Annotated in this window: 104 protein-coding genes and 1 pseudogene (1 of these 105 only partly in view); 53 read left to right on the top strand and 52 right to left on the bottom strand. The window is 63.9% G+C overall.

Going from position 1 to position 112,194, the window contains the following annotated elements:
• Positions 1-263, bottom strand: the 5' end (the start) of a protein-coding gene (locus E5X34_RS10805; RefSeq protein WP_292563976.1) for an ABC transporter ATP-binding protein. 1,543 nt of this gene lie to the left of the window's left edge; only the first 263 of its 1,806 coding nucleotides appear in the window; its start codon is at positions 261-263; its stop codon lies off the left edge, out of view.
• A gap of 188 nt (positions 264-451) precedes the next feature.
• Here E5X34_RS10805 and E5X34_RS10800 point away from each other — a divergent pair, with 188 nt between their 5' ends.
• The 8 genes from E5X34_RS10800 (at position 452) to E5X34_RS10765 (ending at position 8,864) form a co-directional block, all read left to right on the top strand.
• Positions 452-1,810, top strand: coding sequence for an LLM class flavin-dependent oxidoreductase (locus E5X34_RS10800; protein ID WP_292563974.1), 1,359 nt, complete (start codon positions 452-454; stop codon positions 1,808-1,810).
• Between the two features lie 11 nt (positions 1,811-1,821).
• Positions 1,822-2,595 carry a DUF427 domain-containing protein gene (locus tag E5X34_RS10795; RefSeq protein ID WP_292563972.1) on the top strand — a complete coding sequence of 258 codons (774 nt, stop codon included), beginning with the start codon at positions 1,822-1,824 and terminating at the stop codon, positions 2,593-2,595.
• Between the two features lie 57 nt (positions 2,596-2,652).
• On the top strand, positions 2,653-4,296 hold the full coding sequence (locus tag E5X34_RS10790; protein WP_292563969.1) for an ABC transporter substrate-binding protein: 1,644 nt from the start codon (positions 2,653-2,655) through the stop codon (positions 4,294-4,296).
• A 31-nt stretch (positions 4,297-4,327) separates the two neighbouring features.
• Complete coding sequence (locus tag E5X34_RS10785) at positions 4,328-5,287, top strand: ABC transporter permease (RefSeq protein ID WP_292563966.1); 960 nt, start codon at positions 4,328-4,330, stop codon at positions 5,285-5,287.
• A complete protein-coding gene (locus E5X34_RS10780; RefSeq protein ID WP_292563963.1) occupies positions 5,284-6,171 on the top strand; it encodes an ABC transporter permease in 888 nt (295 codons plus the stop codon). The genes E5X34_RS10785 and E5X34_RS10780 overlap by 4 nt, the downstream gene beginning before the upstream one ends.
• A gap of 52 nt (positions 6,172-6,223) precedes the next feature.
• Positions 6,224-6,709 (top strand): hypothetical protein, encoded by a 486-nt coding sequence (locus E5X34_RS10775; RefSeq protein WP_292563960.1) that lies wholly within the window; start codon positions 6,224-6,226, stop codon positions 6,707-6,709.
• A 120-nt stretch (positions 6,710-6,829) separates the two neighbouring features.
• On the top strand, positions 6,830-8,269 hold the full coding sequence (locus E5X34_RS10770) for an aldehyde dehydrogenase family protein (RefSeq protein ID WP_292563957.1): 1,440 nt from the start codon (positions 6,830-6,832) through the stop codon (positions 8,267-8,269).
• Positions 8,270-8,288: 19 nt separating this feature from the next.
• The gene (locus tag E5X34_RS10765) at positions 8,289-8,864 is read left to right on the top strand and encodes a DUF1349 domain-containing protein (protein ID WP_292563956.1); all 576 of its coding nucleotides are present in this window, start codon (positions 8,289-8,291) and stop codon (positions 8,862-8,864) included.
• A 145-nt stretch (positions 8,865-9,009) separates the two neighbouring features.
• On the opposite strand, the gene E5X34_RS10760 is transcribed toward E5X34_RS10765, so the two are convergent.
• The 4 genes from E5X34_RS10760 to E5X34_RS10745 form a co-directional block, all read right to left on the bottom strand.
• Positions 9,010-10,293: an O-antigen ligase gene (locus tag E5X34_RS10760; RefSeq protein ID WP_292563954.1), complete on the bottom strand. Its 1,284-nt coding sequence runs from the start codon at positions 10,291-10,293 to the stop codon at positions 9,010-9,012.
• Between the two features lie 40 nt (positions 10,294-10,333).
• A complete protein-coding gene (locus E5X34_RS10755; RefSeq protein ID WP_292563952.1) occupies positions 10,334-11,425 on the bottom strand; it encodes an acyltransferase in 1,092 nt (363 codons plus the stop codon).
• A gap of 120 nt (positions 11,426-11,545) precedes the next feature.
• A complete protein-coding gene (locus E5X34_RS10750; protein WP_292563949.1) occupies positions 11,546-12,724 on the bottom strand; it encodes a polysaccharide biosynthesis/export family protein in 1,179 nt (392 codons plus the stop codon).
• Between the two features lie 199 nt (positions 12,725-12,923).
• Positions 12,924-13,601, bottom strand: a complete 678-nt coding sequence (locus E5X34_RS10745) for a sugar transferase (RefSeq protein WP_042645112.1) — start codon at positions 13,599-13,601, stop codon at positions 12,924-12,926.
• A 476-nt stretch (positions 13,602-14,077) separates the two neighbouring features.
• On the opposite strand from E5X34_RS10745, the gene E5X34_RS10740 reads away from it, so the two are divergent.
• On the top strand, positions 14,078-14,479 hold the full coding sequence (locus E5X34_RS10740; RefSeq protein WP_292563947.1) for a hypothetical protein: 402 nt from the start codon (positions 14,078-14,080) through the stop codon (positions 14,477-14,479).
• Here the strand turns inward: E5X34_RS10740 and E5X34_RS10735 are convergent.
• The 6 genes from E5X34_RS10735 to E5X34_RS10710 all read right to left on the bottom strand — a co-directional run bounded on the left by E5X34_RS10735 (position 14,453) and on the right by E5X34_RS10710 (position 20,352).
• Positions 14,453-16,345 carry an ABC transporter ATP-binding protein gene (locus tag E5X34_RS10735; RefSeq protein ID WP_292563944.1) on the bottom strand — a complete coding sequence of 631 codons (1,893 nt, stop codon included), beginning with the start codon at positions 16,343-16,345 and terminating at the stop codon, positions 14,453-14,455. The genes E5X34_RS10740 and E5X34_RS10735 overlap by 27 nt on opposite strands.
• 8 nt (positions 16,346-16,353) lie before the next feature.
• Positions 16,354-17,328 carry a serine kinase gene (locus E5X34_RS10730; protein ID WP_292563941.1) on the bottom strand — a complete coding sequence of 325 codons (975 nt, stop codon included), beginning with the start codon at positions 17,326-17,328 and terminating at the stop codon, positions 16,354-16,356.
• The gene (locus tag E5X34_RS10725; protein WP_292563938.1) at positions 17,325-19,235 is read right to left on the bottom strand and encodes a lasso peptide isopeptide bond-forming cyclase; all 1,911 of its coding nucleotides are present in this window, start codon (positions 19,233-19,235) and stop codon (positions 17,325-17,327) included. The genes E5X34_RS10730 and E5X34_RS10725 overlap by 4 nt, the downstream gene beginning before the upstream one ends.
• Positions 19,236-19,238: 3 nt before the next feature.
• Positions 19,239-19,700: a lasso peptide biosynthesis B2 protein gene (locus tag E5X34_RS10720; protein WP_292563936.1), complete on the bottom strand. Its 462-nt coding sequence runs from the start codon at positions 19,698-19,700 to the stop codon at positions 19,239-19,241.
• Positions 19,701-19,741: 41 nt separating this feature from the next.
• Entirely contained in the window at positions 19,742-20,041 is a 300-nt protein-coding gene (locus tag E5X34_RS10715; protein ID WP_292563933.1) for a PqqD family protein, read from the bottom strand.
• A 158-nt stretch (positions 20,042-20,199) separates the two neighbouring features.
• A complete protein-coding gene (locus E5X34_RS10710; protein ID WP_292563930.1) occupies positions 20,200-20,352 on the bottom strand; it encodes a lasso RiPP family leader peptide-containing protein in 153 nt (50 codons plus the stop codon).
• Positions 20,353-20,859: 507 nt separating this feature from the next.
• Here E5X34_RS10710 and E5X34_RS10705 point away from each other — a divergent pair.
• The 8 genes from E5X34_RS10705 (at position 20,860) to E5X34_RS10670 (ending at position 30,274) form a co-directional block, all read left to right on the top strand.
• Positions 20,860-22,059 (top strand): nucleotidyltransferase family protein, encoded by a 1,200-nt coding sequence (locus tag E5X34_RS10705; RefSeq protein WP_292563928.1) that lies wholly within the window; start codon positions 20,860-20,862, stop codon positions 22,057-22,059.
• 4 nt (positions 22,060-22,063) lie between these two features.
• Entirely contained in the window at positions 22,064-23,092 is a 1,029-nt protein-coding gene (locus tag E5X34_RS10700; RefSeq protein ID WP_292563926.1) for a glycosyltransferase family 2 protein, read from the top strand.
• A gap of 124 nt (positions 23,093-23,216) precedes the next feature.
• Positions 23,217-23,594: a hypothetical protein gene (locus tag E5X34_RS10695; RefSeq protein WP_292563924.1), complete on the top strand. Its 378-nt coding sequence runs from the start codon at positions 23,217-23,219 to the stop codon at positions 23,592-23,594.
• Between the two features lie 193 nt (positions 23,595-23,787).
• Positions 23,788-24,660 carry a glycoside hydrolase family 16 protein gene (locus tag E5X34_RS10690; RefSeq protein WP_292563922.1) on the top strand — a complete coding sequence of 291 codons (873 nt, stop codon included), beginning with the start codon at positions 23,788-23,790 and terminating at the stop codon, positions 24,658-24,660.
• A gap of 181 nt (positions 24,661-24,841) precedes the next feature.
• Positions 24,842-26,173, top strand: a complete 1,332-nt coding sequence (locus E5X34_RS10685; RefSeq protein ID WP_126063035.1) for a UDP-glucose/GDP-mannose dehydrogenase family protein — start codon at positions 24,842-24,844, stop codon at positions 26,171-26,173.
• A gap of 35 nt (positions 26,174-26,208) precedes the next feature.
• Entirely contained in the window at positions 26,209-27,291 is a 1,083-nt protein-coding gene (locus E5X34_RS10680) for a glycosyltransferase (protein ID WP_292563920.1), read from the top strand.
• A 305-nt stretch (positions 27,292-27,596) separates the two neighbouring features.
• On the top strand, positions 27,597-28,808 hold the full coding sequence (locus E5X34_RS10675) for a glycosyltransferase (protein ID WP_292563917.1): 1,212 nt from the start codon (positions 27,597-27,599) through the stop codon (positions 28,806-28,808).
• Positions 28,808-30,274, top strand: coding sequence for a lipopolysaccharide biosynthesis protein (locus E5X34_RS10670; protein WP_292563915.1), 1,467 nt, complete (start codon positions 28,808-28,810; stop codon positions 30,272-30,274). Before E5X34_RS10675 ends, E5X34_RS10670 begins: the two co-directional genes overlap by 1 nt.
• Here the strand turns inward: E5X34_RS10670 and E5X34_RS10665 are convergent.
• Positions 30,170-31,555 carry a polysaccharide pyruvyl transferase family protein gene (locus E5X34_RS10665; protein ID WP_292563914.1) on the bottom strand — a complete coding sequence of 462 codons (1,386 nt, stop codon included), beginning with the start codon at positions 31,553-31,555 and terminating at the stop codon, positions 30,170-30,172. The two genes, E5X34_RS10670 and E5X34_RS10665, sit on opposite strands and share 105 nt — an antisense overlap.
• Positions 31,556-31,825: 270 nt before the next feature.
• On the opposite strand from E5X34_RS10665, the gene E5X34_RS10660 reads away from it, so the two are divergent.
• The 6 genes from E5X34_RS10660 (at position 31,826) to E5X34_RS10635 (ending at position 39,388) form a co-directional block, all read left to right on the top strand.
• Entirely contained in the window at positions 31,826-32,992 is a 1,167-nt protein-coding gene (locus tag E5X34_RS10660; RefSeq protein WP_292563912.1) for a glycosyltransferase, read from the top strand.
• 23 nt (positions 32,993-33,015) lie between these two features.
• The gene (locus E5X34_RS10655; protein ID WP_292563909.1) at positions 33,016-34,005 is read left to right on the top strand and encodes a glycosyltransferase family 2 protein; all 990 of its coding nucleotides are present in this window, start codon (positions 33,016-33,018) and stop codon (positions 34,003-34,005) included.
• On the top strand, positions 34,005-34,943 hold the full coding sequence (locus tag E5X34_RS10650; protein ID WP_292563906.1) for a glycosyltransferase family 2 protein: 939 nt from the start codon (positions 34,005-34,007) through the stop codon (positions 34,941-34,943). The genes E5X34_RS10655 and E5X34_RS10650 overlap by 1 nt, the downstream gene beginning before the upstream one ends.
• Positions 34,933-35,919: a glycosyltransferase family 2 protein gene (locus E5X34_RS10645; protein WP_292563904.1), complete on the top strand. Its 987-nt coding sequence runs from the start codon at positions 34,933-34,935 to the stop codon at positions 35,917-35,919. Before E5X34_RS10650 ends, E5X34_RS10645 begins: the two co-directional genes overlap by 11 nt.
• 29 nt (positions 35,920-35,948) lie before the next feature.
• Entirely contained in the window at positions 35,949-36,845 is an 897-nt protein-coding gene (galU, locus tag E5X34_RS10640) for a UTP--glucose-1-phosphate uridylyltransferase GalU (RefSeq protein ID WP_292563902.1), read from the top strand.
• Positions 36,846-37,012: 167 nt separating this feature from the next.
• Complete coding sequence (locus E5X34_RS10635) at positions 37,013-39,388, top strand: polysaccharide biosynthesis tyrosine autokinase (RefSeq protein WP_292563900.1); 2,376 nt, start codon at positions 37,013-37,015, stop codon at positions 39,386-39,388.
• Between the two features lie 205 nt (positions 39,389-39,593).
• Here E5X34_RS10635 and E5X34_RS10630 read toward each other — a convergent pair whose 3' ends face one another.
• Positions 39,594-40,526, bottom strand: coding sequence for a LysR family transcriptional regulator (locus tag E5X34_RS10630; protein ID WP_292563898.1), 933 nt, complete (start codon positions 40,524-40,526; stop codon positions 39,594-39,596).
• Positions 40,527-40,682: 156 nt separating this feature from the next.
• Between E5X34_RS10630 and E5X34_RS10625 the strand changes: the two genes are divergently transcribed.
• Complete coding sequence (locus E5X34_RS10625; protein ID WP_292563896.1) at positions 40,683-41,672, top strand: NmrA/HSCARG family protein; 990 nt, start codon at positions 40,683-40,685, stop codon at positions 41,670-41,672.
• Positions 41,673-41,692: 20 nt separating this feature from the next.
• Here E5X34_RS10625 and E5X34_RS10620 read toward each other — a convergent pair whose 3' ends face one another.
• Together E5X34_RS10620 and E5X34_RS10615 are read right to left on the bottom strand one after the other, a co-directional pair.
• Positions 41,693-42,406: a metallophosphoesterase gene (locus E5X34_RS10620; protein WP_292563893.1), complete on the bottom strand. Its 714-nt coding sequence runs from the start codon at positions 42,404-42,406 to the stop codon at positions 41,693-41,695.
• A gap of 456 nt (positions 42,407-42,862) precedes the next feature.
• On the bottom strand, positions 42,863-44,770 hold the full coding sequence (locus tag E5X34_RS10615; RefSeq protein WP_292563890.1) for a propionyl-CoA synthetase: 1,908 nt from the start codon (positions 44,768-44,770) through the stop codon (positions 42,863-42,865).
• Positions 44,771-45,225: 455 nt separating this feature from the next.
• On the opposite strand from E5X34_RS10615, the gene E5X34_RS10610 reads away from it, so the two are divergent.
• The 3 genes from E5X34_RS10610 to E5X34_RS10600 are packed head-to-tail and all read left to right on the top strand — an operon-like array spanning position 45,226 to position 46,933.
• The gene (locus E5X34_RS10610) at positions 45,226-45,513 is read left to right on the top strand and encodes a PqqD family protein (protein WP_292563887.1); all 288 of its coding nucleotides are present in this window, start codon (positions 45,226-45,228) and stop codon (positions 45,511-45,513) included.
• Positions 45,513-45,944, top strand: coding sequence for a lasso peptide biosynthesis B2 protein (locus E5X34_RS10605; RefSeq protein WP_126079783.1), 432 nt, complete (start codon positions 45,513-45,515; stop codon positions 45,942-45,944). Before E5X34_RS10610 ends, E5X34_RS10605 begins: the two co-directional genes overlap by 1 nt.
• On the top strand, positions 45,941-46,933 hold the full coding sequence (locus tag E5X34_RS10600) for a serine kinase (RefSeq protein ID WP_292563885.1): 993 nt from the start codon (positions 45,941-45,943) through the stop codon (positions 46,931-46,933). The genes E5X34_RS10605 and E5X34_RS10600 overlap by 4 nt, the downstream gene beginning before the upstream one ends.
• Here E5X34_RS10600 and E5X34_RS10595 read toward each other — a convergent pair.
• The 15 genes from E5X34_RS10595 to E5X34_RS10525 all read right to left on the bottom strand — a co-directional run bounded on the left by E5X34_RS10595 (position 46,921) and on the right by E5X34_RS10525 (position 60,818).
• Complete coding sequence (locus E5X34_RS10595; protein ID WP_292563882.1) at positions 46,921-47,946, bottom strand: nucleotidyltransferase family protein; 1,026 nt, start codon at positions 47,944-47,946, stop codon at positions 46,921-46,923. The two genes, E5X34_RS10600 and E5X34_RS10595, sit on opposite strands and share 13 nt — an antisense overlap.
• 169 nt (positions 47,947-48,115) lie before the next feature.
• Positions 48,116-49,102, bottom strand: a complete 987-nt coding sequence (gene dhaK, locus E5X34_RS10590) for a dihydroxyacetone kinase subunit DhaK (RefSeq protein ID WP_292563879.1) — start codon at positions 49,100-49,102, stop codon at positions 48,116-48,118.
• Positions 49,103-49,133: 31 nt separating this feature from the next.
• Positions 49,134-49,565, bottom strand: a complete 432-nt coding sequence (locus E5X34_RS10585; RefSeq protein ID WP_189475916.1) for a hypothetical protein — start codon at positions 49,563-49,565, stop codon at positions 49,134-49,136.
• Between the two features lie 4 nt (positions 49,566-49,569).
• Positions 49,570-51,144 (bottom strand): phosphoenolpyruvate--protein phosphotransferase, encoded by a 1,575-nt coding sequence (ptsP, locus tag E5X34_RS10580; protein WP_292563876.1) that lies wholly within the window; start codon positions 51,142-51,144, stop codon positions 49,570-49,572.
• Between the two features lie 32 nt (positions 51,145-51,176).
• Positions 51,177-51,479, bottom strand: a complete 303-nt coding sequence (locus tag E5X34_RS10575) for an HPr family phosphocarrier protein (RefSeq protein ID WP_292563873.1) — start codon at positions 51,477-51,479, stop codon at positions 51,177-51,179.
• Between the two features lie 19 nt (positions 51,480-51,498).
• On the bottom strand, positions 51,499-51,888 hold the full coding sequence (dhaM, locus tag E5X34_RS10570; protein WP_042645089.1) for a dihydroxyacetone kinase phosphoryl donor subunit DhaM: 390 nt from the start codon (positions 51,886-51,888) through the stop codon (positions 51,499-51,501).
• Positions 51,888-52,487, bottom strand: coding sequence for a dihydroxyacetone kinase subunit DhaL (gene dhaL, locus E5X34_RS10565; protein ID WP_292563870.1), 600 nt, complete (start codon positions 52,485-52,487; stop codon positions 51,888-51,890). The genes dhaM and dhaL overlap by 1 nt, the downstream gene beginning before the upstream one ends.
• A 10-nt stretch (positions 52,488-52,497) precedes the next feature.
• Positions 52,498-54,138 (bottom strand): dihydroxyacetone kinase subunit DhaK, encoded by a 1,641-nt coding sequence (locus E5X34_RS10560; protein ID WP_292563867.1) that lies wholly within the window; start codon positions 54,136-54,138, stop codon positions 52,498-52,500.
• Between the two features lie 78 nt (positions 54,139-54,216).
• Positions 54,217-55,230 carry an ABC transporter ATP-binding protein gene (locus E5X34_RS10555; RefSeq protein ID WP_292563863.1) on the bottom strand — a complete coding sequence of 338 codons (1,014 nt, stop codon included), beginning with the start codon at positions 55,228-55,230 and terminating at the stop codon, positions 54,217-54,219.
• A complete protein-coding gene (locus E5X34_RS10550; protein WP_292563860.1) occupies positions 55,223-56,329 on the bottom strand; it encodes an ABC transporter ATP-binding protein in 1,107 nt (368 codons plus the stop codon). The genes E5X34_RS10555 and E5X34_RS10550 overlap by 8 nt, the downstream gene beginning before the upstream one ends.
• 2 nt (positions 56,330-56,331) lie before the next feature.
• Positions 56,332-56,538: a hypothetical protein gene (locus tag E5X34_RS10545; RefSeq protein ID WP_292563858.1), complete on the bottom strand. Its 207-nt coding sequence runs from the start codon at positions 56,536-56,538 to the stop codon at positions 56,332-56,334.
• A complete protein-coding gene (locus E5X34_RS10540) occupies positions 56,535-57,485 on the bottom strand; it encodes a carbohydrate ABC transporter permease (protein ID WP_027166085.1) in 951 nt (316 codons plus the stop codon). The genes E5X34_RS10545 and E5X34_RS10540 overlap by 4 nt, the downstream gene beginning before the upstream one ends.
• Positions 57,482-58,429 carry a carbohydrate ABC transporter permease gene (locus E5X34_RS10535; protein WP_126064833.1) on the bottom strand — a complete coding sequence of 316 codons (948 nt, stop codon included), beginning with the start codon at positions 58,427-58,429 and terminating at the stop codon, positions 57,482-57,484. Before E5X34_RS10535 ends, E5X34_RS10540 begins: the two co-directional genes overlap by 4 nt.
• A gap of 107 nt (positions 58,430-58,536) precedes the next feature.
• Positions 58,537-59,868 carry an ABC transporter substrate-binding protein gene (locus E5X34_RS10530; RefSeq protein WP_042645082.1) on the bottom strand — a complete coding sequence of 444 codons (1,332 nt, stop codon included), beginning with the start codon at positions 59,866-59,868 and terminating at the stop codon, positions 58,537-58,539.
• Positions 59,869-60,119: 251 nt separating this feature from the next.
• Positions 60,120-60,818 (bottom strand): PIG-L deacetylase family protein, encoded by a 699-nt coding sequence (locus E5X34_RS10525; protein WP_292563853.1) that lies wholly within the window; start codon positions 60,816-60,818, stop codon positions 60,120-60,122.
• A gap of 21 nt (positions 60,819-60,839) precedes the next feature.
• Here E5X34_RS10525 and E5X34_RS10520 point away from each other — a divergent pair, with 21 nt between their 5' ends.
• The 5 genes from E5X34_RS10520 to nhaA all read left to right on the top strand — a co-directional run bounded on the left by E5X34_RS10520 (position 60,840) and on the right by nhaA (position 67,896).
• On the top strand, positions 60,840-61,730 hold the full coding sequence (locus E5X34_RS10520) for a DMT family transporter (RefSeq protein ID WP_292563850.1): 891 nt from the start codon (positions 60,840-60,842) through the stop codon (positions 61,728-61,730).
• Between the two features lie 45 nt (positions 61,731-61,775).
• Positions 61,776-64,238, top strand: coding sequence for an ATP-dependent helicase HrpB (gene hrpB / locus E5X34_RS10515; protein WP_292563847.1), 2,463 nt, complete (start codon positions 61,776-61,778; stop codon positions 64,236-64,238).
• A gap of 43 nt (positions 64,239-64,281) precedes the next feature.
• Positions 64,282-65,607 (top strand): ActS/PrrB/RegB family redox-sensitive histidine kinase, encoded by a 1,326-nt coding sequence (locus E5X34_RS10510; protein WP_292564179.1) that lies wholly within the window; start codon positions 64,282-64,284, stop codon positions 65,605-65,607.
• A gap of 225 nt (positions 65,608-65,832) precedes the next feature.
• A complete protein-coding gene (locus E5X34_RS10505; protein ID WP_108703014.1) occupies positions 65,833-66,396 on the top strand; it encodes an ActR/PrrA/RegA family redox response regulator transcription factor in 564 nt (187 codons plus the stop codon).
• 324 nt (positions 66,397-66,720) lie between these two features.
• On the top strand, positions 66,721-67,896 hold the full coding sequence (nhaA, locus tag E5X34_RS10500) for a Na+/H+ antiporter NhaA (RefSeq protein ID WP_292563844.1): 1,176 nt from the start codon (positions 66,721-66,723) through the stop codon (positions 67,894-67,896).
• A 317-nt stretch (positions 67,897-68,213) separates the two neighbouring features.
• On the opposite strand, the gene E5X34_RS10495 is transcribed toward nhaA, so the two are convergent.
• Positions 68,214-68,714, bottom strand: coding sequence for an MmcB family DNA repair protein (locus tag E5X34_RS10495; RefSeq protein ID WP_292074772.1), 501 nt, complete (start codon positions 68,712-68,714; stop codon positions 68,214-68,216).
• A 674-nt stretch (positions 68,715-69,388) separates the two neighbouring features.
• On the opposite strand from E5X34_RS10495, the pseudogene E5X34_RS10490 reads away from it, so the two are divergent.
• Positions 69,389-69,738 (top strand): annotated as a pseudogene (locus E5X34_RS10490) (IS1595 family transposase); the annotation flags it as partial.
• A 313-nt stretch (positions 69,739-70,051) separates the two neighbouring features.
• On the opposite strand, the gene E5X34_RS10485 reads toward E5X34_RS10490, so the two are convergent.
• Together E5X34_RS10485 and E5X34_RS10480 are read right to left on the bottom strand one after the other, a co-directional pair.
• Positions 70,052-70,447, bottom strand: coding sequence for a hypothetical protein (locus E5X34_RS10485; RefSeq protein WP_292563841.1), 396 nt, complete (start codon positions 70,445-70,447; stop codon positions 70,052-70,054).
• Between the two features lie 618 nt (positions 70,448-71,065).
• On the bottom strand, positions 71,066-71,236 hold the full coding sequence (locus tag E5X34_RS10480; protein WP_292563838.1) for a hypothetical protein: 171 nt from the start codon (positions 71,234-71,236) through the stop codon (positions 71,066-71,068).
• Positions 71,237-71,843: 607 nt separating this feature from the next.
• Between E5X34_RS10480 and E5X34_RS10475 the strand changes: the two genes are divergently transcribed.
• Both E5X34_RS10475 and E5X34_RS10470 read left to right on the top strand, forming a co-directional pair.
• The gene (locus E5X34_RS10475; protein ID WP_292563836.1) at positions 71,844-72,497 is read left to right on the top strand and encodes a hypothetical protein; all 654 of its coding nucleotides are present in this window, start codon (positions 71,844-71,846) and stop codon (positions 72,495-72,497) included.
• 128 nt (positions 72,498-72,625) lie between these two features.
• A complete protein-coding gene (locus tag E5X34_RS10470) occupies positions 72,626-73,096 on the top strand; it encodes a nucleoside deaminase (RefSeq protein WP_292563833.1) in 471 nt (156 codons plus the stop codon).
• A gap of 13 nt (positions 73,097-73,109) precedes the next feature.
• On the opposite strand, the gene cueR is transcribed toward E5X34_RS10470, so the two are convergent.
• On the bottom strand, positions 73,110-73,499 hold the full coding sequence (cueR, locus tag E5X34_RS10465) for a Cu(I)-responsive transcriptional regulator (RefSeq protein ID WP_042645833.1): 390 nt from the start codon (positions 73,497-73,499) through the stop codon (positions 73,110-73,112).
• Positions 73,500-73,724: 225 nt separating this feature from the next.
• Here cueR and E5X34_RS10460 point away from each other — a divergent pair, with 225 nt between their 5' ends.
• Positions 73,725-74,342 (top strand): L,D-transpeptidase, encoded by a 618-nt coding sequence (locus E5X34_RS10460; protein WP_292563830.1) that lies wholly within the window; start codon positions 73,725-73,727, stop codon positions 74,340-74,342.
• Between the two features lie 193 nt (positions 74,343-74,535).
• Here the strand turns inward: E5X34_RS10460 and E5X34_RS10455 are convergent, their stop codons facing one another.
• The 3 genes from E5X34_RS10455 to trpS form a co-directional block, all read right to left on the bottom strand.
• A complete protein-coding gene (locus tag E5X34_RS10455) occupies positions 74,536-75,105 on the bottom strand; it encodes a NifU family protein (RefSeq protein ID WP_127249396.1) in 570 nt (189 codons plus the stop codon).
• 193 nt (positions 75,106-75,298) lie between these two features.
• Positions 75,299-75,790: a universal stress protein gene (locus E5X34_RS10450; protein ID WP_292563827.1), complete on the bottom strand. Its 492-nt coding sequence runs from the start codon at positions 75,788-75,790 to the stop codon at positions 75,299-75,301.
• Between the two features lie 260 nt (positions 75,791-76,050).
• On the bottom strand, positions 76,051-77,118 hold the full coding sequence (trpS, locus tag E5X34_RS10445; RefSeq protein ID WP_292563824.1) for a tryptophan--tRNA ligase: 1,068 nt from the start codon (positions 77,116-77,118) through the stop codon (positions 76,051-76,053).
• A 235-nt stretch (positions 77,119-77,353) separates the two neighbouring features.
• Between trpS and E5X34_RS10440 the strand changes: the two genes are divergently transcribed.
• Complete coding sequence (locus tag E5X34_RS10440; protein WP_292563822.1) at positions 77,354-77,599, top strand: type II toxin-antitoxin system VapB family antitoxin; 246 nt, start codon at positions 77,354-77,356, stop codon at positions 77,597-77,599.
• The gene (locus tag E5X34_RS10435; RefSeq protein ID WP_292563820.1) at positions 77,599-78,003 is read left to right on the top strand and encodes a type II toxin-antitoxin system VapC family toxin; all 405 of its coding nucleotides are present in this window, start codon (positions 77,599-77,601) and stop codon (positions 78,001-78,003) included. Before E5X34_RS10440 ends, E5X34_RS10435 begins: the two co-directional genes overlap by 1 nt.
• On the opposite strand, the gene murJ is transcribed toward E5X34_RS10435, so the two are convergent.
• Both murJ and E5X34_RS10425 read right to left on the bottom strand, forming a co-directional pair.
• A complete protein-coding gene (murJ, locus tag E5X34_RS10430; RefSeq protein WP_292563817.1) occupies positions 77,978-79,585 on the bottom strand; it encodes a murein biosynthesis integral membrane protein MurJ in 1,608 nt (535 codons plus the stop codon). The genes E5X34_RS10435 and murJ overlap by 26 nt on opposite strands.
• Before the next feature lie 40 nt (positions 79,586-79,625).
• Entirely contained in the window at positions 79,626-82,427 is a 2,802-nt protein-coding gene (locus E5X34_RS10425) for a [protein-PII] uridylyltransferase (RefSeq protein ID WP_292563814.1), read from the bottom strand.
• Between the two features lie 188 nt (positions 82,428-82,615).
• Between E5X34_RS10425 and E5X34_RS10420 the strand changes: the two genes are divergently transcribed.
• The 4 genes from E5X34_RS10420 to E5X34_RS10405 all read left to right on the top strand — a co-directional run bounded on the left by E5X34_RS10420 (position 82,616) and on the right by E5X34_RS10405 (position 87,340).
• Positions 82,616-85,120, top strand: a complete 2,505-nt coding sequence (locus E5X34_RS10420) for a heavy metal translocating P-type ATPase (protein WP_292563811.1) — start codon at positions 82,616-82,618, stop codon at positions 85,118-85,120.
• A gap of 43 nt (positions 85,121-85,163) precedes the next feature.
• Positions 85,164-85,553 (top strand): DUF305 domain-containing protein, encoded by a 390-nt coding sequence (locus E5X34_RS10415; RefSeq protein WP_292563807.1) that lies wholly within the window; start codon positions 85,164-85,166, stop codon positions 85,551-85,553.
• An 88-nt stretch (positions 85,554-85,641) separates the two neighbouring features.
• Positions 85,642-86,487, top strand: coding sequence for an aldo/keto reductase (locus E5X34_RS10410; RefSeq protein WP_292563805.1), 846 nt, complete (start codon positions 85,642-85,644; stop codon positions 86,485-86,487).
• Between the two features lie 43 nt (positions 86,488-86,530).
• Positions 86,531-87,340 carry an MBL fold metallo-hydrolase gene (locus E5X34_RS10405; RefSeq protein WP_292563802.1) on the top strand — a complete coding sequence of 270 codons (810 nt, stop codon included), beginning with the start codon at positions 86,531-86,533 and terminating at the stop codon, positions 87,338-87,340.
• Between the two features lie 8 nt (positions 87,341-87,348).
• Here the strand turns inward: E5X34_RS10405 and E5X34_RS10400 are convergent, their stop codons facing one another.
• The 3 genes from E5X34_RS10400 to mutS form a co-directional block, all read right to left on the bottom strand.
• A complete protein-coding gene (locus E5X34_RS10400; RefSeq protein ID WP_292563799.1) occupies positions 87,349-87,918 on the bottom strand; it encodes a TetR/AcrR family transcriptional regulator in 570 nt (189 codons plus the stop codon).
• A 5-nt stretch (positions 87,919-87,923) separates the two neighbouring features.
• Positions 87,924-88,388, bottom strand: a complete 465-nt coding sequence (locus E5X34_RS10395) for a nuclear transport factor 2 family protein (protein WP_292563797.1) — start codon at positions 88,386-88,388, stop codon at positions 87,924-87,926.
• A gap of 75 nt (positions 88,389-88,463) precedes the next feature.
• Positions 88,464-91,202 (bottom strand): DNA mismatch repair protein MutS, encoded by a 2,739-nt coding sequence (gene mutS / locus E5X34_RS10390; protein ID WP_292563794.1) that lies wholly within the window; start codon positions 91,200-91,202, stop codon positions 88,464-88,466.
• A 165-nt stretch (positions 91,203-91,367) separates the two neighbouring features.
• Between mutS and E5X34_RS10385 the strand changes: the two genes are divergently transcribed.
• Both E5X34_RS10385 and E5X34_RS10380 read left to right on the top strand, forming a co-directional pair.
• A complete protein-coding gene (locus E5X34_RS10385) occupies positions 91,368-92,552 on the top strand; it encodes a glycosyltransferase (RefSeq protein WP_292563791.1) in 1,185 nt (394 codons plus the stop codon).
• A 137-nt stretch (positions 92,553-92,689) separates the two neighbouring features.
• Positions 92,690-94,969: an NADP-dependent malic enzyme gene (locus E5X34_RS10380; protein WP_292563788.1), complete on the top strand. Its 2,280-nt coding sequence runs from the start codon at positions 92,690-92,692 to the stop codon at positions 94,967-94,969.
• 92 nt (positions 94,970-95,061) lie between these two features.
• On the opposite strand, the gene E5X34_RS10375 is transcribed toward E5X34_RS10380, so the two are convergent.
• From E5X34_RS10375 to E5X34_RS10365, 3 genes are all read right to left on the bottom strand, one after another.
• On the bottom strand, positions 95,062-96,192 hold the full coding sequence (locus tag E5X34_RS10375) for a porin (RefSeq protein ID WP_292563786.1): 1,131 nt from the start codon (positions 96,190-96,192) through the stop codon (positions 95,062-95,064).
• A 370-nt stretch (positions 96,193-96,562) separates the two neighbouring features.
• The gene (locus E5X34_RS10370) at positions 96,563-97,261 is read right to left on the bottom strand and encodes an antitoxin Xre/MbcA/ParS toxin-binding domain-containing protein (protein WP_292563783.1); all 699 of its coding nucleotides are present in this window, start codon (positions 97,259-97,261) and stop codon (positions 96,563-96,565) included.
• 282 nt (positions 97,262-97,543) lie between these two features.
• Complete coding sequence (locus E5X34_RS10365) at positions 97,544-98,536, bottom strand: adenosine kinase (RefSeq protein ID WP_292563780.1); 993 nt, start codon at positions 98,534-98,536, stop codon at positions 97,544-97,546.
• 268 nt (positions 98,537-98,804) lie between these two features.
• On the opposite strand from E5X34_RS10365, the gene E5X34_RS10360 reads away from it, so the two are divergent.
• Positions 98,805-99,716, top strand: a complete 912-nt coding sequence (locus tag E5X34_RS10360; protein WP_292563777.1) for an EamA family transporter — start codon at positions 98,805-98,807, stop codon at positions 99,714-99,716.
• Positions 99,717-99,809: 93 nt separating this feature from the next.
• Entirely contained in the window at positions 99,810-100,505 is a 696-nt protein-coding gene (locus tag E5X34_RS10355; protein WP_292563774.1) for a sulfate transporter family protein, read from the top strand.
• Here the strand turns inward: E5X34_RS10355 and E5X34_RS10350 are convergent.
• The 5 genes from E5X34_RS10350 to E5X34_RS10330 all read right to left on the bottom strand — a co-directional run bounded on the left by E5X34_RS10350 (position 100,502) and on the right by E5X34_RS10330 (position 104,292).
• Positions 100,502-101,314, bottom strand: coding sequence for an isocitrate lyase/phosphoenolpyruvate mutase family protein (locus tag E5X34_RS10350; RefSeq protein WP_292563771.1), 813 nt, complete (start codon positions 101,312-101,314; stop codon positions 100,502-100,504). The two genes, E5X34_RS10355 and E5X34_RS10350, sit on opposite strands and share 4 nt — an antisense overlap.
• A gap of 79 nt (positions 101,315-101,393) precedes the next feature.
• The gene (locus E5X34_RS10345) at positions 101,394-102,248 is read right to left on the bottom strand and encodes a hypothetical protein (protein ID WP_292563769.1); all 855 of its coding nucleotides are present in this window, start codon (positions 102,246-102,248) and stop codon (positions 101,394-101,396) included.
• Positions 102,249-102,302: 54 nt separating this feature from the next.
• Positions 102,303-102,962 carry an HAD family phosphatase gene (locus E5X34_RS10340; protein ID WP_292563765.1) on the bottom strand — a complete coding sequence of 220 codons (660 nt, stop codon included), beginning with the start codon at positions 102,960-102,962 and terminating at the stop codon, positions 102,303-102,305.
• On the bottom strand, positions 102,962-103,447 hold the full coding sequence (gene dut / locus E5X34_RS10335) for a dUTP diphosphatase (protein ID WP_292563762.1): 486 nt from the start codon (positions 103,445-103,447) through the stop codon (positions 102,962-102,964). The genes E5X34_RS10340 and dut overlap by 1 nt, the downstream gene beginning before the upstream one ends.
• Before the next feature lie 374 nt (positions 103,448-103,821).
• Complete coding sequence (locus E5X34_RS10330; protein WP_292563759.1) at positions 103,822-104,292, bottom strand: Lrp/AsnC family transcriptional regulator; 471 nt, start codon at positions 104,290-104,292, stop codon at positions 103,822-103,824.
• Between the two features lie 115 nt (positions 104,293-104,407).
• Here E5X34_RS10330 and E5X34_RS10325 point away from each other — a divergent pair, with 115 nt between their 5' ends.
• The 3 genes from E5X34_RS10325 (at position 104,408) to E5X34_RS10315 (ending at position 106,411) form a co-directional block, all read left to right on the top strand.
• The gene (locus E5X34_RS10325) at positions 104,408-104,662 is read left to right on the top strand and encodes a DUF6356 family protein (RefSeq protein ID WP_126062975.1); all 255 of its coding nucleotides are present in this window, start codon (positions 104,408-104,410) and stop codon (positions 104,660-104,662) included.
• Between the two features lie 15 nt (positions 104,663-104,677).
• On the top strand, positions 104,678-105,478 hold the full coding sequence (locus E5X34_RS10320; RefSeq protein ID WP_292563756.1) for a class II glutamine amidotransferase: 801 nt from the start codon (positions 104,678-104,680) through the stop codon (positions 105,476-105,478).
• Between the two features lie 132 nt (positions 105,479-105,610).
• Complete coding sequence (locus E5X34_RS10315; RefSeq protein ID WP_292563753.1) at positions 105,611-106,411, top strand: class II glutamine amidotransferase; 801 nt, start codon at positions 105,611-105,613, stop codon at positions 106,409-106,411.
• A gap of 47 nt (positions 106,412-106,458) precedes the next feature.
• Here E5X34_RS10315 and E5X34_RS10310 read toward each other — a convergent pair whose 3' ends face one another.
• Together E5X34_RS10310 and E5X34_RS10305 are read right to left on the bottom strand one after the other, a co-directional pair.
• Positions 106,459-107,529, bottom strand: coding sequence for an FAD-binding oxidoreductase (locus E5X34_RS10310; protein ID WP_292563750.1), 1,071 nt, complete (start codon positions 107,527-107,529; stop codon positions 106,459-106,461).
• Positions 107,530-107,595: 66 nt separating this feature from the next.
• Positions 107,596-109,410 (bottom strand): winged helix-turn-helix domain-containing protein, encoded by a 1,815-nt coding sequence (locus tag E5X34_RS10305; RefSeq protein ID WP_292563747.1) that lies wholly within the window; start codon positions 109,408-109,410, stop codon positions 107,596-107,598.
• Positions 109,411-109,614: 204 nt separating this feature from the next.
• On the opposite strand from E5X34_RS10305, the gene E5X34_RS10300 reads away from it, so the two are divergent.
• The 4 genes from E5X34_RS10300 to E5X34_RS10285 all read left to right on the top strand — a co-directional run.
• Positions 109,615-109,896, top strand: coding sequence for a DUF4242 domain-containing protein (locus E5X34_RS10300; protein WP_042645797.1), 282 nt, complete (start codon positions 109,615-109,617; stop codon positions 109,894-109,896).
• A 16-nt stretch (positions 109,897-109,912) separates the two neighbouring features.
• Positions 109,913-110,428 (top strand): hypothetical protein, encoded by a 516-nt coding sequence (locus E5X34_RS10295; protein WP_050070857.1) that lies wholly within the window; start codon positions 109,913-109,915, stop codon positions 110,426-110,428.
• Positions 110,429-110,508: 80 nt separating this feature from the next.
• A complete protein-coding gene (locus E5X34_RS10290) occupies positions 110,509-110,745 on the top strand; it encodes a DUF1127 domain-containing protein (RefSeq protein ID WP_292563742.1) in 237 nt (78 codons plus the stop codon).
• 120 nt (positions 110,746-110,865) lie between these two features.
• A partial coding sequence (locus tag E5X34_RS10285) for a peptide chain release factor 3 (RefSeq protein WP_292563739.1) occupies positions 110,866-112,194 on the top strand: 1,329 nt, incomplete at its 3' end.

The raw sequence follows: 112,194 nt of genomic DNA, 5'->3' as shown, positions 1-112,194 counted from the left end.
AGGCCGCGCAGCTCCTCGCCGGAAAGGCCGCGGATTTCCCGACCCTGGAATTCCAGCGCCGAAGCCGCCAGGCGGGCATTCCCCGGCAGGTAGCGCAAGATCGCCATGGCCACCGAACTCTTGCCCGAGCCGGATTCGCCGACCAGTCCCAACGCTTCGCCCTGGCCTATTGCGAGCGACACGCCATTGACGGCGGATTGCCATCCTCTTTTCCCGCCATAGGCGATGGAAAGTTTCTCCACATTCAGGACCGAAGGGGACATCGAGACCTCGAAATCGCTTTCTGCCGGTGCCCTAATCGAGGGCAATCGCTTCCGCTTGCATAGTATATTATCTCGATAAAATTACTCGAATTAAAGCCAAGCGCAATCTAGCCTTTTGCAAATTGGATATCGCGGGCCGCCGGACAACACGGCGCCCGTTTCCCCCAGCGATTTGCAAGGAGGCCGGCATGGCGCGAAATCAGTTGATCCTCAGCGCTTTCTTCTTCAACCCACAAGGCGACCATCGCATGTCGTGGCGCCATCCGCGCGCGCCAGGCCGGGAAGTGCTTGGCTTCGACTACTATCGCGAGCTGGTCCAGGCGGCCGAGCGCGCCAGAATCGACACCATCTTCGTCGCCGACCACGTATCGATCTGGGATTCGGTGAAGAGTGGCGTCGCGCATTACGCCAATGCCCGCCTCGAGCCGCTGACGCTTTTGTCGGCGCTGGCCGGCGTGACGAAACACATCGGCCTCATCACCACCGCGTCGAGTTCCTACAGCGAACCTTACAATGTCGCGCGCCTGTTCGCCTCGCTTGACCATATCAGCGCGGGCAGGGCGTCGTGGAACGTCGTCACCTCGGCCATGGACGAGGAGGCGCGCAATTTCGGCCGCGACGGCAATATCGAGCACGCCTTCCGCTACCAGCGCGCCGCCGAATTCCTCGATATCGTCAAAGGGCTGTGGGACAGCTGGGAGGACGAAGCCCTGCTGTTCGACAAGGAAACCGGCTATTTCGCCGATCCGAACAAGGTCCATGTGCTCGACCATCGCGGCGCGCATTTCAAGGTACGCGGGCCGCTCAACGTCTCGCGGCCGCCGCAGGGCCATCCGCTGATCGTCCAGGCCGGTTCGTCGGAGGACGGCAAGAATTTCGCCACCGCCCATGCCGATGCGCATTTCGCCATCTACAGCACCAGGGAAGACGGCATCCGGTATCGCGAGGACATCAACGAGCGCCTCGCCCGTCATGGCCGGCGGCCGGAGAGCTTCAAGATCCTGCCCGGCATATTGCCGATCGTCGCCGCTTCCGAGGCCGAGGCGCGCGACAGGCAGGATTATCTGCAGACGCTGCTCCCCGATCGCGTCGGCATCGACCTCCTGTCGAGCTGGAGCGGCATCGATCTCTCGGCCTATTCGCCGGACGGCCCGCTGCCGCAGCTTCCCGACGAAAGCACCTTCAATGGTGGCCGCACCTCGCTCAACCGCGTCAAGCAGTGGGCAACGCAGAACCTGACGCTGCGCGAGATCGCGCGAAAACTCGCCAACAGCGGCTCGGTGCCGACCGTCGCCGGCACGCCGAAGCAGATCGCCGACCAGTTGCAGGACTGGTTCGAGGCGGGCGCCGCCGACGGCTTCAACCTGATGTTCCCGCTGCTGCCGGAGGATTGGATCAACTTCGCCGAGCAGGTCGTGCCCGAGCTGCAGCGCCGCGGCGTCTTCCCGACCGAATACGCGCCCGGAACGCTGCGCGACCGCTTCGGTCTCGCCCGTCCCGCCAACCGATTCGCCGAGCAGCGCGCCAACCAGCGCGCCGTGTCCTGAGGAGAGCCGTCATGACCGCCGCGCCGAGATTGCAGCCGCGCGAAGCGACCGCGCCGCAACTGATCAATGTCCTGCACAGCCCCAAGCGCATCCGCGTCAGATTCGGCGGCCGCGTCATCGCCGACAGCCGCAACGTGCTGGTGCTGCGCTCCAACCATTTCCTGCCGATCTATTTCTTCCCCCTGGCGGCCGTCGATCAGTCGGTGCTGAAGCCGTCGAAGCAGGGTCAGCAGCATCCCGTCGGCGGCGAGACCAAATACTGGGATATCGAAGCCGGTGACCGGCGCGCCGCCGATGCCGCCTGGTCGTTCACCGCGCCGCCCGACGAGAATCTCGCGCCGCTCGCCGGCCGCATCGCCTTCACCTGGAACCTCGTCGACCAATGGTTCGAGGAAGACGAAGAGGTCTTCGTCCATGCCCGCGATCCATATGCGCGCATCGACGTGCTGCAGAGCTCCAGCCATGTCGAGATCTGGTTCGACGGTGAGCCGATTGCCGACAGCCGCCGTCCGGTGCTGCTGTTCGAAACGCATCTGCCGACGCGCTTCTACCTGCCGCCGGAGGATGTTCGCCTCGACCGGCTGAGGGCCTCGTTGACGAGGACCCGATGTCCCTACAAGGGCATCGCCTCCTACTGGTCGGGCGTGCTCAAGGACGGCTCGCTCAGCGAGGACATCGCCTGGAGCTACCGCGATCCGATCGCCGAGATGCCGAAGATCAAGGGGCTGATCGCCTTCTATCCGCAAGCAGTCGACCGCATCCATCTCGACGGCCAGCCGGTCTGATCCGGCGCCATCGTCTCCACTTCATTTCAAAAACCACGATTTTCACAGAGGCAAAAAATGACCAAGCGCAACGAAATCGACGCCCTTCGCAATCTCTCCGGCGATATCTGGAACGTCGCCATCGATGAATACGCCAAGGGCTATCTCAAGCGCCGCGACCTGTTGAAATACGCCGCGCTGATCGGCCTGACCGGCTTTGCCGCTTCGCAAGGGCTGGGCTTCTCCGGTCAGGCCCGCGCGGCCACTGCCGGCGGCACCGTCCGCGTCGGGCTTGGCCAGCCGACCAAGGCGATCGATCCGGTCACCGTCACCGATCCGGCCAGCATCGGCGTTCTCAGCCAGGTCGGCGAATATCTCATCCTCGACGATCCCAAGGACGGGCTGCAGCCGAAGCTTGCTCTGTCCTGGGAAGCCGATGAGACGGCCAAGCGCTGGACCTTCAAGCTGCGCCCCGGCGTGAAATTCCATGACGGCCGCACCGTCACCGCCAAGGACGTCGTGGCGAGCTTCGAGCGTCTGGTCGATCCGAACAGCGGCTCGTCGGCTCTGTCGGCCTACAAGGGAATTCTCTCCAAGGGCGGCGCCAAGATCGTCGACGACGAGACGGTCGCCTTCGATCTTGACCAGTCGAACTCGAATTTCCCCTTCTATGTCTCCTCCGACGTCTACAACGCCGTGATCCTGCCGGCCGACTATGCCGGCGACTTCGAGAAGAATTTCAACGGCACCGGCCCGTTCAAGCTTGAATCCTTCCGCCCCAAGCAGGGCGCCAGCTTCGTGCGCAATCCCGATTACTGGGGCGACAAGGCGCTGCCCGACCGCGTCGAGATCAAATTCTTCGACGACGAGCAGGCGCAGGTCGTGGCGCTGCAGGCCGGCCAACTCGACGTCATCCCGAGCACCACGCGTCTGGAACTGGCGATCGAGGGCAATGCCAACTTCAAGCTTTTGAGCGTGCAGGCGAGCTCGCATGACGCCGTGCATCTCAGGACCGATCAGGCGCCGTTCACCGACAAGCGCATCCGCCGCGCCCTGGCGCTCACCCTCGACCGCGAAGCCATCGTCAAGGGCCTGCTCAAGGGGCGCGCCATCGTCGGCAACGACACGCCCTTCGCGCCGATCTTCCCCTCGGCCGATTCGTCGGTGCCGCAGCGCAAGCAGGACATCGCCGAGGCCAAGCGTCTGCTGGCCGAAGCCGGCGTGCCCAACGGCTTCGAGGTGACGCTGACCACCGAGCGCGCCTACGACATTCCCGACTACGCCGTGATCATCCAGAACTTTGCCAAGAAGGCCGGCATCGATATCAAGCTCAATGTGCTGCCGCAGGATGCCTATTACGGATCGGCGACCTTCGGCAGCTCGCCATGGCTCGATTCCAATCTCGGCATCACCGATTTCGGCCATCGTGGCACGCCTGACATCTTCCTCAACGCGACGCTGAAGAGCGACGGCGCGTGGAACGCCGCGCATTTCAAGAATGCGGACTATGACGCCTTGCTGGTCGAATACAGCAAGGCCCGCGACCTGCAGACGCAACGTATCGCGGCCGGCAAGATCCAGACCCTGCTGCTCGACGAGACGCCGGAGATCATCTCCTACTTCTCGCAGTATAGCCGGATCGCCAGCGCGAAGGTCGAGGGCGTGCGCTTTACGGCGATCTCGCATCTCCTGCTCGACCGCGTTTCCTTCGTCCAGGCATGATGCGCAAACGTCACATCGGCTGGGGCACAGGATGCTGAACGGCCGCACCTTGTCGGCGCGCCTTGCCTCGCTGCTCCTCACCTTGTGGCTGCTCAGCGCGCTGGTCTTCCTCGCCGGGCAGGTCCTGCCCGGCGATGTCGCGCGCGTTATGCTCGGTCCCTTCGCCGATGCGCAGGCCGTCGCGGCGCTGAACAGACAGCTCGGCGCCGACCAGCCCGTGCTTGTCCAGTATTGGCGCTGGTTCAGTGCGGCGCTTGGCGGCGATTTCGGCACGTCGCTGTCGATGCGTGCGCCGGTCGCGCCCTTCGTGCTGGCAAGCCTCGGCCGCTCGGCGGCCCTTGCGGGCATCATCCTCTTGTTTCTTGTGCCGCTGGGTGTCGGCGCGGGCATCGTCGCCGGCCTCAACCAGGGTCGGCTCACCGATCGGCTGATCGTGCTCGCCGGCGTCTCCTTCGGCATTGTCCCGGATTTCGTCTCCGGCCTGCTCCTGCTCCTGGTCTTCGGCCTGTGGCTGAACTGGCTGCCGATCACGGGTGCCGCGCCTGACGGCGCGGGTTTCTGGACGAGCGGCTACTATCTCATCCTGCCGGCGCTGCCGCTGGTGCTCAACCTCGCCGGCTATCTGGCGCGCATGACGCGGGCCGGTGTCATCGAGGCTTTGGCTGCCGACTATACGCGCACCGCCATCCTGAAAGGGCTCGATCGCCGGCAGGTCATTATCCGCCACGTGCTTCCCAACGCGCTGACGCCGACCATCGCGGTGCTGGCGACGCAGAGCGGCTACATGCTCGGCGGGCTGGTGGTGATCGAGGCGCTGTTCGGCATCCAGGGTCTCGGCAATCTTGTGCTCAATGCAGCCAAGTCGCGCGATTTCCCGATGCTCGAGGCAGGCGTGCTGGTCATGGCGACGATCTTCGTCCTGTCGGCGGCCATCGGCGATCTCGTCCAGGCGCTGCTCGACCCGCGGCAACGGCGGCGGGCGTCGCTATGATGGATCTCCTGGAGTTCCCGGCACCGTCGCACGCGCCCGCTGTCCTGCGGGTCGCCGGCAGGCTGGGCCGCGCCGTTCGCGGCCTTCCTGTATCCGTCATCATCGGAACGCTCATCCTCGCCTTCTGGATCGCCTGCGCCCTGTTCGGCGACCGGCTGGTGCCCTACGATCCCTATGCCGAGGATTTCCTCGCCACGCTGACGCCGCCGGACGCCGCGCACTGGTTCGGCACCGATCATCTCGGCCGCGACGTGCTGTCCCGCATCATCGTCGGATCGCGCGACATCCTGCTGGTCGCGCCGCTCGCGACGTTGGGCGGCGTCGCCGCCGGCACCCTGATCGGCCTGGTGCTCGGCTATTTCGATGGCCTGATCGACGCTATCGGCGCGCGGCTGCTCGACACGCTGATGGCTTTCCCCTTCATCGTGCTTGTCACCATGACGCTGGTGGCGCTCGGACCTTCGAACCTCACCGTCATCCTGGTGATCGCCATCGCCTATGCGCCGCTGGTGGCCAGGACCGTGCGCGCCGCGGTGCGCGAGCAGAAGGAACGCGAATATGTCAGCGCCGCCCGCCTCGGCGGCGAGAATGCCTTCGCCATCATGGTGCTGGAGATCCTGCCCAACATCAGGGAGACCATCCTGATCGAGCTCATCACCCGGCTGGGCTACGCCTTCTTCTCGATCGCGACGCTGAGCTTTCTCGGCCTCGGCATCCAGCCGCCTTCGGCAGACTGGGGCCTGGCCGTCGCCGAAGGCTATGGTTTCCTGACCGGCGGCAAATGGTGGGTCGTGGTCTTCAACTCGGGCGCGATCGTTTCGCTGGTCATGGCCACCAATCTGATCGCTCAAGGCATCGGCGCCTTCGAGAATATCGAGAGGTGAATTGCGGCTTTGATTGCTAGACTCCTGTTGATTCGTCTCAACAGGGAACGGCATGAGCAAGGCTCTCGGCACATTCGCACTGGTCACGGTTTTGAGCGCCCTGCTGATGGCGCTCTCTTTGGCGGTTGCCAGGCACGGCTATTCCTACGGCGCGTTCGGCGTGAAGCGTCTCGACGGCATCGCCGATGCCGGCTCCTTCCTGGCCATTGCCGCCATCTATTTCTTCGGCGCCATGCTGATGATGATCCTGCCGATCCGCGCCGCCGGTATCATGCTAACCCATGCCGCCGACGCGATCTTCTGGGCGACGATCATGCTGTTCGCGACCATCGTCGGCTCGCTGATCGCCAGATGGGCCTTCGGCCAGCATGAGGTGCTTTGGGCGCTCTTCAACTGGCGCTTCCTGTTCGTGGCAGCGATCGTGGCGGCTCACCTCACCATGAACGAGCTTCGCCGCAACATCCTGCTCAGAAGCCTGTTCTTCGTCGTCTTCGGCGCGGTCACGCTCGCCTGCTTGTTCTGGTCGTTCTCGACCTGACGCGAACTGGCTCTAGGTTTAAGATCGCGGGTAGACCTCCTCTCGGGCAATGACTATATCATTTGTCCGACAATTGACCCGGCCGAAGGCCGCCGCGACCAAAACCCAAGGAAAAACAAGATGACCCTGCACCGCAAGAACCTGATCGACGGCGAGTGGCTTGGCGAGGCCGGCTCGCGCAACATCAACCCCTCGAACACCAACGACGTCGTCGGCGAATACGCTTCAGCCGGGCCGGAGGAGGCAAAGCAGGCCATCGCCGCCGCCAAGGCGGCTTTTCCGGCCTGGTCGCGCTCCGGCCCGCTGGCCCGCCACGCCGTGCTGAAGAAGACCTCCGACGAGATCATGGCGCGCAAGGACGAGATCGGCCGCTCGCTCGCGCGTGAAGAAGGCAAGACGCTGGCCGAGGGCGTCGGCGAGACGATCCGCGCCGCGCAGATATTCGACTTCTTCGCCGGCGAGACGCTGCGCCTGTCGGGCGAGATGGTGCCGAGCGTGCGGCCGGGCGTCGGCGTCGAGATGACCCGCGAGGGTGTCGGCGTCGTCGGCATCATCACGCCATGGAATTTCCCCATTGCCATTCCCGCCTGGAAGATCGCGCCGGCGTTGGCCTACGGCAACACGATCGTCTTCAAGCCGGCTGAGCTCGTTCCCGAAAGCGCCTGGACCATCGTCGACATCCTGCACCGCGCCGGCCTGCCCAAGGGCGTGCTCAACCTCGTCATGGGCAAGGGCTCGGTCGTCGGTCAGGCGATGCTCGACAGCCCCGACGTCAACGCCATCTCCTTCACCGGCTCGGTCGGCACCGGCAAGCGCGTCGCCGCGGCAAGCGTCGAGCATATGCGCAAGTTCCAGCTCGAGATGGGCGGCAAGAACCCGCTGGTCGTGCTCGACGATGCTGACCTCGCGGTGGCCGTCGACTGCGCCGTCAACGGCGCCTATTTCTCGACCGGACAGCGCTGCACGGCGTCCTCGCGTCTCATCGTCACCGACGGCATCCACGACCGTTTCGTCGATGCGGTGAAGGAGCGTCTTGACAAGCTCGTCATCGGCGATGCGCTGGACGCCAAGACCCAGATCGGCCCGGTCGTCGACCAGACCCAGCTCAAGCAGGACGAAGACTATATCGCGATCGGTGTCAGGGAAGGCGCAACGCTCGCCTTCGGCGGCGAGCGGCTGGAGCGCGGCACGCCGGGCTTCTATCTGCAGCCGGCGCTGTTTGTCGGCTCGACCAACGCCATGCGCATCTCGCGCGAGGAGATCTTTGGCCCGGTTGCCAACGTCATCCGCGTCAAGGACTATGACGAGGCGCTGGCGGTCGCCAACGACACGCCGTTCGGCCTCACCTCCGGCATCTGCACGACCAGCCTGAAGCACGCGACGCATTTCAAGCGCAATTCCGAAGCCGGCATGGTGATGGTCAACCTGCCGACGGCGGGCGTCGACTTCCACGTGCCTTTCGGCGGCCGCAAGGGCTCGAGCTATGGCCCGCGCGAGCAGGGCCGCTACGCCATGGAGTTCTACACCACGGTGAAGACGGCCTATACATTCGCGGGCTAATCAAAACTGGAGCGGATCGATGAGCGTGGCCGACATGACATGGCTGAACCCGCCGCCGCACCACGCGGTCGGCGACGGCACGCTCGCCGTCCGCACCGGCAAGGACACCGACTTCTGGCGCGAGACTTTTTACGGCTTCTGGCGCGACAACGGTCATTTCCTCTACCGTCCCGTCGAGGGTGACTTCAGCGCCGAGGTCACCGTCAAGGGCGACTACAAGGTGCTCTACGATCAGGCGGGGCTGATGCTGCGCCTGAGCGAAACGCACTGGATCAAGGCCGGCATCGAATACACGGACGGCCTGGCTTACTTCTCCGTCGTCGTCACCAACGACACTTCCGACTGGTCGCTGGTCGCCATTGCCGCCGGCAAGGACGGCGTCAGGATCCGCCTGACCCGTCACGCCGAGGCGATCCGCATCCAATATCTGGATGCCGCCGACGGTCATTGGAAGCCGGTGCGGCTGGCCTATTTCCCGGTCTCGAAATCGGTCGATGTCGGCATGATGTGCTGCTCGCCGCAGCGCGAAGGATTTGAGGCGAGGTTCTCCGATTTCGGCATCGGGCCGGCGATTTCGCGGGACTTGCACGACTGACGCGCCGCTGGAGCAATTCCTTTGTCGGCACGCGCGACCTTGGCTAGGCGGTCTATGTCGCGCTCGCGCAAGGCCGGCGCCGGCATGGGCCTGATCGCCGGCCTGTCGACCGCCTTCCTGGCGATCCTTGCCGACCTCCCGCTGATCAGACCGGCGCCGGGACGCGGCCGTTGGCAGGCCTCTCGTCCTCGGCCGGAATGGCCACCCTGCGGCGCCGGAAGGCCGGCAACGGGGTCAGCCTGAACAGGCCGTAATAGACGATGAAGGACGCCGTGAAGTAGGGGCCGAGCATCTCGACCTCGAAGAAGGAGCGGATCAGCATCAGTCCGATCGCGCCGGCAAGCACCACCGAATCGGCGCTCCAGTCGCCGAACACCACTTTCGACACATGGCCATAGAAAGCGCGCAGGATGACCAGCGCCAGCAGGGTGACGCCGATGAAGCCGATTTCCACCAGCGTCTCGACATAGGTGTTGTGGAAGTGGAAGCCCGAGCGGGTCGAGATATAGAATTCCGCCCACAGTCGCTCCGGATCGGCAAAACCCTGCACCCAGTAGGCGGCGTAGCCATAGCCGAGCAGCGGATGCTGCTGCGCCGCCTCCCAGCCCTGCTCCCACAGATAGGTGCGGCCGGTGAGCGTTGAATCCTTGCCGAAGATGCCGAGCACGACATCCAGCAGGCCGAGATTGAGCGCTGCCACGACAGCGGTCACCAGCGCGCCGGCGCCGACAACGAACAGCACGCGGCGATAGCGCAGCGACAGCACCTTGCTCATGGTGAGCAGCGACACGACGCCGATCACGGCCGGCAGCGAGGCCACGGAAGTCGCCGAATGGGCGATTGCCAGCATGTAGACCGACAAAAGCAGGATTGGCGCGGTCCAGGCGAAGCCCAGCCAATTGCGCCGATAGAAGACCATGAACGCAAGGCAAAAGAAGATGCCGAGCGAGGCGAAGAAGCCGACCTGGTTCTTGGAGCCGAAGGCACCGACGAAATTGACCGTGCCATCCATGATGTCGAGCGCATAAGCGCCGACTTTCATTGAATAGAGCAGAACGACGAAGATACCGATCAGCGAGCCCACCACCAGCGTGCGCACGCTGATGGTGCGCGCCGCGACATAGGCGCAGGCGATATGCGAGGAATATTGCACCGCCGCGCGCGCGCTGATGCCCGCCGCCTGGGACCAGAACACCGAGAGGCAGACATAGAGCGCAAGCGTGATCGGCAGCCACGCGGTGGAAAGCCTCCAGGTGAAGCGCCGGTAGTCGACGAACAGCAGCGGCAGCCAGACGGCATAGTAGGCGAGGATCAGGATCTGGCCGAAATTGGGCGAATAGGCGAAGGCGATCACGGAAACCGCGACCGCTAAGGCGCCGTAGGTCTCGTTGCGATCGGGATCGATCAGAATGGATTTCGGAATCTTCATGCCGGATCTTGTCCGTTGAGCCTTTCTTGAGTGAGCCGCGCTAAGCCACGGCTCGCGCGCGCTGCATCTGCCGCTGCAGGAAGCGCCGCACCGGCTCGTCATAAACGCGCGTGGCGATGTCCGCGATCACGACGACCGAGACCGCCATGACGATACCGAACCAGGGATGGTGTGCGAAAGGATCGATGGAGAAAGCCTTTCCGGCTCCGGCGATGATCATCAGCATCGGCGTGTGGATGATGTAGATCGGGTAGGAAATCCGTCCGAGCCAGCCATAGAAACCTGACAGAAGCGGTGCGGTCGGCGCTACTGCGCCGGTCGCCACCATGATCGGGAAGACGATGACGATTGCGGCAAGATCGTAGACAACGCGCGCGCCGCCGGCCGGTGCGATGGCGAAGACGGCAAGGGTGAGCAGGATCGCGCCTTCGACCCACAAGCCGCGCCGCAGGAAGCCGACGCTGCCCTGCCAGCGCGCCATGGAGCGGCAAAGCAGCACCCCGAGGAAGAACGAGAAGGTGACGCGCGGCAGCCCGCTGACGATGGTCTTGCCGGTCATGCCGAAATCCAGTGTGCCGGCGAAAACAGAGGCGGCGACGAGCAGGACGAGGCTGACGACGACGATTCCCGTCAGCACGCGCCGCGACAAAAGGATGAACACCGCGACATAGGCGACGTTGACGATCAGCTCGAAGAACAGCGACCACGAAGCGGGGTTGAGTGGGAAGATCGTGTGGTAGGCGTCGCTGACCAGCGGGATGAAAAACATGCCTGTCGTTAGCTGCAGGCCGATCTCGGACAGCGGCACGTACTCGGCCGGCATCAGCCTGTTCTTGACCAGCAGATAGAAGAAGCCGAGCAGCGTGCCGGCGAGATAAAGCGGATAAAGCCGGATCAGGCGGATCGCCACGAACGAGCCGAAGCCCATGCCGTTCTCGATCTTGCGGTCATAGGCATGCGCTATGACGAAGCCGCTCAGCAGGAAGAAAAGGTCGACTGCGAGATAGCTCGACGGCAGCACCTTGCCGTCGGCCAGGAACGGCGAGAAGTGATAGAGCATGACGCTGATCGCCGCCACGCCGCGGATGGCGTCGAGGTTCAGATGCACGTGACGCGGGGCTGCGGGCTGCATGCTATGCCTTCAAGCGGTCCAAACAGATCGCCCGCTCGCGTTGTGCGCGAACGAGCCTGACATGTTCCTCCCGCCTCCGTTCCACGGTTCGCTGCGGGGCAAGCTAGTGCCGGCGGCGCGCTACTGGCTGGCCGTCGGCGCGAGCTTCACCTTGATCACGTCGCCGGGCAGCACAGGCGTGTCTTCCTTGGCCTCGATCTCGCTCGTCTTGCCGTCGGCGACACGCACCAGCGAATAGAGCAGGGGTGGTTCCTGACTGCCGGTGAGGGCGGCAGTCGTTGCCGGATCCGACGCCTGAGCGATCAAGCCCTTCTGCATGCCGACCTTCAAGGCCGCCTCGTTCAGGTCCGCCTCCGTTTGCTGCCGATCGGCAGTGAGGCTCGAACCCAGTGTGTTACGGGCATCGATGGCGTCCTGTTCTGCCTTGCTGATCGACTGCTTGGCGGTGAGGATAGCCGTCTCGTAGTCCAGGATCTTGCCCTGCAGGTCGGTGACCGTCTGCTGCGAGGAAAGCAATCTCGCATTGGCAATCAGGCCTTTCTGCGCCAGCGGACCGATGCTGTTTGCCTGCTGCTCCGCCAGGTCGACCTGCTTCTGCTGGTTGGCGATCTTCTTTTGCAGCGATTCGATTTCCGACTGCAGAACACCCTTTAGTTGGTCGAGCGCATCGAGCTTCAGCTTCAGCGACTTCTGGTCGGAAACCAGGATCGCCGTTTCGTCGGCGACGATGGTCGGCAATCTCGGATCGCCCTTGATTTCCTGAGGCACCTCGAAAGTCGTCTTCCCGGCCAGGTCGGCGTCGATGCGGGCTCGCTTGACCATCAGCCGTAAGCGCTGGTCGTCATAGATGTCATAGGTGCCCTTGGCGGTGATCAGATCCTTTTCGATCTGAGGGCCGTAATCGGCATTGCGCCTTATGCCGCCGGCGATGCTGATTGCCTTGAGCACCGTCAGATCGGGCACGAAGGGAAACTGGCCGGGGTTCTGGACTTCGCCTGAAATATAGAACGGCCGGAACTGCGCCATCTCGACCGAGGCTTCCGGCTTGTCGGGCAGCGCTAGCTTACGCTGCAGCGCGAGTCCGATCGCCGAAGCGATCTCCGCCGTCGTCTTGCCGGCGGCCTGCATATCGCCGACGAACGGCACCGAGAGCGTTCCCGCCGGGCCGACCGAATATTCGCCATTGATGGCCGACCAGTCGCGGAACGTGCCGTCGACGGTCTGCCATTCGGCGACGCGGATGTTGAGCTTGTCCTGGGGGCCGAGCTGATAGTCGCCGGCGGCGGCGAATTGCGGCATGGCCAGTGACGCCGCAAGCAAGAAGCCCGCGACGCGGGCTGGTGTCCGAGATATGAGACTGCAGGCGAAAGACAGTCCGAAGAGGTCTTTTGTCAAATGAACGTTTCCGATCCGCTTTGGCCCCATCCGCCCGAATGAGATCACTGCCGGATGCCTGCCCCAGTTGCCGCGGGGCAGGCCTGTTGGTCGATAGTTCCGGTCAATAGCTGCCGCGCGACATCCACACGGCAGGAACTGTCTTGAAGATGATGCGAATGTCCTCGAACAATGACCAGTTCTCGACATAGTGGCGATCGAAGGCGACCCGCGTGTCATAGGATACGTCGTTGCGGCCGCTCACCTGCCACAGCCCGGTGAGACCCGGACGTGACTTCAGGTAATAGACGGCGGCGCTGCCATAGATTTCCAGCTCGTCGCGCACGACCGGGCGCGGGCCGACAAGGCTCATGTCACCCTGCAGGATGTTGAGGATCTGCGGCAGCTCGTCGAGGCTGAGCTTGCGAAGCACCGCGCCGACGCGGGTGACGCGCGGATCGTTCTTCAGCTTGCGCGTCGCGATCCATTCGGCGTTGGCCTCCGGATTGGCCGCCAGATAGGCGGCAAGCACGCGCTCGCCGTCCGGCACCATGGTGCGGAATTTGAGGCAGGAGAAAATCCTGCCGCCACGGCCGATTCGCTTGTGGCCGTAGAAGATCGGACCGTTGTCCGAAAGCTTGACCAGCAAGGCGACCATCAGGAAAAGCGGGCTGAGCAGAACCAGCCCTGACAGGGAACCGACGATATCGAAGCTGCGTTTGAGCAGACCGCCGATGGGGGGTGGAAAATCAACGCCGACCTGCGCAAAACCCGCATTAGCCGACTTGGCGACATCCCTCATGCAGAAGCTCCATACGTTGAACGGATGGTTTACGGCAAGATATCAAAAAAATGCTGCAGCGCAACACACAATTTCCCATCGCGCTGAAATGTTCACGTCATGAATTGACTAAATAATAAACCTTCCCTGCCCAAATTTTCGCCTTTGTGGCGCGTTTATGACAAGGTGATAGAAAATCAGGAAAATGTAGTCCGCCTTTCGGGCCTTTTTTGGACAGTGCGTTCTTTGCTGCAGACAAAACGCCGTTGCATGGCGCCAAAAGCACTCGCAACGGTAAGTTATCCAGGTAAAATACTATTCAAAGTCGCGGGTTTTACTGAAGCGAATGGGGCGGCATTGAATAGCCGCTCAAGCCGCAGTGTGCGACGCAGCATGGCAGAGTCGATCTCGTAAAATCGTTGGAAACCATACCTGCCGGGCCTTGCTCCGATCAGCCTGCCTTAATAGAGTCGCAAATTGTTCCTGTCATAGTCTGCATGGGTAAGGAAGGCCGGAAGCAACCGGCCGGATTGGGCAGCCAGAAAGTTCTTTGGCGCAACGGGGAGTTACGCGGGTGGGTAAGTCGCAGCTTCTGCATGCTCGTCTCGGTTGAGAGGCCGGCGAACATGTCTCTGCCAAAATTCATCATAGGCTTGATGTTCGCGCTGGCGATCGTCATCGGCTGGTCTTATTTCGACGGCGCGTCGGCGGGCACCATCCTCTTGCGTGCCATCGTTTGCGCCGTGATCATCCAGGCAGGCTATTTCCTTCTGGTCTTCGCCATGATCGGCAGGGCAACGCCGACTTCGGCCGACAAGATCCGCGAAGCTGACCGCGGCGCAATCCTGAACAAGGTCGCCGACGGCGAAAAGCTAAGCGCCAGACGCAGCCTCCACTGACCGTCCGGTCTGAGGGTCCTGCGCGACCTCGACCGGGGGCGCGGTCTCCTGCCCGGGCTGCTCGCCGGACAGCATCCTGGCCAGCCGGCTGCCGGCTTTTGCCTTCAGCCGCCGATATTGTCCGACCTCGACGGTGCGCCCGTTCTCGATGGCCACGACCCAGTCGGCGAAGGCGATCATCGACGGCCGGTGCGCGATGGTCAAAATCGTCATCCGGCCGCGCAAAGCCTCGATCGATTGCGCGATCAGCGACTGGTTCTGCCAGTCGAGCGCGCTCGTCGCCTCGTCGAGGATGAGCAGCGATGGCTTGCGCAGCAGCGCCCGCGCCAAGGCGATGCGCTGCCGCTCGCCGCCGGAAAGCCGGACACCGCGGTCGCCCACCACCGTCTCCAGCCGCGATGCCAACCGTTCCACGAAATCGGCCGCATGGGCGTTGCGCAGGGCCGCCCATAGCTCCTCGTCGCTGGCCTCAGGCGCGGCAAGACGAAGATTGGCGGCGATCGTGTCATGCAGCAGGAACACATCCTGCGGTACATAGGCAACCTGATCACGCCACGCCCTGCGATTTTGCGCGGTGATCTCCACGCCGTCGGCCAGGATCCGGCCGCTGGTGGGTTCGAGCAGGCCGAGCAGCATGTCGGCGATCGTGCTCTTGCCGGAACCGGAAGGGCCGATCAGCGCCGTCACCTTGCCGGCGGGCAGCTCGAAGGTGATATCGCTGACCACCGGTCTTGCGTCACCCTCGCCATAGGCGAACGATACCTCGCTGATGTTGAGGCCGGTCTCGAGCGACAGTCTCGCGCCTCGTTCGGCCATGCTTTGGGTCGGCTCGCGCTCGGCGTCGAAGCGGGCCTGAAGGGCTTGCATCGAAGCGTAGGCCGGCAGGTTGATCAGCACCTGCTGGGTTTGAAGCTGCATGTCCATGAAGCGCGGCGCCACCCGCATGAAGACCAGGAGCAGCACGACGATCTCGGCAAGCGACAGGTGGAAGCGGACCAGCGCGATATAGATGAAGAGGCTGAGCCCGATCACGCTCGCCATCTGGAACAGGGCGGTGCCGAGCGAAGAGTTGCGGACAAAGGCGATGTTGTCGGCCTTCATCCGGTCCAGCGTCTCGCCGAGCTCGGCGAAGTAGCTCGCCTCGATATTGAGGCTCTTGGCGACCTTGATGCCGCCGAGGAACTCGGCGACCGTGCGATACTGGTCCTGGCGGTTGCCGGTCAGCGTGCGGCCATAGGCGCTAGCGCGTGCCCGGAACGGCTGCAGCGCAACCAGCAGAACCAGGCCGATGAGGATGGCGAAGGACGTCATCACCGGCGAGATGAACAGCGAGACCACGAGATAGCCGGTGAGAAGCAATGTCGCCTGGGTGAGCATCAGCAGTGAGAAGGCGGCTACCTGCACGCGGTCGACGTCGCCGTTCAGCGCGTGGTCGAGATCGGAGCTGCGGATGCGGGTGAAAACACCCCAGCGCGCCCGGCCGATGCTTTCGAACAGGTTCATGCGCACGCGGTTGACGAAATCGTAGAGCAGCCGCGCCATGTAGACCGACTTGAAGCGGTTGAAAATCGCCTGCAGCGCCACCAGCGCGACAAGCAGACACAGCACCGCCGCCAGCGACAGCGTTCCGCCGGGCACCAGCCAACGCAAGGCTTCCGGCACTCGAACTGCGTAATCCTGTTCGGCCCTGCCGATCAGGCGCAGCAGCGGGACGAGCAGCAGGATCGAGGTGCCTTCGGTGAGGCTCCCCAGGATGAGGAAGGTCAGCGCCGTCGCCGTGCGCCGCCCGCCGACATGCGCCACTATGGCGCCGAAGTCAGCAACGTCGCGGAAAAACGTCAGGCGAAGCTTCGAGGACCAGCCCATGTCCCGGCTCACCTTGTCCCGGACGCCAGGTCGGTTTCGATCGCGCCGACAGCTTCGTCGATCCGGTTGAGTCCGGCCGGCACTTCCAGCCGGCTGACGCCGACCCGCCCGGCGACCTGTGCGCAGTGGCGCAGGTGCAGGGCGGCGAAATCGCCTGGCAGCGCCTGCCGGCCGAACCGCGTGATATAGGAGAATTTGATGATCGCCGGCAGCGCGGCTGCGCCGGACAGCGGGAAGATAGCCGCCCGCACGCCCCGCTCGAGCGCATAGATGCGCGACACCGGCACCGCTTCGGCCGCAAATCCGTCACGCAGCCGATGCTGCGCCTTGTCGATCTGCGGATGCACCTGCGGGCGCACCTCCGCTTGCTCGAGGCGAATGGCGCCGGCCGCGTCCGCCGCAAGCTTGAGCTGCGGGAAACCGGGCAGGATCATCGGCCGGTCCGGGTCGGACAAATCCAGCGCCACGACATCGTCGGTGAGCAGTCGATGGCCGGCGCGGATCATCGCGCCTGCCGTCGTCGATTTGCCGGCGCCCTTGTCGCCCATGAAGATCACGCTTTTGCCGTCGACTTCAATGGCGCTGGCATGCAGGACGAGCAGCCCGCGCTGATGCAGGGCGAGCGCCATCACCGGCCCGAGCAGCGGAAAGGCGAGCAGCGGATCGTCGACCGCTGGCGCCGGATCGACATCGATGCGGTTGGCGCCGCTGATCATGAAGGTGCCGACCGCCTGCCAGGAAAGATACTGGCGCGTCGGCTCGAAACGGAAGGCGGTGGCACGCTGGGACACCGTGCCGGGAAAATCGACCGGCCCGACCGCGATCTCCAGATCCGGTATCGCCGGGGCCGTCGACTCCAGTTCCGGCAAGGCCACTTCTGAGCCGATCACCAGCCCGTAGGCCTTGTAGAAACGTCGGACACGCCCGCTCGCCGCCGCCATTTGCGGCTCGGGCCGTGCAAGGGAAGCGACCGGAAGGCTCATGCGGGGCTTCCCTGAACTTGCCGCAGCCACAGCGACAGCGAAACGGCGCGCCAGACATGCTGGACGTCCGGCAGGGTCGCCTGCTCGGGCTGGCGCAGCATCCGGTCATAGACCGCGGCCACTGCGGGCAGGTTGACATAGGGCGCGATCCGTTCGCTGTCCGATATCAGCAGCCTGTCCAGAAGCTCCCGATGGTTCCCGAGCATGCCATTGACCAGGTTGGCGGTGAAATCGATCTTGTCGCGACGCCATTGCACCGCCGGCGGCAGAATGCCTTGCATGGCGCGGCGCAGCACATGGCGGCCAAAACCGTCCTTGAGTTTTTCCTCTCCGGGCAGCGCCAGGCAGAATTCGACGAGCGGCTTGTCCCAGAACGGGTAGCGCGGCTCGACCCCGAAATTCGCGCCCGCCTTATCGAGCACCTCGAAGGCGTGCGGCACCAGTCCGCCCGACAGGATCCAGTGATGGGTGAGCGCCTCGCTGGCTCTGACGCTGGAAGGCATGCAGCCACGATGGAAGCGCTCGGCAATGTCGGTGCGCCTTGCAAGCTCCGGATTAACGAGGCCCGTCCAGGCGGCGCGCGCGGGCTGCGCCGGCCTGCGCCGCATGTTGCCGATGACGCGTCTGGCCGTCGACCTCATCCTGGCGATCCGCCAGGCTGGCCCATAGATGGTCAGGAACTTGAAATAGAGGGAGAGCATGCCCTCGCCATAGGTGTGGGCGGCGCTGTGCAATTCGCGCCAAAGCTCCAGCCACCTGCCGGTATTGGCGAGTTCGTGCAGGTGCCCGTGGCCCTGTGAGACGACCTCGTCGCCGCCATGCCCGTCGAGCAGCACCTTGACGCCCTTGGCGCCCGCCGTCCGGTAAAGGCCGCGCGTCAAGGACAGGCCGGGCGCCAGGAACGTGCCCTCCTGCTCCTCCAGGATGCGCTCGAATTCGCCGAAGGGCGCGTAATTGCCCACGGCAATCAGCGTGGCGTCGATGGGATTGTCGGCGAGGACCGCATCGATGAATGGCTTCTCGTCCGTCGGCGAGCCCTTGTCGAAGACCAGCGAGAAGGTCTTGAACTTCGGGTTGCGCTGCGCCGCCGCGCGAAGACTGGCGACGCAGGCGATCGAGGAGGAATCGAGCCCGCCGCTCAGCATGGCGCCGACGGCCGGCGTGCCGCGCATCCGGTTCTCCACCGATTGTACGAAGAGATGCCTGAATTCCTCGGCCGCGTCCGAGCGCGACGGCCGTTGCGAGGGTTCGATCTGCCAGTAGCGACGAAACGTCACCTGGCGATCCGCCACTATCACGCTGTGGCCAGCCGGCAGGCGGAAGATCTCGGCATAGGGGGTGGCCTGCGTATCGTCCGGCAGGCCGGCGAGGAAGCCGGAAATCTGGTGCTCGCTGAGGCGCCTGCCGACGCCGTCCAGCGCCAGGATCGGCCCGATCTCCGAGGCGAAAGCAAAGCGCCTTGCGGTCGAATAGTAGTAGAAGGGTTTGACGCCGAAATGGTCGCGCGCGCAAAACAGCGCTTGGCGCTCGCCATCCCATATCGCGAAGGCGAAGTCGCCTTGCAGGTAGGTCGGACAGGCCTCGCCCCATTTCAGGTAAGCGCGCATGATGAGCATCGCGTCGGCAATCGACTGGTCGCGTAGGCCAAGCCGCGCCAGAAGCTCGTCGCGATTGTCCAGGCGGCAATCGGCGGTGATGGCGAGCTTGCCGCCGGCCATCGCCAGCGGACCGGGCCCGCCCTCGCCGGTCGTGTCGAGCCAGGCGTGGCCGAGCGCCACGCTGCCCTCCGTCCGCCATGAGCTGCCGTCGCGCGCACGATGGCGGATGCGCGAAAGCATCTGCTGGATATCGCTGGCCGCGGCGGGCCTGCCGTTGTCGATATGCAGGATGCCGGCCACGCCGCTCATCGGTCACGACCCATGGTCGACAAGGTGGGTAAATCCGTTGATCGAGCCGCCAAGCACGATGTGGTTGCCGCTCATCAACCAGGCATGCGCCCTGAGCTCGCTGCCCGTCCCCCTTTCGATGCCGATGCTGATCTTCGAGGCGTTGCCCTGGCGTGCGAGCAGATATTGCCCGGCCAGCGCCTGGGTGAGGCAACTGGCGCCCGGCACCAGCCGCGCGGCGGCGGCAACGCCCCAGGCGACGCGCCGCAGGTCGGCGATGCCGGCGTCTCGCCTCCCATCAAGCCGCGTGATCAGGCCGCGGACGCGGTTGTAGGAGGAAAGCGTCAGCGCAAGCCGTACCACGCTCACCACCGCCAGGCAGCGCGCCAGAAACAGCATCTCCCGGCCGCTCAGCGAGCGGAGCCTAAAGCGCGTCGCGCTCCTTCGGTTTCGCTCCACGCGCTTCAGGTCTTTGATTTCGCGCATGTCTTTATCCCAAACCGGTCCCCGCTTTCGGGAGACATGCTTTAGGCCAGTTCCTCACTGTGGAACCTCGCAAGCCCCGCTTCGGTCAGCCCCTTCAGCAAGCCCTCGACGTCGGCCTTGCAGCGCTCGGCATCGACATTGTAGCGCGCAAGCACGGCGGCGCGGATAGCGACGATCGATCGCGGCTCCTGGATCTGCTCCCAGATGAAGGCGCCGACGCCGTTCAGGCTGTAATAGACATTGGATTTGAGGTGGAGAAGCGCCAGTCCGGCGCCGAATTCACATGCTACCGCCTCGCCGGTCGCGACCACGCGGTCATGGTCCGAAGGGTTCCAGTGCATCCTAAAACCTCGTTACTGGCCCGCCGCCGCTGGACCTTGGCCAGGGATCGGTTGCCTGCGACCGCCCGACCTGGAAGCCGGGGGACACGGGCCCCCCGGCTCAGCTGTTTGAGCGACGCCCGGAACCCCAACTGCGACAATTCCAGGCGCCTGCGAACTCACGAGAAGGTGATATCGCCGACCGGCGTGCCCGCGGGAAATGCCGCGTCCGTCACCGCGCCGTGAGCGGCACCCTGGGTGATGGTTTCAATCGAACCATGAACCGTCAGGCTGGGAGCTTCGTACTCCTGCTTCTCAACATTCTGTTCCATTTTACTCTCCAACTGAGGACTGGAAGCGGCCGCAGAATGCCGCCAGCATATGGCTATGCTGCGATGCGATTGCTGCATGGCAACATTCGTGAGTCAAGCGTGCTTTACCAAGCATTAATCAATTCCTGGTTGCGCCTGCCTTCCTCGGTGGTCAAGCAAAGAGCGTTGTCATCGTAATCTTCAACTTGCCTCTGGACTCAACCGTGCATCCTTGCGGATCGGGTAACTAGTTGATTTAAAAACATTAACTCTTCGAGCTGCAAATCCGTTCCGCGGCCTATGAAGAAATTGCTGCAAAAAAGCTCCACTTTTCGACTCGCAGCATCGTCTCAGAAGCTTGTCTTCAAAAGTGATTGAGTGTGTACGATTTTAAATGCTTAGGTTGTGGCTCTGAGCCGGTCTTGGCCGCCTCTTGGACCGTCGCGTCAATTTTCCCGGTGGTTTTCTTCGCAAGTGCGTTATAGATCGCGCGGGCGGCATTATTGTTTGCGGAGAGCGACATCGGGCATGGCGATGCAGGATGGCTCCTATGAAAGGCTGCGTGCCGCCGGCTGTGCCGATGAGGTCGCCTATGTGCAGGCCTGCCTGAGGCTGTTCTTCGCACCTGGCGTCGACCCCGCCGCTCAGGCGGATATGCCCGCGCCGACAGTGTCGGCGGCTCATGTCGCCGACATCGCAAGGCTGAACAAGGTCGGCGTGTTCATGCTCAAGGCGCTCGCGCGTGCTCCTGCCGGCGCGGCGCCTCCCGGTTTGCCCGGCTGGCTCGACGGCTATCGACGACGCACCATGTCGATGAACGCCGCCTGCATCGGCGATTCGGTGGCCATCGACCGCGTGCTTCGCGACAGGCGGGTCGATTTCGTCTTCCTCAAGGGACCGCTCCAGCAGCACAGGCTCTATGGCGAGCACTTCATGAAGCCTTCCGGCGATGTCGACATACTGGTTTCGCCGGCGCGCTTCGCCGAGGCGCGCGCGGCGTTGCGGACCATCGGCTACGAGGTTGCCGGCAAGTCGCGCTCGGTCTGGTGGGTGCGCTTCCTCGGCGAGCAGCACATGGTCCGCGAGGATGGCGCGAGAGCGTCGACGGTCGACCTCCATCACCGGCTGCAGCAGCCGGGTTCGCCGAGCCCGCGCGACATAGACGGCTTCCTGCGCCGCAAGCGCGAGGTCGAGGTGGCCGGCGCGGTCATGCCGATCATCTCGGCGGCCGACACCTTGCTTTTGTCGTCGATCAGCGTCGCCAAGGCCTTTTTCAACCGCGAGCCTTGCGCCGGCTATGTCTGCGATGTCAGGGCCAGCGCCAGCCGGCTGAGTGAGGCCGAGCAGCAGATGGTGCTCGATCACGCCGCCGAGCAGGGCCTTGCCGATACGCTGCTTCTGGGGCTGCGCGCCGCCGACGTGCTGCTGGGCGCCAGCGGCACGCTGCTGTCGGATCGCGCCGCACGCATCCTGGCGCGTATCGGCAATGCCGACCTCTTCCACATGGTGATCGCGCCCTGGCTTGCCTCGCTGCGCTGGCCGCAGCGTCGCCATGTCCTGTGGGAACTGTGCGGCCACGAGCCCGTCCGTTACCTGGCCGAGGCTGGCTGGGCGGCCTCCGCCGACCTCAGCCGGCGCATCTTCGAGCGGCCGGCCGCTGTCGCGCCAGCGCCGGGCGGCACGATCAAGATCGCGGGCGGGACAGCCACTCATGCAAGCGAAAGGTGAACCCATGCCCCTGACGACGCCTGTGACGAGCCCGGCGGTTTGCGTCATCATTGCCGCGCGCAACGCGGCGCGGACGATTCCCGTCGCGATCGCCTCGGCGCTGCGCGAGACCGAAGTCGCCGAAGTCGTCGTGGTCGACGACGCTTCCACCGACAATACCCGCGATGTGGCCTTGGCCGCCGACGACGGCAGCGGCCGGCTTGCCGTCATCCGCCTCGACGTCAATCGCGGTCCTTCCTCCGCGCGCAACATCGCCATCCAGGCCTCCAGATCGCCCTTCATCAGCATCCTCGACGCCGACGATTTCTTCCTCGAAGGCCGCTTTCGCCGGCTTTTCGCCGCCGCCGACTGGGATTTCGCCGCCGACAACATCATGCTGATCCGCGACGACGCCGCGCCCGACCTCGCCAGGGTCGCCGCGCCGCCTTTCGCCGCCGATCCGGAATTCCTCGATTTCGAGCGCTTCATCGACGGCAACATCTCGCAGCGCCGCGTCCTGCGCGGCGAGCTCGGCTTCCTCAAGCCGGTGATCAGCCGGGCTTTCCTCGAACGGCACGGGCTGACTTACGATGAAAACCTGCGTCTTGGCGAAGACTACGAGCTCTATGCGCGCGCTGTCGCCAGCGGGGCGCGGTTCAAGATCATCAAGTCCTGCGGCTATGGCGCGATCGTGCGCGCCGATTCGCTGAGCGGCCGCCACAAGACGCAGGATCTGAAGCGCCTTGCCGATGCCGATCTGGCGTTGCTTCAGATCGACAATCTTCCCGAACGCTCGAAGGCGGCATTGCGCCGCCACGAGCGTCATGTCCGCGACAAATACCGGCTGCGCAACTTCCTCGACGTGAAAGCCGAGCGTGGCCTGGCGTCGGCCGCGGCTTACGCCTTCGCCAGCCAGTCGAATTTGATCCCGATCGTTCGCGGCGTCGCCACCGACAAGCTCGACGCGCTGTTCCGCCGCACCGGCCTTGCTCCAAGGCAGCAAGTGCCGCCGATGCGCTTCCTGATGGCGGCAAGCAGCGCCGCAAATGAGTGACTCCGTATCGTCCCGGAAGCCGCCGACCCTCAAAAAATCCGCATTCGCAAAACTATGATGTTGCCTAGTCGCCGCGGGGGTGGCAGTCTATGCTGCAATGCAGCAATTTCGAAAGGCCGGCAAGATGGCTTCGATTTTTGGCTTCAGATCCCGGGATCCGGCTCGCGACCGGCAGACCGATCTCCAGCGTTTCGACCGGTTGGCGAAGCTGTTCGACCAGATCGCGGCCGAGATAGAGACGGAGAAAATGGGTCTGGAGAATCGTTACAGGTCGACGGCGGCCAACGCCGCCTTTCTGGTCGAGGCGATGGAGAATGGTTCGGCATCGGCCAGCAAGGGGTCGGATGTCAGCGTGATGACCAACTCGATCCTGAACTGCGAGCGGCGCATTGCGGAGCTTGCTCGCCAGAAAGGCTTGGTGAAGGAACTGCGCCGTTCGCTCGACGCGATTGTCGAGGACGGTTCCAATCGGTCTGGCGGACAATCCGCGGCAAAAGGCTGACGGCGCCCGCAAGCGCCGTCATCGGTACGAGGCACTGAAGCAATTCCAGGAAAAGTGTGAGCGGTTTTCCGTTCGGAATTGCGAAAAAACAAGGACTTAGAGGAGTTCAAGAGGGCGCAGGATCAGAATCGGCTCGCTTGCGCGGGCCAAGGATGACTTTGGGTTGGGCGGACAACACAAAGGTGAGTTTGTTATGAACGCAGATCCCAGCAACACCTCCAACGAGGCGGCTTGCGCGTTGGCGCATATGCCACGGAAAGGATTGAATAGCCTTCGGCTCGGTGTGTCCGGTGTCCTGTTTGCAATCGCGGCGACCCTGCATCCCGCGCATGCGCAAGGGACCCAACCAGAGCTGAAAAGCGCGCCGTCCTTCGTCGACAATTTCTCCAATTTCAACCAGTCCCGCTGGTTCGTCTCGGACGGCTGGACCAATGGCGCCCATCAGAACTGCACCTGGTCGAAGGATCTCGTGCGGCTTTCCGACGGTGTGCTGTCGCTGGGCTTCGAAAAGCGCAAGCTCAAGGACCGCGAGTTCGCCTGCGCCGAGATCCAGACCAAGCAGCGCTACGGCTACGGCGTTTACGAGGCGCGGATGAAGACCGGCACGGGCTCCGGCCTCAACGCCGCCTTCTTCTCCTATATCGGCCCGCAGGACAAACAGCCCTGGGACGAGATCGACTTCGAGGTCCTCACCAAGGACCCGTCGAAAGTGCAGGTCAACAGCTACATCCAGGGCAAGCCGAAGAACGGCAAGCTGGTCGACGTCGAGGGCGGCGCCGACAAGGGCTTTAACGATTACGGCTTCGTCTGGGAAAAAGATCGGCTGCGCTGGTACGTTAACGGCAAGCTTGTCCATGAAGTGACCAACCCGGACGAGCTGCCTACCCACTCGCAGAAAATCTTCTTCAGCCTCTGGGGCAGCGACAAGCTGACCAATTGGATGGGCGCCTTCGTCGATCCCGGCAGCAAGGTCACCATGCAAGTCAAGCGCGTCGCTTTCACCGCTTTGGGCCAGCCATGCCAGTTTCCGGAATCGCTGGCATGCAGCATAAGTAACAGCAACTGAGCATGATCCCCGAAAGTGGGACCCGGTTTCGGGACAAGATCATCCGGAAATAACCAATCATGATCCCCAAAAGTGGAACCGGTTTTGGGGATCATGCCGAACCAGCCGGGCCGTTGGGCCTGGGGACATCTGAACCAGCCGGACCGCTTTGTGGCCCGGCCCTTGACAGGAATAGAACCAAATGAATTTGACGGTGTTTGGGATTGGCTATGTCGGTCTCGTCCAGGCCGCTGTGCTGGCCGAAGTCGGGCACGAGGTGGTGTGCGTCGATGTCGACGAGAAGAAGGTGGAGCGCCTCAACCAGGGCTTGATCCCGATTTTCGAACCGGGCCTCGAAAGCCTCGTCAAGGAAAACCACGCGGCCGGTCGCATCCGCTTCACGACGGACGCGGCAGCGGCGGTCAGGCATGGCCAAATCCAGATGATCGCGGTCGGCACGCCGCCCGGTGAGGACGGCTCGGCCGATCTGAAATATGTGCTCGCCGTCGCCGAGACCATCGGCCGCGAGATGGACAGCGCCAAGATTGTCGTCGGCAAGTCGACCGTGCCGGTCGGCACTTGCGAAAAGGTGAAGGCCAGGATCGCCGAAACCCTGAAGAAGCGCGGCCGCGAGGACCTCGCCTTCGACGTCGCCTCAAACCCCGAATTCCTCAAGGAAGGCTCGGCGGTCGCTGATTGCATGAAGCCGGACCGCATCATCGTCGGCACCTCCAGCGAGGATACCGAGATGGTGATGCGCGAGCTCTATGCGCCGTTCAACCGCAACCACGAGAAGATGATCGTGATGGACGTGCGCAGCGCCGAATTCACCAAATACGCCGCCAACTGCATGCTGGCGACCAAGATCAGCTTCATGAACGAGATGGCCAATCTCGCCGAACAGCTGGGAGCCGACATCGAGGAGGTGCGCAAGGGCATCGGCTCGGACCCGCGCATCGGATACCACTTCATCTATCCCGGGCTCGGCTATGGCGGCTCGTGCTTCCCGAAGGACGTGCGCGCGCTGATCAAGACCGCCGAGGGCATCAAGTTCGACGCCAAGCTGCTGCGCGCCGTCGAGGAGCGCAACAATGCGCAGAAATCGGTGCTGTTCGACAAGGTCAACCACTATTTCAAGGGCGCGCTCAGGGGCAAGACGTTCGCCGTCTGGGGGCTGGCCTTCAAGCCCAACACCGACGACATGCGCGAGGCGCCGTCACGCACGCTGATGGAAGCGCTGTGGGCGGCCGGCGCCAAGGTGCAGGCCTATGATCCCGAGGCGATGCAGGAGTGCCAGGCCATCTACGGCCTGCGCGAGGACCTGCTGCTCTGCGGCACCAAGGAGGCGGCGCTGCGCGGCGCCGACGCGCTTTTGATCTGCACCGAATGGAAGAGCTTCCGAGCGCCGTCCTTCGACGCGCTCAAGGATTCGCTGACCACGCCGGTCATCTTCGATGGCCGCAATCTCTACGATCCTAAGGTGATCGCGCGCTACGGCATCGAGTATTTCTCGATCGGCAGGATGGCGGCATGACAATGCCCGCGCGGGCACAGCAAGGAGCCTAGGCTATGAAAGTTCTGTTTGCGGGCGGCAGCGGCTACACGCCGCAATTTAGCGGTGGCGTTCAGTCGAGCACGCATCATCTGGTCGAGCAGTTGCGCGAGCATGGCCACGAGGCCTCGGTGCTTGCCGCTTTGTTCGGCGACGGCTTTTTCGGCTTCAAGGCGCGCGCCAAGATGAAGCTGCTCCGCCAGCGCGCCGTCATCGATACGTTCCCAGGCTATCCCGTCGTACGGGCATGGTTCCCGTGGGAGGCGGCGGGCTTCGCGACCAAGCGATTGCGGCCCGACGTCGCGGTCGTCCAGTGTCACAAATCCGTGCCGATCGGCAAGGAATTGCAGACCCTCGGCGTGCCGCTGGTCGTTTACCTGCGCAACGTCGAGTTCGACGAACTGGCCGGCGACCCGCGCGAATTGCAGTCCGCGCTCTACATCGCCAATTCGGAATTCACCGCCCGCGCCTACAAGGAGAAGTTCGGTATTGAATCCACGGTGATTCCACCCACGATCAATCCTGCCTTCTACAGCACGCCGACGACCGGCGAGTTCGTGACGATGATCAATCCTTACAACGAGAAGGGTTTCGAACTGGCCGTCCAAATTGCCCGCGAATGCGCGGAAATCCCGTTCCTGTTCGTTGAGAGCTGGATGCTCGACGACGATCACCGGGCCGAGATCGAGCGGACGCTTGCTTCGCTCGGCAACGCCGTCCTCGAGAGCCGTACCAGCGACATGAAGACGGTCTACGGCCGCACGAAGATCCTGCTTGCTCCCAGCAAATGGGAAGAAGCCTGGGGCAGGGTCGCGTCCGAGGCGCATTGCAGCGGCATTCCCGTTGTCGGATCCCGGCGCGGCGGTCTCCCGGAAGCGATCGGCAACGGCGGCGTGATACTGGATTACGATGCTCCGCTCGCCGACTGGGTGGCTGCCATACGGCGGCTATGGACCGACAAGGCCGATTACGACAGGATGTCCGCGGCGGCTCGCCTGTTTGCGGAGCGGCCGCAGATGAACCCCGACAACCAGTTCGCGACGTTCATGGACGTCCTGAATCGTGCTGTCGAAAGACAGCCCCTTCGCAAGGCCTCCTGAGCGGGACTTCCGCGACACGACGCGAAACCGGCACTTCGCAACGGTTTATGTTGCGATGCAACATTCGTGCCGGCGTAGGCGCGGGACGAAAAGTCAAATGCGCTGCATCAAAAATGTTGCACTGCAGCAATTCCTATACTACCATCCCCATCGGGTGGGCCAACAGCGGTCGAATGAATGCTGCATGTCGTGTGCCTCAACTACGATTCCCATCCAGTTGCCCCTGTCGTGCGACTTTTCCTGACGGCTGAAGACGCCGAGCCGAAGTCCGCGGGCAAGGCCGGTTGCCTTGTTCAGGCCCGGTTGTGGGCGGACTGCCCGATGAATCCCGGCATGGGCGCGGGCCGAGAATGAGGATATGCTTCGTTGTCGACAAGTTCCCCTCCTTGTCGGAGACCTTTGTCCTTGACCAGATAGCAGGCTGCCTTGAGCGCGGCATGGAAGTCGGGGTCGTCTGCAACGAGACGACGTTCGGCAAGGACGCCAATGTCGACGATCGGCGCTGGAAGAGTCTGCCCGGAAAAGTCGTGTGCTGGTGGGGCTGGCTCGGCCGTTATCGACCCTTGCTTAGGAAATGGTCAGGCAAGTCTTGGGACAAGCTCTCGACCGCCATCGACCTCCTGTACGCGGGCAAATTGCACAAGGCCGATGTCATCGTCGCGCATTTCGGCACGAACGGCTTGCGGGTGGCGCGTGTCATCAAGCGTGGGCGGATTTCCGCGCCGCTGGTGACCGTCTTCCACGGCAACGACGTCGGCGGCCCGATGCACGACAACACGCTGGCGCGCTACAGGACGGTGTTCCAGAACGGCGTCCTCCAGATGCCGGTGAATGCCTTCTTTCGCAATGCCCTTATCGAGGTCGGCGCCCCGCCGGGCGAGGTCGTCGTGCACCATATGGGCGTTCGACCCGGCGAGATAGAATACCGGTGGCGATCCTGGAAGAATGAAACGCTGTCGTTCATTTCGGTCTGTCGTCTGACCGAAAAAAAAGGCGTTGAATATGCGCTTCGCGCGCTGGCCAGGCTGCCGCGTGATGACTGGAACTATTCGGTGATCGGCGCCGGCGAATTGCTGGAGCAATTGAAACGATTGGCCGCCGAGCTCGGCATCGCCGGGCGCGTCGATTTCCTCGGCCCCAGGCCGCATGCGGAGGTCAAGCAGCGCTTGCGGGACGCGCATGTCTTCGTGCTGCCCAGCGTAAGTGCCCACAACGGCGACCTCGAAGGCATCCCAGTCGCCCTGATGGAGGCGATGGCTGCCGGGTTGACGGTGGTCAGCACCTACCATTCAGGGATACCCGAACTGATCGAGGACGGGAAAACCGGCTTCCTCGCGCCGGAACGGGACGTTGCGGCGTTGGCCGCCAAACTCGTCTGGGTCGCCGATAACCCGGTCCTGTGCGAGCCGATCGCGATCGCCGCGCGGCGCAAGATAGAAACAGACTTCAATGCCGACGTTCTGAACCAGCGGTTCGCACGGATTGCAACTGAACTGGCTGGAACGAGAGCACACTGATGAACGCTAACCCGCCCCTGCCGCAGTTCGGACGCATCGCCCTGCGCGGCGGGCTGGTCACTGCCGGTGCCCAGGGTTTCAAGATGGTGATCCAGTTCCTCTCGGTCATCATCCTTGCCCGGCTGCTGCTGCCGGAAGATTTCGGCCTTGTGGCGTCGGTCGGGCCGATCGTCGCCTTTGTCGGGCTTCTGCAAAATCTCGGGCTGCAGCAGGCTCTTGTCCAGCGCAAGGACATCAGCGACAGGCAGCTCAATCAGGTGTTCTGGATCAGCGCGCTGGTCGGATTGGGCAGCGCGGTGGTAGTGGCGGCATTGGCCCCGGCCATTGCCGGCTTCTACGGCGATCAGCGCATGTTAGGCATCACGGTCGCCTCCGCGCTGCCGTTGCTTCTCGGCAGCATCGCAGCCGTCCCGCTCGCCTTGATGAACCGTCACCTGCAGTTCGGCCAGCTGGCCCTCAACGACGTCATAACGGCGGCCGCCGGTCTAGTTGCCGCCGCCATCGCGGCCTGGGCGGGAATGGGATACTGGTCGTTGGTGCTGGGGCCGGCCGTGGCGGCGGTCGTTGCGCTCGGCGCCGCATGGCTGGTGGTGCGCTGGACGCCGTCGCGTCCGGACTTCAGGGTCGAGAGCGAGATCCTGTCGTTCGGCGCCAATCTGACCGGCTTCAATCTCGTCAATTTCTTTTCACGCAATCTCGACAACATCCTGATCGGAAAATATTCCGGAGCGATCGAGCTTGGCTACTATGACCGGGCCTACAAACTTCTCCTGTTTCCGCTGCAAAACATCACCCAGCCGCTGACGCGCGTGATGGTGCCGTTGCTCAGCCGCATCCACGAGGACAAGGTGCGGTTCCGCGATCTGTACGTGCGCACCAACTGGATGCTGGCGGCCGTGACCATGCCCGGCATCGCGGCGCTGACATTGACTTCCGAGCAGGTGGTCGCGCTTCTCTTCGGGCCGCGCTGGACCGCCGTGGCGCCAATCTTCGCGTGGCTGGGCATCGCCAGCCTGATGCAATCCGTATCGAGCACCACCGGCTGGATATTCATCTGCCAGGGCAAGACAAAGGCCATGTTCCAGTGGGGCGCCTACTCGTCGCTCACCACCGTGGCCTCTTTTGTCGTCGGCCTGCATTGGGGCGCCGTCGGCGTCGCGGCCGCCTACGCGATCAGCGGCTACGTTCTGCGCGTGCCGGTGCTCGCGGTCATGATCCACCGCGTCGGGCCGGTGACGGCAGGGGACTTCCTGATCATGCAGGGCCTTTTCATTGCATCGTCCCTGCTTGCCTGGCTTGCCTATCTCGGCCTGCCAGCGTCCCTTACCGGCCAGTCGGACCTTCTCGCCGTCGTCCTGGCTTTATGCCTCGACTACGGGTTTGCCTTCGTCCTCATGGCGATCTTCCCCCAGCCGCGCAGGATACTGCTCACCACGCTTGCCAACATCGCGCGCAATCTGCGCTGATGCCTTGGCCATGAGAGGCTTCAGCAACTCCGCGGCAGACATCGCCGAAGCATGTTCCTCGAGCACGGCTTGGAGGATGGTGCGGCGGTAGTCTTCAAGCTTGCCGACGAACCGGCCGAGCTTTTCGGCCGCCTCCGGCGGGGTGACAGTGTCGATATCGAGCAGCAGATCGGCAACACCGGTCCTCTTGGCGACTTCCTTGGTCTTGAACTCATAGGCGATCGGAAGCACAGGCGTTCCCACGCAGAGCGACATGATCATCATGTGCATGCGGGTCGCGACGACGAAGTCGAAACCCTTGACCAGAGCCATCAGTTGCTCGGGAGTGTGGAATGAAGCGTCCACGCTGACATTCCTCGCAATTTCCGGATCGAGCTCGGCGACGATCTTGCGTGCTGTCTTGGAATCGTCATGGGCATATTCCGGAACGCCCTGGCAGGTGGAGACAAAGGTCACCTGCTTGCCATGGTCCCGGACAAGGATGGTCGCGATCTCACGTACCGAATCGATATAGCGGCGCATCCCGTCTTGGCCGTCATTGACGTAGTTCCAGTGGCGGACGGAAATGGCGACGCGGCCCGTCTGCGCAGGCGGCTGAGCCGAGGCGAACCGCTTGCCGATGCCGTCCGTGTCGGCAAGGGCAAACACGGCATCGGCCACCACGTGACATTTGCCCGGGTCCTTGACCATGTCCGCTATGTGGTGGCGGGAGCGCTCGTCGCGCAGCAGGATGAGCGGGCTGCGATCGAAAATCGGGCTCAGTTCGTGTCGATTGTACGATTTGTTGAACGGACCGAGGGACTGGGTGAAGAATACGGGATCCTTGCCGATGGCCGCATCCAGGCGGAACTGGTTCAGTCGCCGTTCAAGGTTGTAGTTCTCGACCAGATAGGTGCCGCCAGTCGTGACCACGAGGTCGGCGTTCTGGTAGATATCGAGGCTGCGGCGGTCGCTCTCCTTGAAGAAAGCGCGGCCGAGAAGGCTGTCAGATCCGAAATTCCGCAGCACCTTGTGGACCAGCCGGTTGTAGTGCGGCTTGAGCCGATCTTTCACACCGCTTCCCGAAGGGTAACGGAAGAGGGTCTCCGACAGGAGCTTGTGAAATTCCAGGTCGGGGTAATCCTTCTTTGGATAGAGCCTCGCGGCTACCTCGGGCTGGCTGTCGAAGACGAAAAAGCGCAAGCTGTCGCCGGCGACAGTCCTCAGAATGTGGCGAATGGCCAGCAGGATCGCTGCGTCTCCCGTGTTCAGGCAGACCGTGTTCTCGACGATGATCTTCATCGCATCTCCTCATCTTGGGCAGGTTTCCGAAAAAGGCGGCCCCCTTGTCGCCCAAATGCCGGTATGTCGATCCGCTGTGCCTGTGCGCTCTCCGCCACCCTTCCGACGACCGACCGGTCGCCAACTGTTGCCGGAGATAGCTTAAGCTCAGGGCTTTTGCAGTGCAACAAAAAGCGCAATGCGCTTTGCTACGCCGCACCAAAATTGTTGCGATGCAGCAAAAGCTGTACTAGCATCCCCGATGGGTGGGCCGAACATCGGTCGAGTTTCATGCTGCATGTCTTGTACCTTGTGCATGACGTATCCGACCCGGCAGTGCGCCGGAGGGTCCAGATGCTCAAGGCAGGCGGCGCCGGGGTCACCCTGGCGGGCTTCCGCCGCACCACCAGTCCGGTCGCCGAGATCGAGGGCATCAGGCCTGTCGACCTCGGCGCGACACGCGACGGCCGATTCGCGCAGCGCCTCGGGGCGATCGCTAAGGCGGCCATGTCGATCGGCGCGAAACTGGGCGCCATGCCCAGGCCCGATCTCATCATCGCGCGCAATCTCGAAATGCTGGCGCTTGCCCGCCGCGCCAATGCTGCCCTCGGGGCGAACGTGCCCATCGTCTATGAATGCCTCGATATCCATCGCCTGGTGCTGCGCGACGATTTTGTCGGCAGGACATTGCGCGGCGCCGAGCGTCGTCTCGCCCGCGACGTGAAGCTTCTGGTGACCAGCTCGCCGGCCTTCATCGCCAATTATTTCGAGCCCTTCGGGCAGATCGGCGCGCCTGTCGAGCTGATCGAGAACAAATATTTCGAGCCGGCATCCATTGTCGCCGCGCATTCGTTCGAGGACGACGGCCCGGCGACTCCGCCCTGGCGGATCGGCTGGTTCGGCGCGCTGCGCTGCCGCCGCTCGCTGCAGCTGCTGGCCGACTTCACCCGCCGGCAGGCGGGGCGTTTCGAGATCGTGCTCAGAGGCCGGCCGGCGCTGTCCGAATTTCCGGATTTTCATGGCTTCGTCGAGGCCGAGCCGTGGCTTTCGTTCGAGGGGCCTTACCGCAATCCGGAGGATATGGCGGCCATCTACGGGGAGGTGCACTTCTCCTGGGCGATCGATTTCTTCGAAGCCGGCCAGAATTCCGAATGGCTGCTTCCCAACCGCCTCTACGAGGGCTGCCGCTTCGGCGCCGTGCCGATTTCGATGGCCGGCACCGAAACCGGCCGTTTCCTCAAAGGGCAGGACATCGGCGTGCTTCTGTCCGAGGCGACGCCCGAAGGTCTTGAGGCGATGCTCGGCCGAATGGATCAGGACAGATACCGCGCCCTGAAGTCGCGGGTGCTGGCGCGCAATCCACGGACCTGGAGCTACGACCGCAGCGACTGCGCGGCCTTCGTCGAAAAGCTGCGCGGCCTCACCGCCATGCCTTCGGCTTTTGCGGCGGCGGCATAATGGCAAAGGACGCGCAAAGACCGATGACGCAGGCAAATCCGTCGATCCTGATTATCATTCCCTGCCTCAACGAGGCGGCTCATATCGGCGGCCTGCTCGACCGGTTGCGGCCTGCGGCGGCACGGCTCGGCGGCCGCATCGTCGTCGCCGATGGCGGCAGCGTCGACGGCACGCAATCCATCGTCGAAAAGATCGTGGCGAAGGATCCCCGGGTCATCCTGCTCGCCAATCCGAAGCGCCTGCAAAGCGCTGCCATCAATCTGGCGGTGGCGACCCTCGGCGAAGGCGCCGACTATCTCATCCGCATCGATGCGCATGGCGGTTATCCGGACGATTACTGCGACCGGCTGGTCGAGGAGGCTGTTGCCACCGGCGCCGATTCCGTCGTCGTCTCGATGCTGACCGCCGGCACCGGCGCCGTGCAGAAGGCAGTCGCGGCGGCGCAGAATTCCAAGCTTGGCACCGGTGGCTCGAAGCACCGGCACATGTCCGAGGGCGAATGGGTCGACCACGGTCACCACGCACTGATGCGCATCGCCGCTTTCAGCCATGTCGGCGGCTATGACGAGAGCTTCAGCCACAACGAGGATGCCGAGCTCGACTACCGTCTGCGCCAGGCCGGCTACCGCATCTGGATGAGCGGCAGGACGCATATGGTCTACTATCCGCGCTCGTCGCTGAAGAGCCTCTATCTCCAATATCTTGGCTATGGCCGCGGCCGCGCCAGGAATGTGCTCAAGCACCGCATGGTGCCGAAGGTCCGGCAGATGGTCCCGCTGCTGGTAGCGCCCGTGGTGCTGTTGGCCCTGTTCTCCTTCGTCCACTGGCTGGCGGCGGTGCCATTCCTTTTGTGGACGGCGGTATGCCTCGGCTACGGCCTGGTGACGGCGGTGCGCCAGCGCAACGCCAGCATCGCTCTGGCCGGAGTTTCAGCCATGGTCATGCATTTCGGCTGGTCCGTCGGCTTCTGGCAGCAGCTTTTGACGCCGCGCTCGCAGCGCGAGGTGGCGTGATGGCCGGCCGCTCGATCGACATTTGCATCTGCACCTTCCGCCGGCCTGAGCTGGCCGACACGCTGCGCTCCGTCGCCGCCCTGGAGAAGCCTGAAGATTTGGAGATCGGCATCGTCGTTGCCGATAATGACGATGAACCAGGCGCCCAAAAACTGGTGAAGGCGCTGGCCGAGGAATTGAAGCTGCCGGTCCGCTATCGCCACGCGCCGGCGCGCAACATCTCGATTGCCCGCAACGCCTGCCTCGACGCCAGCGTGTCGGACTTCGTCGCCTTTATCGACGATGACGAGACGGCGTCGCCCGGCTGGCTGGTCGAGTTGATGGCGACGGCCGATGCAACCGGCGCCGCGGCGGTGCTTGGGCCGGTGCGGGCGCATTATCGCCAGGACGCGCCGGACTGGATGCAGAAGGGTGACTTCCATTCCACCTTGCCGGTCTGGGTGCGCGGCGAGATCCGCACCGGTTACACCTGCAACGTCCTGCTCCGAACGACCGACGCGAGCCTGCGCGGCCGGCGCTTCAGCCTGGCGCGCGGCCAGACCGGCGGCGAGGATACCGAGTTCTTCGATGCCATGGTCAAGGCCGGCGGCCGCATCGCCTTTGCGCCGCAAGCCTTCGTCGACGAGGTCGTGCCGCGCGCCAGAGCCGCGTTCGATTGGCTGCGCCGCCGCCGCTTCCGCTTCGGCCAGACGCATGGCCATTTGATCGGCCACGGCACCGGCGGCATCCGCCGCGCCGGCCAGGTCGGGCTGGCTTCGGCCAAGGCCGCCTACTGCTTCGGCATGGCTGTTTTGACCGCGATCAGCCCGGTGCGACGGAACCGCAGCGTGCTGCGCGGCATTATGCACGTTGGTGTCGTCTCCGGTTTGGTCGGCGTCCGTGAAATCCGCCAGTACGGCCTCACTTCGCCAGAACAAGGGAACAAGCGTGCAGCCTGACGTCAGCTTCGTCATCGCCGCCTACAATGCGGAGGCCACTCTCGACCGCGCCATCGCCGGCGCGATCGCCCAACTCGGCGTGACCGTCGAGGTCATCGTCGTCGACGACCAGTCGCGCGACGGCACGCTGGATGTGGCGCGCGCCTATCCCGAAGACATCGTCAAGGTGGTGGCGCTGCCGCAGAATCGCGGTCCAGGCGGCGCCAGGAATGCCGGCCTCGATTTCGCGCGCGGCCGCTGGGTGGCGGTGCTGGATTCCGACGACGCCGTTCTTCCTGGCCGTATGGCGGCGATGATCGCGCGGGCGGAAGCGGCCGGCGCCCAAATCGCGGTCGACAATGTCCAGGTCGTGCGCGAGGACGGTACGCCCGACGACACCATGTTCCCGGCCGACTATCTCGAGGGCTTAAGCGAAATCTCGCTGGCCGATTACATCGAGGGCAATCTTGTATTCGAATCGCGCTTCAATCTCGGCTATCTCAAGCCGGTCTTCTTGCGGCGGTTCCTCGATGAGAACCGGCTGCGCTACGACGAGAAGCTGCGCATCGGCGAGGACTATATTCTGCTTGCGAGCGCGCTGGCCAGCGGTGGCCGCTGCGCTGTCGAACCGACCGTCGGTTATGTCTACCATATCCGCACCGGCTCGATCTCCCGCGTGCTCGAATTGCATCACGTCGAGGCAATGACGCGGGCCGACGCCGCCTTCGCTGCGGCATATCCCATGGACAGCACCGCGAAGGCGGCCTTCGCCCGGCGCGGCCGCAGCCTGCGCAAGGCGGCGTCGTTCCTGTCCCTGGTCAAGCACATCAAGGCGCGTGCGCCGCTCAAGGCGATCGGCGCGGCGCTCAGGGATCCGGCCGCGATCGGGCATTTGAGCATGCCGATCGCTGTCCGGCTCAGAAGGGTTGCGGCGCAGGTTCGCCGTGGGGGCGGGGAGATTAAGCATGCGGGCGATTTGATACCCGGCGATAGGTAGAAATCTTTTTCTCTCAGAAGGAAGATCAGATGCAGAAAGTCAGGAAGGCAATCATCCCGGTGGCGGGGCTCGGAACGCGGTTCCTGCCGGCGACCAAGTCCATGCCGAAGGAAATGCTTCCCGTCGTCGACAAGCCCGTTGTGCAATATGCCGTCGACGAGGCGTTCGAAGCCGGCATCGAGCACATCGTCTTCGTCACCGGCCGCAACAAGGCGGTCATCGAGGATTATTTCGACCTGCATCCTGAACTGATCGGCACGCTGGAACAGACCGGCAAGAAGGCGCAGCTCGAATCGCTGGAAAGCCTGCTGCCGGTGGCCGGCGCCACCTCCTTCATCCGCCAGCAGTCGCCGCAGGGCCTCGGTCACGCCGTCTGGTGCGCTCGCGACGTGATCGGCAACGAGCCCTTCGCGCTGCTGCTTCCCGACATGGTATCCTTCGGTGCGCGCGGCTGCCTTGCCGAGACCGTCGATCTTTATCAGCGGACCGGCGGCAACGTCATCGCCGTCGAGCGCTGCGATCCCGCCGAAACCAGCAAATACGGCATTGTCGGCCGCGGCGACGAGGTCGGCTCCGGCTTCCAGGTCACTGAGATGGTCGAAAAGCCGGCGCCCGCCAAGGCGCCGTCGAATTTCTACATCAATGGCCGCTACGTGCTGCAGCCGGAGATCTTCGCGCTGCTCGGCAATCAGCAGCGCGGCGCCGGCAACGAGATCCAGCTCACCGACGCCATGGTGCGCCTCGCCCAGAGCCAACCCTTCTATGCGCAGCCTTTCGATGGCCGCATGTTCGACTGCGGCTCCAAGGAAGGCTTCATCGAAGCCACCATCGCCTTCGCCCTGGCTCGCGACGACATGAAAGGCCCTGTCTTCGAAATGTTGCAGCAATTCGTCCGGTCGCATGAGCGCCGGGAAGTAGCCGCATAATGCCCATCTTTCGGGTGCATATGCGGTTTCGCGATGGCGCGACAGCCACTCAGGCGCCCGGGCCTTCAGGCCCGGCGTATCCTGGCAACAACGTTGCGCGGTCTTTTCTGGTCACGACGCGGATCTACCAAGGCCGATAGCGCCTGCAACCTGGAATTGGACCGAACATGAACTATGCCAACTTCCCTCTCGACAAGAGGACGCCGTTGCCCAGTGCCGACCAGGAAAAGGGTGAAGACTTCATCGATGTCGAGCGTCTGCTTGGCATGGCCGCTCGTCAGGCCAAGGTGGTGGCGATCTGCGCCGCCATCGGTCTGTTCCTGGGCGTGATCTATCTGCAGACCACGCCCAAGCAGTATACGTCCGTGGCGAGCGTCCTGATCGACGGGGGCATGAACAAGGTCATGGACGACATCTCGGCTGCCAGCGTCACGCAGCAGACCGACGCGACGATCCTCAGCCAGATCGAGATCCTCAATTCGGCGCGGCTGGCGTCGGAGGTGGTCGACAAGTTGAAGCTCGACCAGAACCAGGACTTCATGAGCCCGCCTCAATCGGCCCTGGCCAAGGGCATAGGGTTCCTGCGCGGCATCGTCGCCTATTTCCGCGCCGCCGATCAACTCCCCGGCATTCAGAATGTCGATGCCGCCACGCGCGAAGCCATGATCAAGACCGCGACTCACGACTACGCGGTTCTTATGCTGCAGACAGGATTATCGGCCGATCGCGTCAGCCGCTCCAATGTCATCAGCATCAGCTACCAGGCGACAAACCCGGCACTCGCCACGGCCATCACCAAGGCCTATGCGGACGCCTATCTCGCCGACCAGCTCAACGCCAGCTTCGACGCCACCGAACGCGCGGCCGTATGGCTGCAGGGCCGGCTGACCGAGTTGCGCGAAAGCTCGCAGGCCGCTTCGCTGGCGGTCGAGAAGTTCAGGGCCGAGCACGGCCTTTCCGCCAACAGCGACGGCCAGTTGCTGAGCGACAAGCAGCTCGCCGACCTTAACGCCCAGCTCATCGTCGCGCAGGCCGATACGGCTCGCACCAGCGCCCGCTACCAGCAGTACAAGGCGATCGTCGACAGCGGCTCGGAAAGCGCCTTCAACGATTCGGCCATAGCGGCAGATCAGCCGAGCAGCTCGGTCATCATCGGGCTCAAGACCCGCTATCTGGCCATTGCCAAGCGCCTGCAGGACGTCGAGACCAATTTCGGCAAGGATCACCCGCAGGCGGTCGCGCTGACCAAGGAAAAGGCCGATGTCTCGGCGCAGATCTTCGGGCAGCTGAAGCAGATCACCGAAAGCTACCGCAACGACTTCGAAGTGGCGCAGGCGCGCGAAACCGCGCTTCGCGACAAGATTTCCACAGCCGCCGGCAAGAGCTCGATCGACAATCAGTCGCAGGTGAAGCTGAAGGAACTCGACCAGCAGGCGCAGGCGCTGACCACGCTCTACCAGACCTTCCTCAGCCGTTATGAGGAAGCTTCGCAGCAGCAGTCCTTCCCGGTCGGCAAGGCCCGCATCATTTCCGATGCGACGATGCCGCTGGCGGCCTCGAGCCCTCGCACCATGCGTGTGCTGGCTCTGTCGCTGGTGCTCGGCCTGATGCTCGGCGCCGGTTTCGGCGGCCTCAACGAGTTCAACGAGCGCTTCTTCAGGACGGGCGAGGATATTCGTGATCGCGCCGGCCTGAAATTCCTCGGCTATCTGCCGACGATCGGCGGCGGCAGGGCCAAGGATTCCAAGGCCGACGACCTGCCGGCCGACGGCAAGGTGGCCAGCCTCTCCTCGGCAGAGAGGCGGGCGCGCATGCGCGTCAGCATCGATGCTCCGGCTTCGATGTTCGCCGAGACGCTGCGCAACGCCAAGATCGCCTTCGACGTCGTGATGGAGGACCGCGGCAGCCGGGTCATCGGCATCATTTCGGTGCTGCCGGGCGAGGGCAAATCGACGGTGGCTGCGAACCTCGCCGGCCTGCTTGCCGCAAACGGCGCCAAGACCTTGCTCGTCGACGGCGATCTGCGCAATCCTGGCTTGAGCCGCAGCCTTGGCATGGAGGCCGAGCAGGGCCTGATGGAAGCGGTGGTCAATGGCCAGACCTGGCAGTCGGTCGGCAAGGTCGACCGCCAGACCAAGCTTGCGATCATTCCAGCCGTGCTGCGTGGCCAGTTCTCGCACACCAGCGAGCTGCTGGGCTCCGCCGGTATGCGGCGCTTCATCGAGAACGCCAAGGAGACGTTCGAGTACATCATCGTCGACCTGCCGCCGCTCGGCCCCGTGGTCGACGCCAAAGCCTTCGCGCCGCTGGTCGACGGCTTCGTGCTGGTCACCGAATGGGGCCGCACGCCGCGCAACATGGTGCGCTCGATGCTGGAATCCGAGCCCTATATCGCCAACAAGGTGATTGGGGCGGTGCTCAACAAGGTCGATTTGAAAAAGCTGGCCAAATACGGCGCGCTCGGCGGCTCGGAACGGTTCTTCGACCGCTACTCGAGCTACTATCTGGAGAAATCGGAAGCGCGCGCCAAGCAGGCTGCCTAGAGCATGATCCCGAAAAGTGGGAACCGGTTTTCGGAGAAAGATCATGCTCCAACAAAGAGCTAGATCGTGATGGCGATTCAACGAAACGCCATCACGATCTAAAGCATGATCCCGAAAAGTGGCAACCGGTTGCGGGATAAGGACATGCGTAGAATCAAAAACCCAGCTGAAGCGCATGGAGTGACCTAAAAGATCGCGACGCGCTTTAGCAGGGATTGTCTCGCGCCCCAGACGAGGATCGATGCGCGGCAAGCGAGACGATGGCCTCACGGATCCAGCGCTGGCCGCTGTGTCCGTGACCTCGCTCATGCCACACCATTCCCACCGCAAAGCCTTCGACGGGAAATGGGCAGTCCATCACTTCAAGCTTGTTTGCGGAGCCGCGCACCAGCCGTTCCGGGACGAGCGCGACGAAGTCCGAATTGGACACGATCTCGGGGACGAACAGGAACGATGCCGCGGAGAGCACCACGTTACGCTTGTATCCGAGAGCGGCTAAGGCGCTGTCCACCGGCGTTACGAACCCGGCTCCATCCAAGGATACCACCACCTGCTCTAACGCGGCAAACTCAGCGACCGTTATTCCATCCCGCAGCCGCGGATGCTTCCTGCGGCCGATAAGCACGTAGCGCTCATCGAACAGGTGCCGAGCCCGAAGTCCCGGCGGGGCCGCTTGCGGCGTCATCAGCGCCAGGTCCACCTCGCCGCGCGCCATCTGTGCTTCCAACTGCGGCAGGTCCAGGTTGCGTATCGCGACGCGAACGCCGGGCGCTCGCGTCCTGAGTTCCACGACGAGTGGCTTGATCACCGCGACTTGCAGATAGTCCGTACATGCGATCGCGAAGGTTAGCTTGGCCTTGGCCGGATTGAAGTTCCGATGCGAGGTGAGCGTGGCTCGAACCTGGTCGAGCGCTTGGCGCAACGGATCGAGCAGCTCCATTGCTTTGATCGTCGGCGTCATCCCTCGCTGGGCAGGGATTAGAAGTTGGTCGTCGAACTCCTGCCTGAGACGATTCAGTTGCGCGCTCACGGCCGGCTGGCTCAGATGCAGTCTGGCAGCCGCTTTCGTGACATTGCGCTCGATCAGCAGCGTTTCGAGGGTAACCAACAGGTTGAGATCCAGGCGCTTGGTATCCATGAAATGAATAGTAGCTGAACATTTTTAGAATTTCAAAAATACCGCGAAAGACCCGAAATACTCCGCTGAAGAGACATGGGAACCGCTCTCGACACGCCCGGGTGTGCTCGTCGCCCGGGGCCGATCGGTTTCAATCTGAGAGACAGGAGAACCAACATGAGCCAGAACGACACTTCCAAACCTCTGATCACGGTTGCTGGCGCCTCGAGCAAGCAGGGCCGTAGCGTTGCCAACGCCTTGCTTGACAGTGGGCGTTACCGGGTGCGCGCGCTGACGCGGAGCCTTGACAGCCAACCCGCGCAGGCCTTGGCCAAGAAGGGCGCCGAGGTCGTGGTGGCACCTCTTGAACTCGGCAGGCGGGCCGAGCTGACCGAAGCGATGAAAGGCTCGGCCGGGGCGTTCTTGATGACGCCGCCTATCGTCAAGGTGCCGCCCGCGGAAATCGAACTCACCCTCGGCAAGGAGTTGGCCGACGCGGCAGTGGCCGCGGGCGTCGAACACGTCGTGTTCAGCGGGCTCGAAAATGTCGAGGCGATCACCGGGGGTACCAAGTGGGCGCCCCATTTCACGGACAAGGCAAAGATAGTGGATTACATTCGCGGCCTGCCCATCCGCAGCTCGTTCGTGTATCTGGCGTTTTATTACACCAACTTCCTGGAATACTACGTTCCGCAGCGCACAAAGGATGGCATAAATTTCGCCATATACCTGCCGCCCGACATTCCCATGCCGTTCTGCGACCCGCTCACCGCGCCCGGTCCAGCAGTGCGCGAGATCTTCGACAACCCGGAGCGATATGCCGGCGAAGTCCTGCCGGTGATCGGCGAGTTTATTTCGGCACGGCAAATGGTGGAAACGTTCGAACGTGTCACCGGCAAGCGCGCACGCTACGTCTCGGCGTACTCGCGCGAAGACTTATTGCGCCATTTTCCGGGTTTCGCCAGCGACGAGCATCTCGTGCGCGAATTGGTGGGCATGGTCGAATATGCTGTCGAATACGGCTACTACGCCCCCCGGCGCGATTTGACGTGGAGTCGGAAGGTCGATCCGAATGCCCTCACCTGGGAACAGTTCCTCAAGCGCAGCAAATGGCAGGGCGACCTGCTGTCCTACGGCGCCGCCGAGCCTGAACTCGCGCCGACCTGAGTAGCGAAGCTGCGCTCTCTTCAATCCCGTGACGACAGCAGCCGACCGTATTTGCCGACGATCCTGAGCGCGGTCAGCCGCCCCGTCTGGAAGGCGCCGGTGTCGATGTCGAGCCGGCGCCCGTCGAGCGTCGGGACGTCGACGATCGTGTGCCCGTGCACCACCCAGCGGTCGAGCCGGTGCGCCGCCTCGAAGAACTCCTCGCGGATGTTGAGGAGGTCGCCCTCGTCCTGCGCCTCCAGCGCGATGCCGGGCCGGATGCCGGCATGCACGAAGACGAATTGGTCGGAGCAGACCATCGCCGGCAGCGTGCGCAGGAAGTCGACATGGCTGGCGGGAATGGCCTCGCGTATGCGCTCATCCGCCTGGGCGCTCGAACCGTAGAGGCTAATCAGCCGGTCGGGGTCGACGCCGTAGGAGAACAGGGTCTCGCGGCCGCCATAGCCGAGCCAGGTTTCACGCGAGAGATGTCCGTCCAGATAGAGGAGCAGCGCGACTTCATGGTTTCCCACCAGACAGACGCGCTGAAAGCCCCTCGGGGGGGGCGCCATCAGATGGTCGACCACGCGCCGCGAATGCGGGCCGCGATCGATATAGTCGCCCAGCATGATGATGATCTTGCGGCCGCGGAACTGCTGCGCGTCGAGCTCGATTTTCTGTTCCAGCGCGCGCAGTTCGTCATGACAGCCATGCACGTCGCCGATCGCATAGACGATCGTGTCGCGCATATCCATGACAAGGCGCTCGCGCGGCGCGGGTCGAGGACGTCTCGATCGTTGGAACAGGCTCACGGATTGAGGCTCGGATACTTGCACTGATTTGCGCCTCGATATCATGCCGAATGCAAACAATTCCACACCGGCGCTCCAGGCGGCCGGACGAGCGGTTCCCCGTTTCCACGAAACGGTAGACCCCTCTCGGCGGGCTTCAACAGATGACGGAACAGGGTGGGACCGAGCGGCGGCAGGATACGCGGCTCGCCGGCGGCCTCTACCGACCGATTCACGGCGACGGTAGCAAGGCATCGCGGTGTGTGGACGCCGCCGAATGTCGTCTCTTGTTGAGCCATGCCGTGCCTTCGGTATGGCCCCCCAGGCAAACTTAAAGTCTGATGCTGCATTGCACAACAAGCGATTGCAGCGCGGGGGAAACTGGCTAATACATTATTAACGCGTCGGGGGACCGGGTGGCTAAATGCCGATGCCGCGGCCCTTCAGCGCCGCCGTGATCTCGTCGAGGATCGCGGGGTCGTCGATGGTCGCTGGCATCGCCCATTCCTCCTTGTCGGCGATCTTCTGCATCGTGCCGCGCAGGATCTTGCCGGAACGGGTTTTGGGCAGCCGCTTGATCGTCACCACCGTCTTGAAGGCGGCAACCGGGCCGATCCGCTCGCGCACCAGCCCCACCACCTCGCTTTCGATCGCGCCGCTGTCACGCGCCACACCGGCATTGAGCACGACGAAGCCGAGCGGCACCTGGCCCTTCATGGCGTCGGCAATACCGATGACGGCGCATTCGGCGACGTCGGGGTGGGCGGCCAGCACTTCTTCCATGGCGCCGGTCGAGAGACGGTGGCCGGCGACGTTGATGATGTCGTCGGTGCGGGCCATCACGTAGAGATAGCCGTCCTCGTCCATCATGCCGGCATCGGCCGTCTTGTAGTAGCCGGGGAACTCCTCGAGATAGGCCTGGCGGAAGCGGCCGTCGGCATTCCACAGCGTCGGAAGGCAGCCGGCGGGCAGCGGCAGCTTGACCACGACATTGCCGAGCGTGCCGTGCGGCACCTCGTGGCCGGCATCGTCGAGGATGCGGATGTCATAGCCCGGCATCGGCACGCCGGGCGAACCGTATTTCACCGGCAGCAGCCCCAGACCGGCCGGATTGATCGTCATCGGCGAGCCGGTCTCGGTCTGCCACCAATGGTCGACCACCGGCCGGTCGAGCTTCTGTTCCGCCCATTTGATGGTCTCGGGGTCGGCGCGCTCGCCGGCAAGGAACAGCGTGCGGAACTTCGACAAATCGTATTTCGGCACGAACTCGCCCTTGGGGTCCTGCCCCTTGATGGCGCGGAACGCGGTCGGCGCGGTGAACAGCGCCACGACGCCATGCTCGGAGATCACCCGCCAATAGGTGCCGGCGTCCGGCGTGCCGATCGGCTTGCCTTCGAACAGCACGCTGGTGCAGCCATGCAGAAGCGGTCCGTAGACGATATAGGAATGGCCGACCACCCAGCCGACGTCGGAAGCCGCCCAGAACACTTCGCCGGGCTTGACGCCGAACTCATTGTCCATCGTCCATTTCAGCGCGACCATATGGCCGCCATTGTCGCGCACGATGCCCTTCGGCTGGCCGGTCGTGCCGGAGGTGTAGATGATGTAGAGCGGGTCGGTGGCCGGCACCGGCACGCAGTCGACATTGGCGCCGGCGGCGCGCTCGCGGGCGACCGCATCGGCATAGTCGATGTCGTAATTGTCCTTCATCTCGCAGCGCAGTTGCTCGCGCTGCAGGATGAGGCAGGCGTCGGGCTTGTGCTTCGACATCTCGATCGCCTTGTCGAGCAGCGGCTTGTAGGCGACGATGCGACCGGGTTCCAGGCCGCAGGAAGCGCTGACGATCAGCTTCGGCTTGGCGTCGTCGATACGGGTGGCGAGCTCATGCGAGGCGAACCCTCCGAACACCACCGAATGCACGGCGCCTAGCCTCGCGCAGGCCAGCATCGCAATCGCCGCTTCCGCCACCATCGGCATGTAGATGATGACGCGGTCGCCCTTGCCGACGCCGCGATGCCGCATCACCGAGGCCAGCGCCACCACCTCACGCTTCAGTTCGGCATAGGTGAATTTCCGGATCGTTCCGGTGATCGCGCTGTCGTGGATCAGCGCCAGCTGGTCGGCGCGTCCGCCGGCGACATGGCGGTCGATGGCGTTGTAGCAGGTGTTGCAGGAAGCGCCGACGAACCAGCGGCCATAGACGCCTTGCGCCGGATCGAAGACCTTCTCGGCCGGCTTGTACCAGTCGATCGCCTTCGCCGCTTCGGCCCAGAACCCTACGGGGTCGCGCTTCCAGCCCTCATAGACTTCGTGATAGCGTGAGGCCATCCGCCTTCCTCCCAAGAAACGTTCTGCCGCCTGCCATAGACTAAGCCGGGCGTGGCGGCCATGTCTTCCTGCATTTTGGTCGACATCGCCGGCAAACGTCTCTGTTCGGCGCCTGCGGCGAGGCGTCGCTGTCACTGTCCGTGATATAAGCCGGCTTAAAGCGGCAGCGCCGCCAGCATCAGCCCGACGCCGCCGGCGATCAGGATCGCCGCCGCAAGCGCCTTCCGATGGCGTTCGAACGCTGTCGGAGCCCGTTCCCAGTTGTAACGCATACAGATCACTCCCCCAAAGCCCGGCGGACTCATAGCTTACGCGAGGGCAGGAAGGCAAGACCTCGCTAATATTCGCCCCACGGCGGGCCGCCCGGCACGGCCGGTCGTTCCCTCCGCCGTCCACGGCGATGGACAGCCTCGCGGTGCCGCGCTATTTGCTCCCGGGCGAAGGGGAGCGGGCGCATGGCCGAGATTGGTTCCAAAACGGTGCTTCGGATGGCGGACGATGCGTCGGTGCAGCATGTCGGCGATGGCGCCGTCGTGCTGTTGGCGCGCAGCGGCCAGCTCTACACCTGCAACGACACGACCGAGGCCTTTCTCGACAAGGTTGATGGCGCGCGCAGCCTCGACCAGATCGTCGACCTGTTGTCGGACGAATTCGAGGTCGACAAGGCAACGCTCGACGAGGATATGGCCGAATTGGCCGCCGAGTTGGTGGCTGAAGGCATCCTCGCCGACCCGGGCGCGTGATGACCGACGGGCCGGTCCTGCGCGCCCTGTTCCGCGCCCATTTGTGGCTCAGCGCCAGGCTGCTGCCGGTTCTGGTCGGCCGGCGCGATTTTGAAAGCGTGTTGAAACTGGCGCCGCTGCGCTCGCCCGCGCCCTATCGTGACTTGCCCTGGACCTATATCGTCCAGCGCGTCAACCGAACGGTGCGGCGGCCCTGGTTCATGCGCGACCGCAGATGTCTTCGCGAGGGTCTGCTCGGCTTCCGTTTTCTGCGCATGGCCGGTCTTGACCCGGAGCTGCGTTTCGGCGTCGATGCCAAATCGATGCACGAGCCGCGCCTGTCGGCGCATTGCTGGGTCTGCCTCGACGGCAAGCCGGTGGTCAGCGACAGTCAGCCCGGCATGGTGGAGATCTACCGCCATCCGCCCAGCGTGAAGGCGTCCGCTGCTTGAGCGATCGGACAACGACCTTCTGCTACGACCTCAAAGGGCAGGTCATAAGCGTCACCGCCGCCCGCGCCGACCTCTGGCCGAGCTTCGACCTGATGCTCGGCGCGCTGCGTGTGAGCGAGGCTGCCCGGCCCGGCTTTCGTGTCGACATCGTCGAAACGCTTGATCTGCAGGAAAACCCTGAAGGGAAATTGGCTTTCGATGGCGAAGTGCCCTTCGATGGCCATTGCCGGATGATCGACGCCGGAGACGTCTTCCACCTCGTCTTTCCAGGTCAGCAGACGCTGTCGATCCGCGATGAGGAGGGCAGGGCAGAAATCCGCGTTCATCCTGACAGCAAGATCAAATGGACGCTGCTGATGATGGTGCTGGATGCCGCGCTCGATGCCGGAGGTCAGCACATGCTGCACACGGCCGGCCTGACGCTGCCGGGCAGCGACGCGCTCGTGCTGGTCCATGCGCCGAGCGGCACCGGCAAGTCGACGACGTCGCTGGCGCTCGCCTCGCAGGGGTTCGGTCTCTGTTCCGACGACGTCATGATCCTCAGGGCGACACAGGACGGCGTAACGGCCTGGGGCATGCCGCGTAAAGTGAAGATCCATCGCAACACCGCAGCGATGCTGCCTTTCGTGTCGCCCTGCCTTGGCGAGACATGGGATGCGGAGGGCGAGCAGGCCGTGTCGCTCGATCGCCTTGGCGAGATCATCCGCGTCGAGGATGTGCGCGCGAGGCCAGTCGCGGCGCTTCTTCATCTTGCCCGCTCGACCGATGGCAAGACAAGGCTGGTGCCCCTGGCCAGGACCGATGCCATGGTGGCTTTGGCCGCCGACAATGTGAGGACCGGCATGACCGGCCTTTTGCCGCTGCAGAAAAGGCGAATGGCGACGATCGCGGCCTTGGTCAAGACGGTGCCGACCTTCACGCTGGAAGTCGGCGCGAAGCCGGTCGAAGCCGCGCAGCTGATCCGCGCCGCGCTGCGTCAGGCCGGATAGGGCCGCGCCCGCGCCAGCCGCTGCACCCATCGGAAAGCGTCGCGGCTGAGGCGCGAGCGCAGCTTTTCGCGCGAGTTGACACGCAGCAGCATGTTGCCGGTGATCAGCCATTTCGCCAGCCTTATCGAGAGGTTCGGCTTGATGCGGTTCGCAAGCTCGATCGCGCGCGGCGCGCCGAACAGACGTCCGGTGACGTTGAGGACCGTCGCCAGTTCAAGCTCTATGCCGGTCATGCGGGCCGCCTCCAGCAGGCGCGCTTCATCTTCCGGTGATCTCAGCGCCCGCACGCCTTGCAGCACGTCGACACAGAGCTGCAGCCGGTGAAATTTGTGGCCGCCGGCAGCATGGACTATGGCGATGGTCAGAAGTGCGGTCGGGGTATCGGTTTCGCCGCCGTCGATCGACTGCAGCTCGCTAAAGCCGAGCGACAGGCGCCGGCGCATGCCGGTGTCGTGCACCAAATTGCCGTGCAATTCGATCAGCAGGCTGGAATTCTCTTTCTCCAGCCATTTGAACTCCTGCAGTTGGTGCGACTCCGCCTCGCCGCTGCCGAGCCTGAAGCCGCATTCGGCGATCGTCCTGTTGGCTTCCTCGATGCCGGCGGGGTCGACGAGAATGTCGATGTCGGTGAACGGCCGGTCGGCAGGCTGGTGGTAAAGCCTGCGCGCGAACACCGGCCCCTTCACGATCCGGGCCGGAACGCCTTTCGCCGCCAGCGCCTTCATGATGCGGTCGCCGTGATATTGCAGCAGCATCGACTGCCCGGTCGCCATCGTCATCTGGTCGCGCAGCTCGGCAAGCTTTTGCTGCAGACCCGCGTCTTTCGGCAGATTGGCGTCGCCGCGTTCGCTGAGCTTGCGCAGCACGATCGGCACCACGCCGTGGAACTCTGCATTGGCGAGCAGCGCCAACAGGCCGGCGGGCGAAACGTCCTTGTCCCAATCGGCGGGCGCCTCGGGGTCGGCAAGGCTGATCAGCAGTTTTTCCTGGGCAGGCGAAAGCTCGGGCAGCATCGTTCAGGCATCAGCGGCAAGGTTCCGCGCATGCTTGCCAGAAAAGTACCGGTGAAGCCAGCGACGGCCAGAGCGGTTCACCGTTTCAGGGAAACGCAGAACCGCTCTATCCCTTTGTTTTGGCGCAATTCTCGGCGGAAAGCCGCTTCACACTTTTCCTGGAATTGCGCTACATCCCCCAGCGCAGCGTCGCCGTGTGCACCGGAGCATCCCACAGCGCCGTCATGTCATCGTCGAGCACGGTCAGCGTGATCGAGCAGCCTGCCATGTCGAGCGAGGTCACATAGGAGCCGACGAGGGAGCGGATCACCGTCACGCCGTGTCTCTCGAAGATTCTGCGGGCGCTGTTGTACATCAGGTAGAGCTCCATCGAGGGCGTGCCGCCGAAGCCGTTGACGAACAGCAGCGCCGGCCCCTTGGCGCGGTCGCCGAAATCGCCGGCGATCGCCGCGCAGACCTCCTCGGCGATGGCGTCGGCGCTCTTCAGCGCGTCGCGCCGCCGGCCGGGCTCGCCATGGATGCCGACGCCGAACTCCATCTCGCCGTCGCCGATCTCGAAGGTGGGCTTGCCGGCCGCGGGCACCGTACCGCTGGTCAACGCCACGCCCATCGAGCGCGTCGCGGCGTTGACACGGTCGCCCAGCGCCTTGAGCGCGGGCAGCGCCATGCCTTGCTCAGCCGCGGCGCCGACGATCTTTTCCACCACCAGCGTGCCGGCGACACCGCGCCGTCCGGTCGTGTAGGACGAATTCTCGACCGCGACGTCGTCATTGGTCACAACCTGCAGCACGCCGTCCGCCATCTCGGCCGCCATGTCGAAATTCATCACATCGCCTTCGTAATTCTTGACAATGAACAGGCAGCCGGCGCCGGTGTCGACGGCCTGCACGGCCGCGAGCATCTGGTCGGGCGTCGGCGAGGTGAAGACCTGGCCGGGGCAGGCGGCGTCGAGCATGCCGTGGCCGACAAAGCCGCCATGCAGTGGCTCATGGCCGGAGCCGCCGCCCGAGATCAGCGCCACCTTGCCGGGCTTCAGCTCCTTGCGGCGGATGAATTTGTGGTCGTCGCCAAGCACGAGGATATCGGCATGAGCCGCCGCAAAGCCATCGAGGCTTTCGGTCAGCACCGTGTCCACGGTGTTCATAAATTTCTTCATGGCGTCCTCCCAAACAGCCCGGCAACAAAGGTCAGCCGCTGCCCTTGCCGGCGATGCTGGTTATTTTCTGGATGAAGTCGTTGATCGCCCGGTCGAGCGCCGCGTTCTGTTTGTCATCGCCGAAATCCGGCACGATGAGCGAGACGTGTCGCGTCCTGCGCGGACCGGACGCCGCGGGCGCCTTGCCAGGATGCGCCTGGTGATAGGCGGCCATGAACTGGTCGCGCTCGGCCTGGCTGAAATGGCAGACGGAAAAGATGGAAGGCAGATGCTTTGACGGGATCGGGATCGTATAGGCGGGGCTGGAGATCTGCGTGACGAAGCTGCGGTGCTTGCCGAGCGCGTCGGCCAGGCGCTGGCGCATGCCGGACGGGCGCTGGTCGATGACCTGCGACAGGATCGTCTTGTAGGCGCGGATTGCCTCTTCCGAGCCTGCTTCCGGTATTCTTTCCATCCTGGCCATGCCCCTACACCGCAACGTCCGCGATGGCCGCCTTGGCCGTCGCCAGTTGAGCAGGGGCGACTGAGAGGTCGCGCAAACCGGCCGCGAGCAGCGCCGGGATGGTTTCAGGGTCGCCACCGGCATCGCCGCAGAGGCTGACTGGAATTCCCTTCTCCAGTCCGAACGCGGCAACCGCCGCGATCAGCCGCAGCACCGCCGGCTGGCGAACGGAATTGAGATGTGCGACCGCCGCGTTGTCCCGCGCGGCCGCCATCACATATTGCGTCAGGTCGTTGGAGCCGATGGAGAAGAAGGCGACGTCGGCGAAATCCTCCGGCGCCAGCGCCACCGACGGCACCTCGACCATGATGCCGAGCGGCGGCAGCTTGTGCGCTACGTCCTGCGCGACAAGCGCGGCCTGTTCCTGCGCGAACAGCGCGGCAGCTTGGCCGTATTCGTCAGGCGTTGCGATCATCGGGAACATCACCCTCAGATTGCCGTGGATGGCGGCGCGCAGCAATGCCCGGATCTGCACGCGGAAGATATCCAGCCGCTTGAGCGACAGCCTGATGCCACGCAGGCCGAGAAACGGATTGGTCTCCTCGACGGTGAAACCCGGCACTGGCTTGTCGCCGCCGGCGTCCACGGTGCGGATGGTCACCGGCTTGCCGCCGGCCCATTCCAGCACCTTGCGGTAGGCGTGGTATTGCGTCTCCTCGTCCGGCAGTGTCTTGCCGAACAGGAATTCCGTTCGCATCAGGCCGACGCCGTCGCAGGTCTCGATATCGATGCCTTCGACATCGGAAGGGTAGGCGATGTTGACCTGCACGCGCACCGCGGTGCCGGCCTTAGTCACGGCCGGCGCCGTCAGGAATGTCTTCGCCGCGCCCTGGCGATCGGCGAAGGAGGAGGCCGATTGGCGGAAGGTTTCGACCTCGGCCGGCGACGGTGAGAAAATGATCGCGCCATGCTCGGCATCGAGCAGCGCGTCACCCGTGGGCGGTGCGGCCAAGGCGCCGAGACCGACGATCATAGGCACGCCGCGCGAGCGAGCCAGCATCGCGACATGGCTGGCCGTGCTGCCGCGCTGCAGCGCGATGCCGCCGCCCTTGCTCCAATCGGTTTCGAGGAAGCGCGTCGGCGCGATGTCCTCGCCATGGAGGATCGCGCCCGGAGGCGCCGCAGCCTCGCCATCCTCGCTCAGCGCCCGCAGCACCTGGTCGCGGATGTCGCGCAGATCGGCAGCGCGAGCGCGGAAATAGTCCTGGTCCGACGCTTCGTAGCCGGCGATCTCACGGTCGAGCGCCGCGCGCCAGGCGGCGTCCGCCGGCTGCCCTGAGCCGATCGCCGCCAGGGCCGGACCCCTCAATGCATCGTCCTCCAGCATGGCGATGTGGAATTCGAGGATGCCGGCGGCGTCGCCATCGGCGGTTTCGATCAGAACCGCCAGCCGACCGACGGCCTTGCCGATTGCGCTCACCAGTGCGGCTTGTTCTTCCCCGACGCTCGCCTTGGCCTTGTAGCTGACCGGAGGCTGGTCGAGGTCGAAAAGCGGACCTTCGGCATAACCGGGAGAGGCGGGGATACCCTCAATCCGCATGACCCGGTTTCCCACGGACATGCGGATCCGTTTCAAGCGGACCGGGCATGATCCGCATCCTCGTCGAAATCGCGCTGCACCAGATCGACCAGCGCTTTCACCGCCTGGGTCGCGCCGTCGCCCCTGGCGCGGATATGCAGCATGGTCCCTTTCGGCGCCTTCGCCGCCATCACCTTGACGATGCTCTTGGCGTCGAACCAGGGGCCGTTGGCTGCCACTGCCACCTCCACCTCGGCCGCGAACGTCTTGGCGAGCTTGGTGAACTTCACCGAAGGGCGCGCATGCAGGCCCACCGCGTGGGTGATCAGGACCGTTGCTTCGGCGGATGCGGACATTCAGTCGGTTCCCGTTCGTTCACGACGGCGACAGTTCATGCGCCGTCGCCACCACTTCCTTGAGCGAGGCGCCGCCGGAGGATTCGGTCGCGGCCATCACCGCGCCTTCGACGATCGGCGCGTTGCAGACCACGATCTTGTGCGAGCGCGGCTCGCCGATCATCTCGACCGCCATCTCCGAGTTGGTCTCGGCGCCGCCGAGATCCACCAAGATGGCGACGCCCGCTTCCGACCAGGCCTTGTCGATCGCGCCCATGATCGCCTCGACGCTGGTGCCGAGCCCGCCATGGCCGTTTCCGCCGCACCATGCAAGCGGCACTTCGTCGCCCACCATCTGGCGCACCATGTCGGCCGTGCCCTCGGCGACGAGGGGCGAATGCGACACGATGACGATACCGACATTGCTCATCAATTGCCCTCTATCGCTTCCGCGACCGCGCGCACCAGAAGCGCGGTCGAGCGCGCTCCGGCGTCCATATGCCCGATCGAGCGCTCGCCCAGGAAGGAAGCGCGCCCGCGCAGGGCCTTCATCGGCACGGTGGCCTCCGCCGCCTTGTCGGCTGCGTCGGCGATCTCGCCGGCCGTCTTGCCCTGCGCCAGCGCCTCATACACCGGCTGCAGCACGTCGAGCATGGTTTTTTGTCCCGGCTGCGATTTGCCGCGCGCGGCAACCGCCTCGATCGCCTTGCCGAACGCCGCCGTCAGTCCGTCTCTATCGGGTGCCGCCGGCAGGTCCTTGCCGAGCGCCATGAACAACGTGCCGAACAGAGGGCCGGAGGCGCCGCCCACGGTCATCACCAGCTTGGTACCCACCGCTTTCAGCGCTTCGGGCAGCGGCTTCGCTGAAAAGATGTCCGCCTCGGCGCGCACCGCCTCGAAGCCGCGCTTCATGTTCAGCCCATGGTCGCCGTCGCCGATCGCCTGGTCGAGCGCGGTCAATTCATCGGCATGCGCCGCGATCGTATCGGCCGCCGCCGTGATCAGTCTGGAGAAATCGGTCGCGGCCATCGTCCGTCCTTCATGCCGGGGCGAACAGCGCCGCCACGGCAGCGAAAACTTCGGCGACCGCGAAGGCGCCCGGATCGGCGCTGTCGAGTTGCCTGCCGATATAGGCGGAACGGCCGGCCTTTGCTTTCTGCATCCCGGCGGTCGCCTCGGCGCCCTGCCGCGCCGCCTTGGCGGCCGCTTCCGGGCCGCTAGCGTCGAGGGCTTTCAGCGCCGGCTCGAGCGCATCGACCATGGTCCGGTCGCCGACCTTGGCGCCCCCATAGAAGGTCATCCGGTCGAGACCGGCGACCAAGGCCTTGCTGAGCGAGGCGCCGCTGCCGAGCGATTGCGAGGCTGCGGTGAAGAAGATCGACAGCAGCACGCCGCTGGAACCGCCCATCGAGGTGCCGAGCGCATCGCCGATCGCGGCAGCGGTTGCGGCCCTGTCGGCAAGCGGCAGCGCATCGATGCGCTCGAGAATGCTGCGAGCCCCGGTCGCCACGGTCGAGCCGGTGTCGCCGTCGCCAGCCTTGGCGTCGAGCGCGTTGAGCGGCTCTTCGAGCGCGATCAGCTTCTGGCAGACGGCCTTGATCAGCCGCTCGGCGGCCGCCTCGCGGCTGGCGGGCTTCGTGGCTGTGCCGCTGGCAGGCTTGGCCATCGCCACCACGACCGGTGCGCGAACCGGCTTTGCCGGCAGCCAGGCATGCGGGCCGACGGGCGCCAGCAGCGCTTTCTCGCGTTCCGCATCCAGCTTGATCAGCGACAGCGAGAAGCCGTTCATGTTGAGCGCCGTCATCAGGTGCCCGGGCCCGATCGTCAGCGCCACCGCCTTTGCCAGCGACGAAGACAGCACGGCATTCGCGATCAGCGACATTTCAAGCGGCGGCACCGATCCGAGATTGTTGATCAAAAGCGCATAGCGGCTGTGCGGATCGAGCCGCGCGGCGAGGCGTTCCGCCATGATGGCGACCAGCTTGCTGGCGGCCTCCAGGGCGATGCGCTCGACGCCGGGTTCGCCATGGATGCCGAGTCCGAGCTCGCCATCCTCAGCGCCGAAGCGCTCCTCATGCGCCTGTCCGGGGATCGAGCAGGAGGAGAGCGAGATGCCGAGCGAAACGATGTCCTTGGCCGCCGCACGCGCCGCCGCGGCAACCGATGCCAGGTCATGGCCGGATTCCGACAGGTGCCCGGCGATCTTGTGCACGAACAGCGTGCCGGCAACGCCGCGCGGCTGTGCGATGTCCGGCAAGGCGATGTCGTCGGCGACGATCACCATCTCGACCGCGAGACCTTCGGCACGCGCCTTCTCCGCCGCCAGTCCGAAATTCAGCCGGTCGCCGGTGTAGTTCTTGACGATCAGCAGGCAGCCGGCGGGCCCGGTCGTGGCGCGGATCGCCGCCAGCACCGCCTCGACGCTCGGCGAGGCGAAGATCTCGCCGGAGACGGCCGCCGTCAGCATGCCGGCGCCGACGAAGCCGGCATGCGAGGGTTCATGCCCGGCGCCGCCGCCCGAAACAACGGCCACTTTCGTCTTGTCCCAGTCGGCGCGCAGCACGACCTTGATCTCGGGATAGCCGTCGAGGCGGGCGAGCGCGCCCGATCCCGCCGTGGCGAGGAAGCCGTCGAGCGCCTCGGTGACGATCGTGTCCTTGCGGTTGAAAAAGTGCTTCATGGATTTCGTCCAGTCCGTATCTGCGGCCGTCAATCGGTGTGCGAAAATATGGGGCGTCGCGGCTACATCAGTCCCCCGCTACATCAATCTCTGCCCGTCCGAGCCGAAATAGAGCGGCGCGATGTAGCGGATCGTCACCTTGTCCCCCTTGGCTAAGGGCGTGTCTGGATCGGTCAGCGTCACCAGCTTCTTCGCCCCCACCGTCACATGCAGGTGGTTCTGGTCGCCGAGATGCTCGACCCAGTCGACGACGCCGTCGGCATGACCGTTCATCGCCTTCTCGATCGCCAGATGCTCGGTGCGGGCGCCGATCGTTTTCGTTCCGGCCGGCGCGCCGCCGTCGGGCAGGAGCCCGGCCGGCAGGAGGTTGATCGCCGGCTGGCCGAGGCGAGCCGCGACATGCAGGTTTGCCGGCTCGGAATAGATTGCGCGCGGCGTGCCGATCTGGACCAGCACGCCGTCGGCGAGGATGCCGATGCGGTCGGCCATGGTCATCGCCTCGATCTGGTCGTGCGTGACATAGAGCATGGTGGCGCCGAGCTCGGACTGAATGCGCTTCAGCTCGAGCCGGAGATCGGCGCGCAGCTTGGCGTCGAGCGACGACAGCGGCTCGTCCATCAGGTAGATCGCCGGCTTGCGCACCAGCGCGCGGCCGATGGCGACGCGCTGCATCTCGCCGCCCGACAGCTTCGTCGAGCGGTTGTCGAGCTTGTGGTCGATGCGCACCATGCGCGCCACCTCCTCGACACGGCGGCGCACCGCCTCCTCCGGAAACCGCCGCGCCGGCGAGCGCAGCGGGAAGGCCAGGTTGTCGAACACTGACAGATGCGGGTAGAGCGAATATTGCTGGAAGACGAAGGCGGTGTCGCGTTCGGCCGGCGACAGCGTTGTCGCGTCGTGACCGCCGATATGGATCGTGCCGCTGTCCGGCCGCTCCAGCCCGGCGATCAGCCTCAACGTCGTCGTCTTGCCGGCGCCGGTCGGCCCGAGCAGCACGACGAATTCGCCGTCCTTGATCGTGAGGTCGAGATCGTTGATCGCGACGGTGTCGCCGAAACTCTTGGTCACGCCCTGGATACGGACATCAGCCATGGCGCGCCTCCGCTGCCTGATCATGCATGGCGGTCCTTACCGCGCGTCCGGAACCCTTCTCGAACAGCGACAGCCGCGCGCTGCTCAGCGTCAGCCCGACCTGCTCGCCGGGGCTGAGATGGATGCCGGCCGGCACCCTCGCCTTGATGATGCCATCGGCCGTCTCGACAGCGACGATCTGCGTGGTGCCGAGATATTCCGTGCCATAGATCGCGCCGCGCAGCTTCGAGCCGTCGTCGAAGCGGATGTGCTCGGGCCGGATGCCGAGCGCCATGTCGGCGGGCGCGACGTCCTCGCGCACTTCCGGCACCGCAACCTTGGCGCCCTGAACGACGATCTCCTTCGCGCCCTTGGCGAGCCCGCCGCCGAATTTCAGGAAATTCATCGGCGGCGAGCCGATGAAATCGGCGACGAACATGGTCGCCGGCCGGTCGTAGATCTCGCGCGGTGTGCCGAACTGTTCGATGACGCCGTGGTTCATCACCGCGATCTTGTCGGCCATCGACATCGCTTCCATCTGGTCATGCGTGACATAGACGGTCGTTGCGTGGATGCGGTTGTGCAGCTCGCGCAGCTCATGCACCATCAGATCGCGGAACTCGGTGTCGAGGGTCCCCAGCGGCTCGTCCATAAGAAAACATTTCGGCCGCCGCACGATGGCGCGGCCGAGCGCGACGCGCTGGCGGTCGCCGCCGGCAAGGCCGGAGACGGATTTGTCGAGCAGGTGGTCGATGCGCAACAGCTTCGCGGTTTCCTCGACGCGGCTTCGGATTTCGGCGGCCGGCATGCCCTGCGCCAGCAGCGGAAAGCCGATGTTCTTGCGCACATTCATATGCGGGTAGAGCGCGAAGAGCTGGAAGACGAAGGCGATGTCGCGCTCGCGCGCCCGGCGCATGGTCACGTCCTCGCCGCCGAGCAGGATTTTGCCGCCGGTCGGCAGTTCGAGGCCGGCGATCATGCGCAGCGTCGTCGTCTTGCCGCAGCCGGACGGCCCGAGCATGACGAAGAATTCGCCGTCCTCGACGACGAAATTGGAATCCTGCACGGCGACGAAGGCGCCGAAGGCTTTCCTTAGGTTCTGAACACGGATTTCGGCCATCTCTATTCCGGGAATTTCGAGACGATGATGAACATGACCGTGCCGGCGAGCATGGTGATGAAGGAATAGGTGTAGAGCGACAGCGCGAAGGGCTGGAACAGCATCAAGAAGCCGATCGCGATGATCGCCGTGGCGATGTTTTCCATCAGGCCGCGCCTTGCCCAGCGTGGCCAGCGCGATTTGCGTTTTGCGATCTGGATCGCGCTCATTTGCGCACCGCGCCGAAGGTGATGCCGCGCAGCAATTGCTTGCGCAGCAGAATGGTGAAGACGAGGATCGGCACCAGGAAGATGGTCGTGCCGGCGGCAACCGCCGGCCAGTCCTGGCCGCCCTCGCCGATGATGGTCGGGATGAAGGGCGGCGCGGTTTGCGCGGTGCCGGAAGTGAGCAGCGCGGCGAACGCATATTCGTTCCAGGCAAAGATCAGGCAGAAGATGGCGGTCGCCGCGATGCCGGTGGTCGCCTGCGGCAGCACGGTACGCCAGAAGGCCTGCAGCCGCGTATAGCCGTCGATCATCGCCGCCTCCTCATACTCGCGCGGGATTTCGTCGATGAAGCCTTTGAGCAACCACACCGCCAGCGAGACGTTGACCGCTGTGTAGAGCAGGATCATGCCGAGCGCGGTGTCGGAGAGGCCGAGCTCGCGATACATCAGGTAGATCGGGATCGCCACCGCGATCGGCGGCATGAAGCGCGTCGACAGGATGAAGAACAACAGGTCGTCGGCTAGCGGCACCTTGAAGCGCGAGAAGCCATAGGCCGAGAGCGTGCCCAAAAACACCGCGCAGAAGGTAGAGCCGAAGGCTATGATCAGCGAGTTGACGAAGCGCGGCAGGAAGTTCGACGGCCCGGCGATCACCATGTTGCGCTTGCGCACGGTCTCGTCGCAGAAGCCGGTCGCCGGCCCGAGCGAGTTGATATATTCCGGCGTCTGCCGGGTGCGCGTGGTGAACAGGTTGCAATAGCCCTCGATGCTCGGCTGGAAGATGATCTTCGGCGGATAGGCGATCGAATCCGGCGGCGTCTTGAAGCTGGTGGCGAAGATCCACAGCAGCGGCACGATCGAGATCAGCGCATAGGCTATGATGATCGTGCCGGCGATCAGCTTCGCGTTCGACGAGGGTGCTACGACGGAATGGGCGGTGGTCAGGCTCATCTCTGCTTCACCTTGTTGAGCGCCTTGACGTAGATGTTGGCCAGCCCGAACACGGCCACGAACAGGATGATGGCGAAGGCCGAGGAATAGCCGGTGCGCCAGCTCTCGAAGGCCTGCCGCTTCAGCGTGATCGAGGCGACCTCGGTGGTCGAGCCGGGTCCGCCGCCGGTCAAGAGGTTGACCATGTCGAACATCTTGAAGTTCTCGATGCCGCGGAACAGCACCGCCAGCATGATGAAGGGCAGCGCCATCGGCAGCGTGATCGACCAGAACTGCCGCCAGTTGGAGGCGCGGTCGACCTCGGCCGCCTCATAGATGTATTCGGGGATCGAGCGCAGGCCGGCGAGGCAGATCAGCATCACGTAAGGCGTCCACATCCAGGTGTCGACGATGATGATCGCCCATGGCGCCAGCTCGACATTGGACAGCATCTGCACATTCGTCGGAGGGATGCCGGTGACGAAGGAGATGACATAGGAGAAGAGCCCGATCTGCGGTTCGTAGAGGAAGCGCCAGAAATTCCCGACCACCGCCGGCGACAGCATCATCGGCACCAGGATGATTGTGGTCCAGAAGGCATGGCCGCGGAACTTGCGGTCGATCAGCCACGCGAGCGTGAAGCCGATCACCGTCTGCAGCAGGATCGTCCAGAACACGAAATGCGCCGTCGTCTGCATGGCGATCCAGATGTCATGGTCGCCGAGGATGCGCTGGTAATTGGCGAGCCCGAGGTTCTTCACCACCTCGTTGGGGCGGTTGGCGCGGTAATTGGTGAACGACAGATAGATCGCCCAGAACAGCGGGAAGATGTTGATGGCAAGCAACAGAAGGATCGTCGGCGAGATGAACAGCCAGGCGAGGCCCTTGTCGCTGATGCCCCGGATCTTCTTGGCCAACGGCTCCGGTGTGGCCCGGGCAACGTTGTCCGCAGTCCGATCGAGCATGGTAAGTCCTGCTTCGGTCACGGGTAAGTCTCGGCTATGGAATTTATCTGAACTGCGTCCCGTGCCAAGGGCGGCACGGGACGCTTCGATCAAGCTCGGGAGGAGCCTTACATCTTGCCGTCGTCCTGGAACACCTGCGTCCAGTCCTTGACGAGACCGTCCAGCGCGTCCTTGGCCGAGCCCTGGCCGGCCACGACATAGTCATGGAAGCGCTTCTGCGAGGCCTGCAGCAGCGGCGCGTAGCTCGGTTCGGCCCAGAAGTCCTTCACGATCGCCATCGAGTCGAGGAAGGCCTGCGCATAGGGCTGGCTGGACGGGAACTTCGGGTCCTTGACCACGGAGTTCAGGCAGGAATAGCCGCCGAGCGACCACCACTTGGCCTGCACGTCCTTGTTGGCGAACCACTTGATGTATTTCAGCGCCGATTCCTGCTTGTCGGAATAGGACACCACCGAGATGCCCTGGCCGCCGAGCTGAGCGAACTGGTCGCCGTCGGGTCCCTTCGGATTGACGAAGTAGCCGATCTTGTCGCCGCCGACATTCTCGTCCTTCTGCAGGCCGGGCCAGGTGAAGGCGAAGTTCATATGCATCGCCACCTGTCCGGATTTGAAGGCGTCGACACCTTCACCCATGTAGGCATTGGAGGAACCAGGAGGCGTGCAGCAGTCATAGAGCGCCTTGTAGAATTCCAGCCCCTTCACCGATTTCTCGGAGTTGACGAAGCCTTCCATCTCATAGGGCTTCTTCGGGTTCTCATACTGGAAGCCGTAGCTGTAGAGCACGTCCATGGCGCCCATGGTGATGCCCTCCGAGCCGCGCTCGGTGTAGATCGAGGCGCCATAGACGGTCTTGCCGTCGATCTGACGCTTCTGGAAGAACTCCGCGATCTGCTTCAACTGGTCGAAGGTGGTCGGCGCGGCCAGGTCCCAGCCATATTTTTCCTTGAATTCCTTCTGCAGCTCGGGCCGCGAGAACCAGTCCTTGCGATAGGTCCAGCCGACGACGTCGCCCATGGCCGGCAGCGCCCAGTAGTTCGGCGTGTTCTTCGGCCATTCGGAATAGCCGACAACGGTCGCCGGCACGAAGTCGTCCATGCTGATCTTCTCCTTGTCGAAGAAGTCGTTCAGCTTGACGTAATGGCCGTTCTCCGCGGCGCCGCCGATCCACTGGCTGTCGCCGATGATCAGGTCGCAGAGCTTGCCGTGCGAGTTGAGCTCGTTGAGGAAGCGGTCGGCGTAGTTCGTCCACGGCACGAACTCGAACTTCATGCCGATGCCGGTTTCCTTGGTGAAGTCCTTGGACAGTTCCACGAGCGCGTTGGCCGGATCCCAGGCCGCCCAGCACAGCGTCAGGTCTTCCGCATGCGCGACGTTCGAGACGGCTGTCGACGCAAACATCGCCGAGGCCAGTCCCAACGCCAGTTTCAAGGTCGATTTCATGCCTTACCTCCCATTTGCGAAACGCGTCCGGATGACGGTTTCAAGAGCCCCTCAACCCTCGCTCCTCCGAGGGCCTAAACAGACGCGCTATGCGTCGCCACGAAGCGCGATGCGCTGCCGATGTTTAGTAATTTGTTTAGTGATGCTCTTTTTACTAAACAACGCAAGCGAATTCGTTGCTGCGTCGCAGCATGGCGAAACGGGTGCTTGAAATCGTTGGGAAATGATCGCCGGACCTGTGTCCGCCGCGGTCAGCTGGCCCCGGCGGCAGGGCTGGGGCTCGCCGTCACCGGCCGGATCGCCGGCGCCGGCGGCAACAGCGCGCGTATGTCGGCGAAGGGGAAAATAGGCTCGAAGCGGAAGGCTTCTGCCAGCGCGCCGGAGGCGCCGTTGCACTGGCCGGCGCGGAACTCGTTCTGGAGGCGCGCCCTGTGCACATAATGCTCGGGACCTTGCGACTGGTGCGCGCGGATCGCTTCAGCCTTGATCTCCCAATGCTGCGAGATCTCGACATAATGCGTCGGTGAAAAACCGGTGCCGCCGAGCGTGTCGGCATGCAGCACCGGCACCGCGAACGACGCCGCGATGCGCACGCCGTCGGACAGGGCGCGGTGGTCGCCGTGATAGTCGTAGGGCGCATGGGTGATGGCGAGGTCGGGCTTCACCTCGCCGATCAGCGCCTTCAGCGCCGCAATGAACGCGGCATCGGCAACGAGTTCGCCGTCGGGAAAGTCGAGGAAGCGCGGCTCGACGCCGAGCAGCCCTGCCGCCTTGGCCGCTTCCTTGCGCCGCAAGCGGGCGAGCGCCGCCGGGTCGTCCGTACCGCCCCTGGCACCATCAGTGGCTATCGCAAAATTGAGCTCTGCGCCTTGCGCGGCATAGGCGGCCAGCGTACCGAACATGAATATCTCGATGTCGTCGGGATGGGCGCCCAGCGCCAGTATCTTCACGTCTTCTCTCCCGGAAATGACATGCCGAACGGAATTCTGCTCGCCCTGATCGCCTATGCAAGCTATTCGTTCAGCGACGCCGTCATCAAGAGCCTGGGCGGGCAGTTCACCGTCTTCGAGATCGGCTTCTTCTCGACCCTGTTTGCCGGCTGCTTCCTGTTCTTCACGAAGCCCGGGGACGAGCGCTGGCGCGATTTCTGGCGCACCAAAAGGCCATGGGCGGTGCAGGCGCGCGCTCTGGCCGGCATCGCCTCGGGCGTGCTCAGCGTCTTTGCCTTCACCACCATTCCGCTGGCGGAAGTCTACGCGCTGATCTTCCTTGCGCCATTGCTGGTCACCATCCTGTCGACGGTGATCCTGAAGGAGAAAGTCGGTCCCTGGCGGTGGCTGGCCGTGGTCGCCGGCTTTGCCGGCGTCATGCTGGTGGTGCGGCCGGGTTTTCGCGAATTGCATCTCGGCCATCTCGCCGCCTTCGCCAACGCCTTCCTCGCCGCCATCAGCGTCATCCTAATGCGCTCGCTCGCCCAGCAGGAAAAGCGCACGACGATCCTCGGCGCGCTGGTCTGCTACGGCCTTGTCTTCAACGGCGTCGGCGCGGCCGCCACCTCGTTCGCGCTCCCCAATCTCGGGCAACTGGTCTGGCTGATGATGGCGGGCCTCTTCACCGCCGGCGGGCAGCTGCTGCAATTGCTTGCGGTCAAATACGCGCCCGCGAACCGCATCGCGCCGACGCATTATTCGCAGATCGTCTGGGCGGTCATCCTCGGCGCGCTGTTCTTCCAGGAATATCCCGACTGGCTGTCGCTGGTCGGCCTGGCGGTGGTCGGCGCATCCGGCCTGCTGACGATGGTGCGTGAAGAGGTCAGGCTCGGCACCGTGCGCTGGAACCCGTTTTCGCGCACCAGGCTTTGAGCGCATACGTTGCATGGCGACCGCGACCGCTGATATGCGGGCGACATGACGACGAAACCCTTGCCGGAGCTTCCGGTCACAGCCGTGCTGCCGGCACTCGGCGAAGCACTTTCGCGGCGCAGCAGCGCCGTGCTGGTGGCGCCGCCCGGCGCCGGCAAGACGACGCTGGTGCCGCTGGCGCTGCTCAACGCGCCATGGCTGGGGCAGGGCCGGATCGTGCTGCTCGAACCGCGAAGGCTCGCCGCCCGCGCCGCCGCCCGCCGCATGGCTGAACTGCTCGGCGAGGAGCCGGGCGGCACGGTCGGCTACGCCATGCGCATGGAGAACCGGACCTCGGCGCGGACAAGAATCCTGGTCGTCACCGAAGGCGTGCTCTCGCGCATGATCCTCGACGATCCGGAGCTGCCGGGCGTCTCGGCGGTGATCTTCGACGAATTCCATGAGCGCTCGCTCGACGGCGATTTCGGCCTGGCGCTGGCGCTCGACGTGCAGGGCGCGCTGCGGCCGGACCTGCGTCTGCTGGTCATGTCGGCGACGCTCGACGGCGCGCGCGTGGCGAAGCTTTTGTCGGAAGCGCCGGTGATCGAAAGCGAGGGCCGCGCCTATCCGGTCGATATCCGCTACGACGAACGCCCGCCCGGCACGGCGATCGAGGACGCTATGGCAAAGGCCGTGCGCGCAGCCTTGGCTACCGAGCAGGGCAGCGTGCTCGCCTTCCTGCCCGGACAGCGTGAGATCGAGCGCACCGCCGAGCGGCTTCAGGGCAACGTTGCGGCCGACACCGATATCGTTCCGCTCTACGGTCAGCTTGACAACCGGGCGCAGGACCAGGCGATCAAACCGGCGCCGGCCGCCCGCCGCAAGGTGGTGCTGGCAACCTCGATCGCCGAGACCTCGATCACCATCGACGGCGTGCGCGTCGTCATCGATTCCGGCCTGTCGCGGCTGCCGCGCTACGAGCCGGCGAGCGGCTTGACCAGGCTGGAGACGGTGCGCGTCAGCAGGGCCTCGGCCGATCAGCGCGCCGGCCGCGCCGGGCGCACGCAAGCCGGCGTGGCGGTGCGCCTGTGGCGCGCCGAGCAGACCGCGTCACTTCCCGCCTTCACGCCGCCGGAAATCCTCGAGGCCGATCTGTCCGGCCTGCTGCTCGACTGCGCCGCCTTCGGCGTCGCCGATCCGTCGAGCCTGTCCTTCCTCGATCCGCCGCCGGCCCCGGCACTCAACGAGGCCAGGGTTCTGCTCAAGGCGCTGCACGCCCTCGATGAGGCAGGCCGGGTGACGGAGGCGGGCGCCGCCATGCGCAAGCTGGCGCTGCCGGTGCGGCTGGCGCATATGGTGGCCGAAGCGGCGAAGACCGGCCACGCGCTCGAAGCGGCGACGCTTGCCGTGCTTTTGACCGAGCGCGGGCTGGGCGGCGACAGCGCCGATCTGGAGCGGCGGCTGATCCGGTTTCGCGGCGAGAAATCGCCGCGCGCCAATGCCGCCAGGCAGCTCGCCGAGCGTTTGGCCAGGCAGGCCGGTGGCGGGCAGGGCGGCGAAGCGGCCTCTGCCGGCCCCCTTTTGATCCATGCCTGGCCGGATCGCGTGGCGAGGGCGCGCGGCGAGCGCGGCCGCTTCGTGCTCGCCAACGGTTCGGGCGCCATGGTCGATGCCGCCGATCCGCTGGCGAATGAAACCTGGCTGGTCGTCGCCGACCTGCAAGGCAAGGCGCAGAACGCCCGCATCGCCGCGGCCGCGCCGGTCGGCGAAGCCGATATCCGCGCCGCTCTTGCCAATCGCATCGAGACGAAGCGCGAGACGAGCTTCGACCGCGAGCGCCGCGCCCTGCGCATGCGCGAGACCGCCAGGCTCGGCGCCATCACGCTGTCCGAACGCATGCTGCCGGCGCCGTCCGGCGCCGATGCCGACCGCGCCATTCTCGACGCGCTGAGAGAGCACGGCCTGTCGCTGCTCGACTGGGGCAAGGAGGCCGAGACGCTTCGCCGGCGGCTCGGCTGGCTGCATCGCGGCCTCGGCGCGCCCTGGCCCGACGTTTCGGATGAAGCGCTTGTCGAGCGCCTCGACGACTGGCTCTTGCCGTTCCTCGCCGGCGACGCCTCCTTCGCGGCCATCAAGCCGGCGACTTTATCGTCGGCGCTCATGGCGCTGGTCCCGCACGAGTTGCAGCGCAAGGTCGACGCGCTGGCGCCGACCCATTTCGACGCGCCGTCCGGCAGCCATGTCCCGATCCGCTATGACGGCGAATGGCCGGTGCTTTCGATCCGCGTGCAGGAGTTGTTCGGCCTCGACCGGCATCCTTCCATCGCCAACGGCACCGTGCCGCTGACGCTGGAGCTTCTGTCGCCGGCGCATCGCCCGATCCAGACGACGCGCGACTTGCCCGGCTTCTGGCGCGGCTCCTGGGCGGATGTGCGCACCGACATGCGCGGCCGCTACCCAAAGCATGTCTGGCCGGAAAACCCGCTGCTGGCCACCGCCACCAGCCGCGCCAAGCCGCGCGGGACGTGACGATGCTCTATCGTTTCGCCTCCTGCGGCTGTAATCCTTGGCCATGATCAACATCCTGCGCGCGCCCGATTCCCAGCCAAGCCAGCGGTTGCGGCTCAACACGCTGGTCCGCCTGCGCTGGCTGGCCATCGTCGGCCAGAGCCTGACCGTGCTTGTCGTCGCCTATGGGCTGAAATTCCCGCTGCCGGTCTCGATGTGCTTCGCGCTCATCGCCTTGTCGGCCTGGATGAATCTGTGGCTCACCTTCCGCTATCCGGCCGCGCATCGGCTCACCCCGCTCTCGGCCTTCGCCATCCTGACCTTCGACGGCCTGCAGCTCAGCGGTTTGCTTTACATGACCGGAGGCCTGACCAACCCGTTCTCGGTGCTGCTTTCCGTGCCTGTTGTCATTTCGGCTGCGTCGCTGCCGCTGCGGTTCACCGCGATCCTCGGCGCGCTGGTCATGGTGGCCGCGACGCTGCTTGTGTTCTTCCACCTGCCGCTGCCCTGGTACCAAGACGCGCCATTGCCGATGCCCTTCATCTATGTCGCCGGCATGTGGATGGCGGTCTTCGCCTCGATCGCCTTCACCGCCATCTATGCCTTCCGCGTCGCGGCGGAAGCGCGCCTGCTCGCCAACGCTTTGGCCGCCACCGAGCTGGTGCTGCAGCGCGAGCAGCATCTTTCGGCGCTGGACGGTCTGGCTGCCGCCGCCGCGCATGAGCTCGGCACGCCGCTGGCCACCATCACCGTCGTCGCCAAGGAGATGGAAAAAGCGCTCGGCAAGGACCCGAAATACGGCGAGGACGTCAAGCTCCTGCGCTCGCAGAGCGAACGCTGCCGCGAGATCCTGAAGCGCCTGACCAGCCTGTCCTCGGAAGGCGAAGCGCATCTGTCGCGCATGCCGCTCACCTCGCTGATCGAGGAAGTGACGGCGCCGCATCGCGATTTCGGCATCTCGATCCGGCTGCGGCCCGGCGAGCGCATCGGCCCGGAGCCGGTCGGGCAGCGCAACCCCGGCGTCATCTACGGGCTCGGCAACCTGGTCGAGAACGCCGTCGACTTCGCCCGCAAGTCGGTCACCGTCAGCTGGAGCTGGGACAATGAGACGGTCACCTTCTCCATCACCGACGACGGGCCGGGCTTCCCGGCCGAGATCATCGACCGCATCGGCGAGCCCTATATGTCGACGCGCCAGGGCACCGAGGCCGGCGGCGGCCTGGGGCTCGGGCTGTTCATCGCCAAGACCTTGCTGGAGCGTTCCGGCGCGAGCATCGATTTCCGCAATTCGAGCGGCCTCGGCGAAGGCGCGGTGGTGCAGGTCGTCTGGCCGCGTGGCGTCTTCCTCAACCAGGATCAGGCTTCTGCCACCATGTTCGACAATGCGTAACCTTGGCTGGATGGTGCGTAGACCTTGCAATTACCGCATGGCAGCTCTGTTGCCGGCTCTAAAAATTGGACATTGCTCTTGCGGGACTGTATCTGCGTAAAAGTGAAGCATGTCGCCCAAAATTGTGTCTGGAAAAGCGGCATGCCCGAAAAACATGGACTTCGAGCGCCTTCTCCGGAATTCGTTTCGACGGGTAGCGCTTTTGGTCAATAGGGTGCCGATAAGATGAGCGGAGACGAGACGGCTGGCGCAATGGTTGAGGGCGAGGACACCTCGCTGCTCATCGTCGAGGACGACAAGCCCTTTCTCACCCGGCTCGCCCGGGCCATGGAAACCAGGGGCTTCGTGGTCGAGACGGCGGAAAGCGTCGAAGAGGCTGTCGCCAAGGCGCGCGCCCATCCGCCGGCCTATGCGGTGGTCGACATGCGTCTCGGCGACGGCAACGGCCTCGATGTCGTTGCAGCCATCCGCGAAAAGCGCGACGACGCCCGCGCCATCATCCTCACCGGCTACGGCAACATCGCCACCGCGGTGACGGCGGTAAAGCTCGGCGCCATCGACTATCTTTCCAAGCCCGCCGATGCCGACGACGTCTTCGCCGCGCTCACCCGCACCTCCGGCGAACGTGCCGCGCCGCCGGAAAACCCGATGTCGGCCGACCGCGTGCGCTGGGAGCACATCCAGCGCGTCTACGAAATGTGCGACCGCAACGTCTCGGAGACGGCGCGCCGGCTGAACATGCATCGCCGCACGCTGCAGCGGATTCTCGCCAAGCGGGCGCCGCGTTAGGCGGACGTTCGTCATCCACGGGCGGAGCGGGAGCGAAGCGGACGCGGAGACCCGAGGATCCATTCCGTGACGTCGACGCGCCGCAACGATGCAGAATTCTGCGCCGCCGCACTCTACGGCTTGGGTAACGGAATGGATCCTCGGGTCTGCGCTGCGTCGCTTCGCTCCCGCTCCGCCCGTGGATGACGAAGTGACGCGCGTTTCAGCCAACTTTCGAAGCATGCGCTGCCGGGTAACTTGTAAGCCTTGCATCCCCACTGACGCTGCGCATCATTGGAATACAGACTCCCGGCCGATAAGTTAAGCCGAGTCAGGAGAGGGATCATGCGAGACGAGCGGCCGAAATCGATCCTGCGCGAATTCCTCGACGGCGAGGCCGCGGGCGGCATCATCCTGATGGTGGCTGCGGGTTTGGCGCTGATCGTTGCCAACTCGCCCTTGGCCGAAACCTATTTCGCCGTGCTCCACGCTTATCTCGGGCCGCTCAGCGTCTCGCACTGGATCAATGACGGGCTGATGGCGTTGTTCTTCCTGCTGGTCGGGCTGGAGATCAAGCGCGAGATGCTGGACGGGCAGCTCTCGACCTGGCCGCGCCGCGTGCTGCCCGGCATCGCCGCCGCCGGCGGCATGGTGGTGCCGGCGCTGGTCTATGTCCTGATCAACCGCGACAATCAGCCGGCGCTTTCCGGCTGGGCGATCCCCACCGCCACCGACATCGCCTTCGCGCTCGGCGTGCTCTCACTGCTCGGCAGCCGCGTGCCGGCCTCGCTGAAGGTCTTCCTCACCGCTTTGGCCATCATCGACGATCTCGGCGCCGTCATCATCATCGCGCTGTTCTACACCAGCGGCCTGTCGCTCGCTTATCTCGGCGCTGCCTTCGCCGTCATTGCCCTGCTGGTCGTGCTCAACCGCATGCGGGCCATGACGCTCTGGCCCTATCTGCTGCTTGGCGCGCTGCTGTGGGTGCTGGTGCTGAAGTCGGGCGTGCATGCCACGCTGGCCGGCGTCGCGCTGGCGCTCACCATCCCGCTGGGGCGGTCTCCCGGCATCAGCCACGATACAGAACATTCGCCGCTGCACCGGCTGGAGCACGGCCTGCACAAGCTCGTGCCCTTCCTCGTGATCCCGATCTTCGGCTTCGCCAATGCCGGCGTGTCGCTCGGCGGCTTAAGCTTTGCGGCCCTTGTCGAGCCGCTGACGCTCGGCGTCGCCGCCGGCCTTGTTCTCGGCAAGCTGGTCGGCGTCTTCGGCTCCTCGGCGCTGGCCATCCGCTTCGGCCTCGCCGACCTGCCGGTCAATGCCGGCTGGTTGCATATGCTGGGCATTTCGCTGCTGTGCGGCATCGGCTTCACCATGAGCCTGTTCATCGGCCTGCTCGCCTTCGCCAGCGACCCGGCGCTGCAAGACGCGGTGAAGGTCGGCATCCTCGCCGGCTCGCTGGTTGCCGCGCTGCTGGGCGCCGCCGTGCTGCTGACGGCGCCTGCGGCCGGCGGTGAATGAAGAAGAACTGGAGTAGGGCAGGCGGCAACGCCATGTCCTCGCCCCGCGAAGGCGGCGCTGGTCGACCCCCACTCCGTCTCGGCTTCGCCGAGCCACCTCTCCCCCGATCGACGGGGTAGAGGAAAGGCGCCAAGCTTTTTGCTGCCAACGCTCGTCCAGCAACGCTCCCTTCCTTTCCCTCCGGAGGGGGGAAAGGTGGCGCTGCGAAGCAGCGACGGATTGGGGGAACCACATGGCAATCAAGCCTCGGCCCGATCAGTCGCGCCAGTCACAGAAGCTGTGTGCATCCCCTAGCCGAAAGCAGAGCGAGAACGGCTCTACTCGCTCTCGCCATCCAGCGCCGGCACTGCAACGCCCGCAAGCTCAGCCGCCAAGAGCCGCGCTGCGCCCGCCCGCGCGATCCGCAGCATCAGCGCCTTGCGCGTCGCGGCCGCCATGCGGTGCTCCGGCGCATCGCGCAGGATCTCCGCGCCATAGCCGTCGGAAAGGATGAAGCCGCATTCCTCGGGAAAGATATCCTGCGGAACGCCGGGATGGGTGGCGAAGAAGAAGCGGTCGGAATGCAGTCGGTAGTCCGGCCATTTGCGGTCGACCCTAAAATCCTCGATCGAGGATTTGATCTCGATGATCCAGATGTCACCCTGCCTGGTCAGCGCGACGAGATCGGCGCGCCGGCCGGTGGCCAAAGACAGCTCCGGCAGCACATGCGCGCCCATTTCGCGGAGCAGACGCTGCACGCCGCGCCGCACCAGCATGGCGCGCTCCGACTGGCGGCCGTCGATCAAAGGATTGAGGGGAATCGGGGAAACGATGGGCATGGCAGGCACCATGCCAGATTTTGTTCACGGTTTGAACCCCGCCAAGGGGGGCGATTATATATTTGACAGACCCGGAGGCTGAAACACGGCCGCCCTCCGCAAGGTGAGCCGCTCGCGTTTCAAGCGGCAATGTTAGCGTTGCCGTTTCTTCGCTCGTCTCTCTTGGCTTGAAAGAATTTGCGCTGGGCACGTGCCATTCTAGCATTAAATCTCCCCAAAATGTAGCCACCGGGCAATACGCATAGTATCCCCGTCACTACGTTTTGCGGGAGCAAGAGATATAGAGCCACCATACCTATACAAGTAATAAAAAAAATACCCATAACCGTGGCAAAACAATCTTGCCACATCCGATCTACCGGTAGGAATTGCTCCATCCATGGCATTAACAATGGGTTCTTATCCCAAAACTGGGAAATTCGAATGGGGTCGTCCTGTGGCATGACTCTAGATGATCCCGGGTCACGATTGACCTTGGGCCATCATGGCGCACGATGATAAGATAGGACCAATCACAAGCGCGGCACTAGCGCGACCCAACTCCAAACTCGGCGGATGAACTCTAGCCGAGGATTGCACCATTCGGCGGCTTAATGTTCGCCCATTGCAGAGCGATGCCAGCGCATGCGGCTTTCATCTCATTGAACAAATAGATAGCGTCGTCGGCGCGCAGTATCGTCCGCGCCAATATCGCCAAGGAAAGCGCGCTCATGACCGACGAGAGCGGCATCTATCGCGCGCCAGCCAGGATTTCGCCTCGCACGAATTTGTCACGCATTCCAAGGACCTATACGTTCGCGGCTACATCCACACCAACACCATTGAAGGCTATTTCTCGATCTTCAAGCGCGGCATGAAGGGCGTCTATCAGCATTGCGCCGAACACCATCTGCACCGCTATCTGGCGGAATTTGACTTCCGCTAAGGCAACCGCGTTGCCATGGGCATTGACGATAACGTTCGGTCGCTCATTGCCTTGAAGAGTGCCAAGGGTAAGCGTCTCACCTATCGTCAACCTGCTTGACGCTAAGAAGACGCATTATCGGAAACCGGTCCAGTTAGACCTTCCGTTGTGGAAGGGTGATATGCACACAAAACGACGCAGGTAAACCTGTGAATAGTGGGTGTGAATTATGGGGATTCCGCTAGGAACCCTTTGCTGTTACAATCCGCCTTGCCTGCTCTAGGTAAGGATAAGTCGGAACGCGTGACACGGTGATACTCTGCCGGCCGTAGCACCACTGGCAACAGTGGGGGCGCATTGTGGGGTTCCAGGGCAGGCCCCACCGCGTTCGACAATATAGGCGGGTAGTCTCAGGGCTACCCGCCGACTGTTCTCAAACAAGAATTCCCCCACGGCTAACAATCGATTGCCGCTGTCGATCATTGCAGCGATGGAAGGTCGAGATATAGGTTTCATACCCGCCGCCGGCTGCCTTGATCGCACTTTTGTATTGTTTCGCAGTTTCAGGGTGAACGTAGAAGACGCAAGCGCAACCTCGCTTATCTGCCACCCACAAGCCGCTCTTGATCATGGCCGGAAGGCACAGCATATCCATCATCGAGACGTCCGGGTGTTTCCGCAGAATATGTGTCAGCGAAAAGCTCGACAAATAAGCTATGCCTAGCGGGCATTTCAGATAAGCGGAAACTGCAGGCGGCAAATGACCGATGCTGATCGCAGCTAATGGTGTCAGCAATAGATTGTGTAACTGGGAAAGCTCCAAACCCATGAAAAATCGGAATCATTAAAGAGCGGCAAGAGTCAAGTAGACAAGTTCCGCGAACTGGTGCGGGAGATCGAAACCGTCGATTCCGAAGAACCGTTGAACGCTGCAGTTAGGAAAGTCGCCAAGGCGCCAGTGCCCAAGGACGACAATAAGCCTAAGGATAAGCCGTCAAAGGCGGGCGATTAGTTTCGCTCTACCTTGATATCCTCTCCGATCTTTCCTAGCGCAATTAGCATCCGTTTCAGCTGATGCCTCGCATCCTGTTCAAGATCGTCCAAAGACCTTGCGCTATCGAAGGCCACAACTCGTATATTGATCGATCGATCTTGGCCCAGGTAAACCGAAAACTCGAATTCCGCCCCTGACCTCCCGCGTTCGTAACGCATTGACCCGTCAGGCTCTATGTACGATTGCGTGGACCCGTCAGGTCCAAAGAAACTGATGTTATTCAGTCCAAATTTCTCATTCACCGGAGTATCCCCATGAAAGAACCCGACCTAGTGCGGGCGCTTGCCGCGCATGCACTTCTGACTTCGATGCTGTTCCCCAAAAGCGACGCAGGAACGCGCCTCGACGCGTTCGAATACATCATCGACCGCTATGCGCGCTGCGAGCTAACTACTAGCGACGTGCAAGCTTTGCTAGAATCTGAGGGACCGCTTGTGTCACATCGGCCAGCGTGACGTATTTCTTTTCCTTCAGAAGCTTCACCTCTTTTTTGAGGTTCGAAACTTCACTACGGAGTTGAAGAATGGCCGATTCAAGCTGCGCAATTTTGCCGTCGTCTGACATTTAACCCCTCCCAAGCCAAGCGCGGATACTATCCCATCCGAGCGCCGGCTTTGTCAAAGGACGCCGCATTCATCCGCTGGTTTGGGCAGCGGCATTAAGCAGTAGATTGCGGAACTGGTGGCGCAGGGGGCGGCGCAGTTCTCGCTAATTGGGCTTGTCGCTCCAACATATCCATTTCGAATTTACGAGCTTCCCGCCTTTCTTGCTTCCAACCGTAGAACAGGGTGGCCGTAGTACCCAAGCAAGATAGTACGAATGTGAGGCCAGAACTCAGCAGCGCAATTGTGTCGGCAGAGCCGTCCCAGGTATGATGTTCAGTACTAGGGGGTAGGTCGGACGAAGCCATCGCAGAGCGCTGGTTTGCAAGCCAGAGATTGGACCAAACGATAAGACAGATAAGAGAAATGAATGTTATCACAGCAAAGGCTGTTGAAAGGCGATATGCCGACCGCATAGTCCGTCCTCTCTAATAACTCGCGACGATCTGTCTACCATTTTTTGCATTTCAGGGGAATGGTCTGTCAAATATACAATCGCCTCTAGGCGGAGGATTTGCACATTTGACAGACCAATTGGCGAATCCTAGGTGCGCTGATATGAAAAGCGCATGGGGGATTTTCTCGACCAGCTACACCAGGTGTGGCCCTTGATTACGCAGGCGCCATGGGCATTCGCAGCGTTTGCGTTCAGCCTTTTAGGGCTTGGGTTCCTGGCTGGTCGCTTCGCCTTCGGCGAGCGCATTGAAAACCTCAAAAGCAGGATAGAGACGAGAGACGAACGGATTGGGGCCTATGAGGCTGCTGAGACGGCGCGCCGTCTGGAAAAGGAGAGGTCGCTATCTATTGAAAAAGACAAGCCGACTCCAAAACGGCAGTCGTTTGACGTAACAGACGCTCTGGGACCGCGGACAGTTAGGCTATTGGCGTCTCAGGTCGCCAAGGCGCCAACGGCACCAACGACGTTTGTCGCCACGAATGGAATGCTGAAGGATATTCTTATCGGGCGGCAATGGATCTTCCACTTCAGCCCGAGCGGCAACAATGGCCGCAAGAATATGACCTTTCTTCCCGATGGAAGCATAGGGGAGGGTCGCAACGAAAACGAATACCGCTGGGTCTTCGAAGGCGATCAATTGGCGATCTATCGCCGCAACGGCGATGTGCAGAACTCGTTCCGGTACAACGCCAGCTCTGACCGATTTGAATACCTTCCCGACGGCCGTGCCCAAGGGTTTAAGGACCAATACATTCAGCCGCGCTAGTGCGATCCAGCCAAAACGTACGGATAGAAGCAGGCACGCGTCCGAGCGAAGGTTAGCCCTTGCAAGTCATATGCCTTGGCGGCAATCTCGACGCACAGAGCCGCTCATTCGGCCGGAGGGATTTCCCCATGACCCGCGATCAGATGCTCGCCCACCTTCGGTCCGCCGATGCCGTCGCGCGCGAGGCGGCGGCGCATGGGCATCATCCGTTCGGCTGCGTGCTGGTCGGGCCCGACGATCAGGTGCTGATGCGGCAGGGCAATCTCGACACGGTGCGCCATGCCGAGACCGAGCTCGCCCGCCGCGCGGCGGCGGCCTATGAGCCGGAGTTCCTTTGGCAATGCACGCTGGTCACGACCGGCGAGCCTTGCGCGATGTGCGCCGGCACGATGTATTGGGCGAATATCGGCCGGCTGGTCTATGGGTTCGAAGAGACCGATCTCCTGGCGCTCACCGGCGATCACGCGGAGAATCCGACGATGAACCTCGCCTCGCGCACCGTATTCGCTTCCGGCCAGAAGCAGATCGAGGTCTTCGGCCCCTTTCCGGAAATCGCGGACGAGCTGCTCGCGCCTCACCGCGATTTCTGGAAGCGCTGATGGAGCTCCGACCTTAGGCCGCGCCCGCCATGTCGTCCAGGATTGGGCAGTCCGGCCGGTCGTCGCCGTGGCACGCATGGATCAGCTTCTGCAGCGTCGAGCGCATCGACTGCAACTCGCGCACCTTCTCCTCGATCGCCCTGACATGGGCGGCGGCGATCTCGCGTACGTCGTGGCTGGCGCGGTCGCGGTCCTGATAAAGCGCCATAAGCTGCCTGCAATCATCGATTGAGAAGCCGAGATTGCGCGCTCGGCGCAGGAAGGCGAGCCGGTGGATATCCTCGCCGGAGTAGTCGCGATAGCCATTATCGGCTCGCGCCGGACGGATCAGGCCGATCTCCTCATAGTAGCGGATGGTCTTGGCTGGCAGGCCGGAACGCTCGGCGGCATCTCCGACATTCATGGCGTTCTCCCTAGTGTCCGGCAGCCTTCGGGCTGCCCCATTGATTTTGCTTCACAATCCTGTGAGGCCTGTTGCTGAAATGCCGCAGTTCGGCACTTACCGGCACGTAAGGCCTTGCATATAGGCAGTGCGCGCTTGGCAAGCAAAAGAAATGCCAGCATGAATGATGGCAAGAAAGCGGCCGACTCGTGCCGCTGATACAGAGACAGGGCGTCAGACCTTTTCATGCGCTTGAAGTCGTTTGCAATTCTCGCCGCCCTTGCGCTGTCGACCGCGATCAGTGGATGCAGCACCATCGGCGGGCAGTTGTTCACCAACAACTATGGCGCGATGACCGATGCCGGCTATCAGCTGCCGCGCATTCCGATCGAGAAGGTTCCTGCCAGGTATCACCGCCAGGAAGTGCGGTATGATTCCTCGGAAAAGCCGGGCACCATCATTGTCGATACCCAGAACAAGTTCCTCTACTTCATCGAGGGCGACGGCATGGCGATGCGCTACGGCATCGGCGTCGGCCGCCAGGGGTTCGAGTGGCACGGCACCGCCCATATCGCGCTGAAGCGCGAATGGCCGACCTGGACGCCGCCGCGCGAGATGATCAAGCGCCAGCCGGAACTCGCCAAATTCGCCAACGGCATGGAGCCTGGCTTGATGAACCCGCTCGGCGCTCGTGCCATGTACCTCTTCAACAAGGGCGGCGACATGGGTTACCGCCTGCATGGCAGCCCGGAATGGTTCTCGATCGGCAAAGCGATGTCGTCGGGCTGCATCCGGCTGATGAACCAGGACATTATCGACCTCTACGACCGCACGTCGGTCGGCGCCAAGGTCATCGTGATGTAAGGACCATGATCCCGAAAAGTGGAAGCCGGTTTTCGGAAAAGATCATGGTCAACTAGAAAGTTTCGCAGGCGGACCGTCTAGGCAACAACAAGACGTCCTGAAAACAGAAAACCGGGCTGTTGGGGCCCGGTTTTTTGTTTCTGCAGTTTGGATCAAAATTCGCTCCGCGGTCATTGGGCCGGCGGAGCGGTTCTCAGGCGACCTGCTCGACCTGCTGGACCTCCGGCACGAAGTGGCGAAGCAGGTTCTGGATGCCGTGCTTCAAAGTCGCCGTCGAGGACGGGCAGCCGGCGCAGGCGCCCTTCATGTGCAGGAACACGGTGCCGTTCTCGAAGCCGCGGAAGGTGATGTCGCCGCCGTCCTGGGCAACCGCGGGACGCACGCGCGTGTCGAGCAGTTCCTTGATGGTCAGCACCAGCTCCTCGTCGGCCTTGTCGTAGAACTCGCCGGTCCCGCCGGCTTCGCTCGCCGGAGCGACCGAGGCCATGACCGGCGCGCCGGACATGAAATGTTCCATGATGGCGCCGAGGATGGCCGGCTTCAGATGCTGCCAGTCCGGGCCGTCCTTGGTCACGGTGATGAAATCATAGCCGAAGAAAACGCCGGTGACCCCCGGGATCTCGAACAGACGGCCGGCCAGCGGCGAGGCCTCCGCCGCGGCTTCGGCGTTGCGGAAATCGGCTGTGCCTTCGCGCAGCACTTCCTTGCCCGGCAGGAATTTCAGCGTCGCCGGGTTCGGCGTCGATTCGGTCTGGATGAACATGGGTATCTCCAGGCCCTTCCCGGGCCGATAGTTTGGAATAATTCTAAATAGGCTCTATCGGCTGGACATTCAAGCGAAACGCGTCGCTGGAATGGCTGGCTGGCGGAATGTTTTCGACCCTCATCCACTTGAGATGTGTTGAGTTTCAGGTCAGGCCGTTAGCAGACCGGCCTCACCTGAATATCAGCACATCTCAGGCGAGGCTGTCGATCTCCTCATCCGACAGATTCTGCGGCACCACGGTGACCGGAATGGGGAAGGCCGCGGCCCGGCCGGCTACGGCGCTGACCAGCGGCCCCGGGCCTTCCTTGCCGGCGCCGGCGGCCAGCACCAGGATGGCTATGTCCTGGTCTTCCTCGATCAGCTTGTGGATCTCGTCGGTTGGCTTGCCCTCGCGCACCACCAGTTCCGGCTCGATGCCGACGCTCTGGCGCACCTTGTTGGCGTGGCCGTCGAGGGCTCCGCGCGCCGTCGCGTTTGCTTCCTCGCGCATGATCTTTTCCACGCCCAGCCAGTGCTGGAAGTCGTCAGGCTCGATGACATAGAGCAGCACCAGCACGCCGTTGGTGTGCTGCGCCCGCTTCGAGGCGTAGGCGACCGCACGCTCGCATTCGGGCGTGTCGTCGATGATCGCCAGGAATTTGCGGCGATGGCCGGCTTCGCGGCTGAGGCGTTTGGAGACCATGTCTATCTGCTCGGTATCAATTCGGCCGCAATCTGCCACCGCCGCGAACCGGCGGCAAGCCGCCGGCCGGCGTGGCGATGGTCCTGGAGCAATTCCAGGAAAAGCGTGAAGCGGTTTTCCGTCCGGAATTGCGTCGAAACAACTGTTAAAGCATGTCTCCCGAAAGTGGATCCGGTTTCGGGACAAAGACATGCTTAAATCAAAAACTTAAAGCAGGTCGCGTGAATCCTTTTTCTCGCGACCTGCTTTAGACCGGTCGGTCAGTCCTGCAGCAGGCCGATAATGTCGCGAACCGTCTTCATCGTGCCTTCGGCGATTGCGCGGGCCCGGTCGCCGCCGTCCTTGAGCACGGCGTCGACATAGGCGCGGTCGCCCTGGATGCGGCGCATCTCCGTAGCGATCGGCGCCAGCTTCTCGACCGCAAGGTCGGCCAGCGCCGGCTTGAACACGGAAAACTGCTGGCCACCATATTCCTTCAGCACGTCTTCCTTCGAGATCTCGGCCAGGCCGGCATAGATGCCGACGAGGTTTTCGGCCTCGGGCCGGCTTTCCAGCCCGTCGACCTCGCTCGGCAAGGCCTCCGGATCGGTCTTGGCCTTGCGGATCTTCTTCGAGATGGTGTCGGCATCGTCGGTCAGGTTGATGCGCGACAGGTCCGATGGGTCGGATTTCGACATCTTCTTGGAACCGTCGCGCAGGCTCATGATGCGCGCCGCCGGACCGCCGATGACCGGTTCGGTGATCGGGAAATAGCCGTTCACGGTCTCCTCGCCGACCTGCATCTCGATGCCGACGCCAAGGGCTGCGATCTTCTCGGAGAAGTCATTGTTGAACTTCTGCGCGATGTCGCGGGTGAGCTCCAGATGCTGCTTCTGGTCCTCGCCCACCGGCACATGGGTGGCGCGGTAGAGCAGGATGTCGGCGGCCATCAGGCTCGGATAGGCGAGCAGGCCAAGCGAGGCGTTCTCGCGGTCCTTGCCGGCCTTGTCCTTGAACTGCGTCATCCGGTACATCCAGCCGATGCGCGCCACGCAGTTGAAGATCCAGGCAAGTTCGGCGTGCTGGATGACCCGCGACTGGTTGAAGACGATGTGCTTCTTCGGGTTGATGCCGGAGGCCAGGAACGCAGCGGTGATCGAGCGGGTCTGGTCGCCGAGGTCCTGATGGACGAGCTGCGCCGTCAGCGAATGCAGGTCGACGACGCAATAGATGCAGTCGGACTGCTCCTGGAGGGCGACGAATTTCTTGATGGCGCCGAGATAATTGCCGAGATGCAGATTGCCGGTCGGCTGGACGCCCGAAAAGACGAGTGGCTTGAAGGCGGACATGGGTTCCTCATGGCTTGTGGAGGGCCGTTTCGCGCGCGGCGAAAGTCTTTCGACGGGCGCGCTTATGGCCGAAGGGGACAGCGGGATCAAGAGGCTGCCGGCTTAGTGCCTACAATCTTCCTATTTTGGGATTTGATCTGGCTCCCCGTATCTCCCGTTCCGGGGTGTCTGCCATTGATGTATCTCGCATAGTTTGCTACATTGCGTGAGCTACATGGAGAAATGTAGGAGCGCGATGACCATCAATATCAACAATAAGGAAGCGGACAGCCTGACTCGCACCTTGGCGAGGATCGAGGGCGTCGGCATCACCGAGGCCATCGTGATCGCCATGCGCGAAGCCTTGGAGCGTCGCCGCAATCGTGAGACGCCGTTGGAGACGGCTGCTCGGCTCAGGGCCGAATTTGGAATTGAGTTGAGCGAGCAGGCGCGCAAGCCGCTGCCTCGCTCGGTCTACGATGAATTGTCTGACGACGACTGATGTTTGTCGACGCAGCAGCCATCGTCGCGATGCTAAGCAACGAGGCCGAAGCCGAGCGCTGCGCGCGAGCGGTCACGGAAGCGTCGGCACCGTTCACTTCCGCCATCGCCGTGTGGGAGGCGGCGATGGCGCTAGCGCGACCGGAAAAGCTGGCCATACCGGTCGTCAGAAGTGCGGAGATTGTGGGCCGCTTTCTCGAAGAGCGGGCAATTGCGTTGCGCGAGCTTCCGCCCGCACCCGAGGCAGCGTCGCTATCTATCGAGGCCGCGTCGCGGTTTCGCAGCAACGCCATGCGCCTGAACATGGCCGATTGTTTCCACTACGCTTGCGCCCGCTACTACGCCGCTCCGATGCTCTCTACGGCCGACGAATTCAGGCTCACGGATCTGGAGACTGTTCCGTGACCGGCGGCACACTTTTTGCCTCGCCCCGCTTCACATTCCTGCGGATCATGCCGAAATCGGCGCCGCCGGTGCCGAAGGCGGCGATGAAGTAGAGCGCCGCGCCCCCGCCGACCAGCGCGAACAGCGTCGTCGCCTTCACCACCAGGGGCGAGCCCGGCCCAAGCCGCGCGGCGAAGTAGTGCTCGGCGAAGTAAAGCGCGGTCGCCATGATCACCGCCGATAGCACCAGCCTTGGAATGCGCTTCAAGAGCGGGATGTCGCGGCCCCAATGTCCGCGCCGGATCAGCATGGCGAGCAGCATCAGCGCATTGACCCAGCCGGCTATCGCCGAAGCGACCGCGATGCCCGGCGCGCCCATCGATGGAAACAGGCTGAGCGCGGTGGCGACGTTCACGCCGACCGAAATGGCTGCGAAGATCATCGGCGTGCGCGTGTCCTCGCGCGCGAAATAGCCGGGCGTGAAAGCCTTGATCAGCACGAAGGCGGGCAGGCCGAGGCCGAAGATCGCCAGGATCGAGGCGACGATCGGCGTCGAGTGATTGGCGGCAAACGCCCCGCGCTCATAGACCAGTCGCACGATCGGTTCCGACATCACCCAGAGCGCGGCAGCAGCCGGCAGTGTCATGAACAGGGTGAACTCGACCGAGCGGTTCTGCAGGTTCGCGGCCTCGACCAGATTGCCCGATTTCAGCGCCCGCGACAGTTCCGGCAACAGCACGATCGCCACCGCCACGCCGACGACGCCGAGCGGCAGTTGGTAGATGCGATCGGCATAGGCGAGCGACGAGACCGCGCTGTTCTGCGCCGAAGCGATCGCCGTGCCGATCAGCTGGTTGATCTGGGTGATGCCGCCGGTGATCGCCGCCGGCAGTGCCAGGACCAGCAGCCGCTTGACGTTGGGCGTCATCTTGGGACGGCGAAAGCCGATCGAGATGCCGGCATGGCGCACCGCGATCCAGACGATGGCGAGCTGCACGATGCCCGCCGCCAGCACGCCCCAGGACAGGCCGAAGCCGACATCATGCGCGTCCAGCCCGTGATACCAGGCGTAACCCAGCACGGCGATCAGGATGATGTTGAGGAAGGCGGGCGCGATCGCCGCCGCGAAATAGCGGCGCAGCGAATTCAGCATGCCGGCCATCATGGCGCCGAGCGACATGCAGATGAGATACGGGAACATGATCGTGGCGAGCGTGACGGTCGTCTCGAACTTGCCCGGGATGTCGGCAAAGCCCGGCGCCACCAGGTAGCGCACGATCAGCGGCATCGCCAGTTCCATGGCGATCGTCAGCGCCAGCAGCGCCGAGAACAGCACGCCGAACACTTCCTCCGAGAAGCGCTTGGCGCCCTCATTGCCATGCTGCTCGATCTCCTTGGCGAAGAGCGGCACGAAAGCGGCGTTGAAGGCGCCTTCGGCGAACAGCCGGCGGAAGGTGTTGGGGAACTGGAAGGCGGCGTTGAAGGCATCGGCGACCGGGCCGGTGCCGAGCGCCGCCGCCATCAGCATCTCACGGCCGAAACCCAGCGCGCGGCTCATCAGCGTGCCGGAAGCGACGGTGGCGAATTTCTTGACGAGGCTCATGCCGGGGATGACTGCCAGGGAAATTGCGTCAAATGGATGGTCACTCGGCCGCCGCCTTGGCCTTGCCGTTGCGTTCCGACGAATTGCCTTCCAGCGTATCGATCAGCCGCTTGTGGATGGTGGCTGTGCGCGTCGGGCTGTCGATCTTCTGTCCGGTAAGGTCGGTGACGTAGAATGTGTCGATGACCTTTTCGCCGAAGGTGGTGATATGCGCCGAGGCGATGTCGAGCGAAAGGTCGGAGAGCGTGCCGGTGATCTCGGACAGCAGGCCAGGCCGGTCCAGCCCCTCGACCTCGACCACCGAGAAACGGTTCGACAGCGTGTTGCGGATTTCGGCGCGCGGCGGAATCCTGAATACCTTGGCGCCGCGCCTGGGCTTGGTGCGCTTCTCGATCATCTCGGGCAGCCAGCTCTTGCCGGACAGCACGTCCTCGATCAGCCGGCCGACCCGCTCGGCGCGGCGTCGCTCGTCCTCGTCGAGGTCGAACTCCCTCGAGATCAGGATGGTGTCCAGCGCGCGACCGTCGGAAGTGGTGAAGATCTGCGCGTCGACGATGTTGCCGCCGGCCGCGGCGCAGGCCCCGGCGATGATCGAAAGCAGGCGCGGATGGTCCGGCGCCAGCACGGTGATCTCGGTCACCGCCTCGAATTCATGCGTCTTGACCATGGTCGCGAGCTTCTTGCCCGCCGCATCCGCCTCGCGGATGAATTCGGCGTGGCGCAACTGGTCGTTGAGGTCGACCGTCAGCAGATAGTTCTCATAGTGCTGCGCGACATAGCGCTTGCGCTCCTTGGCCGGCCAGGCCGAGAGCGCCTCGGCCAGACGCTCGCGCGCGGCGGCGGTGCGTTGCGCCCGCGACACTTCCGAGAAGCCGCCAGTCAGCAGCAGCTCGGTCTCGTAATAGAGCGTGCGCAGCAGCTGCCCCTTCCAACCGTTCCACACGCCTGGCCCGACGCCGCGTATGTCGCAGACGGTGAGGACCAAAAGCAGCTTCAGCCGCTCCACCGACTGCACGATCGAGGCGAAATCCTCGATCGTCTTGCGGTCGTTGAGATCGCGCGTCTGCGCCGTCATAGACATCACGAGGTGGTTCTCGACCAGCCAGGCGACCGTCTCGGTGTCGGCCGCCGACAGTCCCATATGCGGGCAGATGCGCCGCGCGATTCGCGCGCCGGCCTCCGAATGGTCTTCCGGCCGGCCCTTGGCTATGTCGTGCAGCAGCACCGCGACATAAAGCGCCTCGCGGCTCTTCTTCAGCCCTGGCATCAGCGAATGCGCCAGCGGGTGAATCTTCTCGCCATCGCCACGCTCGATCTCGGCCAGCACGCCGATGCAGCGGATCAGATGCTCGTCCACCGTGTAGTGGTGGTACATCGAGAACTGCATCATGGCGACGATCTTGCCGAAGTCGGGGATCAGCCTGCCGAGCAGCCCGGCCTCGTTCATGCGCCTGAGGTTGAGCTCGGCGTTGCGGTCCGAGGTCAATATGTCGAGGAACAGCCGGTTGGCCTCCTCGTCGCGCCGAAGCGACTTGTTGACCAGGCCGAGCGAGCGGGTGAGCAGCTTCAGCGCGTCGGGATGGAACTCCAGCCCATGCTTGTCGGCGAACCAGAACAACCTCAGCAGGTTGACCGGGTCGCGTTCGAACACGCCATCGTCGGCGATGTTGATGCGGTGGTTGTCGACAATGAAATCGGACGTGCCGGCAAGCTTGCGCCTGCGCCGCTGGAAGGTGAGGAAGATGCGGTTGAAGCCCGGCACATGCTTGGCCTGCTCTTCCTCGAGCGCCGCGCAGAAGATGCGGGTGAGGTCGCCGACATCTTTGGCGACGAGGAAATAGTGCTTCATGAAGCGCTCGACCGCCGACAGGCCGGGATGCGTCGTGTAGCCCAGACGTTCGGCGATCTCGCGCTGGATGTCGAAGTGCAGCCGCTCCTCCGCCTTGCCGGTGAGGAAGTGCATGTGGCATCGCACCGCCCACAGGAAGTCCTCCGCCTTCTGGAATTCGCGGTATTCGGCCTCGGTGAAGACGCCCTTCTCGACCAGCTCCTCGCCGGTGCGCACGCGATAGAAATATTTGCCGATCCAGAACAGCGTCTGCAAGTCGCGCAACCCGCCCTTGCCGTCCTTGACGTTGGGCTCGACCAGATAGCGGCTTTCGCCGGCCTTGGCGTGGCGCTCGTCGCGCTCGGCAAGCTTGGCCTGCACATATTCCGGCCCGGTCGTGCGCACCACCTCGTGGTCGAAGCGGGTGAGCAGTTCTTCGTAGAGCTTCTGTTCGCCCCACAGGAAACGCGCCTCGAGGATCGAGGTGCGGATGGTGATGTCGCTGCGCGAGAGCCGCAGGCAATCCTCGATGTTGCGGGTGGCGTGGCCGACCTTCAGCCCCATGTCCCACAGCATGTAGAGCATATACTCCACGATCTGCTCGCCCCATGGCGTCTGCTTGTAGGGCAGCAGGAACAGGAGGTCGATGTCGGAGCCCGGCGCCAGCGTGCCGCGGCCGTAGCCGCCGACCGCCACGACCGCCATGCGCTCGGCCACCGAACGGTTCTTTACCCGGTAGACATGGGTGGCGGCGAAATCATAGAGCGCCCGGATCAGCTCATCCATCAGATGCGAGAGCCGCTCGGCGCAGGCATTGCCGCCGCCATCCTCCTTGAGCATGGCCTCGGCGATCTTGCGCCCCTCCGCCAGCCTGGATTTGAGCAATTGGAGCACGGCGGTGCGAACCGCCGGTCCCGAACCGTCGCCGGCGCTTGCCGACGTCAGCGCGGTCAAGTCGCGGCGCAAGGCGTCGCCATCGATGATTTCGTTGAGTTTCAGGGAGATCTTTGCCATTCGGCGGCGTCTATAGCCTGTTTTCTTCGCGCTGTGTATGGGGCTGGCGCCCGCGTTTCCGATGGCGCGCGACTGATGCAGCGCAACGCCAAACGACCAGAATTTCCGAAAGTCGAAACTGGCCCTTGACCTTCCAGTAGCTGGAAGGACTACCTCCGCCTCAATTCGAGAATTCCGAGGCATTGCTGATGACCCATTCCGACCACAACCATCATCACTCGCATGGCGCATCCTGCTGCTCCGCGAAAACTGCAGCGTCCGCGGCCGAAGCTGTGATTCGCGATCCTGTCTGCGGCATGACGGTCGATCCGGCGGCCGGCAAGCCGACAGCCGAGCACGGCGGACGGACCTTTCATTTCTGCAGCGAGCGCTGCCGCACGAAATTCGTAGCCGAGCCGGAGAGCTACCTGACGGCCACGGATCCTGTCTGCGGCATGAGCGTCGACCGCGCCAGCGCCAGGCACTTTGTGCGTCATGATGGCCAGGGCTTCTATTTCTGCTCCGCCGCTTGCCAAGGCAAGTTCGAGGCGGAGCCGGCAAGATACCTTGCCGGCCGGCCCGAGCCGCAGCCGATGCCGAAGGGGACGCAGTACACCTGCCCGATGCATCCCGAGATCATCCGCGACAAGCCCGGCTCGTGCCCGATCTGCGGCATGGCGCTGGAGCCGATGGGCGTGCCGACCGGCGATGAAGGCCCGAATCCCGAGCTGGTCGATTTCACGCTCCGGTTCTGGGTCAGCGCGGCGCTTTCCGCTCCTCTCCTGATCTTCGCCATGGCGCCGATGCTGGGTCTCAGCTTCGAAAGTCTCATCGACGGCCGGACGAAAACGTGGGTAGAGCTGGCGCTGGCGAGCCCGGTGGTGCTTTGGGCGGCGTTTCCGTTCTTCCATCGCGGCTGGGAATCGGTTGTCAACCGCAGCCCCAATATGTGGACACTGATTTCGCTGGGCGTGGGCGCTGCCTATCTCTACAGCGTGGTCGCCGCCCTTTTTCCGGACATCTTCCCGCATCAGTTCCGCGGCCATGACGGCGCCGTGCCGGTCTATTTCGAGGCTGCCGCCGTCATTGTCGCGCTTGTCTTCCTTGGCCAGGTGCTGGAGCTCAGAGCCCGCGAGCGCACCGGCTCGGCCATTCGCGCGCTCCTCGACCTTGCCCCGAAGACGGCGCGTCTGATCGGCGCCGACGGTTCCGAGAAGGATGTGCCGCTCGACAGCGTGCAGACCGGCGACCGGCTGCGCATTCGTCCGGGCGACGCTGTTCCGGTCGACGGCACCGTGCTGGAAGGTCGCTCGGCGATTGACGAATCAATGATCACGGGCGAGCCGCTGCCGGTCGAAAAGACGGAAGGCTCCGCGCTTACCGGCGGCACACTGAACAAGAACGGCTCGCTGGTCATGCGCGCTGAGAAGGTCGGCGCCGAGACCACGCTGTCGCGCATCGTCGAGATGGTCGCCAAGGCGCAGCGCTCGCGCGCCCCGATCCAGGGGCTGGCCGACCGCGTGTCCTTCTATTTCGTACCGGCCGTGGTGCTGGTCGCCATCATCGCCTTCGTCGCCTGGGCACTCCTCGGCCCAGAGCCCAGCCTGATCTTCGCCATCGTCTCGGCTGTGTCGGTGCTGATCATCGCCTGTCCCTGCGCGCTCGGTCTGGCGACGCCGATGTCGATCATGACGGCGACCGGACGCGGCGCGCATGCCGGCGTGCTCATCAAGGAAGCGGCGGCGCTCGAGCGTTTCGCCTCGGTCGACACGCTGATCGTCGACAAGACCGGCACGCTGACCGAAGGCAAGCCGCGGCTTACCGACGTCGTCGCGGCCGGAAATATCGATGAGAACGAGCTGCTGGGTCTTGCCGCCGCGCTCGAAAAGGGCTCGGAACATCCTCTAGCCGAGGCGATCGTCGAAGGCGCCGCCGCGCGCGGCCTGAAGCTGGCCGAAGCCGTCGATTTCGAAGCTGTCACCGGCAAGGGCGTCTCGGGCACGGTTTCCGGCAGGAAGGTCGCGCTCGGCAATGCGGCGATGATGGCGGACCTCGGCGTCGAAACGCCGGCGGCCAATGCCGAGGCGATGCAGGCCGAAGGCAAGACGGCCATGTTCGTGGCCGTCGACGGCGTATTCGCCGGCATCGTCGCCGTGGCCGATCCCGTCAAGGCAACGACGGCCGAGGCGATCAAGGCCCTGCACGACAGGGGTCTCAGGATCATCATGGCAACCGGCGACAACGAGCGCACGGCAAAAGCGATCGCCGGCAAGCTCGGAATCGATGAGGTCCGCGCCGGCCTGCTGCCGGATGAGAAGGGCGCTCTGGTCGAACAGCTGCGTGCGAGCGGCGCTGGCGTGGCCATGGCCGGCGACGGCGTCAACGATGCGCCAGCGCTGGCCGGCGCCGATGTCGGCATCGCCATGGGCACCGGCGCCGATGTCGCGGTCGAAAGCGCCGGCATCACGCTGGTCAAGGGCGACCTCAACGGCATTGTCAGGGCGCGCACGCTGGCCCAGGCGACGATCCGCAACATCCGCCAGAACCTGTTCTTCGCCTTCCTCTACAACGTGCTCGGTGTGCCGGTCGCGGCCGGCGTCCTCTATCCGCTCACCGGCACGCTTCTGTCGCCGATGATAGCGGCGGCGGCGATGAGCCTGTCGTCGGTGTCGGTCATTACCAATGCTTTGCGGCTGAGGACGTTGAAACTCTGAACGAAGCTCCCAGATACGAACCTCAACAACAAGGAGACCTTGAATGACCCTGGCCAAGAAAATCGTGCTGCTTTTGATGGCGGCGGGAATGCTGCTTGCCGTCTTCCTCGAAAGCGTGCCGGCCTCGTCGGAGGAGATGAAGCACGACATGTCCAAGATGGCGATGGGCGCCCAGAGCCCGGCCACGGCTGGCTATGAGGCGGCGATGAAGAAGATGCACAAGGACATGGCGATCAAATACACCGGCAATGCCGATGTCGATTTCGTCCGTGGCATGATCCCTCATCATCAGGGCGCTATCGACATGGCCAAGGTGGTGATCGCCAATGGCAAGGATCCGGAAATCCGCAAGCTCGCCGAAGGCGTGGTCAAGGGGCAGGAAGCCGAGATCAAGCAGATGCAGGACTGGCTCGCCAAGCACCCGGCGAAGTAGCCGCTCCCGGGAAATCCAGGCGGCCACGCGGCTTTGGTCTGGATTTCCGTTTTTTGCTGTGCTGCGATCCAGCCCCGCGGAGGAAGCCATGCCGTCAACAGTCAGAACCCTCGAGCTGCCGTCCGGCGAGGCCGTTCCGGTGCTGGGCCAGGGCACCTGGAAGATGGGCGAGGACCGCAGGCGCCGCACCGATGGAGTCGCGGCGCTGAAGCTTGGGCTGGACCTCGGCATCATGCTCATCGACACGGCGGAGATGTATGCCAGCGGCGGCGCCGAGGAGGTGGTGGCGGAGGCCATCGCCGGGCGCCGCGACGAGACTTTTCTGGTTTCCAAGGTGCTGCCGACCAATGCGTCGCGCGCCGGCGTGAAGCGAGCCTGCGAGAACAGCCTGAAGCGGCTTTCCACCGACCGGATCGATCTCTATCTGCTGCATTGGCCGGGCAGCGTGCCGCTATCCGAAACCGTCGAGGCCTTCGAAACCTTGAAGAGGGAAGGCAAGATCCGCCACTGGGGCGTCAGCAATTTCGACACCGACGAGATGGAGGAACTGGTCGGTCTGCGCTCGGGCAGCAACGTCCAGACCAATCAGATCCTCTACAATCTCTCGCGGCGCGGGCCGGAATTCGACTTGGCACCCTGGAGCCTGAAGCGCGGCATCCCGCTGATGGCCTATTCGCCGGTGGAGCAGGGTGCGCTCGCCCGGAATGCTCGGCTCGAAGCCGTAGCTTCGCGCCACAACGCCACCGCCGCCCAGATCGCGCTCGCCTGGGTGATGGCGCAGCCCGGCGTCATCGCCATTCCAAAGGCCGGCCGCCAGGAGCATGTCCGCCAGAACGCCGCCGCGCTCGACATCAAGCTGACGCCCGAGGATTTCGCTGAACTCGACCGCGCCTTCCCGCCGCCGACGCGCAAGCGCGGGCTGGAGATGATCTAGCCACAACTTCGATCCGGATTCGCAAGTGAGCCGGGAGCAGGCATTGGAACGAATTTCAGCCGGACCGCATCACACGGCCTATAAAATCGGTGACTTGACCGTCACCTCGTTGCGCGACGGTTATGTCGACATGCCGGTCCGGCGGCTGCATAAGCCGGGAGGCGAGCCCTTCGGCGACGATCTCCCCCCGCAGGTGCCGCTCTTCGACGGCGCGCTCAGATTGTCGGTCAATGCCTTTGCCGTCGACGACGGCCGCGAAATTACGCTGATCGACACGGGCTCCTCGAACGCCTGGCACCCGACGATGGGCTTTCTTCCGCAGGCGCTGAGCGAGGCGAGGATCGCCGTCGACCGGATACGAACGGTTGCGTTCACCCACACGCATCTCGACCATATCCACGGGCTTGTCCTTGCCGATGGTCGCGACGGTTTCCCGCAACTCTCTCGCCTGCTTGTTCCCCGGGCCGAGCTCGACATGTTCCGGTCGGTAGCGAGGTTGAGCCGCTTCCATGACCGAGCGGAACCTTTGGGCTCTGGACAGCCGCTGAGCGCGAATATCGAGGCCGTCGCCTCTCCCGGCCATGAAATCGGCCATACTGGCTTTCGTGTCACGAGCGGCGGCGAGACGTTGCTGGTCTGGGGTGACATCGTGCATGTGCCGTCGCTTCAGTTCGAGCGGCCGGAGGTAGCGTGGGAATTCGACGCCGACCAGGACCAGGCGCGCGAGACCCGGCTGCGCATTTTGGCGCTTGCCGCCGACAACGCCTGGTGCGTCGCCGGAGCGCATCTCGATTCACCGGGCGTCGGCCGGATTTCGCGAGGCGAAACAGGCTTTCGCTTCGAACCTCTGTAGGAGTCCGGTTAAATCTTCGCCGGCAGCCCAAGCCGCATCCGCGCTCGCCGCAATGCTCTTGAAAACACATCGAGGTCATTTGCGGCGCGGGCAAGGGTGAGGGCGCCCTGGATGGCGGCGACGGCTTCCTCGGCCAACTCGCCGGCCTCGTCCGGTCGGTGTCCGGATCGCGCCAGCGCATCGGCGAGATGCGTGACCCAGCGGCCGAAATAATCCCTTATCTGGCCGGCGAAGAGATCGCGCGATTCATCCAGCGCGAAAGCGCCGATCAGGCAAACGCGCCGCCCCGAGCGGAAATAGCTGTCCGTCGCCTCGAGCATCTGCTCGATCCCCGCGAGCGGATCGGTGCTGTCACGCAATGGCGCGAAGACATTGTCCTCGAACCAGCCGTCGATATGGGCAATGACGGCTCTCGCCATCTCTTCCTTGCCGCCGGGAAAGAAGTGGTAGAGGCTTCCCTTGCCCAGCCCCGTCGCTTCGCCGATCAGGGCCAGGCTGGCGCCCTCATAGCCATGCTCGCGGAAAACCTCGGCAACGATCCCCAGCAACTGGTCGCGGTCCGGAACGATGCGCCGCACCGTCCTTAGAGCCCAAGTTCCGAAAGACCGGGATGGTCGTCCGGCCGGCGGCCGAGCGGCCAATGATATTTCCGCTCGCGCTCCGTGATCGGCAGGTCGTTGATGCTCGCCAGGCGCCGGCGCATCAGCCCGGCTTCGTCGAACTCCCAGTTCTCGTTGCCGTAGGAGCGGAACCAGTGGCCGCTGTCGTCGCGCCATTCATAGGCGAAGCGCACCGCGATGCGGTTCTCGTTCCAAGTCCACACCTCCTTGATCAGGCGGTAGTCCAGCTCGCGCGCCCATTTGCGCTTGAGGAAGCCGACGATCTCGCCACGGCCTGAGACGAATTCGGCCCGGTTCCGCCAGATGCTGTCCTCCGTATAAGCGAGCGATACCCGCTCGGGATCGCGACTGTTCCACGCATCCTCCGCAAGGCGCGCCTTTTGCGCCGCTGTCTCGGCTGTGAAGGGCGGCAATGGCGGGCGGCTCATGAGATCTCCTGTCAGTTTCGATCATCGATAACCGACATTGTACCGATCGGTACAATGAGTCAAGCCAGACTGGCGCTATTGCTTCGTCGCCAGCCCCTTCAGCCGGTAGAGCGCTTCCAGCGCCTCGCGCGGCGTCATCTCGTCGGGATTGATTGCGCCCAGCGCTTCGCCCAGCGCATCGCTCTTGACCGGCTTCGGCGCTTCGCGTTTCACCGCCACCGAAAACAGCGGCAGATCGTCGACCAGCCGGTTGGTCTTGCCGGAAACCTCGCCCTCTTCCAGCTGATGCAGGACCTCCCTGGCCCGGGCGACGACCGCCTCCGGCAGGCCGGCCAGCCGCGCCACCTGCACGCCGTAGGAGCGGTCGGCCGCGCCCTTGCCGACCTCGTGCAGGAAGACGACGTCGCCTTCCCATTCCTTGACCCGCATGGTGACGTTGTGGAGGCGGGGGAGCTTGCCCGCCAGCGCCGTCATCTCGTGGAAATGCGTGGCGAAGATCGCCCGGCAGCGGTTCTTTTCGTGCAGATATTCGACCGCCGCCCAGGCGATCGACAAGCCGTCGAAAGTCGCCGTGCCGCGGCCGATCTCGTCCAGGATCACCAGCGCCCGCTCACCCGCCTGGTTGAGGATTGCCGCCGTCTCGACCATCTCGACCATGAAGGTCGAGCGGCCGCGCGCCAGGTCGTCCGAGGCGCCGACGCGCGAGAACAGGCGGTCGACGACGCCGATATGGGCTCTTTGCGCCGGCACGAAGGAGCCGGTCTGGGCCAGGATGGCGATCAGTGCGTTCTGCCTGAGGAATGTCGATTTACCGCCCATATTGGGGCCGGTGAGCAGCCAGATGGCGCCGGCCTTGGCGCCGCTTTCGGGCGAGAGGTCGCAATCATTGGCGACGAACGGTCCTTCGCCGGAACGTCTGAGCGCCTGTTCGACCACCGGGTGGCGTCCGCCAACAATTTCGAAAGCGAGGCCGGAATCCACCAGCGGCCGGCACCATCCCTCGCTTTCGGAAAGAAGCGCCAGCGCGGCCGACACATCGAGAGCCGCAAGCGCCTCGGCGCCGGCGCGGATCCGTTCGGCCTCGGTGACCACTTCCGCCGTCAGGCGGTCGAAGGCGGCAAGCTCGATGCCGAGCGCTTTGTCGGCGGCGTTGGCGATCTTCGATTCCAGCTCCGCCAGCTCGGTCGTGGTGAAGCGCATGGCATTGGCCATGGTCTGGCGATGGATGAAGCGCGCTTTGGCCGCGTCGCTGCCGGTCATGATCGCGTGATGGTTGGTCGTCACCTCGATGTAATAGCCGAGCACATTGTTGTGCCGGATCTTCAGCGAGCGGATGCCGGTTTCCTCGATCAGCGAGCGCTCCAGCCCGGCGATCACTTTTCGCGATTCGTCGCGCAGCGCCCGCATCTCGTCGAGTTCGGCGTGATAGCCGGTACGCACGAAGCCGCCGTCGCGCCTGATCAGCGGCAGCTCGTCGTCGAGCGCTTCGCTGAGGTGGCGGGCAAGCGCCTCGGGAAGGGCCTTGATCGCGGCCAGCGCCGCGGCGAGCTCGGCGGGCAGCGCGGTTGTCGCGAACAACTCGGCAATCGCTCTCGCCGCCTCGAAGCCGGCGCGCAGCGCCCCCAGATCGCGCGGCCCGCCGCGGTTGAGCGCCAGCCTGGACAGCGCCCTCGGCATGTCGGCGACGCTTTTCAGGCTCGCCCGCAGACCCTGGCAGAGCCGCACTTCGGAGCGGAAGAAGGAGACCGAATCCAGTCGCGCTCCGATCGCCGCCGGGTCGGTCAGCGGCGCCATCAGCCGATCTGCGAGCAGTCGCGCCCCGCCGCCGGTCACCGTGCGGTCGATCGCCTTGAACAGCGAGCCGTCGCGGCTGCCGGAGAGCGTGCGCAAAAGTTCCAGGTTGGCGCGCGTCGCCGGGTCGATGAACAGCGTCGAGCCCTGCTCCTCGCGCTCGGGGCGGGACAAAGGCGGGCGTTCGGCTTTTTGCGTCTTTTCGACATAGGCGATGGCGCCCGAAATCGCCGACAATTCGGCGCGCGAGAAGGTGCCGAAACTGTCCGGCGTCGCGACCTCGAAGAAGCGCGCGATGCAGCCCGTGGCCGAGGCCGAATCGAACAACGACGGCGGCTGCGGATTGGCGACCCGGCCAAGTACATCGAAGACCGGCCTGAGCTCCGGATCGTGGAAAACCGGCTCGGCGACGATCAGCTCGCGCGGGTCGACGCGAAAGATGTCGGCAAGCAGCCGCTCGGCGCTCGTCTCGGCAACGCGGAACGCGCCGGTCGAAATGTCGATCCAGGCCAGCGCGAAGCTCGCCTGGCTGGCAGCGGCGCCGCCCTTCACGCGGCCGAACGCCATCAAGAAGCTCGACTCCGAGGGCGCGAGCAGCTTGTCCTCGGTGATGGTGCCCGGCGTGACCAGCCGCACCACGTCGCGCCGCACCACCGATTTGGAGCCGCGCTTCTTGGCTTCGGCCGGATCCTCGATTTGCTCGCAGACGGCGACACGAAAACCCTGCGCGATCAGCTTTTGCAGATAGTCGTCCGCCGCATGCACCGGTACGCCGCACATCGGAATGTCGTGGCCCTGGTGCTTGCCGCGCTTGGTCAAAACGATGCCGAGGGCCTGGCTCGCCTTCTCCGCGTCGTCGAAGAACAGCTCGTAGAAATCGCCCATGCGGTAGAACAAAAGCGAGTCAGGGTTTGCCGCCTTGATCTCGATATATTGCTCCATCATCGGCGTGACGCCGCCGGTGGCGGGCGTAGGCGTCGTCGTCTCCTGGGCGTCGTTGTCTGTCGGCATGTGCATGTTCATGCCGGGACGCTAGCAGAAGTGGCAGCCCGGTTTAATGCCGGCGGCGCGAAAAGCAGGGGAAGACTGGGCGGTTGCGCCATCAGCAGGACAGGGTGCGGAGGCATGTTGCCTCATGCCGTCGGCCGACATATGGATCGTGCGGGCCCATGAGAACATGGTGGGGCGATGAAGCAGGACGGACACGAGACGTTCGAGGAGATGGTCGGCCCCGCCGGCTCGCTCGGCCGCATTCGGCTTCTTGCCGCTAACCGAGCCAACCGAACCAGAACCAAGATCAAGGCGTGGACGCGGATACGGCTGCCCTTCATCCTTCCGGCGCGTGGGCCGCTTTCAAGCCTCGATGGCGGCATCGACATGCCTCTCCACATCTTCAGTCGCGATCCGTTGATCCTCTATGTACCTGTCGGCGGCAGGCGCCCTCTCTACGCGCTCGCCGCCTTCTGCCGACGCCTTGCGCCACGGCGCGCTACCTTCCTCCTGATGCCGAACTGGACGCTGGAACGGCCTGCCGTCGTCGAGCAGATACGCAAGGATCTCGCCTGGTTCGCCAAGGTTTGCCCCAAGCACGAGCTGATCTTTCTCTGCAACACAGAGGAAGAGCGACGCCTGATTGCAGGCGTTGGCGGCAATGCGATCTTCTCCAATCACAATCTGATGATCTCGGAAGACGTCTTCCGGCCGCTGCCTGACGTGCCGGTCGAGTTCGATGCCGTCTACAATGGCCGCATCTCGCACACCAAGCGGCACTATCTCGCCTTCGAGATCGAAAGACTGGTTCATGTGACGTCCTCGATCGGCGAATTGCCGCCGGCCGGCGACCGCGCCTTCATCCGCCGCCTGCAGGCGCAATCGTCGCTTCACAGCATCGCCAATCCGCTCATCGATGGCCTGCCCGGCCGGCTGACCGCCGCCGAGGTCAACCGCGTCTACAACCAGGCCGCGGTCGGGCTCTGCCTGTCGGCGGTGGAAGGGGCAATGTATTCCAGCATGGAGTATCTGCTGGCCGGGCTGCCGATCGTCTCGACACCGAGCATCGGCGGCCGCGACGTCTATTTCGATCCGGACTACTGCATCATCGCCGAGCCGGAGCCGGCCGCGATCCGCCGCGCGGTCGAGCGGCTTCGCGACCGCGCCATACCGCGGGAGGAGATTCGCGGCCGCACGCTTGAAAGGGTAAAGGCGGAACGGTTGGAACTGATGGCTTATCTCTCGGCGCTTAAGCGACGGATGGGAAGCGATGATCCGCCCTTTTCCGAATGGCCGTTCGCCGGCACCTCTGGGCTGACGCGCTGGGCTTCGGTCAGCGAACACCTGCGCGAGATTGCCGCGATCTCATCAGGCAAGATTTGACTGTCGCCGGCAGCGCGGAGGAACGCCGTCACTTGATCGCTTGGCGGTTTACAGCGGCTGAGTATGGCCTTAAGCGGTAGTTCAAAAGAATGCGCTCGCCTCAAGAGCGCGAATTGGTGAGGAAAACGTCAGGTATCATGGCCAGGAAAACCGAAAGCAGCGGCCCCTCCGTCAGTCCCGAGGAGGCGCTGGAATTCCACGCCATGGGGCGGCCCGGCAAGCTGGAGATCGTCGCCACCAAGCCGATGGCGACGCAACGCGATCTGAGCCTCGCCTATTCGCCGGGCGTCGCCGTTCCCGTGCGCGCCATCGCCGAGGATCCGAGCCGCGCCTTCGATTATACGACGCGCGGCAACATGGTCGCCGTCATCTCCAACGGCACTGCCATCCTCGGCCTAGGCAATCTCGGCGCGCTGGCCTCCAAGCCGGTGATGGAAGGCAAGTCCGTGCTGTTCAAGCGCTTCGCCGATGTCGATTCGATCGACCTTGAAGTCGACACCGAGGATGCCGACGAGTTCGTCAACTGCGTGCGCTTCCTCGGGCCTTCCTTCGGCGGCATCAATCTCGAGGACATCAAGGCGCCGGAGTGCTTCATCATCGAGCAGCGGCTGCGCGAATTGATGGACATCCCGGTTTTCCACGACGACCAGCACGGCACGGCAATCATCTCGGCCGCCGGGCTGATCAACGCGCTGGAGATCACCGGCCGCGACATGAAGACCACCAGGATGGTCTGCAACGGCGCGGGCGCTGCCGGCATCGCCTGTATCGAACTGATGAAGGCGATGGGTTTTTCGCCGGAAAACATCATCCTGTGCGACACCAAGGGCGTGGTCTTCCAAGGCCGCACCGAGGGCATGAACCAGTGGAAGTCGGCGCATGCGGTCAAGACCGAGGCGCGCAGCCTTGCCGAGGCGCTGGACGGCGCGGACGTCTTCCTCGGCCTGTCCGCCAAGGGCGCGCTCACCACCGCCATGGTGCAGTCGATGGCGAAGAATCCGATCATCTTCGCCATGGCCAATCCCGATCCGGAGATCACTCCCGAGGAAGTGGCCGAGATCCGCACCGACGCCATCATGGCGACGGGCCGCTCGGACTACCCCAACCAGGTCAACAATGTTCTGGGCTTCCCCTATATCTTCCGGGGCGCGCTGGATGTGCGCGCCACCACCATCAATGACGCGATGAAGATCGCGGCGGCCCGGGCGCTGGCCGAGCTGGCGCGCCAGGACGTGCCGGACGATGTCGCCGCCGCCTATCAGGGCAACCGGCCGAAATTCGGCCCCAACTACATCATCCCCGTGCCGTTCGACCCACGCCTGATCTCGGCGATCCCGCTGGCGGTGGCCAAGGCGGCGATGGAGTCCGGCGTCGCCCGCAAGCCGATCCTCGATCTCGACCGCTATGCGCAGGAACTGTCGGCCCGCCGCGACCCGATCGCCTCGACCCTGCAGCGCATCTACGACCGCGTGCGCCGCCAGCCCAAGCGCATCGTCTTCGCCGAAGGCGAGGAGGAGCAGGTGATGCGCGCCGCCGTCTCCTATGTGAACCAGAAGCTCGGCACCGCGATCCTGCTCGGCCGTGACGACGTCATCAAGGACAATGCCCGCAATGCCGGCATCGACTTGAACAAGCAGGGCATTGAGATCATCAACGCCAGGCTGTCGCGCCGCAACGGCATCTACACCGACTATCTCTACGAGCGCATGCAGCGGAAAGGCTTCCTGTTCCGCGACTGCCAGCGCCTGATCAACAACGACCGCAACCATTTCGCCGCCTGCATGGTGGCGCTGGGCGATGCCGACGGCATCGTCACCGGCGTTACCCGCAACTATTCCACCGCGCTGGACGACGTGCGCCGCATCATCGACGCCAAGCCCGGCCACCGCGTGATCGGCGTGTCGATCGTGCTCGCGCGCGGCAGGACGGTATTGGTCGCAGACACCGCCGTGCACGACATGCCGAACGCCGAGCAGATCGCCGACATCGCCGAGGAGGCGGCTGGTTTTGCCCGCCGCATGGGCTACGAGCCAAGGATTGCCATGCTTGCCTACTCCACCTTCGGCCACCCGCAGGGCGAGCGCTCCGAACGCGTGCAGGAGGCGGTGCGCATCCTCGACAAGCGCCGCGTCGATTTCGAGTATGACGGCGAGATGGCGGCGGACGTGGCGCTGAACCCGCGCTCCATGGCGCAATATCCATTCATCAGGCTCACCGGCCCGGCCAATGTGCTGATCATGCCGGCATTCCATTCCGCCTCGATCTCGACCAAGATGCTGCAAGAACTCGGCGGCTCGACCGTCATCGGCCCTCTGCTGGTCGGCTTGAACAAGCCGGTCCAGATCGTCTCGCTCAACGCCAAGGACTCGGACATCGTCAACATGGCGGCGATCGCGGCCTATACGGCGGGGAATTGACGGGCCGGCGCGTCAAACGCCCTGCTTGGGATCAAACAAAAGGGCCCACTGCATCTGCCGCGGGCCCTTTCCGTATGAGGTGGTAGGCTCGATCAGAACGAGCGCTGGAAGCGGACGATGCCGCCGACGCTGTTTTTCTTGTCGGCCTTGGTCCAGTTGAAATCGTCGGCGTCGCCGAACTTGCCGTCGTGGACATAGTCAACTTCAGTCGTGATCGTGAAGCCGGGAACGATCGTATAGGCTATGTTTGCCGCAACGGCGGCGTTCTTGGCATCATCAGCCGAGACCTGGAGGTTGAACGAGGTCTTCTCGTTGAACTTGTAGGTGCCGCCGCCCCAGACAGCCCAGTTGCCGCCCCACGGCTTGTAGAAGCCGCGGCCTCGACCTGGGATCGCATAGGCCGGATCGTTGAGATTGTCGTCGGTACCATAGCCGCCCATGATGAACAGCGACACCTCTTTGCTGACATTGACATCCAGGCGGACCTTGCCGGCTACTTCCTCGTAGTTGCTGTCATAGGCGACGACGCCGGTGAGCGCGCCCCAGTCGCCCTTGTACTTCAAGCCACCGACCACATGGGGAACATAGCTGTCGATCGTGCCGGAAATGCCCGTCGAGCCCGTGGTGTCCGAACCTTCTTCGAGCGAAATCACGCCCGTGATGCCGCTGCCGGCGTCGAAATAGTAGCTGACGACGTTGGTGTCTTTCTGCCCGTAATGGATCAGCGTGTCCTGGATGACGTTGCCGGCGTAGCCGATAAACGCGTCATACGGCGTTTCATCCTTACCGACGCGCAGACCACCGAGTTGGATCCAGGCGAAGCTCAGAGAAACACTTGTGGCGCCCCCGTTCGGAAAGTTGAATTTGGTCTCGGTGTAGGTCTTCAACGTGCCAAGCTCGGTTTCCTGGCCGGTCCAGGTCTTCAGGTTGAAGCGGGCGTTCTTCTTCCAGGTGTCCTGGGCGTCGCCGTCCTCATGGTCGGTGGCCGTGCGGCCATCGAACGAGCCGACATCGCCCACGCCGGCGTCGTAGCGGACATAGCCGCCGACGCGCAGGCAGGTCTCGGTGCCGGGGATGTAGAAATAGCCGGCGCCATAGACGTCGCAGATCTTGACGTATTCGGCCGGTTCCGGCTCGGCGACGGTCACCGCGTCGGCGGCGCGGGCGCCCGAAACTGCGATCAAGGCCGCAGCGGAGCCGAGTAGAAGGCTCTTGATGTTCATTTTCTTGAATCTCCAGTCAAAGGTTCAAGACAGGCCTGACATGCCGTTCGGCTTCTGCCACCCCCGTCCCCATCGTTGAAAAAACACGCGCACCGGCGCCGCTTCTTCGCTCCGGACATGGCCCAATCGGCGGTCGCGTACAACAGAGATTGTGTCGGAAGGGCGGCTTTTTGAATCTTATAGACGTCTTGTTGCGCAAATATCACGTCATATATTTGTAAAATTGGGACAAATTGCACAATCTATACAATCGAAACACAAGGTATTCATGAGAATGTGCCAAATGTGCCAATTATTACAGTTGTATGACAGTCAATTATCCGGCTAAACTATACCGCCGGCTGCGCCGAAAACGTATCGCCGGGTCCGCTCAGGACACGGCGCGCGCGGCGCGGACCACGTCCGTGACCATGTCTTCCCTCAGCATCTCGATAGGGACACGGCCATTAAGCTCGGGCGCTGGGCGGGTCAGCCAGAACCAGGCAAGCCTCGGATTGCCGATCGCCGACAGCACGTCGCTGATTCCCAAAACCGGTCTGCCGTCGACGAACTGGGCAAGCGGGAAGACATGCTTGCGGCCGCCCTTGCGCAACGCGACGACCTCGCCGCGCCTTTGCCAGCGATGCAGTGTCGAGCGCGGGATGCGCAGCTTCTCTTCCAGATAGGTCGAGCCGGCAACCTCGCCGGCCCAATCCTCAAGCAGCATCGATTGAAGACCGGCCGCGCGTTCCGCGATATTTTGAAGCCTTCCCGCCTCCGGCGGCGCGCGCCCGGAAGCCGGATCGGACACCGCCGGACCTCCGCTTGCTATTCTCTCGGGCACCATGCGGAAGAACTCGGAGATGAGCGCGGTCCAATCGCCCTTGAAGGAATCGATTGCATGGCGCTGCGCCAGCGGCAGGAGGGGGAGGGCGGCCGCCACGCTGCCTGCGAGCGCGCTGGCTGAGGCCAGGGCCTGCGCATCAAGCAGGACACCTTGCTGCATCAATGTCTGCTGCACGGCTTCGGTCACTAGGCCTGCCAGGGTCTCTTGCGAAATACCCTCGGGCGGAGTCTGAAGTCTGGTCATGCGTTCGTCTTGTGGCCCGCGCCCCTCCCCAGGCGCCGGCGGCTGCTGAAATTCTATCGCGGAAAGCACAAATTGCGGCGGCAATTGACGCCGCGACCCGGCAGCTTGCTGGCTTGCATCTTCACACCCCTGGTTTGACGTGCCGAAATGTCAGTCGCGGAACGCCCTATCCTGCGTGTAGGAGCGCTCTGTGACACGGGCGCGACAGACAGGCCGGTTCCGAGCCTGTCCGCGATGACGCGACGGTACGGCGTTCTTATGCAATTTGCCTCGCTGGGCTGTTTAGAGCAGCCCTGCCTGCTCCGCCTCGCGACGCAGGTTCTGGCGCGGGCGCGGGCCGATCTGCTGGATCACCAGCCCGGCGGCCAGCGAGCCGAGGTCGCCGCAATCCTTGAGGCTGCGTCCGGTCGTGTAGCCGTAAAGGAAGCCTGCGGCATAGAGATCGCCGGCGCCGGTCGTGTCGACCAGTTCCTTGATTATCGTCGCCTCGATGGTGACGGTCTCGTCGCCGCGCACGATCACCGAACCTTTTTCGGACCGGGTGACGGCAGCTATTTTGCAGTCCTTGCGGATGGCGTCGAGCGCCTCCTCGAAGGAAGCGGTCTGGTAGAGCGACTTGATCTCATGGCTGTTGGCAAAGACGATGTCCACGGTGCCCGAGCGCATCAGCTCGAGGAACTCGTCGCGGTAGCGGTCGACGCAAAAGGAATCCGACAGCGTCATCGACACTTCGCGCCCCGCGGCATGAGCCAGCTTCGCCGTCTGGCGGATGGCCTCCTTGGCGCGCGGCGGATCCCACAGATAGCCCTCGAAATAGGTCACCCTGGCGCCGGACGCCTTGTCGGCCTCGACATCCTCGGGCCCAAGCTCGACGCAGGCGCCGAGATAGGTGTTCATCGAACGCTCGCCGTCGGGCGTGACGAAGATCATCGAGCGTGCGGTCGGCGGCTCGCCCGCGAGCGGCCTGGTGTCGAAGGCCACGCCCTGGGCGTGGATGTCGTGCGTGTAGATTTCGCCCAGCGCGTCGTTCGACACCTTGCCGAAGAAGGCGGCGCGCCCGCCGAGGCTGGCGACGCCGGCCGCCGTGTTGCCGGCACTGCCGCCGGAAGCCTCGATCGCCGGTCCCATGCGGCTGTAGAGCAATTCGGCTCGCCTGGCGTCGATGAGGTTCATTGCCCCCTTGATGATGCCGTTGGTCTCGAGAAAAGCCTCGTCGCACTGCGCGATGATGTCGACAATGGCATTGCCGATGCAAAGCACGTCATATTCCGGCATCAAAATCTCCGCCAAGAACCACTCCGGCTATCTGGCATGCCGGCCGGGCGCGGGTCTAGCGAGTTGCCGCTGCTTTGCCTACCCCGAAAATCGCCATCGCCTTCCATGACGCCGCCCTCGCCGCCGATGTTCGCCGGCTGCTGCAGCGTTCGCATCGAAACTGGCTCATATCGGCCGCCGCCCTCGCCGCTATGGTTTCACGGCGATCGAAACATTTCCGCGCCGCTATCGGCTAGAAGCGGATTGTTTCCGCAGACGGAAGGCAGAAATGTCCGAAAAGACCGAAATGCCCACCGACCTCGCGCTGCTCGGCGCTCTGGCGGTGCTGTGGGGCGCCTCCTACACCTTCATCAAGATCGGCGTCGAGACGATCCCGCCTGTCACCTTCATCGCCGCCCGTACCCTGATCGCCGGGGCTATCCTCTTCAGCATCATCCGCTGGCGGGGCCTTGCCATGCCTGCCGATGCGGCAAGCTGGCGCCGGTTCGCTTTCCAGGCCTGCCTCAACAGCGTCGTGCCCTTCACCCTGATCGCCGCCGCCGAGCGCTCGGTCGATGCCGGCCTTGCCACCATTCTCAACTCGACGTCGCCGATCTTCACCTTCCTGCTGACGGCGTTGATCACGCGCCATGAGCCCGTCACGTCGCGCAAGCTCGTCGGTGTCGGTGCCGGCATCGTCGGCATCTGCCTCATCATCGGCACGGAGGCGCTTGGCGGGCTTGGCCGCCAAATGTGGGCGCAGCTTGCGATCGTCATCGCGACGGTCTCCTATGCCGGGGCGGCGATCTTCGGCCGCGGCTTCAAGGGCTTCGACCCGATGATCCCCGCCGCGGGTTCGATGCTTTGCGGCGCGGTGATGCTCGTGCCGCTCAGCCTGATCGTCGACCGGCCATGGACGCTTGCGCCGTCGGCGGCATCGATCCTGGCCCTGCTCGGCCTGTCGGTCTTCTCGACGGCGCTGGCCTTCGTCATCTATTTTCGCCTGATCCACACGCTGGGCTCGGTCGGCACCACCTCGCAGGCCTATCTGCGGGTGCCGATCGGCGTCGGCATCGGCGCCGTCTTCCTGGGCGAAAGCCTGGGGCCGGCCGCTTGGGTCGGCATGGGTTTCGTCGTCGCCGGCGTTGCGGCAATGACCATTCCGGCCAGGCGGGCAGGAGCGATCACGGGAAAGGCGTGAAGGCCGGGCGAGGATCTCGCCTTGCAGTTGCGCCGCTCTCCCTCGCCGCCTATCTCGGGGGCGTCGTTTCTCGATGAGGGGTCTGCACCCGCCGTGATCCTAGATGCTGCCCGCGCCGCCGCCAGCCGGCTGTTCTCGCCTGAATTCCGCTCCGTCTTCCTCAAGACGCTGGGGCTGACGCTGCTCGCTCTGCTGGCGCTGTGGCTCGGCCTGGAGAGCCTGCTCGAATGGCTGGCCTGGCCTTGGCTGCAAACGCTGCTGCCGGGCCTGCCGTCCTGGGCGGGGTGGCTCAGCGCCATCATTGCCGGCATCGTGCTGGCGGTGGGGATGGCTTTGCTCATTGCCCCGGTCACGGCGATCGTCGCCGGTCTGTTCCTCGACGATATTGCCGAAGTGGTCGAGCGCACCGATTATCCCAACGATCCGCCCGGTCGTGCCGTGCCGGCCTTGCATTCGCTTGCGCTGGCGATCAAATTCTTCGGCGTGGTGGTCCTCGGCAACATCGTGGCGCTGCTCTTGCTTCTGGTGCCGGGCATCAACATTGCCGCCTTCTTCATCGTCAACGGCTATCTGCTCGGCCGCGAGTTCTTCGAATTCGCCGCCATGCGTTTTCGCCCCGAGGCAGAGGCCAAGGCGCTGCGCCGCAAATATGCCGGCACGGTGTTCCTGGCTGGACTGGTCATCGCCGTGTTCCTCGCCGTGCCGCTGCTCAACCTTCTGACGCCGCTTTTCGCGGCCGCCATGATGGTGCATCTGCACAAGGCGGTTTCGGCGCGGGGCCCGGTCTAGTCCTGCTCGGCCGCGCCGCCGCGGAACAGAGCCTGCAGCTTGCCGAACGGCATCGCCGCCCGGGTGAAGCCGAAAGTGCCGTCCTGCTGGATTTCGCGCGCCGCCGTCTCCAGCATGCCATAGGCGAAATTGGTCAGCCACGGCCCGAGCGAAATGCGCTTGACGCCGGCCATGGCGAGGTCGGCGATGGTGAAACCGGGACGGGCCATCACATTGACGGGCCGGCTCACCGACGAGCAGATGGTGCGCACCGTTTCGACGTCGCCGATCCCCGGCGCATAAAGCACGTCGGCGCCGGCCTTCTCGAAGGCCTGCAGCCGCTTGATGGTGTCGTCGAGGTCCGTCTTGCCCCAGAGGAAATTCTCGGCCCGCGCGGTGAAGACGAAATCGCGCTTGAGTGCCCTGGCCGCCTCGACTGCGGCGGCGACGCGTTCGGTCGCATGAGAGAAATCGTAGATCGGGTTGGCCGGGTCGCCCGTGTGGTCCTCGATCGAGCAGCCGGCGAGCCCGGCGGCTTCCGCCGCGAAGATGGTTTCGGCGGCTTGCTCGGGGCTGTCGCCCTTGCCGCGTTCGAGATCGGCCGAAACCGGAAGGTCGGTTGCCGCGGTCACGTCGCGGCAATGGTGGATCATGGCTTCGAAGGTCACGGCGCCGTCCGGCAGGCCGCGCGAGAAGGCGAAGCCGGCGCTGGTGGTCGCCAGCGCCTTGAAGCCGAAGGAAGCCAGAAGCTTGGTCGTGCCTATGTCCCAGGGGTTGGGCATGACGAAGGTGGAGGCATGCAGATCGCGAAAAATCTTGCCCTTGTCCATGGCGAGTCCTCAATCATGAGCGGGGTCCTGCGAGGAATTTATCGCGGCCGTTCGACCCGGGCAAACGAATGCGCTTGGATCAGAAGCGTTTCTCGTTCTCTGCTGACAAACGTTTGAAGGCATCTGAATCCGCCACGTAGCGCGACGTTTTCTTGTCCCAGTGATAGGTGACGGAAATGTCGTGCGAGACTGCCTTGGGCGCCGGCTCCTCGCAGCTTTCACCGCTGGCCTTGGTGGCGTCGGTCACGGTCACCCTGATCGCGGCATACGGCTTTTCACTTCCGCGCGTCTGGAAGGAAAGGTCCTGAGTGCGTTTGTAGGCGCAGACATTCTCGTCGAATGTGTTGATCTGGTCGATCGGTTCGAAGCGATCGTTGCGGACCAGGATCAGGATCGTGCCGACATAGCCCTGGTTCGAATTGAAATGGGTGCTCATGGTAATGAGCGCGTCGTCGCCGGGACCGATCGCGAGCTTTCCCGGATCGCGAAAATAAGTGCTCTGGTCGGTTCCGACATTGACGGCGTCGAGCAGCTTCGGCTTGCCGGTGACATCGTAGAGCGCCAGCACGGCAAATCCTTCGACGCTGTCTTGCGCCTGGCCGAGGTCGAAAAGCATCGTCAGCCGCTCCTTGCCGCCGGCCTTGATGGCCAGCACCGCAGCGTTCGGCAGGTTGATGGTTTCGGGCGGCGATCCGCCATCGTTGCCGCCGAGGATGTTACGCATCTCGATCGGCGCGCTGCCCTTGTAGAAACCGTCGTCGCCGGCCTGAAGGTCAGGCACGATCATTTTGGCAAGGTCGAAATAGGTGACGTCCTGATGTCCGGGAATGGTGCTGCTTAGTTCCGGAAAGCCGACGGCCTGGGCGCGCGCGACCGTCCATATGGAAGGCAGCAGCAGGCAGGCGAGCATGAGACGGGATAGAATGGAAATCATCGAAAACACCCCCGGGGCCGCACGCTAGCACGGAGTCCTGAAGTGTACAGCCGATCAGCGGATCGGCACCAGGCCAGCAAGTTCCCGCATGTCGTCGAACAGGATGCCGCCGGCCGCCGCGAGGCCGTCACGGTCGGTGAACGGATCGGCGTAATAGGAGAACACCCGCATGCCGGCGGCAATGCCGGCTTGCGTTCCCGCGACGCTGTCCTCGATGACGATGCAGTCGGCCGGCGCGAAGCCCGTCGTCTTGGCCGCATGCAGGAAGAGGTCCGGGAACGGCTTGCCGCGCCCGACCATGGTCGAGGAGAACATGGCATGCTCGAACAGCGGCAAAAGCCCGGTTTGGCCGAGCGTGATATGCATTTTCGAGACCCGAGCCGAGGAGGCGACGCAATAGGCGATGCCGGCCGCGCGGACAGCTTCGACGAACTCACGCACATAAGGGATCGCCTCGACGCCGTGCGAAAAAAGATCCGGCAGGCCGGCATTCCAGCGCTCGACGAAGTCGGCGCCGAGCCTGACCTCGGTCGCCTCTTCGATCTCTTTTTGCACCGAGACCATGCTGCGGCCGGAAAAATGCCTGCGGCAATATTCGAAGCTGGTCGTGAAGCCGGCGGCCGTGAGCCATTCGGCGAGGCGTCTGTTGGCAAGGTTCTCGGTATCGACCAGGACCCCGTCGCAGTCGAAAATGACCAGCTTTGGAATTAGCATCAAGCCGTGCCGGTCGACCCGAAACCGCCGGCGCCGCGCGTCGTGCCGCCGGCGAGTGCCCGCTCCTCGACCGTGATCTGGGTCACGGCGGCAAAGACGATCTGGGCGATGCGCATGCCGCGCGTCACCGCGAAATCCTCATCGCCGAGATTGACCAGCACCACTTTCACCTCGCCGCGATAGTCGCTGTCGACGGTGCCGGGCGAGTTGAGGACGGTGAGGCCATGCTTGAAGGCGAGGCCCGAGCGTGGCCGCACCTGGCCTTCCATGCCTTCGGGGATTTCCAGGACAAGTCCCGTCGGTACCAGCACGCGTTTCCCCGGCAGGATGAGCAGCGGCCGGTCTTCCGGAACCGCGGCCCGCAAATCCATGCCGGCGGCGCCCGCGCTCTCATAGGCCGGCAGAGGCAGGCCTTCGCCATGCGGAAGCCTGACGAAACCGACGGTGGGGCCGATGACGGAGGAAGGATGGACAGCCGTGCGCATGAGCCCATTCCTATGGGAGTGAATGCCGATTCGGTCAACTCTGGCCGTGACGCTATCCAAGGCTTTCTTTGAGGCGTCACGATGACTTCGCTTTCCAGCGAGGACGTGTGGACAAGGTTGTTACGCTGGTGGAATGCTCACTTGGCGATTGGCGAGAACACCCATCACGTCGTCATCCACGGGCGGAGCAAGGAGCGAAGCGACGCGCGCAGACCCGAGGATCCATGCCGTTACGTTGAAACGATGCTGACGGCGCAGAATTCTGCTCCGCCCCGTTCTGCGGCCGGGGTCACGGAATGGATCCTAGGGTCTCCGCGACGGAGCTTCGCTCCTGCTTCGCCCTAGGATGACGAAGTTGAGAGGCCTTGGCTACCTCACCGCAGTTCCACCGGCACCACGGTCGTCTCCTTGATCTCCTCCATGACGAAGGAAGCCGAGACGTCCGACAATGCCACCTTGGCGATCAGCCGCTGGTACAGGCGGTCATAGGCCTTCACGTCGGCGACGCGGGCTCTCAGCACATAATCGAGGTCGCCCGACATGCGATAGACGCCGGTGATCTCGGGAAAGCCGGTCACGGCAGCTCGGAATTTCTGCAGCCAGTCCGGGTCATGATTGGAGGTGCGGATCAGGATGAAGACGGGGAGGCCGAGGCCCAGCTTCTCGGCATCGACCAGCGCGACCCGGCCGGTGATGATGCCGTCCTCCTCGAGCCGCTTGACGCGCCGCCAGCAGGCGTTGCGCGACAGCGCCACGCGCTCCGACAGCTGGTCGACGGAAAGCGTGCCGTCGCGCTGCAGTTCTGCCAGCAATCTTCGATCGATTTCATCGATTTCATGGACCATATGGGGATGAATGTCCCAAAATTATCCAATATTCAAGGACAATTTGAGATCGATGAACCTTTGCCTCGTGGCAGGTTACCCAGAATCGGGGCTCATCCCGGCAGGAGGGATCACCATGACGACTAGGCTTACGGCACTCTTCACCGCTCACCCGGCCAAGGTCGGCGAGACCTATTTCGGCCACATGGCTTTTGCTGCCTGGTTCTGCTCGCGCCTGTCGATGGCCGCGGGCGCCGCGCTCGTTCACGCTTTCTTGCCATTTCTGTTCGAAACTACGGCGAGCCGAATCGTTCGCGAGCTCTATGAGCGCACGCACAATCGAGGCTCACACGCGGTCAAGGAGCCCCAGGCTCTGATGGATCGCGCCTAGGAATGGTGGAAAGCGATGTGCCGGTGGGCGGCCTATCTTGGTGAAGCGGTCTTCCTCGAAGACATCATCACAGCGCCCTGCCACTCGCTGATCGCCCAGAGCCATTGCGCCCAGGAAGCCAAGTCGCCGACCAATGGCGACGGTTTTGGTCTGGCCTGGTATGGCGACCGGCCGGAGCCCGGCCTCTATCGCGACATCCTGCCGGCCTGGTCAGATCCAAATCTGAAAAGCCTCTGCCGGCAGATCAAATCCGGCTTGTTCCTGGCCCATGTCCGCGCGTCGACCGGTGGCGCCACCAGCCGCATGAACTGTCACCCGTTCATCTCCGGCCGCTGGTCGTTCATGCATAACGGTCAGATCGGCGGCTTCGAGAAGATTCGCCGAGCGCTGGAGAACTCGCTCTCCGACGAAGTCTTCGACCAGCGCGAGGGCACCACCGATTCCGAGCTCTTTTTCCTGCTGATGATCGATCAGGGGCTGGCGACGGACCCGCAAGGCGCCGTGTCGCGGGCAACCGGCCGCGTCGTCGAAGCCTCGCGCCGCGCCGGCATCGAGCCGGCATTGAAACTGACGGCCGCCTTTTCCGATGGCGAGGCGCTCTACGCCGTGCGCTATGCCACCGACGACCATGCGCCGACGCTCTATACCGGCGCCTTCGCTAGGCGCGCCGGCCACTGCGTCGTCTCCGAACCTTTCGACCGCGACGGCGGCGATTGGCAGGCGATCCCGCCCTCGAGCTTCGTCACCATGACGAGGGGCGGCACCAGCATCCGGCCGTTTGCGGCGGCCGTAGCCCCGCTGGCGCTGGCGGGCTGAGCCAAGGATCAGCAAAACATAAGCTCGGCGTAAGGACGTTAAACCGTTGCCCTGTCATCTGTGGCGCCCAACGAGCGGCGAATGGAAATCATTCGCGCGCTTGAAAACGCCTGAGGAGAGGATGACAGGACAATGTGCAGGTGGGCTGCCTATCTCGGCGACGCGATCTTCCTCGAAGACGTCATCGCCGCGCCTTCCCATTCGCTGATTGCCCAGAGCAGTCACGCGCGGGAGGCGAAAACTCCAACCAATGCCGACGGCTTCGGCGTGGCCTGGTATGGCGATCGGCCGGAGCCGGGCCTCTACCGCGACATCCTGCCGGCCTGGTCCGACCCTAATCTGAAAAGCCTTGGCCGGCAGATCAAGTCGGGGCTGTTCCTTGCCCACGTCCGCGCCTCGACCGGCGGCGCCACCAGCCGCATGAACTGCCACCCGTTCATCTCGGGCCAGTGGTCGTTCATGCACAACGGCCAGATCGGTGGCTTCGAAAAGATCCGGCGCCGGCTGGAGAACGCGCTTTCCGACGCGCTGTTCGATCAGCTCGAGGGGACAACGGATTCCGAACTGCTCTTCCACCTGATGCTCGGCGAGGGACTCTCGATCGACCCGTATGGCGCGGTGTCGCGTGTCACCAGTCACGTCATCGAGGCCTCGCGCCGTGCCGGCATCGAGCCGTCGCTAAAGCTCACGGCCGCCTTCAGCGATGGGAAGGCGCTTCACGCCGTTCGCTACGCCACTGACGATCACGCGCCGACCCTCTATACCGCGGCCTTCGCCAAACGCGCCGGACGCTGCATCGTCTCCGAACCGTTCGACCGCGATGGCCGCGCATGGCATGAGATTCCGCAGTCGAGTTTCGTGACCATGACCCGAGACAGCGTGAGCATCCGGCCTTTTGCCCCAGCAACGGCCCGGTGGGCGCTCTACGGCTAACCATAGAGCGCTACCTCTCCACAGACGTCGCCCGGCAACGAGTTCGACTACGCAAAACGCTCCATCCCGTAAGGCTTGAGCAGCGGATCGCGGTCACCGTCGAGGATTTCGCGCGTGGCAAAGAGACCGACGGCCGGCGCCAGAGTGATGCCTGAATGCATCACGGCGATGTAAAGGCCTCCGACGCCCTCGGCGCGGCCGATGATCGGAAAGCCGTCGGCCGGAGTGGGGCGGTAGCCGACCGTGTGGAAGTCGAGTTCCAAGTCGTCAGCGCTGCGTAGGGCAGCCTTGGCCACCGCAAACAATTCCCGCGCGGTGGCTTCCGCGTTTTCGCCCGGATCGCCACCGGCGAAATCCGAGCCGGCGATGATGCGACCCTCGGCCGTCTGGCGCATATGCAATCTCTCGGCATGCACCAACCCGTTGAGCAGCTTCTTGTAGGGGCGGGAATGCACGATCAAGCCGGGCGGCGTCTCGATCGGCAATTTGACGCCAGCCGTTGCAGCAATGGCCGGCGCACCCGCGCCGGCCGCGATGACGATGTTGTCCGCGCTGATCGCTTCACCGGAGACCACCGCGCCGGTGACCCGGCCTGCAGTCAATGCCAGCCTCTCCACTTTGCCGGCGATCACGCGCGCGCCGAGCCGTTCGGCGTCCGCCAGAAGCGCCTTGGCGGTTGCCACCGGCTCGGCGACGCCTTCCTCCGCGACGTAGACGGCGAAATCGGGAGGCGCGACAAGGTTGGGCTCGATCTCTCCCGCCCGCTTGGCGTCGACGCGCTCGATGCCATAGCCCCATGACGAATGCTCGGCCGCATAGGCTTCGAGCCTGTCCGGCGGCAGGTCGAAGCACAGGCCGCCGCACCAGGCGAGCGGTAGTCCGGGCACGTCCTTCGCCAGCCTTTTCCATTCGGCCATGGCGCGGATGCGCAACCGGAAATAGATCTCGGGATTGCCCCAGCTTGCGTTGATCCATGCGAAGGAATTGGGCGTCGCGACACCGCCAGCGCCACTCTCGGAAACCACCGTCACCCGCGCGCCGGCTTTCGTCAGGTGCCAGGCGATAGAAGCGCCGATGATTCCGGCGCCGATGACGATGACTTGCTTTGTGCTGTTCATGCTGGTCCTTCGGGGAGATGTTCCCCGTCATGCCACCCTACCGTCCGGACCTCAAGCAAGAAGCGGCTACGCGCTGTCCGCTATTGCCTTCTGGCCCCCGGCGAGCAGGCTCGCCAGCTCTTCACAGCGCCGCATGAGACGTGACGAATCGACCTTCTTCGCGACCGCCAGCGCCGTGCCGAGCTCCAACTCCGCGCCAGTATGATCGCCGAGCTGGATGAGCAGCGCCGCGAGCGAAAGCCTGGCGTCCGCGCAGTTGGTCGGCGAACCGATCTCGGCCCAGCGCTCGCATGCGGTCTGCAGCTCCCGCACCGCTTCGGTGAAGCGATTTTCCAGCATCGACAGTTCCGCCTTGGCCTCGGCGGTCAATGCCCGGATCGAGGCCATCGGCCAGCGTTGCGGTTCGCTTTCCAGCTCGGCGATCACCGCTTTCGCGCGCTCCAGCCGATCGGTCCGCGCCGCTGCCTTGGCGAGCGTGGCGAGAACCATGCCCCGACGCTGCAGCGTCGGCCAGCCGTTCCCGACAAGCGATCGCTCAAGGGCGCTGAATGCGGCTTCCGCCTGGCCCAGCTCCATCTGCAGCAGCGCAAAGCCTGGCTGCGGATCCCAGCCAGCGGCATGGGACGCGCGGTAGGCTGCATCCGCCTCGGCGAAATCGCCTGCGGCGAGATGGATGTCGCCCAGCACACGTAAGGCATCGCCTTTCGCCCAGGGCGCATCGAGCGTAAGCTGATCGAGCGCCGCGCGCACCAGCGCCTCAGCCTCCCTCAGCGTGCCATGGACGCCGAGCACCTCGGCCCGATGCAGCCGACACGAGCCCGTAAGTTCCTCCAGCCCATGCCCTCTGCACCAGCCCTCGTAGCTGAGGCTCCATTGGTTGGCTCGCGCCCAGTCGCCGAAATTGCGGCAGGCCCAAAGGATGTTGCAGTAGAGGATGCCACCGACGATCGGGTCGACATCGCTGGAGAGGCCGAGCGCGGCGGCAAAATCCTGGTCCTCCTGACCGGCTTTTGTTTCCCCGAGGCAGAGCTTGAAGAAGCCGCGATAGATAAGGCCGAGCGATTCCACGACTGGATCTTCGAGATTTTTGCCGACCTCGAAAGCTTGCTCGGCAAGAGCAAGCGCATGCTCCGGCTCTGCCTCCGCGCCCTTGATGCGCGCGCCCATCCAGCACCAGAGGCCATGTTCCCTGCTCTCGGTCGCTTTGTCGATCAACTGCGCGGCTCGCTTATGCCACCCCTTGGCTGCAGCAAGCTCTCCTCTTTCGAGATGAATCATGGCGAGGGTGATTGCCGGGGAAGCCGCCCGCAGGCGTTCGCCGGCCATGCCGTATTCCGTCGCCGCGCGCGTCAGGAGCGGGATCGCTTCTGAGGGCCGCCCCATGCATTCCAGCGCCAGCGCCCATTCTTCGAGGTCGGCCGTCAGCAACTCGTCGGCGGCATCTGCTTCCCTGAAAGCGGCCGCAGCCTCGTGCCATTTTCGCGCCGCGACGGCCGCGCGTGCGGCCAAGATTTGCATGCCTGGGCTGGAACGCCTGCTGCCCGTATCGGACGGCGCCGGCCCCTTTTCCGAAGTGGCTGGCTGGTCGAGGCAAATACGGTAGCCGAAGCGAGGCAGATTGCGCAGCGCCGCCTCCATGCCGCCCTGGCGCAGAACGCTCCGGGCCAGGCTGGCGACACGCTGCAGCGAAGCCTCGGTCACGGTCACGCCCGGCCAGAGCGTTTCGAGCAACTCGTCCTTGCTCAAGGCGCGGTCCTGGTGGCGCAGCAGGATGGCGAGGAAATCGAAGACGAGGGGCTGCACCTCAATCTCGTTTCCGGCGAGACGAATGGCGCGGGAGCTCTCGTTAAGCTCGAAGTCGCCGAAGCAATGAGTTCCCATCGGCAGCGATCCCGGTAACGGCAATAGGCAAAGGATCAGAACAAGATAAGGACGGCGTAAGGACTGTCGGCCGCCTGTTCCGTAATTCTCCGTCTGCCTGGCGGGCCAAGCGAGAGTTTACCTCAGCTGCCCCAGGGATGTCACCGGCACCGATTTGGTCGAGCGGCCGGCGGCATTTGAACCTCAGATCAAGGAGATTGTGACATGCAGAAATACATCATCGAGCGCGAGATCCCGAAGGTCGGCACTTTCGAGCGCGAGCAGCTTCGCGACGCGTCCAGGGCCTCGAACGCAGTCCTTGCCGAGCTCGGCCCGGACATCCAGTGGGTGGAATCCTTCGTGGCGGACGACAAGACTTTCTGCGTCTATCTCGCCAAGGACGAAGCGATCATCCAGCGCCACGCCAAGATGAGCGGCTTCCCGGCGACCAAGATCACCCAGGTCAAGCGCCTGTTCGATCCGACGACGGCCTACGCCGCCGCCTGATGGGAGGGGATCGATCGTGAAGCGCTTTACGGAAATCGTCCTTGCCGTCGGCGTCTCGGCGCTGCTTTGCGGCACCGCGGTCGCCCATGACATGCCCGATCCGGTGCTCAACCGGTCTCGGGACATGGCGGCCAAGTACCTCGACATCAAGGTCGCCAAGGCGGACGGCTACCAGCAGCTGTTCGAATGCACGACGCATGACGAGCACGGCACGATGGGAGTCCATTTCATCCATCCCGGCCGCGCCGGCGACGGCAGGCTGGTCCTCGGCGAACCCGACGTGCTGACCTACGAGCCGGAAGCCGATGGCTCGATGCAGCTTGTCGGCATGGAATACATCGTCTTCGAGAAGGACTGGAAGGGCAAGGGCGTTCCTGAATTCCTCGGCCGCACCCTGCAGCGCAAGACGACGGTGGGTATTCACCCGGTGGATCCCTACTACGAGCTCCATGTCTGGCACTGGCGGCACAACCCGGCCGGCATGTTCGCCGACTGGAACCCGTATGTGAGCTGCGAGCACGATCGGTCCTGACGTCTCGTCGGCACAACCTCCCGGGAGGGCCGTTGACGGCCCTCCCGCTTTCATCATTCAATCGCAAGGGAGATACGACCATGTCCATCCTTGGACAGGAATTGATCACCGACCGGACGGTTTTCAGGCGCCTCTTTGCCGCAGCCGTCGAAACCTGCCGCTCCGGCATAGTGTTCGTGGTGCGCATCGTGCGCATTCGCAGGGACCGGGCTAGGCTGGACGAGCTGCCGGATTATCTGCTCCACGACATCGGGGTCGGGCGCTCGGAGATACGGTGGATCACCAGGTACGGACGCAGGGAGCATGGCGAGGCCTGACTATGACCGGGGCTCTGCCGTGGCGGCCAATATGCCTCCCGGCGAGCCGATCTGCGTGAAACTGTCGACATGCCTGGTAAGCGCTGCTAGAAGCCGGCGCCACAGACAGGATTCCAAAAATTGGCAGAAGACATCGAACAGGCGGTCGCGCGCCGCCGCACCTTCGCGATCATCGCCCACCCTGACGCCGGCAAGACCACGCTCACCGAAAAGCTGCTTTTGTTCGGCGGCGCCATCCAGCTTGCCGGCGAGGTCAAGGCCAAGAAGGACCGTATCCAGACGCGGTCCGACTGGATGAAGATCGAGCGCGAGCGCGGCATCTCGGTCGTCACCTCGGTGATGACCTTCGAATATGACGACAACGTCTTCAACCTGCTCGACACGCCCGGCCACGAGGATTTCGCCGACGACACCTACCGCACGCTGTCGGCGGTGGATTCGGCAGTCATGGTCATCGACGCTGCCAAGGGCATCGAGCCGCGCACGCTGAAACTGTTCGAGGTCTGCCGGCTGCGCGACATCCCGATCATCACCTTCGTCAACAAGATGGACCGCGAGAGCCGCGATCCGTTCGAGATTTTGGATGAGATCGAGCAGAAGCTGGCGCTGGACACCGCGCCCGTCACCTGGCCGATCGGCCGCGGCAGGACCTTCTCGGGCACCTACCATCTGGCGCAGAACGCGGTGCGCAGGAGCGACGACGAGAAGGAGCGCACGCCGGTCAACGGTCCGGATTCCAACCGGGTTGCGGGCTTGCTGCCCGAAAACGAGCGCAACGACTTCATCGAGGAACTGGAGTTGGCGCGCGAGGCCTGCCGGCCTCTCGATATCGACGCCTTCCGCGAAGGCCATCTGACGCCCGTCTATTTCGGCTCGGCACTGCGCAATTACGGTGTTCGGGACCTGATCGAGGCGCTCGGCGCCTACGGCCCGCCGCCGCGCGCCCAGGAAGCCGATGAGCGTACGGTTGAGGCGACGGAGGAGAAGATGACCTCCTTCGTTTTCAAGATCCAGGCCAACATGGATCCAAACCACCGCGACCGCATCGCTTTCGTGCGCGTCTGCTCCGGCAAGCTGGAGCGCGGCATGAAGGCCAAGCTGGTGCGCACCGGCAAGCCGATGAGCCTGTCCGCGCCGCAATTCTTCTTCGCCCGCACCCGCGTCACCGCCGACGAGGCCTTTGCCGGCGACGTCGTCGGCATCCCCAACCATGGCACGCTGCGCATCGGCGATACGCTGACCGAGGGCGAGGAGATCCTGTTCCGCGGCGTGCCGAACTTCGCCCCGGAAATCCTGCGCCGAGTGCGCCTCGGCGACGCCATGAAGGCCAAGAAGCTGAAGGAAGCGCTGCACCAGATGGCGGAGGAAGGCGTCGTGCAGCTCTTCTCGCCGGAGGACGGCTCGCCGGCCATCGTCGGCGTCGTCGGCGCGCTGCAGCTCGACGTGCTG

It is taken from the genome of Mesorhizobium sp., assembly GCF_004963255.1.
Classification (GTDB): Bacteria; Pseudomonadota; Alphaproteobacteria; order Rhizobiales; family Rhizobiaceae; genus Mesorhizobium.
Note: the sequence above shows the minus strand (reverse complement) of the source record. Positions and strands in the feature narration are given on the sequence as shown.

What these genes read in the sequence shown, in the direction of transcription:
- E5X34_RS10800 (WP_292563974.1), top strand. Translation starts at nt 452, where the DNA reads ATGGCGCGAAATCAGTTGATCCTCAGCGCTTTCTTCTTCAACCCACAA.
- E5X34_RS10795 (WP_292563972.1), top strand. Translation starts at nt 1,822, where the DNA reads ATGACCGCCGCGCCGAGATTGCAGCCGCGCGAAGCGACCGCGCCGCAA.
- E5X34_RS10790 (WP_292563969.1), top strand. Translation starts at nt 2,653, where the DNA reads ATGACCAAGCGCAACGAAATCGACGCCCTTCGCAATCTCTCCGGCGAT.
- E5X34_RS10785 (WP_292563966.1), top strand. Translation starts at nt 4,328, where the DNA reads ATGCTGAACGGCCGCACCTTGTCGGCGCGCCTTGCCTCGCTGCTCCTC.
- E5X34_RS10780 (WP_292563963.1), top strand. Translation starts at nt 5,284, where the DNA reads ATGATGGATCTCCTGGAGTTCCCGGCACCGTCGCACGCGCCCGCTGTC.
- E5X34_RS10775 (WP_292563960.1), top strand. Translation starts at nt 6,224, where the DNA reads ATGAGCAAGGCTCTCGGCACATTCGCACTGGTCACGGTTTTGAGCGCC.
- E5X34_RS10770 (WP_292563957.1), top strand. Translation starts at nt 6,830, where the DNA reads ATGACCCTGCACCGCAAGAACCTGATCGACGGCGAGTGGCTTGGCGAG.
- E5X34_RS10765 (WP_292563956.1), top strand. Translation starts at nt 8,289, where the DNA reads ATGAGCGTGGCCGACATGACATGGCTGAACCCGCCGCCGCACCACGCG.
- E5X34_RS10760 (WP_292563954.1), bottom strand. Translation starts at nt 10,293, where the DNA reads ATGAAGATTCCGAAATCCATTCTGATCGATCCCGATCGCAACGAGACC.
- E5X34_RS10755 (WP_292563952.1), bottom strand. Translation starts at nt 11,425, where the DNA reads ATGCAGCCCGCAGCCCCGCGTCACGTGCATCTGAACCTCGACGCCATC.
- E5X34_RS10750 (WP_292563949.1), bottom strand. Translation starts at nt 12,724, where the DNA reads ATGCCGCAATTCGCCGCCGCCGGCGACTATCAGCTCGGCCCCCAGGAC.
- E5X34_RS10745 (WP_042645112.1), bottom strand. Translation starts at nt 13,601, where the DNA reads ATGAGGGATGTCGCCAAGTCGGCTAATGCGGGTTTTGCGCAGGTCGGC.
- E5X34_RS10740 (WP_292563947.1), top strand. Translation starts at nt 14,078, where the DNA reads ATGGGTAAGGAAGGCCGGAAGCAACCGGCCGGATTGGGCAGCCAGAAA.
- E5X34_RS10735 (WP_292563944.1), bottom strand. Translation starts at nt 16,345, where the DNA reads ATGGGCTGGTCCTCGAAGCTTCGCCTGACGTTTTTCCGCGACGTTGCT.
- E5X34_RS10730 (WP_292563941.1), bottom strand. Translation starts at nt 17,328, where the DNA reads ATGAGCCTTCCGGTCGCTTCCCTTGCACGGCCCGAGCCGCAAATGGCG.
- E5X34_RS10725 (WP_292563938.1), bottom strand. Translation starts at nt 19,235, where the DNA reads ATGAGCGGCGTGGCCGGCATCCTGCATATCGACAACGGCAGGCCCGCC.
- E5X34_RS10720 (WP_292563936.1), bottom strand. Translation starts at nt 19,700, where the DNA reads ATGCGCGAAATCAAAGACCTGAAGCGCGTGGAGCGAAACCGAAGGAGC.
- E5X34_RS10715 (WP_292563933.1), bottom strand. Translation starts at nt 20,041, where the DNA reads ATGCACTGGAACCCTTCGGACCATGACCGCGTGGTCGCGACCGGCGAG.
- E5X34_RS10710 (WP_292563930.1), bottom strand. Translation starts at nt 20,352, where the DNA reads ATGGAACAGAATGTTGAGAAGCAGGAGTACGAAGCTCCCAGCCTGACG.
- E5X34_RS10705 (WP_292563928.1), top strand. Translation starts at nt 20,860, where the DNA reads ATGGCGATGCAGGATGGCTCCTATGAAAGGCTGCGTGCCGCCGGCTGT.
- E5X34_RS10700 (WP_292563926.1), top strand. Translation starts at nt 22,064, where the DNA reads ATGCCCCTGACGACGCCTGTGACGAGCCCGGCGGTTTGCGTCATCATT.
- E5X34_RS10695 (WP_292563924.1), top strand. Translation starts at nt 23,217, where the DNA reads ATGGCTTCGATTTTTGGCTTCAGATCCCGGGATCCGGCTCGCGACCGG.
- E5X34_RS10690 (WP_292563922.1), top strand. Translation starts at nt 23,788, where the DNA reads ATGAACGCAGATCCCAGCAACACCTCCAACGAGGCGGCTTGCGCGTTG.
- E5X34_RS10685 (WP_126063035.1), top strand. Translation starts at nt 24,842, where the DNA reads ATGAATTTGACGGTGTTTGGGATTGGCTATGTCGGTCTCGTCCAGGCC.
- E5X34_RS10680 (WP_292563920.1), top strand. Translation starts at nt 26,209, where the DNA reads ATGAAAGTTCTGTTTGCGGGCGGCAGCGGCTACACGCCGCAATTTAGC.
- E5X34_RS10670 (WP_292563915.1), top strand. Translation starts at nt 28,808, where the DNA reads ATGAACGCTAACCCGCCCCTGCCGCAGTTCGGACGCATCGCCCTGCGC.
- E5X34_RS10665 (WP_292563914.1), bottom strand. Translation starts at nt 31,555, where the DNA reads ATGAAGATCATCGTCGAGAACACGGTCTGCCTGAACACGGGAGACGCA.
- E5X34_RS10660 (WP_292563912.1), top strand. Translation starts at nt 31,826, where the DNA reads ATGCTGCATGTCTTGTACCTTGTGCATGACGTATCCGACCCGGCAGTG.
- E5X34_RS10655 (WP_292563909.1), top strand. Translation starts at nt 33,016, where the DNA reads ATGACGCAGGCAAATCCGTCGATCCTGATTATCATTCCCTGCCTCAAC.
- E5X34_RS10650 (WP_292563906.1), top strand. Translation starts at nt 34,005, where the DNA reads ATGGCCGGCCGCTCGATCGACATTTGCATCTGCACCTTCCGCCGGCCT.
- galU (WP_292563902.1), top strand. Translation starts at nt 35,949, where the DNA reads ATGCAGAAAGTCAGGAAGGCAATCATCCCGGTGGCGGGGCTCGGAACG.
- E5X34_RS10635 (WP_292563900.1), top strand. Translation starts at nt 37,013, where the DNA reads ATGAACTATGCCAACTTCCCTCTCGACAAGAGGACGCCGTTGCCCAGT.
- E5X34_RS10630 (WP_292563898.1), bottom strand. Translation starts at nt 40,526, where the DNA reads ATGGATACCAAGCGCCTGGATCTCAACCTGTTGGTTACCCTCGAAACG.
- E5X34_RS10625 (WP_292563896.1), top strand. Translation starts at nt 40,683, where the DNA reads ATGAGCCAGAACGACACTTCCAAACCTCTGATCACGGTTGCTGGCGCC.
- E5X34_RS10620 (WP_292563893.1), bottom strand. Translation starts at nt 42,406, where the DNA reads ATGGATATGCGCGACACGATCGTCTATGCGATCGGCGACGTGCATGGC.
- E5X34_RS10615 (WP_292563890.1), bottom strand. Translation starts at nt 44,770, where the DNA reads ATGGCCTCACGCTATCACGAAGTCTATGAGGGCTGGAAGCGCGACCCC.
- E5X34_RS10610 (WP_292563887.1), top strand. Translation starts at nt 45,226, where the DNA reads ATGGCCGAGATTGGTTCCAAAACGGTGCTTCGGATGGCGGACGATGCG.
- E5X34_RS10605 (WP_126079783.1), top strand. Translation starts at nt 45,513, where the DNA reads ATGACCGACGGGCCGGTCCTGCGCGCCCTGTTCCGCGCCCATTTGTGG.
- E5X34_RS10595 (WP_292563882.1), bottom strand. Translation starts at nt 47,946, where the DNA reads ATGCTGCCCGAGCTTTCGCCTGCCCAGGAAAAACTGCTGATCAGCCTT.
- dhaK (WP_292563879.1), bottom strand. Translation starts at nt 49,102, where the DNA reads ATGAAGAAATTTATGAACACCGTGGACACGGTGCTGACCGAAAGCCTC.
- E5X34_RS10585 (WP_189475916.1), bottom strand. Translation starts at nt 49,565, where the DNA reads ATGGCCAGGATGGAAAGAATACCGGAAGCAGGCTCGGAAGAGGCAATC.
- ptsP (WP_292563876.1), bottom strand. Translation starts at nt 51,144, where the DNA reads ATGCGGATTGAGGGTATCCCCGCCTCTCCCGGTTATGCCGAAGGTCCG.
- E5X34_RS10575 (WP_292563873.1), bottom strand. Translation starts at nt 51,479, where the DNA reads ATGTCCGCATCCGCCGAAGCAACGGTCCTGATCACCCACGCGGTGGGC.
- dhaM (WP_042645089.1), bottom strand. Translation starts at nt 51,888, where the DNA reads ATGAGCAATGTCGGTATCGTCATCGTGTCGCATTCGCCCCTCGTCGCC.
- dhaL (WP_292563870.1), bottom strand. Translation starts at nt 52,487, where the DNA reads ATGGCCGCGACCGATTTCTCCAGACTGATCACGGCGGCGGCCGATACG.
- E5X34_RS10560 (WP_292563867.1), bottom strand. Translation starts at nt 54,138, where the DNA reads ATGAAGCACTTTTTCAACCGCAAGGACACGATCGTCACCGAGGCGCTC.
- E5X34_RS10555 (WP_292563863.1), bottom strand. Translation starts at nt 55,230, where the DNA reads ATGGCTGATGTCCGTATCCAGGGCGTGACCAAGAGTTTCGGCGACACC.
- E5X34_RS10550 (WP_292563860.1), bottom strand. Translation starts at nt 56,329, where the DNA reads ATGGCCGAAATCCGTGTTCAGAACCTAAGGAAAGCCTTCGGCGCCTTC.
- E5X34_RS10545 (WP_292563858.1), bottom strand. Translation starts at nt 56,538, where the DNA reads ATGAGCGCGATCCAGATCGCAAAACGCAAATCGCGCTGGCCACGCTGG.
- E5X34_RS10540 (WP_027166085.1), bottom strand. Translation starts at nt 57,485, where the DNA reads ATGAGCCTGACCACCGCCCATTCCGTCGTAGCACCCTCGTCGAACGCG.
- E5X34_RS10535 (WP_126064833.1), bottom strand. Translation starts at nt 58,429, where the DNA reads ATGCTCGATCGGACTGCGGACAACGTTGCCCGGGCCACACCGGAGCCG.
- E5X34_RS10530 (WP_042645082.1), bottom strand. Translation starts at nt 59,868, where the DNA reads ATGAAATCGACCTTGAAACTGGCGTTGGGACTGGCCTCGGCGATGTTT.
- E5X34_RS10520 (WP_292563850.1), top strand. Translation starts at nt 60,840, where the DNA reads ATGCCGAACGGAATTCTGCTCGCCCTGATCGCCTATGCAAGCTATTCG.
- hrpB (WP_292563847.1), top strand. Translation starts at nt 61,776, where the DNA reads ATGACGACGAAACCCTTGCCGGAGCTTCCGGTCACAGCCGTGCTGCCG.
- E5X34_RS10510 (WP_292564179.1), top strand. Translation starts at nt 64,282, where the DNA reads ATGATCAACATCCTGCGCGCGCCCGATTCCCAGCCAAGCCAGCGGTTG.
- E5X34_RS10505 (WP_108703014.1), top strand. Translation starts at nt 65,833, where the DNA reads ATGAGCGGAGACGAGACGGCTGGCGCAATGGTTGAGGGCGAGGACACC.
- nhaA (WP_292563844.1), top strand. Translation starts at nt 66,721, where the DNA reads ATGCGAGACGAGCGGCCGAAATCGATCCTGCGCGAATTCCTCGACGGC.
- E5X34_RS10495 (WP_292074772.1), bottom strand. Translation starts at nt 68,714, where the DNA reads ATGCCCATCGTTTCCCCGATTCCCCTCAATCCTTTGATCGACGGCCGC.
- E5X34_RS10485 (WP_292563841.1), bottom strand. Translation starts at nt 70,447, where the DNA reads ATGGGTTTGGAGCTTTCCCAGTTACACAATCTATTGCTGACACCATTA.
- E5X34_RS10480 (WP_292563838.1), bottom strand. Translation starts at nt 71,236, where the DNA reads ATGTCAGACGACGGCAAAATTGCGCAGCTTGAATCGGCCATTCTTCAA.
- E5X34_RS10475 (WP_292563836.1), top strand. Translation starts at nt 71,844, where the DNA reads ATGGGGGATTTTCTCGACCAGCTACACCAGGTGTGGCCCTTGATTACG.
- E5X34_RS10470 (WP_292563833.1), top strand. Translation starts at nt 72,626, where the DNA reads ATGACCCGCGATCAGATGCTCGCCCACCTTCGGTCCGCCGATGCCGTC.
- cueR (WP_042645833.1), bottom strand. Translation starts at nt 73,499, where the DNA reads ATGAATGTCGGAGATGCCGCCGAGCGTTCCGGCCTGCCAGCCAAGACC.
- E5X34_RS10460 (WP_292563830.1), top strand. Translation starts at nt 73,725, where the DNA reads ATGCGCTTGAAGTCGTTTGCAATTCTCGCCGCCCTTGCGCTGTCGACC.
- E5X34_RS10455 (WP_127249396.1), bottom strand. Translation starts at nt 75,105, where the DNA reads ATGTTCATCCAGACCGAATCGACGCCGAACCCGGCGACGCTGAAATTC.
- E5X34_RS10450 (WP_292563827.1), bottom strand. Translation starts at nt 75,790, where the DNA reads ATGGTCTCCAAACGCCTCAGCCGCGAAGCCGGCCATCGCCGCAAATTC.
- trpS (WP_292563824.1), bottom strand. Translation starts at nt 77,118, where the DNA reads ATGTCCGCCTTCAAGCCACTCGTCTTTTCGGGCGTCCAGCCGACCGGC.
- E5X34_RS10440 (WP_292563822.1), top strand. Translation starts at nt 77,354, where the DNA reads ATGACCATCAATATCAACAATAAGGAAGCGGACAGCCTGACTCGCACC.
- E5X34_RS10435 (WP_292563820.1), top strand. Translation starts at nt 77,599, where the DNA reads ATGTTTGTCGACGCAGCAGCCATCGTCGCGATGCTAAGCAACGAGGCC.
- murJ (WP_292563817.1), bottom strand. Translation starts at nt 79,585, where the DNA reads ATGAGCCTCGTCAAGAAATTCGCCACCGTCGCTTCCGGCACGCTGATG.
- E5X34_RS10425 (WP_292563814.1), bottom strand. Translation starts at nt 82,427, where the DNA reads ATGGCAAAGATCTCCCTGAAACTCAACGAAATCATCGATGGCGACGCC.
- E5X34_RS10420 (WP_292563811.1), top strand. Translation starts at nt 82,616, where the DNA reads ATGACCCATTCCGACCACAACCATCATCACTCGCATGGCGCATCCTGC.
- E5X34_RS10415 (WP_292563807.1), top strand. Translation starts at nt 85,164, where the DNA reads ATGACCCTGGCCAAGAAAATCGTGCTGCTTTTGATGGCGGCGGGAATG.
- E5X34_RS10410 (WP_292563805.1), top strand. Translation starts at nt 85,642, where the DNA reads ATGCCGTCAACAGTCAGAACCCTCGAGCTGCCGTCCGGCGAGGCCGTT.
- E5X34_RS10395 (WP_292563797.1), bottom strand. Translation starts at nt 88,388, where the DNA reads ATGAGCCGCCCGCCATTGCCGCCCTTCACAGCCGAGACAGCGGCGCAA.
- mutS (WP_292563794.1), bottom strand. Translation starts at nt 91,202, where the DNA reads ATGAACATGCACATGCCGACAGACAACGACGCCCAGGAGACGACGACG.
- E5X34_RS10385 (WP_292563791.1), top strand. Translation starts at nt 91,368, where the DNA reads ATGAAGCAGGACGGACACGAGACGTTCGAGGAGATGGTCGGCCCCGCC.
- E5X34_RS10380 (WP_292563788.1), top strand. Translation starts at nt 92,690, where the DNA reads ATGGCCAGGAAAACCGAAAGCAGCGGCCCCTCCGTCAGTCCCGAGGAG.
- E5X34_RS10375 (WP_292563786.1), bottom strand. Translation starts at nt 96,192, where the DNA reads ATGAACATCAAGAGCCTTCTACTCGGCTCCGCTGCGGCCTTGATCGCA.
- E5X34_RS10370 (WP_292563783.1), bottom strand. Translation starts at nt 97,261, where the DNA reads ATGACCAGACTTCAGACTCCGCCCGAGGGTATTTCGCAAGAGACCCTG.
- E5X34_RS10365 (WP_292563780.1), bottom strand. Translation starts at nt 98,536, where the DNA reads ATGCCGGAATATGACGTGCTTTGCATCGGCAATGCCATTGTCGACATC.
- E5X34_RS10360 (WP_292563777.1), top strand. Translation starts at nt 98,805, where the DNA reads ATGTCCGAAAAGACCGAAATGCCCACCGACCTCGCGCTGCTCGGCGCT.
- E5X34_RS10350 (WP_292563771.1), bottom strand. Translation starts at nt 101,314, where the DNA reads ATGGACAAGGGCAAGATTTTTCGCGATCTGCATGCCTCCACCTTCGTC.
- E5X34_RS10345 (WP_292563769.1), bottom strand. Translation starts at nt 102,248, where the DNA reads ATGATTTCCATTCTATCCCGTCTCATGCTCGCCTGCCTGCTGCTGCCT.
- E5X34_RS10340 (WP_292563765.1), bottom strand. Translation starts at nt 102,962, where the DNA reads ATGCTAATTCCAAAGCTGGTCATTTTCGACTGCGACGGGGTCCTGGTC.
- dut (WP_292563762.1), bottom strand. Translation starts at nt 103,447, where the DNA reads ATGCGCACGGCTGTCCATCCTTCCTCCGTCATCGGCCCCACCGTCGGT.
- E5X34_RS10330 (WP_292563759.1), bottom strand. Translation starts at nt 104,292, where the DNA reads ATGGTCCATGAAATCGATGAAATCGATCGAAGATTGCTGGCAGAACTG.
- E5X34_RS10325 (WP_126062975.1), top strand. Translation starts at nt 104,408, where the DNA reads ATGACGACTAGGCTTACGGCACTCTTCACCGCTCACCCGGCCAAGGTC.
- E5X34_RS10320 (WP_292563756.1), top strand. Translation starts at nt 104,678, where the DNA reads ATGTGCCGGTGGGCGGCCTATCTTGGTGAAGCGGTCTTCCTCGAAGAC.
- E5X34_RS10315 (WP_292563753.1), top strand. Translation starts at nt 105,611, where the DNA reads ATGTGCAGGTGGGCTGCCTATCTCGGCGACGCGATCTTCCTCGAAGAC.
- E5X34_RS10310 (WP_292563750.1), bottom strand. Translation starts at nt 107,529, where the DNA reads ATGAACAGCACAAAGCAAGTCATCGTCATCGGCGCCGGAATCATCGGC.
- E5X34_RS10305 (WP_292563747.1), bottom strand. Translation starts at nt 109,410, where the DNA reads ATGGGAACTCATTGCTTCGGCGACTTCGAGCTTAACGAGAGCTCCCGC.
- E5X34_RS10300 (WP_042645797.1), top strand. Translation starts at nt 109,615, where the DNA reads ATGCAGAAATACATCATCGAGCGCGAGATCCCGAAGGTCGGCACTTTC.
- E5X34_RS10290 (WP_292563742.1), top strand. Translation starts at nt 110,509, where the DNA reads ATGTCCATCCTTGGACAGGAATTGATCACCGACCGGACGGTTTTCAGG.